Here is a 115,343-nt window from a genome sequence, read left to right as displayed (position 1 = left end):
TACTGTGTCTCCGGGACCATTAATTACACCATCACCATTATAATCCAATATTCTGTAATTACCTGGAATCTTTGAATCATTGTTTTCAAATGCTGTACTTCCATATACTTCATCCCAGCTATTATAAAAGCCTTTATCAATCATTGAATAAGATTGTCTGTTAGGAAAACCAGCTTTTTGACGATAAGCTGCAAGAAGTTCCGGATCGTCTTTATAAATGACTTTATCTACTGCGTGTGTCCACGAAAAATTAGCCCATAATCGCAAATATTGAGAGATTGGCTGACTATATCGAAAGTCTATTTCATAACCTTTAACCTCTACTATACCGGTGTTGGTAACAGGTGGAGCAAATCCAAAATAAGAGGGTACTGCCCTGTCTCTTCCATTCAAAATAATATTTGTTCTGTAGTCATTGAAGAAATCAACGCTACCTGAAAAGATTTTATTTAAAAAAGAAAAATCGATTCCTAAATTCTTTTTAGTTACCTTTTCCCATGCTATATTAGGATTACCTATCTGGGTTTGTGTGATCCAGCCATATGTACTTAATTCCCCCTGATTTCCCTGAGTTAAAAGAGATTGTGAAATATTACTACCGTACACACTCTCATATAACCAACGACCACCATTATAACTATCGTCTCCTACCTCACCGTAAGAAGCCCTAACTTTTAGCTGATCTATAAAAGTAAGTTTTTTCATGAATTTTTCTTCTGTGATCATCCAGCCTATAGCACCTGAAGAAAAGAATCCAAACCTGTTTGCTGCTGCAAATTTTTCAGATCCATTATAAGCACCATTGTAATCGATAAAATATTTCTTTTTGTAACCATATGTAGCCCTAAAAACCCAATCCTCACGATATGAAGGAATATTAGCTCCTGTAGCTTGTTCCTGACGTTGAAAGTTTCCCATTCCCGTCACAGCATGATCGCCAAAATCACGAACATAATTGATTTGTGCCTGATAATTTAAATTTCGATAAGTTAAACCATCATTCATAGTACCACCATTTATAGTCCAGTTTGTTGATTCATAAAAATCAAAATTGGTTGTTACATCTGGAGTATTTCTTATGGTAACAATTCCGGTAAGAGGATCTATATATTTCTCTTTAACTATATAGCCATTATTATTAATTCCTCTTTGTTCTTCAAGAAAACTATTGTCCAAAGAAAAAGTTATATTAGCTGAAAGGCCTTTAAGTAATTTTCCAAAATCCTGTCTTAAATTAAAATCAGTTGCAATACGTGTAGTTGTTTTGGCCTCAGATCCACCTATCGCTAAGTTTAGGGCTGAATTAGCCCCATCTACCTGATTGGCGGGAGAATAACCCCAGGAACCATCTGAGTATATCGGCATATAAATATCAGGAGCGGTACCATAAGCACCTGCCCACATATACCCTTCAGAAATTACCCTCCACGGTGCTTTTTTCACACCATATGAACCAGAAAGATTTACTTTGAATGTAGTAGATTTGGTTAATTCAAAATCTAAATTTGCTCTGGTATTTAATCTGTTATAATTATACCCGGATTCAAACCCTTGTCCACTTGGAGGTACTTTTACAAGATCTCCTTCATTAACATAATCTACAGCTGCAAAATATTTTACTTTCTCTGTACCACCAGATATATTTAAATTAGCGTTATAAGCCATTGCCTCATCTTTAAATAAATAATCCTGCCAGTCAATATTAGGATATCTTTCTCTTTGTTCGAGAGTAGTTTGGTTACGGTAGTTATTTATAAATGCTTGTGATCTCATGTAATCCCAACTAGTAGGCTGCTGATTTAGTTCATATTCAATCACCTTGTTTTTTACCAAAAGAGCATCATAAGCATCCATTTTACCCGGAAGCTTTGAAACTGATTTCATTACTGAATTAAAACCAAAATCAATTTTAGCTTTACCTGCAACACCCCTTTTAGTAGTAATAAGTATCACACCATTAGCTCCTCTAACCCCATATACTGCAGTAGCTGAAGCATCTTTCAATACTGAAACAGTTTCAACTGAGCTAATATCAACACTATTAATGGAACGTTCTATCCCATCAACAAGAATAAGAGGGCTGCTATTGTTCCAGGAACTAACTCCTCTAATAATAATTTCAGGATCTTCTTCACCAGGCTTTCCTGTAGTTTGCAAAGTGGTTACTCCTGGCAGGTTACCTGTAAGTGCGGCTCCTAAACTGGTAACACCTCCGGTACGCTGTAAAACTTTACCCGATGTTTGTGTAATAGCACCAACAACACTTTCTTTCTTTTGTTTACCAAAACCAACAACAATAACCTCAGTAAGAGCTGTTTGGTCAGGAGACATGTTAATATTTACATTTGAATTTGCAGAGACCTTTTCTTCTATAGTCTTCATCCCGATACTGCTAAATACTAATATGGCCTCTGCAGAAGGGAGACTAATTTTGAATTTTCCATCAAAATCAGAAATAGCTGAATATCCTGAACTTCCTTTAACTGTAATATTTACACCAGGAATAGGTAATTTATCTACTGTAGAAGTAATAATACCTGTCACAATATAATTTTGATCTTTTAACTTTATCTCGTTCTTTACATAAGAAAAACTATTTTTTGTTTCTCTTGCCAATAATACATTAGAAAACAAAAACGGAAATAAAACTGTAAAAATCAAAATTTTACTTCTATATAGCATTTTTATAAGTTGTGCTTTTTTATAATGTTTTAACATTTTTTAATTATTTCAAATTAGAATATTAATTTATATCCATAGCAGTACCTATACCCAATTTTAATTATGATTAAAATGAATAGATTTTATCAGTTATATTTTGGATAATTCCTTCTTTTATAAAAGGTTATATCCTGGATATAAAAAAATAAGGAATGGATTTGCTACATGCATCTATGGCAAAAATCAATTATATTTTAGCCATTAAAACTGCCAAAATGTATAATAGTTAATTATACATTAAAAAATGTATTAGAAGAAAAACAATTAAATCTATGTGGTTAGAATAGCATTATAGAATTTTTTACTTCCAAAATTGCAAATTTTGAGTTGTAGACTATTTCATAGGCATCATTAGGTTTTGAGGTTAGTTAAATTATTAGAAAGTTATTGTGTTTTAATTTGAAAGCAAAATACACCAAACAATCGATTGTGTAATTATACTGTAAAATGAGTAATTTATAAGCTAAAAATTAAACTAATTAATACAATGCTAATATTATTAGTAATATTTTAAGATTACTGTATTGAGCAAAACCCAGAATATCTAATAAAACATATAAAAACGATTTTTGACTATTCAGCACACTTAAAAATCATTGAAATTATTGTTAATATTTGACCTTATAGTATTATTCAAATGTTAAATTCTTTAACAAATATATATAAAAAGAGAAATCAAACAACCGATTGCTATTCTTTTTTATTGATGCATTGAGAAAAATAGCTATTTTTTTATACGTATAAAACATTATTATTCTTAATTTTTTATTTAAAATTTAAAATTACACTCATTTAGAATTTAATGATTAAAAAATTAAGAAGTAATATTTAAAAATGTTGTTAAAATGATAAATGTAAAAAAAACATTTATTTTTTTACAAACATACTGAGAGAGATAAGAAAAGAAAGAATAAACTTACTGGAATAAAATAAAGATAATTACTAAATGAATTATTTATCTTACAAATAAAATGAATTTTGATTGTCTATTCATTAATTATATTTATGCAAATGATAACTGTTTTATAATAAGATATAGTAAATAATACAAAACTATATGAATAAATACTAAATTATATAAGAAAGTTCGCGTGTATTTAACTATAAATCTAAAGAAGTTTAAAAAAGATCAGTTCGACTTATTTTTTACTGACACTTATTAAATTTCAACATATTGATTATATGGAGTCAGTCTTAATATTTTGATTTCCTTTTTGAGTAGAACCATCAGTACCTGAACCTGTCGAACTTTCACCCGTAGCACCTGTTGTTCCATTTTTACCAGAATTTAAAGTTTGCAGATGAATCAATTGCCGGACCAATAGTGTCGACAGACATGTCAGTGTTATCAGTTACAGTTTTATTATTACTGTTATCTTTATTTTTGCAGGATATTAATAATCCTCCTGCCATAAGCATGTACAGATATTTTTTAGTATCGTTTTCATAATGTTTTTTTATAAATTAAATATTTTTAAATATAGATTAGCAAATAGTGGTTTGTTTACATAATTATCACATATTAATCCGCTAATGATAAACAAATTTTAAAACATTATGATTATTAAATACTTAGCAATCTGATAAAATGAGAATAAAAGAGCATCTATTTCAAGTTTTATAATTAAATTAAATGCTATTATCCTAAATTTATAATTAATTTGATAAATGCTAAACAATGCAAAAAAACGATTCCCTACCTAATAATGATATAACGAAAAAAATACTTCCTGTAATTCTGGCTACATCTATCTTTATGCAAATGCTGGATTCTACTATTCTCAACACTTCTATAACTTCTATTGCTAAAGATTTGAATGAATCTCCCTTAGAAATGCAAAACGCAATTATCAGCTACGTATTGACATTAGCACTTTTTATGCCTGTGAGTGGCTTTTTATCAGATAAATTTGGAACCAGAAAAGTATTTATTTTTGCATTGATGCTATTTAGTGTTGGATCTGTTTTATGTGCTTTATCCCAGTCTTTGATACATTTGGTTTTTGCGCGTGTAGTTCAGGGTATAGGCGGAAGCTTAATGACTCCTGTAGGGAAACTTGCACTCATTAAAACATTTCCAAAAAGAGAATTATTAAAGGCGATGAATTTTGCTATCATTCCTGCATTAATAGGACCTGTGTTAGGGCCGTTGGTCGGTGGTTATATGGTTGATTACTTATCCTGGCACTGGATTTTCCTTATCAATATTCCTTTCGGAATGATTGGTATACTCTTAAGTATGAAATACATGCCCGATTACAAATCTCCTATAATTGATTTTGATCTTAAGGGATTTTTAATTTTTGCTGCTGCATCTCTGTTGTTATCTATTTCATTAGAATTATTTGGAAATACAGTACGTCTTACGCCTGTTTTACTCATATTAATGTCCGGATTTCTGATGCTTTTCTGGTATTACCGCCATGCTATAAAAGATAGCAATCCTATTTTCCCTTTAAATTTATTTCAGGTCCGCACTTTTCGGGTTGGCATATTAGGAAATCTGGCAACCCGCCTAGGTTACAGTTCCATTCCTTTGCTGCTACCTATGATGATTCAGATTGCTTATGGACAATCAGCGGTTACTTCAGGCTGGATAGTTGCCCCCATGGCACTTACTGCAATATTTGGAAAATCTGCAGTAATTAAAATTTTAAATACTTTTGGATATCGAAAAACCCTGATGGTCAATACTTTTATCATCGGCCTATTGATTTGTACTTTAGCCATTCCTTCCATTCATACTTCTATTTACTGGTACATTCCTATTATTGCTGTTTTAGGATTCTTCAACTCTATACAATTTACATCAATGAATTCTATTTCGATTGCTGACTTAAGAAATTATCATACCAGCAGTGGAAATTCATTAGTTTCTGTAAATCAACAGCTTGCTATAGGTTTTGGAATTGCTCTGGGATTACTTGTACTTAAAATATTTAAGGGCGATGTAAAACTCATTCACAATGAAATTCATAATGCCTTTCGGTATACCTTTTTAGTTGTGGGATTTCTCACTATTCTTTCAGGCGGCGTTTTCAGACGCCTTCATGATAAGGATGGAGACAATTTAAAATCAGCAGAATAAATAATTATAATATTTGAAAATCTTTTAGATTGTAAACCCAATTTCTCAAGTAAATAATTTCAGATCTGTAGTTTCTGATTTCTATAACATTAAAAAGTATGTTTTAAAAAATTTTTTTAAGTGAATCTACAAGTTGTTGGAAACTGTTAGGCTTACTGATGTAGTGGTCTGCAATAAATGGTTTGGCAATTTCTTCCATTAATTCTTTATTGTGCGAGGAATATAAAACCACTGGAATCTTTGCGGTCAAAGAAGAGTTTTTTATTAAACCTAATAATTCAGAGCCAATGACTCCGGGCAAGGCAAGATCTAAAATTATAATATCCGGCAATTGATTACTATGAAGGGCTTTCAGTGCTTCTGTGCGATTCCCGGCAGACACGCATTTTTTTTATTATCTATGCAGGCAATCGCCACCTTTAGCAAATCTATATCATCCGGATCATCGTCAATCAATAAAATATTTTGGTACAACATTTTAATAGCAGTTTAATTATGTTCTTATTGATATACGAATCTATTGTAAGTACGGTTTAAAAAAAACAAAAAACTGTCCTGTTGAATAATATAGATTTTAATCAAAATCAAACAATTTATCTTTTAATAATTCGTCTCTACGCCAAACGTATTATATGCTACATCTAGAATTTGATAATTAACCGGTATTTTTTATCTCCCCAATTCATTTTTGATTTTCGATATTTATTTTAATATGTAGAATACATTGCAGACTTCTTAACAATAAGAATTTACTGTAAATTATATAACAACTGAATTTTTAATTGTAAGAAGTTCTCTTTATATGCTTTTATTTTTGCCTGTAAATAAATAGCACAATAATAATCTACACACTCCTGTTATGGCAAATAATTTACAAGAAATAGAAATAAGCTCAAAAAGGCGATCTGGAGGATTTGAAACCGAAGCCCAATATTATGACATGATTGTGTTTTGTCATTTAAAATGGCAGGTTGTATATGATCGCCCACAACACATCATTAGCAGAATGGCTAATACAATGAAAATTTTATTTATTGAAGAACCTGTGAATCAACCAGAAAATGATAATTCAGGTAATCTGATGGTAATAAATGAAAATCTTAATGTGCTGCAGCCCAATGTATCAAACATTAATGAAATCGCAGCAATCATTCCTGCATATGTAAAAAATAATAATATAGCTGTTGGATGGTTTTATTCTGCATCTTTCTGTCCGTTGTTAGAAACTCTGGAATTTGACACGATAATTTATGACTGTATGGATGAACTTTCGGCATTTAGAGAAGATTCTTCGCACTTAATTGAGCAGGAAAAATATCTGATGGCGAATGCTGATGTTATATTTACAGCAGGAAAGCCGCTCTATGATTCCAAAAAACAATTGCATCACAACGTACATTATTTTCCAAGTTGTGCAGATAAAAATCATTTTGCCCAGGCTCTCAATAATATTTCCATCCCTGCCGACATCGGTGATATTAAGGGCCCAATTGTGGGTTACTATGGCACAATAGATGAATCTGTTAATTTGAGTTTATTACACGAAACTGCAAAAAAAATGCCACATATTTCATTCGTAATGATTGGAAAAGTTGCTACGACGGATCTTCCGCAAGAAGCAAATATTCATTATCTGGGCATGAAGTGTTATGACGAACTTCCGAATTATCTTAAGGCTATTGATATTGCTATGATGCCTTTTAAACTAAATGGTGGAAGAAAATACATTAGCAATACAAAAACTTTAGAGTACATGGCTGCCGGAAAACCAATAATCTCAACAAAAGTTACAGATATTGAGCATTACAGCAGCTCTATTACCCTCATAGCTACGGCTGATGAATTTACTGTGGCTATTACTTCATTAGTAAATAAAAATGATCAGGAAATAATGAAAACGAAATATCAAAACATTCTCACAAGCAACTGTTGGGACAAAACTGTTGAAAAGATGCAATCTATACTGAGTATTTTTAGCAAATAATAGCCTAGAATCTGGATTGTTACACAAAGAAGAAGTTTAAAATCATCCATAAAAAGTGTAAATTTAAGAAAACATGAAAAAAACGTACAATTCGCTAATACATGTAATATTAACTGGCGGAGTAGGCAGCAGGCTATGGCCTTTGTCCCGTAAAAGCAGACCAAAACAATACTTAGAAATATTTGATGGAAAATCTCTTTTTGAGATGACAGTTGACCGCAATAGCCATTTGGCGGATAAAGTAGTGGTAGTGGGAAATACACATAACCATCATTTAAGTGAAAAAGTGATGAATAAAACTAATACTCAGTATATCAATATAGTAGAGGCAACACCTAGAAATACTGCGGCGGCCATTGCATTTGCAGCATTTGCAGCAAATCCGGATGACATTCTCATCATCACACCTTCTGATCATATAATCGAAGGAATGGATGATTATGATATTGCAATAGAAAGTGCTGTATCAAAAGCTCAGGAAGGCTTTATTGTAACCTTTGGAATCATCCCAACCAAGCCGGAAACAGGATATGGCTATATTGAAGCTCTTGGAGATAATGTTATTTCTTTTCGCGAAAAACCTAATGAAACAACTGCAAAGGAATTTATGGCAAAAGGTAATTTTTTATGGAACAGCGGTATGTTTTGTTTTAAGGCAGGCATCTTATTAGAGGAGCTCAAAAAGTTTCAGCCAGAGGTTTATGAAAAATCCAAAGCAGTTTGGGAAGCCAATAAAAATGGCTTTCTGGATTTAGATTTATGCATGCTAATTCCATCTATTAGTATAGATTACGCAGTTATGGAGCATAGTAAGAAAATAAAGGTAGTACCAGCCTCCTTTTCATGGTCAGATTTAGGGTCTTTTGAATCAGTTTATGATTATCTTCTGTCAGGAAATCACCCTGTTGATGCATATGGCAATATGACAATTGGATGTGAAAAACATACGACATTTCTGGGACTGCAAAATACCATTTTTGTCTACACAGATACAGCCAATTTAATTTTGCAAAAAGAAAACTCTCAGGATGTTAAGGATATTTATAGTGCTTTAGAAAAACAAAATTCAATGCTATTAAACTAAAATCTCAAAATTCATAGAATTTTAACGGCCTAAAAATCTGCCCAGACGAAACGTTAGTATTTAACAGATCGCTGGGCAGATTTATATTAACTAGTCAGTTACGTTCAGATGGAAGCTAATAATGTATATAAAAAATCAGACGGAAATTTATAGTTTTAAAATTATATCGGAAAGTATACTTTTGTTATAAGGCTATTTATAGAATTCATTCCTAAACCTTACATACATCATTAATAATCAATAATATAACTATTAAACATTATTCCTGAGTCAGTCCGAAGTAAAAAAAAGATCAAACATTCTAAACGTTTGATCTTTACAATATCTTGATTAAGGCAATTCGCAGGCATTAACGACCGTCAAATTCTCTTCGGTTATAAAAGGCGTCATCATCGCTGTCTGACACAATTCTTGAATCTTCATCCGGATAATACGAATTCAATACTCGTCTTTCATAGTTTCTGTCAAAATTATGCTGAAGGTTGTATCTGCTTGTTTTTCTAAATGTATCATATCCTATATTGGTTGCCATGACAGTTTTCGTATCTTTATTTATACTGACTGAACCAATTGGAATTATAATATGACTGTCTCCTTCTTTATAAATGAACTCCCTTCCATTATCATTCGCTATAGCCTCATGTATCTCGTTACGACTATCGTCTATTAATTGTTTATCAACATTTACATCCAGATATACTACTCGCTTCATATCTTTATTAACCCATAGATTATCGATTTTACCAATAGTACGGTTATCTGCGTCTACTATTTTCCATCCTCTTACATCAGAATAGTTCGAGGCAATTTTATAATCAGAAAGTTCATCCAGCCTGTATAAATTTCTATCTTTAGTTTCCATAAATCTTATTTTAAATTAAGTTGATTGTATCCTCTGCTTTAATTTTAAAAATTTAAGCTTACTACCGCTTCTTTTCTGTGCGAAATGTAGATGTGAGAATAAATTATTTTAGTCCTGTCTTTTGATTAATTACCTATGCTATCAGTACTCGTAGTATTTTCGATTTCTACGCCATTGTTGGTGGTTTGTACTTCGTTATCTCTTAAAAAGACATAATATAGGATTCCTGCAATTAAAAGTAATGCTACAATCCATGGCCATATCGGCTTTTTCTTTTCAATTTTAATTTCTGCCATAACATATGATTTTTATTATTAAATATTTAAGTTTACAATAAAAGTACAAATGAGAATTTGCAGCTAAGTATTTAATTTCAGGTATAAGTTATAAAATTCCCAGTAAGGTATGGTTTTGTTGCAAATACAATTTCTGATTTAAGAAACTATATTTTTGTGGAGGTATTTCCAGATTTAGAAAAAATAATAATTTTTGAGCGCAATTACCTATTGTTTTACTGGAATTGCAATATGATATATTTTACGATCAAGATACAATTCTATGTAAGAAAATTGGAAAGTGAGATATCTTCGCACACGGTTGCAAGAATAAGTTCAGAAAGTTGCTTTTTCTTTATTTTATAACTTTAAAATTAGAACTAATTGAATTCCAAAATCTGTCTGACTTCGAGTATAATCATTCCTGACGAAAGTTTTTTAGGAGCTTTTATCAATTTTTGAGCTAAAAAAGCAGTAGAAATTGGTTTTAATTTTTTTAAAAGTCCAATTGAATTTAGAGTTTTTATTAATCTAACTGAAATTTTCTCACCTAAGCGATCCGTATTTTTTCTTATAAGCGGTCCTGGCCTAAAAACCAGATATTGCTCAAAATTAAGGGTAGCAATATAATCTTCGAGTTTTCCTTTCATTTTAGAATAAAAAATAGTGCTTTTTGAGGAAGCACCATAAGAGGAAACCAATACAAAAGACTTTACGTCATTTTTTTTGGCTTCTACAGCAACTGCCGAAGGAATATCAAAATCAATCTTCCATTGATTCTCTTTTGAACCAGCTAATTTTAATGTAGTTCCAATGCATGAAAAAAGAACATCTCCGGTAATTAAAGCGCTAAACTGATTTATTTTTGAAAAATCCACAACATGTTCCGTAAGTTTTGGATGGGATTTTCCTATTGAGCGTCTGACAAAAATTGAAACAGAAGTATAATCACTATCCTCCAGAAGCTGTTCAACTAATTCTTTTCCTGTTGAGCCTGTAGCTCCAATTACTAATGCTTTCATATTACATTTAGAATTTTCAATCAAATCTAATGAAAGCATCAGTAATAAAGTGTAAATATTTAAATAATTTAAAAGATCAAAAATTAAATATTCAATTCTGATATTCGAGAAATTTTAATGGCCTAATTTATAGATCTGTTCCATTGGAAGCCATTTTTCGCCTTCTTTAGCTCCGGGAGGCGCCTGCTGAAATTTCCACATCAATTTTTCCCATTCCTGAACATCCGGGTTAGCAGCATCCATCATTTGTTTTCGTTCGGGAGTAAACGTTTCATCCACTTCCATAATCATAAACAGGCGATTGGCAAGGATATAGATTTCCATATCAACGATTCCTGAATCTTTAATACTTTTTGTAATTTCAGGCTTGCTATTCTCCTTAGCATGATACTTTTTATATTCTTCTATTAAGTCCGGATTATCAATTAAATCACAGGCATAACATAATCTTTTTGTACTCATAAGTAAACTTAAATATAGATTTATTTTTCAATAACTGCTGAAAATCCGCCTCTTGGAAGACATTCAACACTCAATACATCTCCCCTTTTTATTTTTTTTGTTTCAACAGTAAATGAAGTGCCATTTTTTCCATCTTTAATAATCTTCAAATTAAAATCACCTTTCTCCAGAAAATCGAAATTAATTTTTAAAATTTGTGATTCTTCTTTCCCATTAATTCCTCCTAAATACCATAATTTTCCTTTTTTACGAGCCATTATAACGAAAACTCCGGGATAACCATCAACTAATTTTGTATTGTCCCAGCTTACAGGAACATTCTTCAAAAATTCTTTAGGCTCTGCCGGCAAACTATTATAAGCTTCTGGTGTATCAGCAAAATGCTGAAAACCGGATTCAAAAACAACCGATAATGCCAGCTCATGTGCATAAGAGGTAATATGAGAGTATTGTGTATTTGAAAAAGTTACAGGAGTATAATCCATTGAACCTATTATATTTCGGGTAAAAGGAATGGTAGAATTATGCTCAGCAGCCTTAGCGGTAAGTACAGGTTTATTGTTATACCATTCAGCACCATATACCGCTTCTGTAGTCATCAAATTTGGATATGTCCGCGCCCAGCCCCTTGGAACAGTTGCGCCATGAAAATTGACCATTAAGCGGTATTTTGCAGCATCTTTTAAAATGTCAATGAAATATTTCATCATATCCTGCTGGTCACCGGCAAAAAAGTCAACTTTAATGCCATATACACCAATTTTATTGAGCCATTTAAATTCTTCACTGCGTTTTTCTTTTGTCAGCAAACGGTCAACCGGAGTTGGATCAAGCCAAGATGTACCGGAATTATACCACATCAAAGGTTTAATTCCTTTACTTTTGGCATACTTTGCAGCATCAACGATATTTCCGCCATTACTCATCGCATCCCATTCCCAGTCAATTAAAGTATAAGGCCATTTCATTTTTGCTGCTAAATCAACATAGTCTGCTACAATTTTATAATCTTTTGAGCCATGATTATGAGCCCAGTAATTCCACGAAACTGCCCCTGGTTTTATCCACTTGGTTTCTTTCAATTCATTAGGATTACTAACATCTGTAATTAAAGTGGACTCTACAACATTAGACAACCCGCCAATAATCAGCGTATGCCACTGCGAATTCCATGGCAATGTCGTTTTTACACCTGTCTGCTTAAAATTATCTCTTGGTGATGCATAACTCACTTTATATTCGTTGAGATTTTTTGAATTGTTCAATTTTGCAGCACAGTTATTTTCAGAAATATTTGCTTCAGAAATTAACATCCAGACAGGATTATTATTTAATTTGAATAAGGCAGGAAATCCCCACTCCTGTTTTTTATTGTTTGATTTACCATTGTCTGAAAAAGGAAAAAAATCTTCATAAGACTCCGTATATTCCTGCATCCATCGATTAGTCCCTGAAGCAAAAACATAAGTTGTATGCTCATCAATGATGGTAACCGCCGATTCGGAACGATCTGGAAATTCATAACGAAATACTACTCCGTCATTGTAAACCTGAAAAACAATATCTATTGGCTTATCATTAGAATTTACATACTTAAAAACCTTTTCACTTCCCGCATTAGTACACAGCTTTCGTTTGCCGGTAATCATTTCATATTTCTGATTTATCATTTTAACCTGGGACTCTGCTGTAAGTTTCAGATTATACGTAAACTTTTGATCATCCCTTATGATACCCATCGGCGAATTAGGCAGTAATTCAGTATATTCTAAATTGCTTTTATACAAAACTTTAAAATATACTTCTCCAAACGAATGATCAGGTGAACCTTTTTTTGAGGTAACAATTACCTTAATCTTTTTGTTTGGAGACAAAATTTCCTGAGCATTTATTTCAAATGTGCTGGAAACAAGAAAAAATAGTAAGCAAATATATTTCATTGTGATTTCATTCCTAATTGGAGATGAGTGCTTTTTATTATACAATCTCAAGTGCATTGGCAAAAGAAGCTTTCGGTTTTTGATTTGGAAAATGAACTTCTAAGCCATTGTTATGCTGTGTAAATTTAAGCTTTTCACCTGTACTGACTAACTTTACCTGTTTAATACTATTCGTATAATAACCAGCTCCTTTTCCTAAACTTTTAATCAATACAGAACCATTTTCCGGCCAGTCCATTACAGTAGCAAAAAGCTTTTTGTCTTTTTGCACAAATCGGATGTCCTCTGATGTATAAGGCTTACCTTTTCCTTCGTTAAATCCCTGAGCTTTTAATGCTCCGGCACTTGCCTGTTGTGGTCCTTCACCGAATATTTTCCATGGTCTTGTACCATAAATACTTTTACTGTTGGCTTTCATCCAAACTCCAACTTCTTTTACAATCGCACGCTCTAATTCATCTATACTTCCATCCCCCCTTACCGGAATATTAAGCATCAGATTTCCGTTTTTACTCACTACATCTATTAAAGTATGAATTACTGTTTTAGCTGATTTATAACGCTTTTCGTTATAAACGTCACGGTCATAATGCCAGTTTCCAATACAAGTATCTGTTTGCCACGCTAAAGGCTCAATTTCATTACTTTGTCCTTTTTCAATATCCCACACTATAGCTTTACGCTGCTGCTCTGTTAATATTTTGCCTGTAATAACCGCCTGGACAGTTTTATTTTTTTTAAGACTATTATTGTACATATGTGCTGCTATTCGCAAACCTGCGTCACTCACAGGCCATAATGGTAAAGCTGTATCATCAAAATAAAGCATATCGGGATTATACTTTTCGATCAGATCGATTGTCCTGTTATGAAACTTTTCAGAATATGCCGACGTAGGTATTGAAGCTCCATCTCCCCAATCCCATTGGCTGTGAACGGATGAATCACGGGAAGGTCTTTCGCTTAAAGGGTGATTTTGAGCATACAAATCCTGAGGATCCAGGCCTTCCCACCATGTTCCTTTTCCGTCTTCCTTAGTGAGACGGCCATCATACGGAATTCCTGCTAAAGGACCATTTTTATCAGCACCCTGTGCAGTGTCAAACCAGTTCCATGCGTGTGCCGCATGAATACTTACCGCAAAAGGAAGATTTGCTTTACGTGCCGCTTTTTCCCATCCGGCTATGATGTCTTTTTTTGGCCCCATTTTCGTAGAATTCCATTCTGGCTGAAACTTACTGTTATACAAATCCAGATTATCGTGATGATTAGCCATTGCCATAAAATATTTGGCTCCGGCATCTTTATATAAGTCAACCAGCTCCTGCGGATTCCAGTTGTCTGCTTTCCAGATATTGATTATATCTTTAAATCCAAATTTCGACGGATGCCCATATTTTTCAACATGAAATTTATATTGCCTTGAACCTTCTTCATACATACCTCTTCCGTACCAGTCTCCGGCTTCAGGTTCGCATTGAGGCCCCCAATGTGCCCACATGCCAAATTTAGCATCCCGAAACCAATCCGGCACCTGATACTTTTCAAGCGAATCCCACGTAGGCTGAAAAAGGCCATCGATTGGCAACGGAATATTACTAAATAATCGGGTTTGACTCAATAATGGAGATAAGTAAACTCCCGCTAAAGCCGACATCCCTAATTTTAAAGCATTTCTTCTATTCATCTTAATATGTTTTTAGAGAATAAATTATATATTTCCGATTTATTTATTTCATGATTTATTTAATTTTATCATAAAAAAAATCATATTTTATTATTATTATATATATTTTACAAATAAAATTAGTTATATAATATTTTTTAATAACTATATTTATCACAAATATAGCTTAGACAATATATATACTTTTATCTAAAAACGATTTTTTATTACCGAAAAACGATTTACACCTATCTCATGTCTAAAAATATCTTCAAATATTCTTTTTCATTACTGCATATTGACTATGTTAAACTTAATAACAAATGGAATTACTACAATGTGGTTAGTCCTTACTATCGCTTGTATTACATCGACGAGGGAATAGGTTCTATTTCTGATAGTTATGACGAATTAATTTTAGAGCCGGGTTTTTTATATCTCATCCCAAGTTTTACCATATGCAACCTGAAATGTGATGAATATCTGAGTCAGTTTTTTATCCAGTTTTTTGAAGAGTCTGCTGACGGAATTTCTTTATTTAACAACAATAGAAGTGTGATGAAACTTCCCGCAACTGAAATTGATATCATACTTATCAAAAAAATGCTTCAAATTAATCCGGGAAGAGGAATCAACAGATCGGACAATCCAAAAGTATATGAAAGAGAAAGTTATTATAAAGAATACACTTCGTTAAATGATGCCATGAAGACGCATCTTAAGTTTGAAAACCAAGGCATTATCCTTCAGCTCATATCCCGTTTTTTAAGTAATAATGATTTTAAAACCAATCAGTCCCAAATTACTTCCTCTAAAATACTCGACACCATGAGTTATATTCAAATTCACTTAAAGGAAAATCTTACTGTTGCACAATTGGCTAAAAGGGTAAATCAGAATCAGGATTATTTTTCAAAGCAATTCATGCTCCATACCGGACAAAGACCTTTGCATTATATTCATGAAAAAAAAATTGAAAGAGCCCAATATTTAATCGCTACTACGAATAAAACTTTTCTGGAGATTGCGCTGGATACCGGATTTTCGAATCTGCCTCACTTTTCAAAAATATTCAAACAGATTGTGAGCATCACTCCCGGAGAATACCGAAATCAGATTAGTCAATTAAATTAAATTCATATCTGTATAAATAATAAAAAAGCCTAAAAATAAAAACACTATTGCCTAAAATTAGACAATAGTGTTTTTAAAAAATTTACTTTACTACAATCTCAAAAGAGCTTATGGTACAAAACCTTCCCCAGTCTGGTTGTGAAGTAGTTATTCCAACAGTAATTGGTGTAGTTTGATCTATAGTAAACTCTAAAATATATTCTGTATTTCCTATCCCGTTGCTAAGAACCCTTTTGTATTTTAAAACTTCAGTGTCTGTAGTAACAGATTCTACATTTGGCAATTCTACATTACCCTTAGAAACAATTATATAAAATCCGCCTGGATCATTTTGTTCATGATTGGATTCAAATACAGTAACTTTTAACTGGTATGTTGCAGGTTCAGCAGTAACAGTTTGATATAGTTTTCCGTTAGTTATGCCTGGAGCTCCCCAGCCTGATTCAAAATTCACAGTAGCATTATTTGCTTTTCCACAGCATCCTCCATCATATCCTCCATATCCATTATGATTTTTGGCCGCAGTATTTGTGGTCCAGTCTGCAATTACTCCCCATCTTCCTCCATCATATGATGAATAAGCGAAAGGCTGTTTGGCATTCAGTAAAACCGGAGCCACTACAGGTTTTACATCTTTATAAACCGAATAAAAAGTATCAATTGATTCTGGAACAGGTTTATAAAGAGTTCTGTATCTGTATGTTGAACCGCTTTTAAAATCATTTATTATTACATTCGTTTTACTAATATCCGTAAATATAGTTTTTAACTGATCAGAAGAATCGGTATATTCTATTTCTGTTCCTAAAGCTCCCGAATCTGCATTCAAATTTATGTAGTTAACAGTCAACTGACTCCCAATGAGCAAATTGTTAAGAATTGGCCTGTTGATTAAAGAATTTATGTAACGGTCTCCATACACCTCTGCTGAAGCTGTTACAGCTATTGACGAATTCCCTTTTGCATCAAAGGTCCTAAATTCAAAATTATATATATTCTCTGCTAAATTGTCTATAATTTTTGAAACCTCATCTATTCCGGAAGTTCTGGCAATGGGTACAACCACAGAATCTTTTTTATTATTCCAATAAATTCGAAGTTCTTTAACCTTAGGATCTGATATGATAAGCCCCTGTACTTCTAAACGGTTCCTTCCAGGAAATAATTTTAATGAATCTATTTTTCCTGTATATGAAATCGCACCACCTTCGGTAAACTTCAGATACTCATCACCACTTGTGCATGAATTTATAATGAGAGCTGACAAAACCACAAAAACTGCGATTAAAATATTTCTTAAATTTTTCATTGTTTTTGTTTTAGGATTAAAAATTAGGATTACCATATACCTGAACTTCCGAAATAGCCATAAATTTACCTCCTACCCAGTTTTCTAAACATTCAATTCTAAGGTATCGGACAGCAGGTTTTTCTAAAGCAATTTCATAATCGGCACCATCTCTTGCTGCTAAAAGGTCATCGTTATTTTCCTGTCCATAAGGCAGGCCGGAAGGTTTCTTGATTTCATACTCTCCCATCAACGTCCAATTACTGTCCAGAGTACCGTCGTTTAAAGTATTACTTCCCCATATTCTAAACTTTTTAACAGCTCCCAAATAATAATACATTCTTTGGCCTCCAATAGGTTCTGAGAAATTCCACATTCTCATACGGCTTAACTTAGTCATCTTTCCGATATCAAAAGTCACTAAATGATTGCCCACATCTACCGTCCTGTCGGTAAAATAAGAACCCCAGTATTCTAAAAATTGTCCATCCCACAAATTACTAACCGGATAAGCATTATCAATTGTTTTGGTGTCATTATTAAGATGCAGGGTTACAAAAGCCGATTTTGGCATCATAACTTCAAAAAGCGGTTCAATATTAGTAAATAAAGTATCTGTATAATTGAGCCATTTATCCCTTACAACTATAGCAAAATCTTGTTTGACAGGTTCCATACCTCTCAAACTTCGTCCGATATGATCTACCGAAGTATAGATACTGGTAGGCAAAGGTACCCAGTCACCTTTTAGATCTTTTTGCATCACTAAAATACCTATTTCTTCCTTTGTTATATTATCAGCAGTAATGCGAATACCTCCAAAGTCCGGCTTAACATTTAAAGAATCAAAAATATCAAAGATTGGTGCTTTTGAAGGTGCAACGGTAACCGTAACCGGTTTAGATTCTGTTTCGCTTTTATTAACAGCATAAATTTTAACCTCAGTTGTAGACTGTCCGGCAAAACCTTCTAAAAGCATAGAGTTAGAATAATAGGAAGATTTAACTTCCATAGGTCTGCCATTTTCTAACGTGTATCTCGCAACAACATACAACAGGTCATCATCCGAAGGCAATGTATATGTGAGTCTTGCTTTTCCCTGTAAATTCTGCACTACAACATTAGTTACTACAGCAGGTCCATTTGAATTGCTTTCCAAAGGTTCTGGCTCCTGATTCTCATTACAGGACACAATAGCCAGAATTAATGAAATTACAAATATCCTTGTAAATGATTTTATAATTCGTTTCATAATTATTATTTTTTATGTTTTACCAACCTGGATTTTGTATCAGATTTGGATTTTGAATAATTGTTGTTTCATCAATTGGCCAAAAATAATCTCTGGGAGCCACAAAACGCTGTTGATTTAAAGTTCTTACCTGATAATAAGCTCCTTCTGTTACCCCAAAAACATTCCAGCCTTTTACAGGTTCATTAAATTCCTGATTTGCTTTTTTCCATCTTCTGATATCCCAGTAATTCTTGCCTTCATAAGCCATTTCGATACTGCGTTCTCTGTGAATAATTTCGCGCATGCCTTCCTTAGTAGTATATTTTCCCGGATTTATTGAAAAATTAGTCCAAGATTCCACGACTCCTTTTAATCCTGCACGTTTACGTATAATATCCAGATATTGCAGTACTTCACCTGAAGCTGCTATTCCATCCGCTTCATTGAGAGCTTCGGCATACATTAAATATAAATCAGCCAAACGCAGTTCCGGCCAGGCATATTCTTTATATAAACTTCCGTTTCCAAAATGTTGTTCCCAATTCACCAGTTTTTTTATGTAGTAACCTGTAATATTAAAATCAAAAGCATCTGCACTTCCTGCATAATCCTGATATTTTGCTTTGATATAATATTTAGTTTCATCAGAACCGCTGTCATATTTATAGAAAATAGCTCCGTCGAAACCTAAATCAGCATAAAAACGAGGTTCTCTGTTAAAATTTAAAATTGAAGTGCGGTAGCCTTCTTTAATATCGAATTTATCTGCTGCAGTAGCTTCTTTTATCTCGGTAATATCTCCAAATGTTAAAGTTTTATCCTCTTCTATAGGTACTCCGTTTTTAGTATAAAAATTAGAAGCAGATTCAATTGTAGGCGAAAGCACCTTTCTGGCGCGGGTATGAGCAATAGTATTATCCAGAGGCATCATACATAGTCGCTGTAGCTCGTAAGTACGGCTATTAGAATTTGCCCAGATAACCTCATCATTCCAGGGTTCTGTTACTGCCTGTGTTATATCAAGCTTAGTTTTAGCTGTCTGTGAAATAGTAAATGCAATATCGTTTTTATAGAAAATTTTATGACCTCCACTTTCAGCGGCTATTATAGCTTCTTTAGCTGCATTTGCTGCTTTTTTCCATTTGTTTTCATCATAAGTTGTATTAAACAATGGTGTCCCGTTTTTTGTGTTAAATCCTGCCATATCAGAATTTCCATTAAATAGCGGACTTGCAGCCATAAGCAGTAATTCTGCTTTAATTCCTAAAACTATTGGCTTAGTAATTCTTCCGAGTTCATTTTGCGTATCTGCAATTTGAGTAGGCAATGCTATGGCAGCCTCGTCTAATAAACTTACCAAGTAATCAACTGTTGTATCAATAGGCTCTCTTTCTACCTGTATTTGTTCTACAGGGGCATCGATAGGCAAACTAACACGAATCACCGGAATTGGTCCATACATTCGCATTAAGTAATAATGATAATATGCTTTTAAAAACTTGACTTCGCCTATCCATCTTAAACGTTCTGCCTCAGATAAATCTGCGACTTTACTTCTGTTTTCTACATTTTCGAGAAAAACATTACAGTGTCTGATTCCATCAAAAAGCGGATAACGATCTGATGGTCCTGCTCCCTGATAATATCCTTCCCAGGCATTCATATAAGGACTAGCTTTTCTTTGCGTACCGGTCGCTATATTAAAAGCATAACTTGTTATAGCCGCACGGTTTGGTGCCACCCATGTTTCGTCTCCGGCCAGCATTCCTATATTATAGATTCCATCTCCATTTTTAGGAATATAAGAATAACAGGTAAATAAATATTTTTGAGCTTCATTCCTTAATTTAAAAGCATTTTCTAATGTGGTTACATTATCCGGAACTACATCCAGAAAATCTTTCTCACATGATTGTAAACCTGCCAAACAAAGTATCGCCATTATTATCCCGAAAAACGTTCTTCCTTGTTGAAGGCTTATTTTTACTGAAATTATATTTTTAATTTTCATGATTCTATTTTTTAAAAATTAACCTTAAGACCGACATTGTAAACCGACTGAATTGGGTATCCTAAACCATTTCCGCCCATTTCAGGATCCCACATCTTAAAAGCGCTCCAAACGGCAAGATTACTTCCGTTAATATAAATCCTGAGGTCTTGCAAACCAAGTTTGGTATTAAAGCTTTTAGGGGCATTATAACCGATTTCTACAGACTTTAATCTTAAAAATGAACCGTCACGCATCCACCAGGTTGATGTCTGATTATTATTCTCTACAAGTTTATCACTCAATCTTGGCCAGAAAGCATATAAATTTCTATTATCTTCAGACCAATGATCTTTTGCAACTACATCTAGTAAATTATTCTGATACGAACCGTCTAAAATAAATGGCGCAATATTTTCTGAGTCTATAAAAAAAGAGGTACGGGCTGCCCCTTGAAAGAAAATACTAAGATCAAATTTTTTGTAGCCAACCGTACCTCCAAAACCATACACAATTTCTGGTGATGTAGGGTAACCTAAAGGAACCATATCGCTTGGAGTAATTTCTCCATCACCATTAACATCACGATATTTAATATCCCCTCCTGTATAATCTCCAAATTGTTTTGGTGAATTATCAACTTCATTTTGATCTACAAATAAGCGTTCGGCAATATAACCGTATCTCTGATCAAAATTCTGGCCTACTCTTGAGCGATATCTCATATTAGCAGGAAAGTTAATCTCATCGAATACTAAAATTTTGTTTGTTGCAAACGTAAAATTTCCTCGTAATTCTGTGTACCAATCCTGATTCAATTGTTTATTAAAAGTAACAGCTAAGTCGAGCCCTTTGCTTTCTATTTCCCCAAAATTAGCCAAAGGCACTGCCGTAAGTCCCATTGTCGAACCTATATTACTTCTGGCCTGAAGAATATTAGTATGATGCTGTTTGTAAACATCTACGACAAAATTTAAAGAATTAAAAAACTGCAGGTCTAAACCTAAATTAATTTGTGTAGATTCTTCCCATCCAATATTTTCATTTGCATAGCGGTTAACATAGACTCCTGGTTGATAATAACCATATTGCTCCCCAAAAGCTGCTCCATAATTTTCATCTCCAATTTTCACATCAGATAAATAAAAGAAACGTTGATTAACATCACCAATCTGGTCATTACCTACCAAACCATAAGTAGAACGTATTTTAAAATTAGTTACGACATCTTTAATTGGCTCCCAGAATTTTTCATTCGAAATATTATAAGCTAGGCCTATAGAAGGAAAAAAACCATACCGATGTCCTTTTGCAAACCGTTCAGAACCATTATACCCAAAATTAAATTCAGCAAGATATCTATTATCAAATCCGTAAGTAAACCTACCGGAAATCCCAAGATTTCTTGATGGCAAAGACCCCTCTAATGAACCTTCATTTCCTTTTTCATAACTTGACATCAGACTGGTTATCATACCTGTCACGGCATGTTTATCGTTAAAAGTCCTATTATAATTAATTGTCCCCTGAAGATAAATACGGGAATCTAATGATTTAGTTCCCTGTGCATAATCTAAATATTCTGTCCCTGGAAGCCCTACAGAACTTTTTCCACCATCATTCAATACCTGCAATTGAAGCTCGCCTGTTTCAGGACTTATATAAGACATATAATAAAATGGATTGTATTGTCTGGCAACATCAAAATAAGAATATCTTCTAATATACCCCATTGCATTCATACTAAGTCCCGGTGTTATGGCTTTTAAATCTTGCTGCAATTCAAGCTGTGTTTGAATTGTTGAAGCTTTAGACACCTGATATCCTTTAACCATTTGTGCATAAGGATTAACTAAAATCGAACCTGCAGTTCCTCCTGTCAAAGCACCACCAAATAGAGGATGCTCGACATACGGCAAATAACTGGATGGATATACTTTTGCAAATGCAACCGGATTTGACCACATAGTAAGATTAAAGATATGTGCTCCTCCAGAAGTTTTATTTCCTCTTTTGTCAAAACCACCAATAGGCCCATTATAATCATCAAACTGCCCATAAAATCGAATAATTGCTTTTGTAGTTGGCGTTAATGACATATCGACATTTGACCTCATAGAATAATTTCTTAATTTAATATTACTATTAAAATCATTAATACCATCGACATTTAAAACTCCATTGTCTACATTGTAGGTACCTGCAACATAGTATCTTGCTTTTTCTCCACCTCCGCTAATATTCAGATTATATCCCTGGTTAATGGTATAAGGTTTAATCAATTCATCAATCCAGTTGTTGCTTGGGTATAAATAAGGATCATCGCCGGCAGCAGTCCTTGCAATTTTATTTTGGTTGTAAACATCACCTCGTTCCGGATTACGTGTCCTTACAGCCTCATTAGCCAAATTCATGTAAGTGATATTGTCTGCAAAATCGAAATTTTTGGTATTAGACGACACCCTTGATTCTACCCTAAAATTAAATTTTGTAACACCATTTTTACCCATTTTTGTAGTAACCAGTACAACTCCATTAGCTCCACGTGCTCCATAAACTGCTGCTGCTGCTGCATCTTTCAATACCGAAAAACTGTCTATATCATCGGGTTGCAAACGAGCCAAATCATTTGTGGTAGACTCAATTCCATCAACTAAAATTAATGGGTTAGAAGCTCCGGATCCGAAGGAACCTAAACCACGAATAAAAAAATTGGCATTATCATTTCCTGGTTCACCACTACGCTGATAAGCTATTAAACCTGAAACCCTTCCTGCTAACATGGTCGTTAAGTTACTGGTTGGCCCCTTAAGCTCTTTTGGTTTGATTGTCGTAATAGAACTTACCATACTACCTTTCTTTTGAGTCCCGAACCCCACAATAACGACTTCCTTGAGACTATTATCAGTAGCAATTAATTTTACATTTATAATACTACTATTGCCTACCTTAATTTCCTGAGTATTGTAACCTATAAATGAAAATACTAATATGGCTTCATCAGAATCCACTTCTATTGAGTAATTTCCATCCATATCCGTAATTACAGATTTTCGGGTTCCTTTTAGTATCACATTGGCAGCTGGGACTCCCATGCCTTCGTCCCCGGAAATAACTTTTCCTGTAATTAATCGCTGCTGTTGTAGTGTGTTTTTAACTGATGATGAATAATACTGAGGGGTTATCCCATAACTAGCATTAGTACTGAAGACTATCATTATAGCCATTAGAAATTCAATCCTAATCATAAGAGACTGAATCAAATAGTTTTTTTTCATTTTGGTTTTGGTTAAAGGTTAGTAAATTTTAAAAAAGGTTATTTCATTCTTATTTATTTTAAAGGCTATTTATAAGTGTGTTTATTTTTTTTACCAAATAATAAAGACATGCAGTACTAAAAAAGTAAGCATATTTTTATAATTCTCTATTTAATTTAAAGACATTAGATATAAGTGTATTTTTTACATTTGTAAAATAAATATAAAAAAAGAAATATCAAGGGGGGTAAATTGGAAAAAAATAAGGGGTATTTTTGTAAATAATTACATATAACAATCTAAATAAATTAAAAAATAAACAATATTTTGTATATAAAATTTAATTTATTAATATGTATTAACATAAAAAATAAAATTAACATAATTAAATATTTATAAAATTGAATCAAAAAAAAATGATAATATTTTATCCAATACAAAATATTAATAAATTATTTATAGTTAATGAAAAAAATGGGGATTATACAACACAATTAGAGAATTATATAAAAAACGGTAATGCGTTTTTAACAATTTTTATCATTCCCTAAAAAAACGAGTCCATGCGCCGTATCGTATTGCTTTTCTATTTATTGTTTCCTGCATTTTGTTTTTCACAGAGTGAGAAATATGATCCAAAAGTTTCGTTTGCCATTGAAACATACGCTTTTCTAAAGGGACAAAATACAGCTCTTCAAAAAATTGCAGACCAGTTCCCTAAGCTTCATCCAAATGTCACTGATGCAGAAAAAAAATTAAAAAGTATTTTTGGACGTACTGAGAAGAATATCAAGCAATTTTTAAAAGAGGAACTTGATTATCAACAGTACAACTCCTTACACCATTATTTAGATTCTATTCTAAATAACGAATTCCCAAACAAAATTGAAAAAGAAAAATATGCACACGATTTTCTTTTAGAAGTAAAAGAAAGATCTAAGAATATTATCAATAATGATATATTGTCAAAAGGAATATTATCATTTAAATACCATGACGCTCCACATCAGGAAATTACTGACGGCCATGTTGATTTTTTTACTACTGAAAATCATCCTAAAGCTGAGAAAGCTTTTTTAAAATTCCAATACCAAAAAGCTGGCTTGCTGAAGAAGCCGAAATGCCTGAAACAATACAGCAGTTTACCAGCTATTATGGAAATGGTAATGAGAAAATACTAATTGTGGTATATGATTTACCGAAAGAGCTGCATGGTATTAAGCTGACTGAAAAATCAATTGCTTCAATACTGCCTCCAAATATTAAACTTTTCCGTACTGAAGACGTAATGATTGACGGAAAACCTGCGGTTATGATAGAAGCCGAAGAATCATTGGAACGACATAACAATGCTATGAAGGTACGAATGTTGCAATTCATGCTGGCTCAGAATCAGAAATTATACTGCCTGCAGGGAAGCATTGGACCGGAAGCAGCACATGAAGATCTGACTTTACAAATTGAAAAATTTGAACCGCTTTTCAGGCTCATCGCTTCCAGGGCAAAACTGGATAAATAAATCTATGATTTGTGAATTTATTCATTTATTACTCTTTCTTTTTTCCTCCCATATTATTCATCCGCACCATCATCAATACTTCTTCCGTCGGGAATCGGCTCAAACAATTAACCCTTGTTATTAGAACTTCTTACCAGAAACTGTCCTACACCTTTTCTGCTTGCATATAGAAAACTTTTTTTAAATTAACTTCTATAATCCGTAGCATCAATTAGGTTTAACTATTTCTAAAATCCTAAAAAAACAATGACAATAATAAACTTAACCCGCATGACGAAAGTACTTTTTAATAGCATTCATCAACTGCCATAACCACATTTTAGAAACAGCTAAATGCAAATAAAATTGGTATTTTGTGTTTTAATAAATCTTTTCTCAATATTGGATTTAAAAAACTATATTTGTTTAGAAAAAATCCAAATTTAAAGCAAATGCAAAACAATTTACTGGGAGGCTTAAAAGAGCACGAAAACAAATTATTAACCATATGGTCTCAAATTCTTCTTGATAGCGGATCTGATGACGGGGCAATGGAGGAAGAAGAATCAAAAGAATTTGCTTCTCTGTTTTTAAGTGCACTTGCTAACTCCGATGATTCGAGAGAATTTGAAAAAGTTGAAGATCTTATAATCGGAATCTCATCATCAAGAGGAAAAAGAGGTTTTTCACCAAGAGAAAATGCACAATATTTACTTTCATTTAAAGAAGCAGCCTCTAAGGTTCTTTCTGGGATAATAAAAGATTCTGCACAGCTTTATGACGCCAATCTGAAACTGAGTTCTATTTTAGATAATTTGATGATTATGACTTTTGAAGCCTTCATGAGAGGAAGAGAAGATGTAATCGCAAGACAGGTAGATGAAATTAGTGAAATTTCGACTCCTGTAATCAGTGTTTGGGATGGTATTGTTGCTTTACCAATTATTGGAACGTTAGACAGTTCGAGAACTCAGGTAGTAATGGAGAACCTTTTACAGCAAATTGTAGATACAGGAAGTTCAATAGCAATTTTAGATATTTCAGGAGTTCCGGCGGTGGATTCACTTGTTGCACAGCATCTTATAAAAACAGTAAGTGCAACCCGTTTGATGGGAGCCGAATGTATCATCAGCGGTATTCGTCCTGAAATTGCACAGACTGTAGTACACTTAGGAATTGATTTAAGTGGAATTATTACTAAGGCATCACTTGCAAGTGCATTGCAGACAGCTTTCGAAATGCTGCAATTGTCAGTAGTCAAAAGAAAGAAAATTGTAGAATAAGATTGTAATTTTTTATGGAAAGAATTCCTATACTAAAAATGGGAGATTTTCTGCTTGTCACTATTCAGGTAGACTTATACGACCAGCTGGCAGAAAATCTTGAATCAGATTTAATTAATACCATCAGTAAACATAGTTCGAAAGGTGTCCTAATTGATATCTCTGCTGTATCCATAATCGATTCGTTCATGGGACGAATCCTCGGCAATATTGCAGTAATGTCAAGAATAATGGATGCACAAACTGTTGTAGTAGGCATGCAGCCAGCAGTGGCTATTACATTAGTTGAACTTGGATTATCCTTAAATGGTGTTATAAGTGCTCTTAATGTAGAGAAAGGAATGGATTTACTTCGCTCAAAAATGCACAAAAGCGATAACGAAGAGCAGGAGTATGACTACGACGACGAATAGTAAAGAAGAAGTTCTAATTATAAGAGAACAGGATGTTGTACCCTTACGCAATCGTGTAAAAGAGCTTGGTGTAAAACTTGGTATGAGCATTTTAAATCAAACTAAACTAATTACAGCAACCAGTGAACTTGTTCGAAATCTTTTAAAATATGGCGGCGGCGGAAAAGTCATTATTGAGTCGGTCAGTAATGGTCGTGATAATGGCGTACGCGTAACTTTTATTGATAATGGTCCCGGAATAGCGGATATATCTTTAGCAATGAAAGACGGATACAGCACTGGAAAAAGTTTGGGTTTGGGCTTACCTGGCACAAAAAGGCTTGTCAATGAATTTGAGATTAAATCAGAACCAGGAAACGGTACAACCGTTACTATAACAAAATGGAAAAATGGATAATACGTTTTCCACTTACAAAATAGACGATCGAAGTCTTATAGCTTTTATAAAAAGAGAAATTCACAATCTCGCCCTTCAGATTGGTTTTACCCCCCATAGAGCTGCCGAAACAGATATCATAGTGGCAGAGCTTACTTCAAATCTTATAAAGTATGCCAATGGCGGTGAACTTTTGTACAGAGCTCATGTTGAAGATGAGCAAAATCAAATTGAAATTTATTGCCTTGATAATGGAATTGGATTTGAAAATGTGGCTAAAATAATGAATGATGGCTACTCCTCTTCCAATACCCTTGGACATGGATTAGGCTCGATCAAAAGGCTGAGCAACGATTTTCAGATTTATTCGATGAAAAATTGGGGCTGTGTTCAATATGTGAAAATCTGTGAAAAACCAGATTTTCAATTGCCTCCACTAAAAACGGGACTTAATTACACTACAATCGCTGTTAATTACCCCGGTGAAATATTTTGCGGAGATGGGTATTATGTAAAACATTCCAATAAAGGTTTTCAGATATTTGTGGGAGATGGTTTAGGTCATGGCGAAAATGCCAATGAGGCAGCTCAGTTAGCAATTAAAATATTTAGACAGACAATAACATTGGATCCAGCAGAAATTCTGAGGGAGATACATTCAAAAGTAAAAAAACCAGAGGACTTGTCGCTACAATAGCTTCAGTAGATTATAAAGCAGAGGTTTGGACTGTTTGTGGTATAGGAAACATAAATACGCGTATTTATAACGGGCTCGAAAATAAAACTTACACGCCTTATAACGGAATTTTAGGACATAATATTCCACGGACTTTAAACAATACAATAGTGCCATATAAGAAACATCAAATAATAATAATGCACAGTGACGGATTACGTACGAGATGGAATTTGAATGATATGACTTCTATTTTTAAGCATAATCCGGGGATAATTGCAGCATCTTTACTTAAGGAAAATATTAGAGGTACAGACGATGCAACAATTTTAGCAGGCAAAATAAATTAAGTGCTATGAAAGAGATTATACAAATAAATCTTGACAACGAAATGGACTTAATACTAGCCCATAAACGGTGCATGAAAATTGCTGAGATGTGTGGTATGCCCTCTTCTTTCCAGACAAGATTTTCAACTGCAGTTTCTGAGGTGGCAAGATGTGCTATTGCGAAAGGCAAAAATTCTTTGCTCGTACTGGGAATAAACATTATAAAATCAACCCAAAAAGAAATTGTAGCCATTATCACCGATTCCGAAGACTTAAAAAGCTGTAATCCTGAAGCCTTTAATTATGCAGCCAAAATTTCAGGTCATATTCAATACAATTATTTTGACAATCAGTTTACCACCACAATAAGCCAGCAGGTTTTGTCTCCTGGACTGCTTACAGAAACCAAGATAAAAGGCTTTATCGATTACTTTAAATATGAGCCTCCTTTATCTCCTTATGATGAAATAAGAAAGAAAAATATTGAATTGATAGCACTTTCCGAAAAGCTTACAGAAAGTGAAAATAAATACAAACAACTAGCCAATACAATTCCGATTCTGATTTGTGTTATCAATGAACGTAATAATGTACTTCTTGTTAACGAATCCCTGGAGAATTATCTTGAAAAGCCTTTACTGACTTTTGAAAGAAAAACACTGACTCATTTTATTCATTCTGCAGATATTGATAATGTTCTAGAAGGCTTGAAGCGAGCAAAACAAAACAGATCTGATTATATTGGTGAAACGAGAATCAAAAAAGGTACTAACTATATCTGGCATCTGGTTTCGATAACTCCAAACAAAGCTGAAGATGGTACATTTAATAGCTGGTTAGTTTATTTCGTAGATATAAACGCCCAGAAAATGATCGTTGAAACGCTTAAGGACAATACAGAACTTAAAATGATTCAGCTTGAATTGGAAAGCGCCAACTCGCAACTTCGTTTTAAAAATAAGGAATTACAGCAGTTTGCTTACATTGCCAGTCATGATCTTCAGGAACCACTTCGTAAAATTATGATTATGCTTTCCCGTGCAGGAGCGGATTTAACTGAAGATCAAAAGAAAAAATTCTATTTTGACAGAATTACGCTAGCAGCTGGAAGACTATCAAATTTAATTACTGATGTTCTTAATTATTCCCGAATAGAAAATTCTGAACAATATTTTGAAGAAGTAGATCTTAATAAAGTGATTGAAGAAGTTTTGGGTGATCTGAGTCTGATAATTGAAGAAAAAAGTGCTGTTATAAAAGTGGATCAGCTGCCTAAAGTTTCCGGACTTGATATCCAGTTTCGTCAACTGTTTTATAACCTGATTAATAATGCACTTAAATTTAACTCCGGCAATCCTGCTGTTACAATCGGTTATGGAGATATTCCAAATGATCCTAATTTTACAGGTTCAGCAGAAAAATATGACGTAATATCAGTTGAAGATAATGGTATTGGAATGGACAGTTCTTATTCAGGGCGTATATTCGATATGTTTCAGCGGCTGCATGAACGCGACCAATATGGTGGCAATGGTATTGGACTGGCTTTATGCCGAAGAATTATCGAGAATCATAATGGCTTGATTAATTTTAGCAGTAAGCCTGGAGTCGGCACTACTTTTTGGATCTATTTGCCAAAAAATAAAAGAAGCTGATTTTTTAGATTATTTTAAACACTCTAATCCAACTTCTTAATTAAAAAACTAACAGCTTTACTTTTTCCGTTATTAAATTGAATCGTAACTACATCATTCGTCTGATCCACAATTTTTACAGGAAGTAATTCTGATTTATTCCAATTCTCACCTGATTTCTTCCAGAGCATAAGAGTTGCATAAATTTTTGTTTTATTTGATTTTGTATCACTCAAAACATTTATTACAGAGCTTTCATTACTTTGGGGATGTAATCCTTTTGCTTTTACAACTTCGGTTTTATCCCATCCTAAAAGCCGAATCATAGCCACTTGGTATTTTCCATTGTCGATGATGGTAACTTCATGTCCTGCTATATTTTTTTTAGTTGTAACAATTTCTTTGTCTAGTTTTGGCAATGCATAATGCCCCAAACGCATTGAAACAACTTTGTCGCTATTATTTTTATCAATTCTTAAAATTCCATTAGCCAAAGGAATATCTGCTAAATCGAATTTTATATTTTCATCCGTTTCTAAAACTACATTTCGGTAATAAATACCATTTTCAAACTTTTTAAAAGTAAATAATCTGAAGGCTTCCCATTGTTCATTTTTGTTTTTAATAACATAATTCATCGCAACTTCACCATTTTGACCATCTGCCTGCCACGGAAAAGCGCTGTTATAGGAAAGTCTGTTGTAGTTTTCTGTAGATCTGAATTTCTGCCAGTCGTCTTTTACCTTTTCATGGCACCAGGCCCTTACTTCTGAAGCGCCAATATTAGGATAATCTGTTATCAGGATTTGAGAATCTCCCTGATACTTATTGTAAACCTCATCTTTTTTGAATATCGTATCCCAATCGCCGTTGTTTTCTTTGGATATCCAAAACGGATTATTGTCCGGAACAAGTAATCCCATAAAGATTTTTCCCATCCAGTACACGCTTCCGCGACAGCTGTAATTTTGAACAGCCGGTTCGAATTCACCATAAAAACCAAGCGTAGGCACGTTATCTTTCATAAAATCCGGATGTGTCAAAAATTGTTTGATTACACCAGATGCAATCCTGCGCATCCAACCGTAATTGATATCAGGGTCATTTTGAAATCCCATTAACGGAAAAGGCACTACTGCCCCAATTCTGTAACTGATACTTCTTCCCCACATAATCATTTCGCCATCTTTGCTAAACAAATAAGGATAATTATTTTTTAAATCGCTAAAGTTTGACATGAACTTAGCCGCAATTTCAGGATAGTATTTCTTTCCAAAAAACTCCGACCAGATATTGCCGTACATCTGAAAAGCCCACATACTGTAATAATCAAATGCCGGGCTGTCATTGTACCACCCATTGCCACGATAATGTTTTAATGATTTTTCTAAATACTCAACCAATAATTTCTCATTGACGGTATAGCCTTGTTCTTTAAAAAAACTGAGGACAAAAATATTGAAGAACTTCCAGTTAGAATCTACCGTTGGTCCGTCACCGTAGCTAATCATGATTTTAGCCAGATCGTCTTTTTGATTTTGAGGAAGCGGTTTCCATAAAACGTCAGCATTGGTCAAAAGCGAAAGTGACAAAGCGCCAAATTCAACCAGCTTTTGATTTGGTCCGGCATTTTTAGCACGCGGTTCAATGTAAGTCGGACTCTGTGGATCAGCTAATTTGGCTATTTGATATCTATAATAATCAGCAACTTTTATATTGTTGATGACCAAATCCGGATTTTCCTTCAATAAAGGCGAAGCAATAAATAAGGTTCTGCAAAGGCCTTCCAGTTTTTCTGTGGGAACCTGATTTGGATTTGATGGATAACTTTTTCCTTCCTGTTTTGGGAATTGCATTGGATCATCCAGTTTATGAATATAACTAAAAGCTCCTTCCAGCAAATAAAGCGCTGCATCTTTCCAGTGCTGTTTTGTCATTCCGGTTTGCGGACTAATTTTGTAATCTGGATTTTGTAGCTCAAAAACATTTGCCTTATTCTCTTTTTTCTGTGCAGACAAAGAAATACTGGAAATAGCTGCTAAAAACAATATTCTAAATTTATTCATCTTGTAAGGATTTTTAATCTTGATCATTTTAATTTCTAATAACTGTTCCGAACGAATATTCCCCGGATTCTATCTCAAAGACAGCTTTATTATTTTTTATATTCAAAAATTTAGTTCCGCTCTTTTTACCATTTATTGTTACATCACTTTCTTTTAAAGCGGGTAAATAAAGTGTCGCTGTTGTATTTGCAGGCACAACAAAACGGAACTTATATTTGCCTTTTTTTATTTCCCAGCTGCTTTCAATACGTCCGTACATCGAATCGTAATATCCATTTGCAAAGTTCATCTCTCCGGTAGTATCGGGTTCCGGCTTTAAAATAAAATGTTTAAATCCCGGTGCATTATCATCTCGTAAAATTCCTAACGAATAATTATACATCCATGCCCCTACCGCTCCAAAGGCATAATGATTGAAAGAATTCATTCGGTTATTCCCTCCAAACCCGTCTTTATGCGTATACGAATTTAATCGTTCCCAAATCGTAGTTGCTCCTTGGGTGACAGGATACAACCACGAAGGATAAGATTTGTTTTGTAATAACTGATAGGCTACATTCGAATATCCATTATCTGAAAGTGCTTTATTGACCCATGCAGTGCCAATAAATCCGGTCATTAGGGAATAAGGCGGACAAATAACGCCCTGATCGGTTTTGTTTTCTCTTTGTATAGAAGATATAAACTGTTGTAAAGCAAGATCAGCATTTTCCTTATTCAGAACACCAAAAGCAAAGGGTAGTACATACGAGGTTTGTGTATCCACAATTTTACCTCTAAATGCTGTTTTTCCTGTTGTTTTATCAATATAAGTCTTATTGAAAAAATCTTTTCTCTGCTTGTAATATTCTGAAAAATGTTCCTGATCTTTCTTTTTGTCTAATAAGCCGGCAACTTTAGCCATAATTTCCAAATCATAAATAAAATAAGCTTCCCAGAATAGCGTTTTTTCGTTTTTAGAATCTTCTAAACTCAGCCAGTCTCCTAACGAGCCCCAGTTATCTCTTTCGTTTTCTTTTAAAACACCTGTTTTAGGATCAATATCGGCAATCAGATAATTGGCGTAGTTTTTCATAGCCTCATAATGCTCTTCTAATAAACTGAGGTCACCGTATTGCAGATAATTTTCCCAGACAACAGTAATTCCGGCACTTCCCCACAACGTTTCACCAAATCCTACACCTATTGGAGCTACATCCGGAAAACGCCCATCTTCACTTTGAATATCTCTCATGGCCAGCATATGCCTTTTGAGAAATTGTTTCACATCTGCTAGATGAACTGCAGTCCTTGAAAAAACCGAAATATCACCACTCCATCCTAAGCGTTCATTACGCTGAGGACAATCAGTAGGTATCGATAGAAAATTCCCTCTCATTGACCAGGTAATATTTTCCCACAATTTATTTACCAAAGGATTTGAGGTTTGATAATGTGAAGACAATTCATGTATCGAACTTAATACCGTTCCTTTAACATCGGTTAACAGCAATGGTTTTTCAATTCCTGTTATTTCTATGTAACGATATCCGTGAAATGTAAATCGTAGCGTTACAGCTTCGTTACCTCCTTTGGTTGTGTAAATATCCTGTGACATTGCCGCCCTAACATTTTCAAGCATCAGTAAATTTTCATTGCCTTTGTATTCGGGCAAATCCGGATATAAAACTTCGGCATAACGCAATGTGATTTTCTTTCCTTTTTCTACATTCTTCAGGGTAATTTTGGGTACACCAACCATATTTTGTCCCATATCGTAAACAAATACACCGGGACGGACTTCTTTAACAGATTGAGCTGTTAATTCATTTATTGGTTTAACCGTAGATCCAAATTGCCCCACCAATTGAGCATCAGCAAAATTATTAAAGTTGGGTAAATTAGCTGTTCCTTCTGAACTTACAAAACCATCAGTTCCTATGGCTGACGCCTGATGCCAACTCGATGAATCGTATTTTGCTGTACTCCAGCCTTCAATTGCTTTTTCTTTTTGTGCATCATAAACTTCACCCTGAAAAAAGCTGCTGTATTTTACTGGTCCACCATTAAAATACGTCCATGTTTCAGGATTACTTGTGATAATTTTTTCTTTTCCATCGGCATAGGTAACTACCAATTTGGCCAGTATCGACTGGCGATCACCAAAGAAATTCCAGTTTTCACCAACAAACGTACTACCTCCACTCCACCAGCCTTCACCAAGAATGGCACCCAATACATTATTGCCTTCCTGAATATTAGACGTTACATCATACGTTTGATACAAATGAGTTTTATTGTACTGCGTAAGTCCGGGATTAAAATAATCGTCTCCTATTTTTTTTCCGTTTAAGTAAACATCGTAAATCCCATGTGCTGTGACATACAATCGTGCTTTGCTTATTTTAGGAGAATCGATTTTAAAGACTGTACGCAGCATAGGCATGGAATTCTGACTTGGATCAGCTAAAACTAGAGCTTCTTTATTTCTTCCTGTTAAAACATAGCTATTATTTTCAACCGTTACTTCTTTAAATGACGAAAATATACCTGAAGCAGGGCTATTATCAGAAAAAATAACATTTGAAGGGCTTCGGTAATTTTTAATTTCAAGTTTTGAGAACTGAGCTTTTTCTCCCTTGGGCACTAAAAAACCAATGTCGCCTACTACAGGAAAAGCTATAAAATCGCCTCCGGCTCCTAATGGATTGAGATTAATATCAGCAACCCCATTTTCTTTCGAATCCCCATCAATATAAATTTTAGTAACTCCTAAACAGCTTTTTACAATTACTGTATGAGGATTATACTTGTTTTCCTCATTAATTAACGTATTCGGAATAGAAAAACTTTTAAAAGGGATCTCTGTTTTATCTTTTGGATGATAGCCAACCCGATAAATATTGAGCTGTGCCTGCACATCGGAATCTAAGGGTTTCGTATTTAACTCAATTCTAATGTAACTTTCGCCTTTCTTATTTTCCAGTTTAAATAGATTTTTATTTTTATCCATTAAACGCTGATCATTCGCACCATAAACTAACGATGCTTTTGTTGATTTTGATTTTTCATCCAGCTGAATTGTACTGTTGATACTAAAAACAGGAAGATATTGGGAATACAAAACCATATCATCTGGATTACCGCCAATCCATTTTGCTCCGGACCAAGCAGTTGTTTCCTTATCTGAATCGTTATTAGTAACCATTTTATGGTTCAGTAAACCTGTTTCAAACCATGAATTCACTGAGTACTTTTTTCCTTTTTGATCCCAAACAGTTATTGTCCAGTTATATAAAGTTGTAGGTTTCAATTCTACCCCCTTGTATTTTATATTAATGGATGCCCCACTTTTAATTTTACCAGTATTCCAAACATCAATACCCTCATTATTTTTTACAATAATTTGATAGGCAGTTTGATAATAGCTTCTGTTTTTATCAACGGTTTTCATTTGCCAGCTAAATACTGGCTGAGATACATCAAGACCAATAGGAGTTACAGCATTTTCTACCTTCAGATTACTAATTTGAATATTAGCATCACTAAGTAACGCCTTATTTTCTTTTTGCTGAGCGTATAAAGACGAACTGAAAATAGCGACGAAAAGCAATAGTGTTTTTATTTGATTCATCTTTTTACCTGTCGCATTTACTTTAATTACACCTTTCTTTAATCCCGGAGCAGTAACTTCAAGATTAATAGTACCTGATTCTCCATTGCTTTTAATAATGACCAAAGCACGGCCATTCCATGCTTTTCGGGTATTGGCAACATAGAGATCAGTATCTTTTAAATTAGCATTATCAACTCCCGCAATAGCTCCGGCACCTGTAACCCTAAATGTAAGCTGGTTTTCTGCGTTTGGATTTAAAATACTTTTTTCATCTGTGATTTCGACACCTACATACACTAAATCCTGACCATCAGCATTTATGTTTTTTCGGTCAGCTGTCAGTTTAATTGTAGTTGGCTGAGTGGCTGTTTTCAATGAAACAGACTCAACTTCTTTATCATTTTCTAAGCCCACAGCCTTTAGTTCTCCCTTTTGATACGGAATCGCAAAAGTTGCTTTGAATTCCTGTGCTTTGCCTGTTTCTTTTTCCCCTAGATTTTTTCCGTTCAGGTACAATCTTACTTTTGGATATTTTGAATAGACTTCAATCTCAATATTCTTTCCTTCGTGATTAGGCCATGTCCAGCTTTCCCATGTGGGCCAGACTGCCCATAATGTCAATTTTATGAGGCCACTTTCAGGATTTGGTTCACGGACTGCCATATATATTTTTTCATTATCATTATTGTACAGCATACTTCTGTAATGCGAGATTGGTTTTCGCCAGCCTGTTAAATCAATATCTCCGCAATAAGCACCATGCCACGGATGAAAATTTCCTGTCCAATGCTCTCCTTCCAGCTCTCCCGGATATACATAACGCCCAATCCCCGATTCACCTATATAATCCATTGCGGTCCATACAAAATCGCCCAGGATATAATTATGTTTCTGAACCAAATCCCAATTTGCAAAAGCATCTTTAGGATACGATTCGGTTTGCACGATAATACGCGATGGCACTCTTTTATGGTCATCTTCTGCATGATGCAACTGATAATTGTATCCTGCGACATCGTGAGCGGCCATCAAAGGATCAAAAATATCCCAGCCCTGATCCCAGGTAGTCATAGCTGATGTTACCGGACGTGATGAATCTAGATTTTTGACAGCATTTGCCAGCATTTTTGCAGTTTCAACCGCTTCCGGTTTGGTTCTTTCAATAATTTCATTGCCTGTACTCCACATGATTATTGAAGGATGATTGCGGTCTCTCAATACCATTGATTCCACATCATGTTTCCACCATTTATCAAAAAGACCGGCATAATCATAAGTATTTTTTTTCTCTTTCCATCCGTCAAAAATTTCGTCAATCACAAGCATTCCTAATCGGTCGCAAGCATCTAAGAAAGCCTCTGAAGGCGGATTGTGCGAAGTTCTGACTGCATTAAATCCGGCAGCTTTGAGTAATTCTACTTTTCTTTCTTCGGCACGGTCATAGGCAGCTGCTCCCAGTGCGCCATTATCATGGTGTACGCAGCCTCCATTTAGTTTTACTTTTTTTCCGTTTACTAAAAATCCATTTTCAGCACTAAAAGCAATTGTTCTGATTCCCAAATTGGTGGTAACAACATCAAGAGTTTTTAATTCTTTTTTGATTACTGTTTTAACCTGATATAGATTGGGTACGTCAAAAGACCATAATTTTGGATTTTCTACCGTTACGATCTGAGTTACTTCTTTTTCTTCGTTTGGCTGTAGTTCTATTTTGTTTTCAGTATTTGCAATAGTTCTTCCTTTTACATCTGCTATACTATTCGAAAGCATCACGCTTTGTGAACTGGCAGTTTCATTCTTTAAAATCGTTTTAACTTGAGTCGTAGCCTTGTTATTTTTAACTTCTAAGGTAGAAATCGCAATACCCCAGTTTTTAACATGAACCGGATTTCTCACCATTAACCAAACGTTGCGATAAATACCTGAACCAGTGTACCATCTGGAGTTTTTTTGCTGGGAATTATCTACTTTAACGGCAATTGTATTTTGCTGTCCGAAATTTAAATGAGGTGTAAGATCAAATTCAAAAGAAGTATAACCATAAGGCTGAAAACCTACTGATTTACCATTAATAAAAACCTCTGCATTCATATAAACGCCTTCAAAATAGATTGAAATCTTTTGATCTGCCCATGCTGCAGGAATTGTAAATGTTTTTCTGTACCATGCTTTTCCCATTGGATAGAAACCACCATCTCCTTCACTAGGATTGTTTTTTTCTGATTTTCCTTCAATACTCCAGTCGTGTGGCAGATTTAATTTTCTCCAGTTGCTGTCATCAAAATTTGTCTGACTGTTTTCAGAAGCATCTCCCAGCGTAAATTTCCAATCTGAATTAAATCGTTGTTTTCGCTCGATATTATTTTTTTGCGCAAAGCTTATGGATATATAGCTTATAAAAAGCAAACTAACCAAAAGTAAAGTTCTTATATTTTTTTTCATTCAATATTTATTTTATATTTCAAAAAACAAGTGTAAAAACAACACTTTTTCAAATATATAAATATTATGGTAAAATTTTACTTATTTCTTCTGATTAAAATCTTCAAGAGTCCATTTATCTGACCATTTCAGAATTGGTTTTTCATTTTCAATTATAATCGGCAGCCACACATATGTCCCATCAATAGGATTATCCGGTTTCCAGCGGTCGGCCATAAAAATAAACTGATCATTTTTACCCTGAACAGGAAAAATATAAGTGCTTTGTGAATAAAAAGTAAGTTCAGCATCTTTGCCGACGCATGGATTTCCTAAGGTTTCCCAAGGTCCCCAGATAGATTTGGATTTAAAAGAACGTGCTTCATTAGGATCCCAGCCCGTACAGCCTGAGGTTATCATATAATAAATTCCGTCTTTTTTAAAAATTGCCGGTGCTTCATTATGTCCTGCAGGCGCCATTCTGCTCCATTTTTTTGTAAAATTCAAATAATCGTCTGTCAATTCAGAAATATGAAGAGTCAAATTTTCCTCAGAAGAGTGAATCAGATACCCTTTGTCATTATCATCAACATATACTGTCATATCCCTTGCCATTTGTCCTTTTTTAAAATCCCTGCGCACCAGCATTCCATTTTCAATAGCGGAAATCCATTCCGGACTCCAGGATTTTAAATTGCGTTCATCTGTCGAAGGGGATTTAAATTCATCCTTAAAATTGATTGGCCAGACTCCTTTATTCGGGCGATATGATTTTTTATATTTAAAAGGTCCTTTTGGAGAATCACTTATGGCCACAGCGGCTCTGGCAGCTTCATACCCCTCTCCTTTGAGTTCTAAATGAAACCACATCACATATTTGCCTGTTTTTTTATTAAAAACGACTTTTGGACGCTCCATGATGCATCCTTTTGTTATTTCCGAATTAGGATCTTCCTCTACTTTTAGTACAATTCCTTCGTTGTGCCAATTATACAAATCTTTTGACGAATAACAGCTGACGCCTTTTAGTGCTGTATTTCCTTCTTTTCCTTCGGATTTAAATTCGCCGTACCAATAATAGGTTTCATTAACGAAAATAACACCTCCTCCATGAGCATTAATATGTACACCTTCAGTATCTTTCCAAAATTTCCCTGGCCCAAAAGAATTGTTTTGTCCGAAAATTAAAGAACAAATAAAACTTATAATTATCGAAAATTTTAATTTCATTTTAATTGTTTTTTGATAAACCTTAATATAATCTATTCTTCTTATGTGTTTTTAATGAAACTAAATATAAGCATGCAGTAAAAAATGATTCGTTTTAAATTTCATCTTATTATCTATTTAAAATTCGGCATGTATCATCGTTTTTTAAGAAAATGGGGAATCGATCAAAATCCCCCATTATCACAAAAACACTTATAAAACCAAACTAACTTATTTTTTACCTGCTTAATTCTTATTTTTTGACAATTCGTATTGTTTTGTCAGGGTAAGAATTAAGCTTTATAAAATATACTCCTGCACTGTTATGTTCCAGATTCAGATGAATTTTACCATTTTCAACAACGTAATCCGATTGCGAAATCAATTTACCATCAACGGTATAAATTGCAATATGCTGAGATGTTACACTAATAGGAAAATCAATATCAAACTGTCCGGATGTTGGATTTGGAAATGCTTTTATATTCCCTGAAAATTCTGTCTGAAGTTTGCCTATAGCTAAAGTTGTATTGATGCTTCCGTAAAACTCAAGTTCAGCAATGTTTCCGTTACCCGTTGATGTATACCAATAAATGTATCTGTATTTTTGCGTTGCTAAACCTGAATCCTGAGTAAAAATATCATTAGCCGGTGTGCCAGTTATTATATGTAAAACTTCATAAGAGTTAAGGTAATCTTCACTGTTTGAGCCGCGAATTTCACTTCCGGTCATACGATTTCCAAAACCATTTCGGGGAACATACCTGATATCCGTCAGAGTAGCTTTAGTGTTTGCTCCAAAATCGTAACCTAAATAGCCTGCAGCAGTTGGACCGTCAACATAAGTTGTCAGATCTTCATCAAAAGCCTTTTCAATTGTAGCACCATTACTTTGATACGATCCTGAATGTCCAATTATATTTCCCGTAATCTTTTGTCCCTGAGCCGGGGTTGCGGTAAGAAGATTTGATTCAGGGCCTTCGCCTAAAGTATTAAAAGCAGCAATTTTATAATAGTAAGGCGTTCCGTTTGAAACTGATACATCACTGTAGGCATTCGTCGTAACAGTTCCAATAGTTGTAAAAGGTCCTGATGGCGAAACAGCTCTTTTTACATAAAAATCAACATCATACATAAAATCCCAGGTAAGATTTACTTTTGCATCTCCATAGGCTAAACTTGCATTATTAACAGCTAACGGAATGGCAAATGCCATTGTTTTAACATTTAAAGGTGTAGAATATGGGCTTTCACCTCCATTATTTACCGATGCTATTTTATAAAAATAATCTTTATTTTCCTGTAAATTGATATCATCGAAAGTCGTTTCTTTTAGATATACAGCTACATCTGCGTACGTGCCGTTCAGGGTTTCCGATCTTTTAATCGTATAGGATTCTGCTCCTGCAACCGCTAACCATTTTAAATTGATTATCGATTTCGATAATGCTTTCCCTTCAATATTTGATGGTGTAGCAGGAATTGGGGCCTGTTCGAACACCAAAATAGGGGAATATGCCGATTCTACATTGTCTTTACCCACAACTTTGATTCGGTATTCTGCTCTTGAATGAACCTGATCTGTCTGTTTGATAACTTTATAATCAGTTGATTCATAGAAAACCGAAAAATCATTTTCGCCTGTTAATTTTCTTTCCAGAATATATTTGCTTACCAAATCATTATTGGTACCTGTCCAGTTTATGGTAATATTTTGATAATCTGAAGACAGCTGATAACTCAGTGTTTCAACTTTTGTTTTCCATGTTGAAATATACTCTCTATTCGAACTAAAGGCTTTTGCAGAAGCATTACTCGCATAATACTGACCAGCAGGAGTTAAAACTACATAACTTGTAGCAGTACTTGAAATTACTGGTGCTGTTTGAAGCCATACATAATTTTGCCAGTTTGGGTTTCTTGTTTTAAAAGCATCATCTATCGTAACATACATTGCCCTTGCATCCTGTACCCAATTGTAAATAGAGTAACGCTCTACATAATCAGTAGTTTCTAATACGTTTAATATTGCTGCAAGGTCATTTTTATGTTTGATTGCATTTGCATCCGTTAATAAAGTTGGTCCGTCAGGAAAATTATTGCCTGTCCAGTTTGCACCTATGTTCCATTCCGTAATCCAAAGCGGTCTTTTGTATCGGTCATAGATATTTTGCAGATCACTTTTCCACTGAGCAGCAGTTTTGTACCAGTAACAGTGAATTGCTACATAGTCAATTCGGTAATTATTAGCTTCAGCCTGTGTCATAAAATTCCCCATCCACGGATTAAAAGGGTCAGATGTAGCAGGAGAGCCTAATCTTAAACCTGATTTCATTAACGCCGGCCAGGAAGCTATCGCTGCTTCAACTGTCATATTCGCCTGATCAGGACGATCCGGCTCATTAAACCCTAAAAGATGCGTATAACCTTCTTTTGTGTATGCAGGAGTAAATGACGGCCAGTAATTGGTTTGTCTTATGGGTACATATTCAATATTGGGTGTAGAACTCATTCCGGTATTCCAGTTGTAGTACCAGGTAATATTCGTTGCATCCATCGCCTCTGTACTTCCGCCTGCCAGTCCTTTTTTGTTGACTTCATGCCACTTCATTGTTCTGATAAACGAAATCGTTCCGTTTAAATTCACAGGCAAAAGCGCTATTTCCAGATCCTGATTTTCTGCAATATAAACCCTGCTGTATCCGCTTCCATCAGCATTTGAAGCAAAAGTGGCCATATAGCCTTTTTTCAATTTGAATGATTTAATAGCATTATCAAATGAACTTAAATTATCATGAGGTATAACGGCTGCATATAGCTGGGAAGTTCCTCCAAAATTCTCTGCTGTAAAAACTTCCAAAGGCATTTCGTTTACCGAATAAGGGGCTACCACGGCTCCGCTTCCATAATTGGTCACCTGAACATTCGTATCGTTACCCGCAGGAACACCATTTAAAGAAATATACTGCAAATAAGAACTAATAACCTCGCTCGGTTTTTTATTTTCAAAATACAAGCGGGCGCTTGCCGAATTTAAATTGACAGTGGTATTAATTAAAGGGTTATAGGCATTTTTTAAATATAAAGAAGCCGATCCGTTTAAAACTACACTCGATTTTGCATAAGCACCAACATTAAGGCTACTCGTAATTTCGGAAGTTACAGCAGAAGGACTGATCACTTTTTCAGGAGCATAGGCTGTATTTTCAAAAGTTACCGAACTCACAACCATATCAACGGCACCTGCAGCATAATTTTTTCCAATTACGATATTAGCCATTTGCAGGGTCTGAATTTTTAAATCGGCTATACCAAAAAGTGCCTTATCACCAGTAATATTGATATAATACGTTCCGGCGTTTTGTGACTGAAAAGATAGATCTCCTTTTCTTAGTTTATTAACAGCACCTGTTGTAAAGCTTTTTGATGAAATAACCGTCCCGCCACCATTCGCTGATGTAGAAACAGATACACTCATTTGAGAACCGGGAGCTAAATTTGAAATGTATTCATACAGCCATGAAAACTGATAATCCTTAGCAGCTTCTAGCTGTACCGGAAAAGAATAAACTGAATTTTCCTGAGCGCCATCCCAACGGATATACAATAACCTTCCTGCGTAATTAGTATTATCCGACTCTAAAGCATGACCCGAAGTTACATCCATATAACGTACGCCACTGACAGCATTTGCGGTATTGAAAACAGTCGAACCTAATGAATTCGTCCAGCCATAAGTAGCAGGCGTTCCAGCATTATCACTAGCAAAACCATCCCAGTTATTGATTAAATTCGAAGATTTTAATTTTAAATCCCCAATTGCCATAAGTCCTGATCCGGCTGTAATCGTGATGTAAAATGTACCATCAGCTGTTGCAATAAAAGAAAAATCGCCTTTTCGTAATTTAGTAGCATTTCCCGTTACAAAGCTTTTAGAAGCTATAACTCCGGTTCCATTTGCCGTTGCTGAAATGGCTACATTAATTGGAGTTCCGGGAGCCGAATTAGATACATATTCATAAATCCACGAAAATTCGTATTTCAGGTCTTTTTCCAGTTTTACAGGATAACTATAGGTTGAAGTAGAATACGCACTATTATCCCAGCGGATATACATAATCCTACCATTGTAAGCCGTATTATCAGACTCGAATGTATGCCCGGAAGTCACATCCAGATATCGTACACCGCTGGTTGAATTAGCCGTATTCCACGGAAGACTTGCTGAGGTATTCGCCCAGCCGTAATCATTTGGTTTTGCCGAATTATTGCCTGCAACTCCGGCCCATCTTCCCAAAAGGTTATCAGAACCATATACAGTTGGAACTGCGGAGTTGTCATTTACAAAATCAAGTACTTTAGAAGTCAGGTAATGTCCCTCCTGATAAATATTGACAAAACCATCTTTGACCGCATATCTATAAGTTTGTTCCTGAGCATTATCGGCGGAATTACTTAAATTTTCTATTGATGATAAAATGGTATTATAATTAAACGAAGTTTTGTCTAAAGAAGTCCTGAAACCAAGACCTGTTGTGTTTTTAACTTCGACATCAAGTCCTCTGCCCTGAGCTGAATTTACTTTAGCCTTTACTTCCAGCGTAAACTCTGTCTGATTCGATAACGGGAAAGAGAGTACATCCGGAGCAGTACCATTACTAAATGTTTTTAAACCGCTGAGTGTCGTAGCCAAATTTACTTTAACAGGAAGACCTGGTGCCTGAGCCTGTATCCGGAACAGAAAGACCGAAACCCCGAATACTATAAAAGTGTATAATTTTTTCATATTAAGTCTTGTTTTAAATTGGTTTAATATATTCTATACTTTTCCTAGTTGCCTGCCGAATTAAACATAGCAACTATGAATTGGATTTAGAGTCAAATGTGAATTATAAAGAAAATCTATAGTTAGTTTTAAATATAGTTTTAAAAACTGTATAACAGTAATTTAAATAGTTTTATTTAATCTAAAACATTAGTTATTTTATAATTAATTTATTTCAATAATTAGTAAACAGCAGTCCAAAATCGTTAACTGATTTTGAACCGCTGAACTACTTTTGTATATGAATAATTGAAATTTAGAACGTAAAAATAATTGGATATTAACCGTAAGTAAATGCTAAAGCTGGCTTTCATCTGCGACAGCATCCTGCCATTTATCCCAGACTTTTACGTTAGGATCGTAACCGTCATAACCGAAGTTCTGACTTAATTTGCCGTTAGTATTTGCCGTTATAGCATTGTTTGGAATTGGCCAGTAATTATTACGCTTATCCATGGTATAAAATTTAGTGCCATTTGGTACCACAATTCCGCTTGGATATTTGTTATAAAGCGTATAATGTACAATACGCTGATACCAGTAGCTGCCTCCGGATGCATCAGTCCCTGACTGTTTATCCCAGTTGGCTATATTGTATGTCTGACCCCATTCGTCAGGTTTTCCACTTAAAGCGAGACAATGCGAAATACGTTTTAGTTCTACATTTCTCCACTCTTCCAGATAAAGTTCCCTTCCTCTTTCTGCACAGATATCTCCAATTGTAACCTGTGTGTACATCTGAGAAGCTCCTGCCCTTGCCCTTATAACATTTACATCCTGAGCTGCTCCACCAACATTGCCTTGATAAAAACGTGCTTCTGCTCTTAATAAATACGTTTCTGCCAATCGATATAAGTACCAATGTGCCTTACTTCCCGTACTGGCGCCCTGAAAATCGGTTGCATTTGGATTCGTTTCATTAACAACATCATGCAGATAGATTTTATACAACGGAAAATCAAACCATTCACGAAGAGTATCTTTTGATAATAAAACTCCATTATGTTTCATTCTGAAATTTTGCTGGTAGTAGGCAGAAGTCTTGTCACTGTATTTAAGATCCTCCATATTGACCCAGTTACCAACAGTATTATTGTGTCTAAGATCCTGCTTATCTTCAATACCGTTTACGACCCACATAGGATGTTGCGAATAATAGGAAGCACTAATCGTAGAGATACCACGTCCTAATGCTCTTGCATAATCATATTTTGCCTGATAATTAGAATTATTTGAAGCAAAACGTCCAGCTGCTTGTTTACCATCTGGTGTGGTTAGCGTACCTGAATTCCAGTTTGGACCAAAAATTCTCATAGAAGCAAATGACAAAAATGACTGTACTCCTCCGTTTGGCATGACCATGATGGCTTCTTTATTGGTAGCAATTATCTTATTTTCAGGTCGGTGTAAATCCCATATAACATTTCTTGTAATGGCCCAGGTTTGTGAATTCCCTCCCGGATCAAACGTTCCAAAATTACTTTGCATCAAAGAATAACCAGACTGATTAATCAGAATATTGGCCTGAGCTTCGGCTTCTGCAAACCTTCCGGATGCCAGATAACATTTGATGAGCAGCTGACGGCATGCGCCTTTATTCACTACACCTAAATAAGGAAGTTTTGACTGCTCCGGAACCCACTCTACAGCTTTTTCCATATCGGCTGTAATCATTTCGATGATAGCTTCTTTTTTAGTAGAATAGTAAGTCTGTTTTGGAACCTCCAGAATTTTAGTAATCAACGGGACATCTCCAAACTGATATACCAGATTTAAATAGCGGTATGCTCTGTGAAAATAGGCCTGACCGATATATTTATTTTTAACTTCCTGAGATAAACTTGTTACCTTATCAATGTAGGTCAATATAGTATTGGCATGTTTAATACCAGTATAAGCCTCACTCCAATAAAATCCGAGGTAAAAATCATCATTTGTATCTGTTTTAAAACTTCCGGTAGGCACTATAGTATTTGCAAAATCAGAAATTGTACTGCTATTATCTGTCTTTCCATACTTTGCCATATCAGAGAAAACATATTCTGTACCAATAGGCACACTATTTCCGGCACTTTTATAATGAATATAATTATTACGCAACCCCTTATCGGCACTTGCCAAAACTGCCTGCAAGCCGGATTCTGTACTAAACGTAGTTTCCGGTTCGTAAAACGATAGTGGGTCTGGCTCCAGAAAGTCCTCTGAACATGAAACCAAAAGAGCAGCGGCTACTAAAGGCAAAAATGTTGAGATGCTATTTTTTATATATTTTTTCATTGTTGAATAATTATTAAAGTGAAACGTTAAAACCTAAATTAAACATTCGTGTAGCCAGTCCGCCTGTTTCCGGATCTCCGTAGTATTTCCATTCGCGGGAAGCAGACCATGTAGCTACGTTCTGACACGAAGCATAAATCTTGAAGTTTCTAACATGCAGGCGGTCCAAAAGATCTTTAGGAAGTGTATAAGCCAGCGAAATATTATCTAAACGAATAAAACTACGATCGTATAATTTTGCTGTTCCGGCTCCAGCAGGTCCTCTGGCATCAAGTCGCGCCCAGTCATTCGTTGGATTATCAATTGTCCAATAAGGATTCACAAACGGATTGTAGTTGTTGGTATACAAACTACCATCATTGTACGTATTCATATAACGTCCGTCAAGCGATTTGTGTCCCATGTAAGAATACATGTTAATAGCAAGATTCCAGTTTTTAAACACCCTGAATTCATTACGTAACGACCAGTTGACCGGAGGATCTGTCTGTCCTAAAAACTGCTTGTCTTTTTCATTATAAGTTGGTTTCCCATTAACATCATCCGCAGTGTAACTGTTTTCCACTTTTGGATCACCAGGGCGTTGTCCGTATTTTGCTGCTTCTTCAAATTCTTCTTTTTGCCATATCCCGGTTACTTTATAATCCCAGATTTGAGAAATAGGTTTCCCGATAAACCATTTATTAGCCTTATCATCAGCTTCTTTAGTTCCAATAACATTGCCATTGGCATCCTTAACATCTTCCATATTGCCATATAATGCATTAATGGAATTTTTGTTATATGAAAAAGCAACTGTGGTCGTCCATTCAAAATTTGGATTTTTTATGTTTATGGTATTAAGGCTTATTTCAATCCCCTTATTTTCAACTTCTCCAAGATTGGTTGCAATACCTCCAAACCCGGTAAAATCGGCAAGGCGTCTATTCATGATCATATCATGGGTAATCATTCTGTAAACATCTACAGTACCTGTAATTCGGTCATTTAAGAAACCCAGATCTAGGCCAATATTAGTTGCTTCTGTTTTTTCCCATTGCAAATTTGGATTTGCCATACGGTCAATTCCTAAATATTTTATATCCACAATGTTTCCGGAAGCATCAATATACCCCATTGTTGCCCCCGTACCTGAAGCTAAGTTTGCTAAAGCTATATAAGGATCGCTAAGGGTTCTGTTTCCGTTTTTACCCCAGGATAAGCGTAATTTTCCTGTACTCATTGGAGCCCAGTTGAACCAGTTTTCTTTTTTGAAGTTCCATCCAACTGCTACAGAAGGGAAAACTCCATACGGATCTTTAGACCCAAATGCTGAATATCCATCACGGCGTATCGTTCCTGTTACCATATATCGATCATCAAAAGAATAGAAAAATCTCGCCATTAATGCATCGGCAGTTTGATGAGTGTCGTTTGATGTAAACGAACTGTTAGCAAGTGTTGCATTAGCAATATTATGAAATCCTAATGCATCTGATGGCAGAATATTATTGGCATCAATACGATCTGACCATGTTTTAAGTTCTTCTGCTTCCTGAACAAATGTGGCTATAATATGGTGTTTTTCAGCAAATGTATAATCCCATGTCAAGGTATTGTTAAGGTTCCATGTAAAATTTTTACCGTTTTCCCTGTCCGCTCCTATCGTAGAGGGGTTCCAGCCTTTATGACCGGATGACTGAAAATATCGATTGTAAAAAAATTGGTAACGTGGTGCCACATTAAAAGAATACGTTATACCCAAAGGCAGAGTTACCTTAGTATTGAAAATAGTATTTAACACCGTATATCCTTTCTCAAGTTCTATAAATTGGCGGTCGTAGTAATAATTATATCCCCCGATAGTTTGTCCCATGGGTTGTCTTTCATAATCGCCGTTTGCATCTCTAAAATTAGAAAAAGGGCTGTTTCTCAACATGTTTGCATCCCAGTAATTGGTGCCGGTTCCTACAGCTATGTCTCCATCTGTACGATCCTGAAAATTAACATTTGCACCAAATTCAAGCCAACTCGTAATTTTTGCATCTACTTTCATATTGGCACGAACTGCCTCATAATCATTTCCCTGAATAGCACCTTCAGATGTTAAATACCCCAGAGACATATAATAATTTACGTTATCGCTTGCTCCGGAAACACTTAAATTATGGTCATGATTGATTCCTGTCCTGAAAGTACTGTCATACCAGTTATGCGTTTTTCCTTCTGTAAAATTTTTTAAAAGTGTAGGATCTGTAATTCCTAAACGGAGTCCCCATACTTCATTCGGGCTCTTTCCCTGCGTTTGTCCAACAGGCTGATATGCTAACCATTGCGCCTGAGTTATGCCGTATTGATTTAATTGATCAGGACTTGTATAATACCCTGGCTTACCCGCAGCTGTACCTGTTATCCATGCTTCGTAATTTCCAGTTGCTGTATTTTGCCCATACGTTTTAGCAGTCTCCCAATCCTGACGGTATTTTATATACCCTTCCGGGGAATATACATCGCGATAGGCGCTTTTATTGACAATGGTCGTATTGGTTGTAACATTTATGACAGGTTTGCCTTTTTTTCCTTTTTTAGTTGTAATAACAATAACACCTGCAGCGGCTTTAGAACCGAATATAGCTGTTGCAGATGCATCTTTTAAAATATCAATCTGCCCAACATCATCAGGATTGATTTCTGAAAGTTCACCGTAAAACTGCATTCCATCTAAAATAATAAGCGGCGAGTTATGCCCGGCGCCATCAGGATTGTAAACAGAAGTCTGCCCACGAACCTGCAAAGATCCGCCACCTTTTGCATCAGCAGAATATCCAACTTTCAAACCGGGTACACCTCTCAATAAATCCTGAACAGTTTGTGGATTCTGGTTCGCCAAAGCTTCGGGTTTCACCTGAACAATTGCCCCTGTTAAATCCTTTTTCTTCATTTTACCATATCCCACCACCACTACTTCCTCCAACGAAGCAGCATTCTCTTTCAATTGTACAATAATGTTCGATTTGTCTTTTACCGAAATTTCCTGAGTTACATAACCAACAAAGGAAACGACTAAAACTGAATTCTGATCACCAGCTAAACTGAATTTTCCGTCGAAATCTGTTGTGGTACCAATTTTTGTTCCTTTTATCGAAACCGTCGCGCCTGGCAACGGCAAACCTGTTTGATCCTTAACCTGCCCGTTTATAGTATTTTGCTGCTGTAGTTTTTCTAAGAGTTTTTCCTTGCCGGAAATTCCAGAATATGCATGCACCTGAGTTAACGAAACCAATACACAAAATATTGTAAGTTTCTTTTTCAAATCAAATCCGGATACGCAATCAGGAGCTTTGATTTTCCTAATAAAATTTGTCATCTTTGGTTGTAATTTTTTTGGTTAATTGATTAGTTAGTTTATAAATCACAGTGTTTTCGAATCATACAATTTTCAACTATGAAATTGTTTTTATTATTCTAAAAACTTTATGTAACACTATGATTTACAAGACAAATCTAATTCAACATGCGCAAGCAAAAGGGGGTAATTACAACATTATATAAGGGGCAAATCAACATTTTACCATTAAATAGATATTTTTTTTACGGTTAAATGGAAGTGTTTATAATTAAAAACAGAATTTCTAAAACAATTTAGAAGTTCTTTTCTATTTAAAGAATTTTATTCAATAAAAAACTAAGACAATCATTATCCAATTAAAAAGAATATAAATATTCAATAACCCTTTGGATTAATAGATTATTAAAAATTCAAAATTCATTCAAAATTGATTTGCTAAATTGCGTTATGAAAATACTAATAATAGAAGACGAACATGAATTGACTCAAAGTATTAAAAACTACTTTCAGCCAAATGGTTTGCATTGTGAAATGGCAGACAACTACAAAACTGCCTTTGAAAAAATAAGCATTTACGATTATGACTGCATATTATTAGACTTAATGCTTCCCGACGGAGATGGTTTTGATATTCTGAAAGAACTCAAAAACAAACAAAAAACTGATGGTGTTATTATCATCTCAGCAAAAGAAACCCTTGATACACGAATTGAAGGTTTTACTCTTGGTGCCGACGATTATTTGACTAAACCTTTTCATTTATCGGAACTTCTGGTTCGTATTCAGGCACTTGTACGGCGAAAAAACTTTAAAGGCAACAATAATGTTGTTTTTAATGAAATTAGTATTGATATCTTTGCCAAAACGGTTTCGGTACAAAATAAACCCGCTGATTTTACCAAAAAAGAAATCGATCTTTTACTATTTTTAATCGGAAATCAGAATAAGGTTTTATCAAAAGGCGCAATTGCTGAACATTTGTCTGGAGATATGGCAGATATGCTTGATAATCACGATTTTGTTTACGCGCATATCAAGAATTTAAAAAAGAAACTGACCAAAGCCGGAAGCGGCGATTACATTAAAACAATTTATGGTTTAGGTTATAAATGGCATGAAGAATAAAAAATTACTAAATAAAACCACCAGTAGTTTTCTGGTTTATGCCGTAATTATTTTACTGCTCTGTGCTCCTGTTTTTTATGCGATCAGCAAATGGCTTTATATTTATGAAACCGATGAAGTACTCCTGTTTCATAAAGGTTCTTTTATCAAACAAAGCCATAAAAGTTATACCGAATCAGATATTGCAGCCTGGAACAAATACAACCGAAATGTTGATATCGTGGCCGATATGGGCGTAAAAAAAGATTCGATTGTAAGCAAAATGCTGTTTGATTCTATTGCCAATGAAAAAGAACCTTTTCGCGTGCTTTATACACCAGTTCAAATCAACGGAAAGAAATATACTTATATCGAAAAAAGCAATATGGTCGAAATGGAAGGAATGGTTTACAGCATTGCCGCCATGTTTTTATGCGTGATTATTATTTTAATGATTGGGATTATTTGGATTTCAAAAGCTACAGCGGCCAAAATCTGGAAACCTTTCTATAACACGCTTGAACAAATTCAGGATTTTGAAATTGATAAAAACAAAGCACCTCAGTTTATTGAAACTGATATTGACGAATTTGATCGTTTGAACAAAAGTTTAGAACGTCTTATCGAAAAAAATACTACTATTTATAAAAGCCAAAGAGAATTTATAGAAAATGCGGCACACGAATTGCAGACTCCGTTAGCACTTTTTCAAAGTAAAATCGATACATTATTCCAGTTTCCAGATTTATCCGAAGAACAATCGGAGCTTTTGAGTTCGCTTAACAACGATGTTTCAAGAATGAACCGATTGAATAAAAACCTGTTGCTGCTTTCTAAAATTGATAATGACAGTTATTTTGAAAAAACGAATATTTCTCTGAATGCTACCTTAAATCGTCATTTAGATTTTTTTATCGAACAAGCTGAATCCAAACACTTATCTGTAAATATTGAAACTGAAACCGATATTACCCTTCATTCGAATACCGTTTTAATCGAAGTCCTGATTAATAATTTATTTCTAAATGCCATTCGTCATAATGTTAAAGGCGGAAAAATCAATATTTCGACCACTTCTGATGCGCTAACTTTTTCAAATACAGGACAAAATACTGCTTTAAATTCTGAAAAATTTTTCAATCGTTTCTCAAAATCCGATCCTTCATCTCAAGGAAATGGATTAGGATTGGCCATTGTCAAAAAAATTACAGAACTCAACAACTGGGATTTAGTCTATACGTTTGATGAAAATCTACATCATTTTACTGTAAAGTTCTAAAATTCAAATTTTCTCCAAAATCACATAAGAAATTCGCTTTATATAAATTTTAAAATATAGAATCGTGAATTTTCTAAAAGCCATTATTCCACTACAAATTTTGTATAGTATTGTATGCCTGCTGTTTTGCATTTCAGGCATTGCGCAGACTAAAACGATCACGATTTCAGGAACCATAAAAGACAATACTGCTAAAACGGTACTTCCATACACCAATGTCATTTTGAAATCAAAAGATCAAAAAGTCGCAGCTGGAACCGTTACCAATGAAAAAGGAATCTTTACCATAGAAAATATCAAACCTGGAAATTATACTTTAGAAATAAGTTCTATTGGTTTTGTTACAAAAACCCAAAGTTTATTTGTGGGTTCTATGTCGGATTTCTTAAATATTGACAATATTACTTTATCAGAAGATGCACAAACGCTTAACGAAGTTGTGGTCAATTCCAAGCAAGAATCCGTTACCAATAAAATGGATAAAAAAAGCTTCAATATGGGCGATAATATTACCCAAAGCGGAGGTTCGGTTTTGCAAGCCATGCAGAATCTTCCAGGCGTAACGACTCAAGATGGAAAACTTTTTTTAAGAGGAAATGACAAAGTAATGATTTTAATTGATGGAAAACAGACTGCTTTAACCGGATTTAATGGCCAAACGGGTCTGGATAACATTCCGGCATCAGCAATAGAAAAAATTGAAATCATCAATAATCCTTCTTCTAAATTCGATGCAAATGGAAATGCTGGAATTATCAATATTATTTACAAAAAGAACAAACAAGAAGGTTTTAACGGGAAAATAGGTCTTACATCTGGATATGGTTCTTTGTGGGAAAGAAAAGCCAACCTGCCAACTATTACACCACAATACAAGGTTACTCCGAAAATAAATCCTTCTCTTTCTTTAAATTATAAAAAAGTAAAAGTAAATGTTTATTTTCAGGGCGATTATCTGTATACCGAAACGCTCAACAAAAATGAATTCGTAACCCGAACTTACAATGACGGAACGATTATAAACCAGCAGACGAAACGAAATCGCGATACACAGTTTACCACTTTTAAAACTGGAATCGACTGGGCGATTAATGAAAACAATAACTTTTCGTTTTCTACTTTATATGGAAGTGAAAAAATTCTGGATCACGGAGAAGAACCTTTTTTCAATGCTGATTATTCTAAAAGACAACGTTTATGGAAGTTTATTGAAGATGAATTAAAAACCACCATTACAGCTTCGACTTCTTATCAGTATAAATTTAAAGAAGCAGGTCATGTTTTGAATGTGGGTCTTAATTATACTTTTCACAGAGAAGACGAGAAATATTTCTTTGATAACATAATGCCTGATTTTACTGGAAAAGATGCTTTTAAATTACTTTCGGATGAAAGTGTTTTGGATTTCAATTTAGATTATACAAAACCTTTAAAATACGGTCGATTTGAAACGGGTGTCAAAATTAGAAGCCGAAATATTCCAACCAACATGCAGTTTTTCCCAGGAACCAATTCGCCAATTGACAGCAATGCCGGAGGGAAAGCCACTTACGAAGAAATTATTCCTGCTGTTTACGGAAATTATTTTTTCGAATCGAACCGAATTGAAGCCGAAGCCGGACTGCGAATGGAATACATCAATTTGCAATATAAAGTAAATCCAAACCATCCGACTTATAAAAGCGATGGATATAATTATTTTCAGCCTTTCCCGAACGTCCGTTTGGCTTACAAAATAAATGACAACCATAAATTATCACTTTTTTACAACCGTAGAGTCGATCGTCCAAATGAAGTAGACATCCGAATATTTCCGAAATACGATGATGCCGAAATTATTAAAGTAGGAAATCCAGGACTTCGTCCACAGTTTACCAATACGCTTGAATTTGGTTACAAAGCTTCTATTACTAACGGCTACTTTTTCGCTTCACTCTATAATAAATTCGCTAACGGAACTATTACGCGCATTGCTTTAACGCAACCCAATAGTGATTTGATTTATAATGTTTTTCAAAACGCCGGAAAAAATTCTATGACGGGAATGGAAATGATTTTTTCTAAAAAGCCTTTCGCATGGTATTCTTTTAATCTGAATGCAAATTTGTATCAGAATGTTATTAATGCTTTTACGGTTCATATTTTATATCCATCGCCCATTACTTTTTCAGATGAAAAACAAAGCATCACAACTGGAAATATCAAATGGAATAATATTTTCAATTTTTCTAAAACATTTACAGGACAATTATCAGCTGTTTATCTAGCTCCAGATATTATTCCACAAGGAAAAATCGATGCTAGATTTTCAATAGACGCCGGAATTAAAAAAACAGTTCAAAAAGGAAAAGGAGAATTCTTTGTAAATGCCACAGATCTCTTGAATTCACTGGTAATTAAAAAGGAAATCAACGGAACTAATTTCAGTTATAGAAGCCATGATTATTACGAAACTCAGGTAATTCGTTTTGGTTACAATTACAAATTTTAAAATTCAAAATTAATTCAAAATCATATTAGAATTTCGCTTTAAAATTTAATCGAAATCCTATTGCTGTAAAACTACGCTTACCCTAAAATTTTCTCAAAAATGAACAAAAGCATTGTTTTATTATCGTGGCTAATCTGTACTTGTACACTTTCTGCGCAAGAAACTGTTCAAAATGATAGTATCCAAACGGATACTCTTAAGCCTTTAAAATTCAATTACAAACAACTTATTATTCCTACTGCCCTTATTGGTTATGGAGTAATTGGTATTGAGAGCGATCAGCTTAAAAGCTGGAATTCACAAATTCGTGATGAAGTAAAAGAAGATATCGACGAGAAAATTTCGATCGACGATTTCAGTCAGTGGGCGCCAGCCGCTTCGGTTTTTGCATTGGACGCTTTTGGTGTAAAAGCCAAACACAGTTTACGAGATCGAACCGTAATTTTTGCGACTTCGTATGCTATCATGACGGCAACGGTTATGAGTTTAAAATCAATAACCAAAATCGAAAGGCCTGACAGAAGTTCGAAAAACTCCTTTCCTTCAGGACATACCGCAACTGCTTTTGCCGGAGCCGAAATGTTATGGCAGGAATACAAAGACAAGTCAATCTGGTACGGAATTGCGGGTTATGCCGTGGCAACCGGAACAGGGCTTTTAGAATTTACAACAACAGACATTGGCTAACAGATGTCGCAGCTGGAGCCGGAATTGGAATTCTAAGTACTAAAATGGCATATTGGCTAAATCCTTATATAACCAAAACTTTATTTGGTAAAAATCATCAGGAAAGTAAATCTACAACATTTGTAATGCCCAGTTACGACGAAAAAACAAAAACAGTTGGACTAAGCTTTGTCAAAACCTTTTAAAAATAAATTCGGTTTATAAGTCAAATGCAGATCAAATCATTTTACAAAACGTGACATTTCTGATGCTGCCAGTAAAAAAGCGCCCACTCCAAAATCAGCTGTAAAATTCTTATCTACCACTTGTCCCGGAATCGCTTTTTCACCAATTGGCTGTACATAGCCTACTGTCCCATCTTCCTGAAGTGCAAATTTGGTTAAGTAATTCCATGATTTTTCTACAACCGGCAGATACGTTTTCTTGTCTAAAATTCCATTATTGATTCCCCATAAAAATCCGTAGGTAAAAAATGCTGTACCGCTGGTTTCAGGTCCCGGGGCATGTTCGGGATCCAGAATACTTCTTGTCCAATAACCTTCAGTTTGTTGGGCTTCCGCCAAAGATTTAGCCATATCCTTAAAACGGCTGATGTATTCTGCCCTGTGTTTAGCCGATTTTGGCAAATCCTGAATAATTTTGGCATAACCGGCAAAAATCCAGCCGTCTCCCCTTGCCCAAAAGTCTTTTTTACCGTTAGCACTTTTGTGTTTTGGATATACATATTTCGCATCACGGTAATATAATTTTGCCTCGCTATCATACATAATACTATCCGAATATTGTAGATATGAATGTAGTTTTTCCAGATAAATTTCGTTTCCGGTAACGTTGTAAAGCTTTGTCATTACAGGCATGACCATATACAATCCGTCAACCCACCACCAGTAATCATTTGCCGGAGTACTCATTTCATATTCCATCACTTCGCGGGCACGGGCAATTTTACCTGGATCCTTTTTTCCTGTAAAGTTGTATAAGTCGATATAAGTCTGAAAACAAATCTGCCAGTCACCAAACAAAACATGTTTATCAGTTTCTCCATAATTGTATTTCCACTCCGCCTTGTCATTTGATTTGGCGCCCATCCATTGGTTTTTCTCGGCCCATAACAGCGAATAATCCAGATACTTTTTGTTTTTAGTCACTTTATAAGCTTCCATGTTTCCGGTATGATAAGCCGAAACATGCCAAAAAGAATTCCCCGGTTCAGGATGTGTTTCCTGCCAGTGATTATTTACTTTATCAATAATCGAAATAACTTCTGCTTTTGATTGCTTTATTGCAGATTTCTTTTGCGCCGTAATTTTACAGCTTAGCAGTGAAACAGCAGTCAATGTAATAAAAAATGAGTTTTTTAAATTTATCATTATATAAAATTTTGGTTTAAAATCTATTAGTAAAGTTTTTCTATGTATTTTGAAATATACTTCTTTTTTATTCTTTACATACAAAAATGATTTATCAATGTATGCATTTTATGAATCAGCGAATAGTTTCATCCATATTTTGATTTGCATTTATTTAAAATTATAATCAAGTTGATTTCCAGAAACTTTCATTCAGAATGTATTTGTTATCCTTTACATTTTGATACTTCTTCTTAAATTCTGAAGGATTTAAATTGTAAAATTGCTGAAAGTGCTTCCTGAAATATTTAATATCGCCAAAACCTGCAATTGCAGCCGCTTCACTGATCTGTAAATCGGTAGTAATTAATAAGGTTGCTACTTTTCGCAATCGGACATTTCGGGTAAATTCTGAAACTGATTTTCCTGTAATCTTTTTGATTTTTTTATAAACCAAAGAATAACTCATACCTAAATGTTCTGATAAATCATTTACATTAAAATTCTCCACATCTAAATTCGCATCTATGATTTCTACAATTCTGTCAATCAGTTTTTTATCCTCATCAGATAGCTTTAAACTTTCCGATTTTTTAGTTACTGAATTCAGCATATAATGCTGCTCGCTTTCACGTCTCGCTAATATTCCGCTGATTCGGGCTAATAAATAGTCATTATCAAATGGTTTTGTAATATAATCATCTGCTCCTACTTCGGCGCCTTTCAGCTTTATATCTTCAGAAGTTCCTCCAGTGAGCAGTATAACCGGAATATGCTTTAGCTCGTCATCAGATTTAATGTGTTTGCAAAACGTAACTCCGTTCATTTCACCCATTACCACATCAGAAATAATCAGGTCGGGCATTACTTTTTTAATTATAGCCAAAGCTGCTTCTGCATTTTCAGCTATCGTAACATGATATTTTAGCATCAATATCCTCTTTAAATAATTCCTGATCTGAACATTATCATCTACCACCAAAATGCTTTTCGCATCTTTAATCAAATCCTGAACATTTTCAGGTTCTTCGATAGTTTGCAATACATTTTTCTGTACCGTATCTTCTAAAGCTTCTTCTAAAAACAAGGTTCTGTCGCTCAAATCTTCACGGATTTCGATATTCCCAAAATGCTCTTTTCCGAGTAATAATTTAATTTCAAAAACAGATCCTCCTTTTTCATTATCACGACAGCTAACTTTTCCGTGATGTTGTGTAATAAACTGTTTAACCAGATACAAACCAATGCCGAAGCCTTTTCGGTTATTCCTGATATTTTGACTGGACTGATAAAACAGATTAAAAATTTTGTCTTTATCCGCATCCGGAACTCCTTCACCATTATCGATGACACTGATAACTATTTCATTTTCTGAACATCTTAAACTGACAGTAACTATTCCGTTTTCTTTTTCAGTAAATTTTAATGCATTCGAAATCAAATTGAAAATCGCCATTTCAATCTTTTCCCGATCCACGTAAACCATTACTTTTTCTTCGGAAATGCTAAAACTGTAATCTATTTTTTTTGTTTTGGCATGCTGAACAAAACAGCTAAAAACCTCTTTGCATAGTTCTACAATATCAATCTGGCCAATTTTAAGTTTCCCTGTTTCGGTTTCAGTTTTTCGAAAAAGAAGCAGCTGGTCAACCAGACTCAGTAACCTTCTCGAATTACTGTACACCATTTCTATCGCTGCCGGATCTATCTGCTGGTCTGTTCCGTAAATGATTTCCTTTAGCGGATTAATTATCATGGTCAAAGGCGACCTGAACTCATGTGAAATGTTGGTAAAGAACGTTAATTTCTTTTCATTCAGTTCTTTTTCCTGCTTCGCTAAATCCTGAGAAAGCCTTACCTCATATTTTAGTTTTTCCTGTTGCCGCTGGTATTTATCTACAACATAAATAATGAATCCGATAAGGAGAAAATAGAAAAAATAAGCAAAGCCACTTCTGTACCATGGGGGTAAAATGGTGATGGGCAATGAAATGGATTTTGTATTCCAGATTCCCTCTGCATTTGTAGATTTAATTTTGAGGACATAATCGCCTTCTGTAATTCTGGAATAGTTTGCATTGCGAATATTGTCAACATAATGCCATTGCGAATCCCAGCCTTCTAAAAAATAAGCATAAGATATTTTTTCAGGCAGACTGTATTCTAATGCTGCAAATTCAATGTTCAGCATCGATTCGTCGTAAGGCAATTCTAATTTATCAATTCCGAAAACAGACAAACCCGACTGATCATAAGCCTTATTGTTTACTTTTATCGAAGTGATAATCAGTTTAGGGAAATCATGAAATTGATTCGTTATTTTGGTATCGATAATATTGAAGCCTTTAATTCCGCCAAATACAATTTCGCCTGTAGAAAGTTTTAATGCTGCATTATAATTAAACTGATTGCTCTGAAGTCCGTCTGCATCATGATAACTCGTTATTTTTCCGTTAGCTGCATCGTACACAAATATCCCGTTATAGGTACTGCACCAATAAGTTCGATCGTTATCCTGAACAATATTCAAAACCGAATTATTAGGAAGTTTATTTTTTTGAGTCAAAAAGCTGCTATTAAATGTCTTCGGATTAAAAAGCATCAAACCTCCTCCTTCTGTACCCACAAGCATTTTGGTATCAGAATGTGAAACAATTGAACGGACCGGATATTTTACCTCAAGTTCTCTACTCTTCATTGTTTTGAGATTGAGCTGGTACAATTTCGAAAAATTTCCAATCCAAAGATTACCGTTTTTATCTTCTGACATAGAAATAATTCCCCTGATTCCGGCATCTACAAAATCAAAAAGATCAGTTTTTTCATTATAACGATACAATCCTTCTTCATCGGGAGAAGCGGCCCATAAAGTGTTGTTTTTACTTCGAAAAAGCACCCAGATATTCTTTTGATGTCCGTTGAGTTTAGGATTATAAAGTTTGTATTTTTTAAAACTTCGGGTGTGAGGATTAAATAAGCAAACGCCTCCTCCATAAGTTCCAAACCAGGTTCCTTTTGTATCTTTAACAATAGCTGAAACAAAATTGTTAGATAATGAATTTGGATTCTTTGCATCATAGGAATAATTAGTAAACGTATTATTCTTTCTGTTCCATAAACTTACACCGGCCCCGTCTGTTCCTATCCAGAGATTTTCATTGTCCTGTTCTGATAATGAAAGGATAAAATCACTGGGCAGCGTATTTTTTATTTTCTCATTTCTTGAAATGGTCGTAAAAGGACTTTTTCGTTCTTCAATTGTATTTACTCCGCCTCGCAAAGTACCAATCCAGACACGGTTTGTATTGTCTGAAAACAAAGAGGAAATAGCATTACTGTTGAGTTTTTCTTCGTTTAGATCTGAACTTAATAAAGAAAAATTATCTGTGCTGTAATTGTATTTTACAACTCCGTTGCCATTTGTAGCAATCCATAATTCTTTCTCATCTGGCCTGCACATCAAATCTAAAACAGGATATTGTACTTCCTGATTTTTATAAAGGTGATGCGTTCTGTTTACGACGTTGTATCGCAACAATCCATCTTCGGCTCCCAGCCAAATATTTGAAAATTTATCATATAAAATGCAGCCGCTGCCCACCGCAAAAGGGAAAACTACGGAAAGTTTTTGTGCTGATGCATCCATTGAAACAAGTCCGATACCTGCAACAGAGCCCCAGAGTTTACCGGATTTATCAAAATCAATTTCCTGAACATGATAATCCCACAATAATTTACCTTTTACATAAAGCGGAATCTGAATGATTTTTTCTTCATTCCCTTCATAATAAAGCAAGCCCTTACCCGCGGTTGCGATATACAGTTTTGATTTAAAATCCCGAATTTGATTGATTACAAAATCAATCACTTCATTTTTAGAAGTTTTGGCATTCGTATAATTCTTTGTTATAAACTTATTTCGTAAATAATCGTAAACACTTATTCCTCTTTTTGTACCGATCCAAACTTCATTCTGAGTACCGCAAATCGTAACAATTCTATTGTTGACTAACGAATTGACATCATTAGGCTCATTTCTGAAACTCAGAAAATTATATCCGTCATACCTGCTGATCCCATCATAAGTTCCAAACCACATTAATCCCCGCTTATCTTTATAAACAGAAGTTACCGCATTATTGGCAAGACCATTTTGGATTCCAATATAACGAATATCATATCTTTCCTGTCCATTTTTTGGAATAGCTGTTTTTTCCGACTGTGGTAGTGCCGAAAAGCATACAAAAAACAATAAAAATAAAAGTAATTTATTTCTCAAAATAGTAAAAGTTATGAGACTGAAAAATATTCTTAAATCAGAAAAACCTATGAATAACTCATAGGCTTTCTGTTATATAAACAAAATGTCAAATTATTTAATCAATGAAATGATATAAGAATAAGTATATTGTTTGTCCAATAAACGATAGGGATCGTGAGGCAAACGTCCCCAGCTGTCATCACCGCCCAAACCTCTTTGTTTGTAGTCCAGATGCAGGTAAACTGCTTCTTTAGAATCTAAATCCAGATCAGATGGATGTCGCTGTGCTTTGGTTTTTCCCGGATCTAAATCTTCTGTTGAAATATTCAGTGCACTAAATCCAAGAGTCTGTAATCCTTCGATTTTTATTCCCTGCCCTTTATCATTTTTTAAAGTCAGCCAGCGAACATCCGTTTTATAACCACCTTCCTGAGGGCGGATATAATTTCTAGTGTACTGATTGATTACCTTATCTGAATATTCGCCAATAAACGAAGCTGAATTTCTATCTGAGTAATTTTCCCATGGTCCTCTTCCGTAATAAGTCAGATTATTATAAGAGCCGTTTAATTTTGAACGCATTCCGAAACGAGGTAATTCAGGAAGATTTTTCCCAGCCATATCAATAGCTGCAGCGACTTTTATCGCCCCATCGTTCTGAATCAGATAATTTACAGTGTAAGGAACATCGGCTCCGGCTAACTTGTAGGTAACCTTTATAGGTAAACCTTCTGAAGTATTTTTATCCAGCTGCACACCTACAACCGTTGGATTTTGGGATGCTTCTTTCCAGATTACTAATTTTTGCTGCATTTTGTTCCCAAAATCATTATCTGTTGGAGCACGCCAAAAAAAGGTGTTGGGAAATTAGTAAAAATAACATTATCTGCATTTTTCAGGTTGTATTTCAGGATCTCCCCTTTTTTCAGGTCAAATTCCCCTGCAATATTCTCCGTTTCAAAATAAAGTACATTTCCTTTAACAGCATGCTTTAGTTTTGATGTATTTTTTGTAATGTTGTTATTTTTAAAATAAGAACCATTTCCTAACGCAAATTGTGCCCTTGCAAATTCATGACCTTTCGCAACCAAGGGCGCATCGTATTTTGAAAATGCAAAGACATTTAAAAAATATTCAGAATTGTCGTCAAGATTACCATAATTTATCTTAAATTCCTTTGTTTCTTCCGGATTTACATCCAGATCAAACTCACTTTCTTTTACTTTTAATCCGTTTTTTATCAACTCCCATTTAAAGGTATAATTATTTAGATTCGTAAAATTAAAGTAATTCTTAACCAACAGATTGTTTTCATCCTTAAGCTGAAATTGAATGTCCTGATAGACTTTTTTAACTTCAAATAAACCGGGATGCGGGGTTCTGTTGGCTGCAATTAAGCCATTAGCACAAAAATTTTCGTCGTTATGCATTTTTTCCCCTCCTAAATCTCCTCCATAAGCCCAGAAGGTTTTTCCTTCTGCGTTTTTAGTTTTGATACCCTGATCAACCCAGTCCCATATAAAGCCTCCCTGCATGTGTTTGCTTCCATGAATAATATCCCAGTATTCCTGAAAATTACCATTACTGTTACCCATAGCATGTGAATATTCACACATAATATAAGGACGTTTTTTATCTGATCCGGCATAATCCTTCATGCTCTTAATTCCCGGATACATCGGACATACAATGTCTGTATTTCTGTTTTCTCCGGCCTGTTCAAACTGTACTGGACGTGTTGAATCTACTTGTTTCAGCCAATCATAAGCATCATAAAAAACAGGACCGTTTCCGCACTCATTTCCTAAAGACCAAATGATGATTGAAGGATGATTTTTATCAAATGCAAACATTCTTTTAATGCGATCGAGATGTGCAGGCGCCCATTCCGGCAAATAAGCAGGATGTTTTTTCTGATCGAATCCTCCTTGTAATTCAGCTCCCATTCCGTGTGTTTCAATATTGGCTTCGTCCACCACATAAAAACCGTACTCATCACATAAATCATAAAATTTTGTGTCATGTGGATAATGACTCATTCGAATTGCATTGATATTGAATTCTTTCATTAACTTAAGGTCTTTCAACATCAGTTCTGTGTTTGGAACGTGTCCATTTACATCATCATGTTCGTGAATATTGACACCTTTCACCAAAACCGCTTTTCCGTTGACCAACAATTGAGCATTTTTGATTTCTACTTTTCTAAAACCTGTTCTTTTAGAAATAATTTCAAGGGTTTTTCCTTTATTATCTAACAATGTAATAGTGTATTTATATAAATTTGGTGTTTCAGCATTCCATTGTTTTACATTATCAATCGTACCTCCAAAGCTTATTTTTTCTTCTTTTGTGTTTACTTTTTTGCTTTCAGAATAAACTGTTTTTCCATCTTTATCAAACAATTCTACTTTTACAGATGGATTTTTAATACTATTTTTTTCGAAATATTTTAGAGTCACATCCAGATTGAAAATTCCGTTTTTGTATTGATTGTCTAAAACACTTTTTACGAAATAATCCCAAACAGTAGTCTTTGGCATTGCCTGTAAATACACATCACGTTCTATACCGCTTAATCTCCAGAAATCCTGATCTTCTAAATAACTTCCGTCATGCCAGCGAAAAACCTGAACAGCAATTAAGTTTTCTCCTTTATTCAAAAAAGAAGTAACATTAAATTCTGCTGGCGTTTTAGAAGCTTTGGTCATTCCTACCTCTTTTCCGTTCAGGAATACTTTGGCATAACCGGTAATGGATCCAAAATGAAGTATAATTTCTTTGTCTTTCCACGAATCCGATACTTTAAAGGTACGTCTGTAAGTAGCGACCGGATTATAATCGCCACCAATAAAAGGCGGGTTTTTAGGAAAAGGATAAACTAGATTGGTATAAATAGGAATATCATAACCCTGCAGCTCCCAATTGGAAGGCACAGCAATAGTATTCCAGCCAGAATCATTCAATGTAGTGGTGAAGAAATCTGTTGGTCTTTGAGACGGATTTTTGACAATATTGAATTTCCAGCTTCCATTCAGACTCTGGTATAATTGGGATTTTTGAGGATTGTTATTTTTAAATTCGGTTTCATTGCTGAATAAAAGAAAGGAACTTCTGCCCGCTTCTTTCCCCCTATCAACTATCTGAGGACTTTCCCATTCATTATTCTGGGCATAATTTTGTAAACTTAAAAACAAGGCAAATGCTAATACAATTTTTTTCATTTAATAATTTTAAAAGGGAATTAAAAATTTATACTCTGAATTTTATTTCAAAACAATCCTCATCAGATCACTTCAGCAGGCTTTCAGAAATTTTTTTTCCTGATTTATCATATATAGTCAATTAGAAATAAAAAGGAACCTCACAAATTTAGATAACACTATGTAAGACCATGAGGGGCATTACATGAAATTAAGAGGGGCATATCAATATAAAAAATATTTGAAACACTAAAGTAATGCATTTTTCTAAAAACATTCAGATAAAGTAGATTGAAAAATTTTTTAGCCAAAGAAAAAAAGCAAAAACACAAATAAGAGCTTTTAAGTACAAAACTCACAAGAAACTGACTTGTTACATGCAAAAAATAAAATTTTGCTTTAAAATCAAAATATACAAACTGTTTTCAATAAGATAAATTTATCGATATTGAAATGAAAATAATTTTTACAAATACAAGTATTTCAAAATCAAAAAAATCTATTCTCTTAAAATTAAATTTTAAAAACGAAGAACCTTACCAAAATACAAATTATTTATTCAGTATATTTTATAATGATCTTGTTATTTACTCACATTGATATCTCGTAAATACATCATTTGTCTTACATAATGCTTCAAATTTTTCATCATGATTACTACTGTAAAAGTACATTTACGGGCTTAAATAATATTGATTTGAGTGACTATTTCAATTCAAAATAATTCTTATCAAAAGATAATATTCCTGATTGTACATAATTTTACAAACTTTCTATAAACTAAAAACGATGATGAAAAAACAAATTAAAAGATATTCCTTTTTACTGCTTATTTTTTTTGGAAACGGATACGCCCAAACCAAAAAACACCTGGATGTCAACAAACCTATTGAAGACCGGATTTCACTTTTGATGAAAGAAATGACTTTAGAAGAAAAGATAGGACAAATGAATCAATACAATGGTTCATGGGATGTTACCGGACCAAAACCGGAATCAGGTTCTAATGAAGAAAAATACAATAATTTAAAGAAAGGCCTGGTTGGTTCTATGCTGACCGTTCGCGGAGTTAAGGAAGTCAGAGCCGTACAAAAAATAGCCGTTGAAGAAACCCGCCTTGGCATTCCGCTTATTTTTGGTTTTGATGTTATTCATGGTTACAAAACCCTTAGCCCTATTCCATTGGCAGAAGCCGCAAGCTGGGATTTAGAGGCTATTAAAAATTCGGCCCGTGTTGCTGCTCTTGAAGCCTCCGCATCAGGATTAAACTGGACTTTTGCACCTAATGTAGATATTTCAAACGATGCGAGATGGGGACGTGTAATGGAAGGTGCCGGTGAAGATCCTTATTTGGGAAGTAAAATTGCAAGAGCAAGAGTTCATGGTTTTCAGGGAGAAAAATTAGGTTCAAATACGTCAATAGTGGCTTGTGCCAAACATTTTGCAGGTTATGGTTTTGTAGAAGCCGGACGCGATTACAATAGTGTTGATATGAGTAATTCTAAACTATACAATACAGTATTACCTCCTTTTAAAGCTACAGTAGATGCAGGAATCGGAACTTTTATGAATTCGTTTAATACACTGAATGGCATTCCTGCAACCGGAAACATCTTTTTACAAAGGGATATTTTAAAAGGAGCCTGGGGTTTTAAAGGTTTTGTAGTTTCTGACTGGGCATCCATAGCCGAAATGATTACTCACGGGTACGCTGCAAATGGTGCCGATGCTGCTCAAAAAGCCGTTATTGCAGGTTCTGATATGGACATGGAATCCAGTATTTATGTAAAAGAATTAGTTCAGTTAGTAAAAAAAGGTGCTGTCAAAGAAAGTGTTATTAATGATGCTGTACGCAGAATCCTGAGAGTAAAATTTGAATTAGGTTTATTTGACAATCCATACAGATATTGTGATGAAGCCAGAGAGAAATCAGATATTGGCAGTAAAGCCAATAATGATGACGTACTGGACATGGCGAAAAAGTCGATTGTTTTGTTGAAAAATGATAAAAATATACTTCCGTTAAAGAAATCCGGACAAAAAATTGCTTTGATAGGCGCTTTGGCAAGCGATAAAAACAGTCCATTAGGAAGCTGGAGAATTGCAGCCGATGACAACACCGCCATATCGGTTCTTGAAGGCATGCAGCAATACAAAAACAATTCTTTGGTTTTCGAAAAAGGAACTGATGTCGCTCTGAACAAACAGACTTTTTTAGACGAAGTAAAAATCAACACCACTGATTTTTCCGGATTTGAAGCAGCAAAAAAAGCAGCGAAAAATGCTGATGTTGTCGTGATGGTTCTGGGCGAAATTGGTTTTCAAAGCGGTGAAGGGCGCAGTAGAACCGAAATAGGTTTACCTGGAAACCAACAGCAATTATTAGAAGAAATTTACAAAGTAAATCCTAATGTGGTTTTGGTTTTAAATAATGGTCGTCCGCTGGCATTACCATGGGCTGCTGAAAATATCCCTGCTATTGTTGAAGCCTGGCAGTTAGGAACCCAATCCGGAAACGCAATAGCTCAGGTTTTATACGGAGATTATAATCCGAGTGGTAAACTTCCAATGGCATTTCCAAGAAATGTAGGACAATGCCCTATCTACTATAATTTATACAATACAGGAAGACCAACAGATAAAGATCAAAATGTATTCTGGTCGCATTATTCTGATGTCGAAAAAACACCTTTATATCCATTTGGTTATGGATTAAGCTATACTTCTTTTGCTTATAAAAACCTAAAGATGGCTAAAACTTCTTTTCAAAAGGGAGAAAAAATAGAAATTTCTGTAGAGGTTACTAATATTGGTGATTTTGATGGTAAAGAAGTGGTCCAGTTGTACTTAAATGATCCTGTTGCCAGTATTGTAAGACCGATTAAGGAATTAAAAGGATTTGAACTTGTTACTTTAAAAAAGGGAGAAACAAAAACCATTCAATTTACACTAACGGATTCAGAACTTGGTTTTTATGACAATGATGGAAAATTTTTAGTGGAGCCAGGATTATTTAATGTTATGGTAGGCTGGAATTCTAATGAAGGTTTAACCAGTAAATTTGAAGTTAAATAAAACACTTCGGAAGTAAAAATCTGATTTACATTACAATCTTATTACCTGAGTACGATTAAAAAGTTATTAATCTTGCTCAGGTTTTTAGCAATGTATAAAATTTGTATAGAAATAAGTAAAGTGTTCTGTATAGATTTATTAATATTGTTTTTACGATAAAAAATCAAAAAAATAATTTGGAAAGTTTATATCCTATAAAACTGATAACCAATAACATTACGTCTGAATGAAAAGTATTAAATATATACTGTTATGTTACTTTGTGTTTATAAACCATCTGTTCTCTCAGGGAAAATTTGATAGTTACCAATTTAGAAGCATTCCAGAAACTACTTCAAAAAGAGCTATTTCTTCTATCATACAGGACAAAAACGGATTTATCTGGATAGGCACTAATGGCGCGGGCTTGTATCGGTATGACGGTGTAAATTATTTTGGATATGAACAGAATAAAAAAGCAGGTTCCGTAAGTAGTAATTTTATTTACACCACTTTTATTGATTCGAACAACAATTTATGGATTGGTACTGATGAAGGTTTATGTTTTTACAACAGGGATTTAGATAATTTTACCAAGATTAATATTGGGGATGTAATCGTAAAAGGATACAATGAACCTATAACAATAAAAACAATTATTGAAGACAATAACGGCAATTTATATTTAGGTGCTTATGGTTTTGGCTTGTTTAAACTTAACATAAAAACCTTAAAAACTTCTTTGGTTCATTCAAAAGTACTGGAAAAGCCCAATTTTTTAATTAAATCATCAGTAAAAGACAAGCATGGAATTATCTATTTAGGTACAAGTTATGGTCTTTTGGAAATTGATCTGAGCGGAAAAGTAAAACAAGTTTTTAAAGATAAATTCAAAAGAAACCCATTACTGAACGATATCGAAAATATTGTAATTGATAAATTTGGATTCTTATGGCTTGGAACAACCGAAAATGGGCTAATCAAAATCAAACCTGAAACCGACAACTATCAATTTGAAAACTATCCAATTACAAAAAATAAAATCTTATCAATCGTAAAAAGCAGTCATGATTACATCATCTGCGGTACTGAAAATGACGGATTACTGGTTGTAAATTACAAAGGACAAGTTCTAAAAAAATACCTGCACAGCAAATACAACAATTTCAGTTTAAAATCCAATTCTGTCTGGTCATTATATGAAGATAAAGAAAAACGGCTCTGGTTAGGTTATTTTAATAAAGGGCTTGGTGTATTTGATAAGCCTAACAATAAATTCAATTCGCTTGAATCATTGGCAAACAATGATAATTCCCTGCAGACGAGCTATGTTACTTCTGTTGTAAAAGATAAAAAAGGCAATTTACTCATAAGCAATGAAGGTGGAGGGCTCGACATTTATAATCTTGCTGACAAAAGCTATATTCACGTTAACAAAACCAATCAAAATTATTATTCAGGTTTAGATGCTGCTGATATTCAGACGATTTTTATAGACAGCAAACAAAACATCTGGATTGGAAGCTGGGATCGAGGTATTTATTTTTTAAAAAATGGAACTACCAGATTTATAAACTATAATACAGCCAATACAACAGGTTTAAAATCAAACCGAATTTTTAGTTTTTCGGAGGATTCAAAAGGCAGAATCTGGATTGGTTCTTTTATAAAAGGACTGCATTATTTTGATAATAAAACCAATACATTTATTCATTGCAACTTTAAACCATTTATAGAAAATGATTTAGATAAGGCTTTTATACGTAAAGTCTTTGTTGACTCGGATGATGTGCTGTGGGTGGGAACAATCTTAGGACTATATCAGGTAAACATCAAAGATGATTCTCATTTTAAAGTAATTAAGATGCGGGATGCTATGTTTAAAGGCATGAATAACGACTATAGTATTCAGACTATTTTATCCATTTATGAATCTAACGACAAAACAATATGGATAGGTACAGATGCACAGGGTTTATTTAGTTATAATAAAAAAACTAAGACCTTTTCAAATTATGATGATTTTCCGGGCTTCAAAGAGAAATCTGTACGTGCTATAATTTCTGATAATAACGGTTATTTATGGCTAAGCGGCGGTTCCGGATTAACAAAATTAGATTTAAAAAACAAAAAAAGTACCAATTTCAACAAAGATGATGGTCTTGTTGATAATGATTTTAATAATAATGCTGTCTTTAAAGACGGAAATGGGGATTTGTATTTTGGCAGTTATGAAGGAGTAAATTACTTTAATCCAAATGAAATTAAAAAAACAGAAAAAGCACCTAGTTTGTATTTCAGTGATTTTAAATTATTCAACCAATCTGTAAAGCCAAATGAAAATCATTCGCCATTAAACAAAGTAATTTCCCAGACAAAAGAAATTATTCTTGACTACACTCAGTCCGTTTTTACGATTGAATATGTGGGAATTAACTATAATTATTCTAAAAAAAACCAATACGCCTATTATCTGGAAGGTTTTGAAAAAGACTGGAATTATGTTGGAAACAACAGGACCGCTACTTATACGAATCTGGAACCCGGTAATTATATTTTTAAAGTAAAAGCAGCAAATGCTAATGGCTCCTGGAGCAATGATTTATTAGAACTGAAAATAAAAGTTTTGCCACCCTGGTGGAAAACCATCTGGGCTTATTTAATATACATATCAATTTTAGTTTTCTTAATTATATATTTCAATAAAATCTATCAAAATCGTTTTAAAGCCAAGCAGGCCATAATTTTAGAAAGAGAAAAAACGATTCAGTTAGAAAAATTAAATAATAAGAAGCTTCAGTTTTTCACTAATATTTCACATGAATTCAGAACCCCGCTAACACTGATTATTAATCCTTTGGAAGATATTTTGAGAAGCAGGACTTTATCCAGGGAAATACATAACAAATTAAAAATCGTACACAAAAGTTCAGACAGGCTTTCACGACTAATCAATGAACTAATGGATTTTAATAAATTAGAGTTCAACAAAGTTTTCCTTCAGGTGAAGAAAGTTGAAGTAGTCGCTTTTACCGAAGGCATTATCAGCTATTTTGATGAAGAAGCCGCTGTTCGAAATATTAAGATTGATTTTGAATCCTCAGCTGACGAACTCGAAGACTGGCTGGATCCTAAAATGCTGGAAAAAATACTCTTTAATATTATTTCAAATGCCTTTAAATTTACACCGGATAATGGCTCGATAAAAATTTCCATCACCGAATCAAATCAGGATACTATGCTGTTGATAGATGGAAATAAAGTTCCTTCATTTTCGATAACAATCACAGATACAGGTTCCGGAATTCGAAGCGAAGATTTGAAAAGAATTTTTGACAGATTTTATCAGGTTAATAATCTAAATAAAGATTATTACGGCAGCACAGGCATTGGACTTGAAGTTGTAAAAGAATTTGTTGAACTGCATAAAGGCAAAATTGATGTTGAAAGCAAGCTTGGAGAAGGCACAAAATTTACGGTTACATTTCCTTTAGGGAAATCTTTTTATAAAGAAAATGAAATAATTAATGAAGTTTTTGAAATAGAAAAAATTAAAAATAAATTCTTGTTCGAATCTAAAAATCAAACTGAAGAAGACGAAATTGATAATCAGTTTATTAAAGAGAATACAGTAGAAGCAACAAAAGCATATACAGTTTTGATTGTAGAGGATAATCTTGAATTAAGAAATTATCTGAAACATGAATTAAGCAAATTGTATAAGGTTATTACAGCCGAAAATGGTAAAAAAGGCTACGACCTTGCCGTTCAAAAATTACCGGATATAATAATTACAGATGTCATCATGCCAGTAATGGACGGTTTGGAAATGTGTAAAAATATAAAAGGAGATTTAAAAACGAGTCACATTCCCTTATTAATGCTCTCTGCTAAAGCAATGGTCAATGACAGACTGGAAGGTATAGATTCTGGTGCTGATATGTATCTGAGCAAACCATTTGAATTGGATATTTTAAAATCCAGTCTGGCGCAGCTCATCACAAGCCGCCAAATAATGTTTAAGAAATTTTATACCGGAATTACAAAACAAGGGAAAGAAAAAACCACATCATTGGATAACGATTTCATTCAGAAAATTCTTCATTTCATTAATGAAAACATTAGCGAATCTGAACTAAGTGTAGAATTACTCTCTTCAAAGGTGTTCTTGAGCCGTAGTCAATTGTACCGAAAAATTAAAACACTAACAGGTGTTTCAGTAAATGAGTTTATTAGAAATGTCAGGTTAGAAAAAGCAAAACAGTTACTCGAACAAGGAAATAAAGAAGTCAATATTAATGAAATCAGTTATAAAGTAGGATTTCCTTCTCCCTCCTATTTTGCCAAATGCTATAAAATTAAATATGGCTACCTGCCTACTCAGGAAAAAGGTACAAATGAATAAAAATAATCTTCATCTCTGTTTAAAAAGCTTCGATATTCAATCGGAGCTTTTTTTATAAGAATATTTATTAAGACACTTTGACTTTACTCAGCTCATATTTATACTTTTAATAAAATACTTCTGTTTTTTTATTAAAGGATTTTTTTACCATATTTTTTTTAGCAATACTTCAGGAATACTTTTTTTGATGATTCGGTCATTTTTAAGCAATTACAGTATATCATCCCTTTATTTTGCATCATTTGATGCACGATTTGCTTCATCCGTTTTACACTTTCACTGCCTTAGATTTTACTTTCGTTAAGAAATATTTAAGAAATGATTTTCATTTTCACACTTAAAGTAATGTTAATGCAAAAAAAATCAAAAACGTAAATATTCACTAATAAAAAATAAACTAATTATTTAATCCAAACTCAAAACAACCAAATTTTATGCAGAAAAAAACATTAAAAAGACTATTGTATATAATAGTATTTATGTGGGGAAATTTTTCTTTGCCCAAACTGTTAAAGGTAAAGTAACATCAGGGGGAGTTAGTCTGCCCGGAGTTAGTGTAGTAGTACAAGGTACAAAAAACGGAACAGCCACCGATTTTGACGGCAGTTTTACTTTAAACAATGTAGAGCCAAAAGCGATACTGGTTTTTAGTTATATAGGTTATAAAAATATATCTATACCCGCAGATACAAAATCAGAGATGCAGGTAGTCATGGTAGATGAACTGGAAAAACTAAATGAGGTAGTAGTTATCGGATATGGAACTTCAAAAAGAAAAAGATATAAACGGTGCTGTTTCTTCTATCAAAGCTTCTGACATCCAGGACAAGCCCTTTACTTCTATCGATCAGGCCCTTGTAGGTAAAGCGGCAGGTGTAAATGTTACACAGAATTCAGGAACACCTGGAGGAGGAATCTCCGTTCAAATTAGAGGTATTACTTCTATCAATGGTAACGAACCTTTATATGTTATTGACGGAACACCTGTTTTTGCAGATAAAAACAACGACACATTTTCTTTTAGTGCATTGGGTGGCGGAAACGGACAAACAAAAAGTTCTGCTTTATCCGGCCTGAATATTTCAGATATTGAAAGTATTGACATCTTAAAAGACGCATCTGCGACAGCAATATATGGCGCAAATGGTGCAAATGGAGTTGTTTTAATTACTACCAAAAAAGGGAAAAAAGGAAAATCTAAATTTACCTACGAAACTTATTTAGCGAATCAGGAAGTAACGAACAATGTAGATGTTTTAAACTTGCCTGAATATGCAAGATACCAGTCAAAAATTTTCACTTTAAGCGGTGAACCTGTCCCTTTTCAATACCAAAAACCTGATTTATTAGGAAATGGAACAAACTGGCAGGATGAACTTTTCAGATCGGCTGCGATGTACAGCCACCAGCTTTCATTTTCTGGCGAAAAAGAAGGAACACGTTATTATACTTCCCTAAATTATTTTGACCAGGAAGGAATTGTTTTAAACTCGGATTTTAACAGATTATCGATGCGATTAAATGTAGATTCTAATGTTAAATCCTGGCTAAAAATAGGTAACAACTTATCTGTAAGTAAGTCATCGCAGAAAGTAGTAAGAAACGATGACAGAGGTGGTTTAGTAATGAATACATTGAGACAATCACCAGAATTACCAGTTAGGGATGCCAGTGGAGCATTTGCAGGTCCAACAAGCGGTTTAGGATCTTCTGCAAACGAAGCAACCAACCCAATTGCTCTGGCCGAATACAACAATTCGACTACAGAAAGATTCAAAATTAATGGTAATTTATTCGCTGATTTCACCCTTATCAAAGGATTGGTTTTCAGAACCGAATTAGGATACGACCTTAACTTTGCTAAAAGTGGCACTTTTGTACCTAAATATACTTTAGGAAATGTATCTGAACTTTTAAACAAGTCATTTAAACAGCAGGATCAGAGTTATTATTGGAATATCAAAAATTATCTGACATATAACAAAACGATAAACGACAAACATAATTTTACTTTACTACTAGGCCAGGAAGCGCAGGAAAGCAAATATGAATATTTAAGTGGTTATAGAACGGGGGCATTTTTAAATAAAGATTTTACAAACTTAAATATAGGTGATATCGATACTGCACTTAACGGAAATGGTTCAGGAAGATGGTCTATGACATCTTATATTTCAAGATTGAATTATAGTTTTTCTGACAGATACTCCTTCTCTGCTTCATTAAGAGCGGATGCTTCATCAAACTTTGGTCCTAACAACAAATGGGGTTATTTCCCTTCGTTTTCAGGAGGATGGACAGTTAGTAACGAAAAGTTCTTTGAACCTTTGTCAAATAGCATCGATTATTTGAAATTTAGAGCGGGTTACGGTGCCGTAGGAAATCAAAATATACCGGCAAACAGGTACCAGACTATCCTGTCACTACTTGCATCTCCTTTTGGAGGCGTATCTCCTACTATTGATAATTTAGGTAATCCTAATATCAAATGGGAGTCACTTAAATCTCTTAACGCTGGTTTTGAATTGGCGACGCTTAATAACAGAGTAAAATTAGATTTTGATTATTATGTTAAAAACTCATCTGATTTCCTTACAAAACAAATCAATGATGAGTCAAATCAAAGTGCACTTAATTATTATCTGAATACAGGTGAAATTGTAACTAAAGGAATTGACCTTACATTAAATACCAGAAATATCGTTACAGATGATTTTTCATGGGACAGCACTGTTATTTTCTCAAAATACACTAACAAACTAACCAGTTTTCAAGGACAGGGCAAATCTTTACTAGGAAAGGTACAATTTGATTTATACAACGTTACCAGAACTACAGAAGGACAACCTGTAGGGCAATTTTACGGATACGTAACAGATGGTTTATTCAAAAATGCTGCCGAATTAGCTGCGGGACCAACACAGGAAACTGGAACCGGAATTGGAGATATTCGTTTTAAAGATCTTAATAATGACGGAAAAATTGACAGTAAAGACCAAACCGCTATTGGAGATGCAATTCCTGATTTTACATATTCATTTACAAACAACTTTAAATACAAAAATCTTAGTTTATCAATTGTACTAACAGGAAGTCAGGGTAATCAGATCTACAACTTTACACGTCATTATATTGACGGAATCTATCCGGGATTTGGAGACCGATTTGGAAATGTAAGCACTCAGGCTTTAAATGCCTTTGAACCGGGTACAAACGAAAATACAGATGTACCAAGAATTACACTGAATGACCCAAATGGCAATGGCAGAATTTCTAACAGATTTGTTGAAGATGGTTCTTATTTAAGAATTCAGAATGTGTCTTTGAGTTATGATTTACCAGACAGAATGTTCGAAAATACTATTTTGACTAAAGTAAGATTGTATGTAAATGTTCAAAACTTATACACTTTTACAAAATATTCCGGTTTTGATCCCGCTCTTGGAAACTTAGACCAAAATATAACACTAAGTGGTATTGATTTAGGCCGCTACCCTGTACCAAGAGTTACATCTGCAGGAGTGAACATTGAATTCTAGAACTTATAAAAACAAATATTTAACTTAATGATATACAATAGTTAAAACAAAAAAAATAGTTATGAAAAAACTTTTTAAACTTTTTATGATGGGAATGCTGATACCATTGCTGTCTTTATTCTCCTGTTCAGATGAATTTTTGGATGCACCATCTGAAAATCAGCTAACGCCTGCCGACTTACCTGAAGGTGTTACAGCATTTGACGGAATTGCTGAGAGTTTGTACTTTAAGCCGTGGTTTACTTTTAATGATAAATTTCTGATTGCTGTTGGCGATATGTATGCCGGCAATGCTTTTACATTCGATGGTGCATATGCGCAATTTAAAGATGCTCAGGTAACCTCACAAAATCCGATTTTAACTGAGGGATATGTTTCTCTATTTTCGGTAGTTGATCAGTCTAATAATTTAATGAGTCTTGTCGAAGAAAGAAAAAGTGAACTGCCGGAAGCATCTTATAAAAATGCTATTGCAATATCAAGATTCATGAGAGCAAATGCTTACTTCTATCTGGTAAGAGCTTTTGGGGCTGTACCTATTATCAGTAAAGCAGGGTCTGCTCCACAGCCAAAAAGAAATATTGTTTCGGATGTGTATAAATTCATAAAAATGGATTTAGAATATGCTGTCGAAAATTTACCTGAAAGAGGAGCCAAAAAAGGTTATGTTACCAAATATGCCGCTATGGGTATATTGGCAAAAGTACATCTGACTTTGAATGAATATGCTGAATGTGCTGCTTTAACCCAAAAAATTATCGGTAACCAGTATACTTTAATTCAGGAATACAGCAACTTGTTTAGCAGTCCGGAGAACAATAACAGTGCAGAAAGTATGTTTGCCCTGCAATGGAAAGCTATTGCTACAGAATGGGGAACACAAAATACAAATCAGGCTTATATCGTTCCGGGAGGTACAGGAATTACAGGCGGTGGTGACGGTTGGGGAGTTTACCTTCCTTCTATTTCACTTCAAAATGGATTTGAACCAAAAGACACCAGAAAGAAAAGTACCATTATGACAGATGGTGACTTCTACCCTGAATTATTAAAAAACCAAGGCGGATTTACTTATAAAAAAATATACTCTTCTACAGCGGCTAATTTCAGAAAATACATTGTAGGTTCTGCTGCAGAAAGAAACGATGTATTCTTTATGAGAACTTCTCAAAACACAATCATTTTAAGATATTCTGATATTTTATTAATGAATTCTGAAGCGATTTTAGCCGGAGCCGGTTCTACAACTTCAGCATCTGCCTTAAGTTCTTTTAATGAAGTAAGAACAAGAGCAGGACTGCCAGCTAAAACAGTATTGACAAGAGATGAATTGTTTAACGAAAGAAGAGTTGAATTTGCATTGGAAGGACAATATTTCTTTGATCTAAAGCGCCGCGGATTGGCAGAAGCAACAGCCATTATTTCACAGCAGGAAGTTGGTTTTTATTCTGATGATGCCAGAACAGAATTGATTTCCAGAAAAATAACTCCGACAAGCAATTATTTTGAACTGCCATTACCGCAGTCTGCTATTGATACTAATCCATCATTATTAGAAGCTCCCGTTCCTTTTAACTTTAACTAACTATACTATGATCAATAAAATAAAATATAGAATTCTGATTCTTTTGGCGCTGGCTTCTTTTACAGCCTGTCAAAACGATGACGCTGCTAAAGCAAATATAGATGCAATGGTTGCTGAACCGGGAGATTTACTAAATCAGGCCTTTCCAACAAATAAAGTCAGAGTTGAAGGCGAAGGTTTAATGGGACTAAAAAAAATTACCCTGGATGATAAAATTAATATCAGTTTTAATCCTAATTACAATTCAGATAAAGCGTTTATTTTTACTATTCCCTTTGATGAAAAACTAGGAAGCAGATTTGGAATACAGCCTATTACATTTATTACTGCAAATGGTTCCGTTACCAAAAATATTGAGATTTTACAACCTGTTCCAACCATTACAAAAACAACTCCGGCTGTTGCAACTCCAGGATTTCCATTGGAAATTGAAGGAACTTGGTTTTATAATATTTCATCAGTAACCGTAGGAGGAAAAGCGGTTAGTTATACGGCAAAATCATCTTCATCAATTATTATTGCTTTACCTGCAAATGCCATTTCTGGATCAGAACTTGCCATTACTACCCCTGGCGGTGCAGCAAAGAAAACAATAGACTTTGCTACGATCGTTTTGGTATCTGATTTTGACGGAAATGGAGCCAGAACTGAGTGGACTTCTTACGGCGATATAGAAAGCTTCAACACCAGTACTGCTGGTGGTCCAACAGGAAATTACACAACATTAGTCTGGGGCGGTTCAAATGTAAATGGTTACAACGGAAGCAGTGGCGGCGGCGGAGCCAGTTTCTTAAGCACTTCCAATACAGATGCAACAAAAGCTTTTATCGATATTGATGTAAGTGCAAATGTTGTTGGGGCTAATTTTGCCATTCAGTTAAATACTATCGACGGGGTGAATTATGGGTACAATTTTAAAATCACCGATGTAAACTGGACTACAAAAACCATTTCAATTATTGATTTTAAAGATAATTACGGATTTGGTTCTAATACAGCCGCAACTTTAAACCCTTCTAAAATTAATGAGATTAAAGTTGGAGTAGCCCAGGGAGATTCACCTAATCCAAGTGCCATTAAATTTGATAATATTAAAATTCGTTACCAATAATAACTCTTAAATTAAAAGAGGCTGTGGTCAAAACAGCCTTTTTTATCAAACCGAATAAATAACTATAAATAAGGACATTCTCTCTAAAAGAATGCTTCATAATAAAAAACAGTATGAAAAGTAAATTTTTATTAATGCTGATCAGCGTCGTCTTTTTTTAAATGCATGCTCCAAAGACGACAGTGAGAGCCCTGATGTTTTAGAAACACCAATTGCTATTGCACCAAAAGATGTAAACGACAATGGTTTTAAAGCAAAATGGTATTACGTTTCCCACTCAAAAAGCTATCTTTTAGATGTTTCAACCAGCGAAAATTTCGCCTCTTTTCTGCCAAATTACAATTCAAAAGAAGTTACAGATTTGAACGACGTTGTGTCAGGTTTAACTGGAGGAACACAATATTATTACCGTGTAAGAGCCAAAAATGAAACACAAATTTCAGATTATTCGAATGTCATTAGCGTTGTAACTACTGGTTCTAGCGGTATTCCTGAAGACCCAACTTTTTTAAAGGTAAAAGCAAATAAATTAGCCAATCCGTTTTTTGTTGGTATGGCTGTAAAAGCATTTCAACTGACTAATGGAAGTCAGTATGATATCATTTTAAAAAATGAATTCAGCAGTATTTCTGCCGAATATGAAATGAAAATGGATCAGATTTCTACCGCAAGCGGTGTTTACAACTGGACTGTAGCAGATAAAATCGTAGCTTACGGAAACGCTAATAACATCAATGTCCATGGTCATGCTTTAGTGTGGCATAATTCGGTACCGGAATGGTTAAAAAATTATGCAGGTACTGATGCAGAATTTGCATTAGAAGTAAAAAAATACATTACAGATGTTGTTACTCATTATGCTGGTAAAGTAAAATCCTGGGACGTTGTAAATGAAGCAGCCGATGATAATGGCGGCACTATGAGAAATACTATTTTTCTTCAGCGAATGGGACCTAACTACATTAAAGATTGTTTTCAGTGGGCCAGAAATGCAGCAAATGCAGCGGGTGATACAAATTTATTATTGTTTTATAATGATTATGCCACATCTACTAATATTCCAAAACAAAATAGGGTTTTCAGCATTGTAGATGATTTAAAAGCGAGTAATCTTATAAATGGTCTGGGGTATCAAATGCATAACACTTATCTAAGCCCAACAAAGGCTCAAATAGAAACTGATCTTAATAAAGCTGTAGCTAAAGGTTTAAGAATCCATGTATCTGAATTAGATATTCAGGTAAACCAATTTAATGATATTTCGACTTTTACCAACGAAAGAAGACTGGCACAAAAAGCAAAATATAAAGAAATGGTTCAAATTTACAATGCACTTCCTGCAGCCAATAAATATGCTTTAACAATTTGGGGTATGAAAGATAATGAATCCTGGATTCCTTACAGTACAGAACTGAACCACGTTGGTAACGACTGGCCTTTATTATATGATGCAAACTTTACTATTAAAAGTGCTCATACGGGATTCCTGGAAGGTTTAGATTAAGTTTTAAAAAGCATACACTTTACTATAAATTAACCAAAAAAGAAATCATGAAAAAGTTAAGTTTATTATCCTTGGCAATGACATACCTAATAGGATTTGCATCCTGTTCAGATAATACCGCTCCTTTATCAGAAAGCCAGTTAACAAATGTAAATGCAAATAAAAGCACAGGTAAAGTTGCTTCTGCACCGTGGGTAAAACAATTTGAAGATACTTTTAATGTAGGCTCAAATCTGTCACAATGGACGAAAGAACAACGTACTGATTATAATTCGCCTTATTGTGATTATAATAGTTCGGTACCTACAACTCAATGGAGAGACGGAAAGCAGTGTTTAGAAATCAAGACTACTAAATTGAGTACCAGCAAGTATCGATCTGGCTTTATTAGTTCTAATTATCAGTATAAACCTGAAAATAATACAGAGTATATGCTTTCTGCGAATATTAAATTGGTGGCAATGGATGGCGGAACTTATAAATCTTTTACAGAGACTTATGGTGCCTGGCCTGCTTTCTGGACTGTACAAGGGAACGGATGGCCAACCAAAGGTGAAATCGATATTATGGAAGGCTATTCTTTTGCACCAAATACCAGTCGTTTTGCTTCAAATCTTTTTTATGGAACAGCTGTCGGAACAAACTTATTAGGAAATTCAGCTGAAAGAAATTATCCCGGTAGTTTTAACATTAATGCAAACAATGGATGGCACTTATATGAATCCTTTTGGAAAATGAAAGACAATGTTGTAACAGTAACTATAAAGGTTGACAACATTACAGTTGCCACATATACCAACAGTGGTACAGCTAAACTCAATTTGAATAATTTTGGGCCGCATTCAATTGTTTTTAACATGAATGTAGGTTCAAAAGATTCTAGCTTTATAGATCCGAATAAAATTAACTTATTTTCGACTGTAATGATGTGGGTAGACGATGTAACCGTTTACAAAAGACCAATCTAAAAATGTTATTCTATTAAGAACAGATAATTCTTTACTATGGCCGAAAGCAATTTCGGCCATTTTGCTTTTATATTAAGCTAATTGAAAGCTTTCGTTCAAACCCAAACTTTTAATATCAGGCTTGAAAAATTTGAAGGCTTAAAGATTCAAAAAACTCATATGCTCTTTTCTCTGCATAAGAATAGGTTGAATTTCGCATAGGAAAAGCGCAGTGACCACCATATTTTGGGGTTTCCAGATAAACATATTTACTGTTTTTCGCTATAGCCCTTGGATAACATCTTTCACCTAAAAAAGGATCATCAAGCGAATTAATTATTAAAACGGGAGTGGTAATGTCTTTTAGGGAAAATTCAGGTGAAACGCGCTCATAATACTCATCCCGGCTTGCAAATCCGTGTAGTGGCGCTGTAAAATACTGGTCAACTTCATCAAAAGAAGAAATTTTATCAATCTGATCGGTGTTTATAAAATCAGGAAACTGGGCTGCTTTATATTTAAGCTTTCTTTTAATATCTATTGTAAAATTCTTTAGATAAACCCTGTTAAAACCTTGTTTAAGAACAGCAGCACTTGTTGCAATATGAGTGGGTACCGAAATCGAAACAGCTGCTTTTATGCGCTCATCAATTTTTGTCCAGCCCAAATAGTTCAAAAGCTGAACTCCTCCCATCGAATAGCCAATTAGATAAACTTCTTTGAATCCTTTTTTTAAAACAAACTGAACCACCTCATCAAGGTCATCAACTGCACCATGATGATAAAGTCTGGGAAGACGGTTCATTTCTCCTCCACAAGTACGGTTATTCCATGCGAAAACTGAAAATCCTTTTTGCTGAAAGTAAGCCGAACAGCTGTTATTATAAGTCCTGCGTGAATCACCTTCTAAACCATGACATAGAATAACTGCTTTTTTAGCGTTATTGATAACAAAATCGATATTGATAAAATCTCCGTCATTCAGTTCATGTTTTACCCTTGTATATGCTGGAACTTCAAACTTTTTGAACAAAGCGGCATAAATAGTAGAAATGTGTCGGTTGCGATGGACAACAGGAGGTAAATTATATTCTGATTGTTCAATTATTGGCATGATACAACTTTTTATAATGCTTCATACAAATCTAAGGAATCAATCAATATTGTAGTCAAAAACTGTCTTTAAATTTTACTTCAAAAATAATCATACAATATAAATTTAACCTTAAGTTTTAGTTGCATTTGAAATCTATTTTTTAAAAATCGTATCATATTAATATGGAACACTTACATGTTTTTTTGATTAGAGCGTTATAATCTTATGAGTTTTTGTTAAAAAAGCTTTTATTTTTTATTCCAAAATACAATATCCTTAAAAAATAGAAGTTTTAACCTACAATATCGTAATACTGTTTTTTTACTTATATTAAGCCTTCCGCAAAACTAAGGGAATTATTTTTTTGATATTTCAATATTGAGAGGCTAGATTGTCAAAGTGATATTTTTACACCATAATTTCGGATAAACTGTATAGCTTTCAAAAAAAATAAATAATATTGCCAATTCGAAACAATTAAATACCATGCCATCAAATTCCAGTTCAGATCAAAAGAAACTTCTTCTTGAGCTATCTCAGGGAAGTGAATTGGCGTTTACAGCGTTATACAATCAATATAAACATATTGTCTATGCAACGGCATTAAGAATAACCAAATCTGTTATTCAGTCTGAAGAAGCTGTTCAGGACGTCTTTTTGAAAATATGGCTCAGTCATCAGAATTTAGGAGAAATTGATAGTTTTGAAAATTATCTTTTCATCATTTCACGAAATCATATATTCAATACAATCAAAAAAATTGCCCGTGAAAGTACCCTAATGACAGAAATCACTTCGAATGATACATTAAGCGATACAGATCACGGTATAAAAGACGATCAGTACAATATAATCCTGAATAAAATAGTACAACAGCTGCCCCCTCAGCAGCAAAAAATCTATAAAATGGCAAAATGGGAAGGTTTGAGCCATCAGAAAATTGGTGAAGACTTAGGCATTTCTACAGAAACTGTAAAAAAACACATGGCTCAGGCTCTAAAATTCATACGCCATAAGATCAGTCCGTACATGAATATGTTCATGTCTCTCCTTCTGTTTTTAAAGAGCTGGCTTTAAAAAATTTCTTTCAAAAAGGCATCCTTTGCTATTTTTTTACCATTTTTTTACTTTTTTTTTACTTTTAACTACTCCCTCCCCTTTTTTTAACTGTCTTTATAATAAAAACATGCTAAAAACAGGTATTGCCCCCTACTTTTAGTATACTAAAAAAATAACCTCAAATTTTAAATAAGCACTAACTTAATTTACAGGACATGCAGCAAAAAAAATTCGAAGAATTATTTGAAAGCTATCTGAAAAATGAATTGTCGGTTTCTGATGAGCAGAAATTGATGGAAATGATCCGGCAGAATTCTCATGACGACTTCTTAAAAGAAAAAATTGATTTGATGCTTAGGGAAAATCCTTCTTCAGAATTATTAGACAAGGAAAAGAGCGATTATATACTCAACAGGATTTTGTCAGATTCAGAGAATAGCCAAAAAGTGGTTTTATTAGAGCCGAAAAGAAGAAATAAAAAGGTGGTCGTGCGCCTGCTCTTCGCTGCAGCGAGTATCATTGCTTTAATCGCGATTGGCAACAGCTTATTTTTTAAACCAAAAACAGAAAATGCTATTCCAATTACTGAACTGCCTGTAATTGCAGAAAATACTTCGGTAGACTTTAGCGGAAAACAATTGGTTCGTCTGCCGGATGGAAGTACGGTTATACTGAACGACAATAGTACCTTAAAATATGAACAGAATTCTTTTGGTAACAAAACGCGTGAAGTAACCCTCACCGGGGAAGCTTTTTTTGACATCAAAAGAAACGAAAAGAAGCCTTTCATCGTACATACCGGTAAGGTACAGACGAAAGTTTTAGGTACTGCATTTAATATTAATGCTTTTGATTCTTCTAAAAACATAGAAGTTACGGTATCCAGAGGTAAGGTTCAGGTTGGAGATGCAGAAAAAATATATGGCGTGATTACTCCAAATCAGCAGATTAAGGTGAACAAAAACACACTGAATTTTGAGCAGAATACAACTAGTGCAGCCGTTGTGACCAAATGGAAAAGCAACTACCTGATTCTGGACGACATTAATATGGAAGAAGCTGTTGCTTTAATTTCGCAGAAATACAAAGTACAGATTTTATTATCGAATGAAAAAATCAGGAATTGCAGGATAACCGCAAGTTTCCTTAATGATGAAGATCTGGATCATGTCCTCAAAGTAATTTCGAGTGTTATTGAAACAGAATATCGTTACAACAAAACCGGAACCATCATTCTGGATGGAAAAGGCTGCGAATAATTAAAAAAGAAAAAGGCTGACTAAACCTCCTACTTTAGAAAGCTTTAAAAATAAATACTAACCTTAAAAACCAAGCTATAAGAATAAAAAAAAGCCATCCAGCTCCTACACCAGATGGCCCAAAATTTTTAATAATTAAAACCAGTAACCATTAAAAACAAGCAAATTTATGAAATTACGCTGTAAAACAACCATGTTTGAAAGTGAAAAGAACAATTCTTTGTTCGGGCTTTCAAAAAAAACTATTATGATCATGCGCATCAGTTTATTCCACATTTTTTTACTCACGTGCGGTACTCCTATGGTATTTGCAAATGAAATGAGTGGTCAGAGTTTAGAAACGATATCTGTTGATATTGAACTTCACAATCAGGATATTAAAACCCTGTTTAAAACTATTGAAAATAAAACAGGATTACTGTTCGCTTATCAGCCACAGCTTATTAACAATTTCCCTAAAATTAGTACACCTAAAGGAAGAAGGTCAGTTAGCGAGATTTTAAATACTGTATTTCAGGGCAGTAATCTGGTTTATAAACAAGTAGATCAAAATGTTATTGTTTATAAAAAAGAAAGCGCAAAAGCAGAAATAAAAAAGGAAGACAAAGCCGAAGCCAATTATTACCTAAGCGGGAAAGTTTTAGATGAAAACGGGTTTCCATTACCAGGTGTGAGTGTTTTGCTTGTAGGCAGCAATAAACATGGTGTTTCTGATTTTGATGGACAATTTACTATCGAATTACCATCAGGAAAACATGTACTCAGAATATCATACTTAGGATATAAAACACAAGATGTTACAGTCGAAAACCAAACTACTGTTACCATCAAAATGCAGCCGGATTTAGCTAAACTGGATGAAATTGTAGTAATTGGTTATGGGACAACTACCAAAAGAACAACTACAGGATCTGTAGTAAAAATTACTGCTGAAGACATTGAAAAACAACCAGTGACCAATATTTTACAAACCCTTCAAGGAAGGACTCCGGGGGTTTTTGTTACACAGACATCTGGATATGCCGGATCTGACATGAACATCAGCATTCGAGGAAGAAATTTCATTGAAGGAAAAAACCTCCCTCTTTATATTGTTGATGGTGTTCCATACATTGGAAACGACATTAAGGAGCAAGTTCAGGAAGACAACATAATCAGAGGGGCTCAAAAGTCAACAAGTCCTCTGAATATAATTAATCCGAATGATATTGAAAGCATTGAAATCCTGAAAGATGCAGATGCGACAGCAATTTACGGTTCAAGAGGAGCTAATGGAGTTGTACTTATTACCACCAAAAAAGGAAAATCAGGAAAAACAGAGTTTACGGTTACAACAAATTCAGGATTTTCTGAGGTCGCCCACATGGTTAAAACTTTAGATACTCCTGCTTACTTAAATATGCTGCAAACAGCATTAGATAACAATGGAGATATTGCCGATGTAGATAGTAATGGTATAGCTATTACTGACTGGGATCCTAATGTAAATAATAACTGGCAGAAAAAATTAATAGGTGGTACGGCTAATTTTAATAATTTCTCTGCTTCCTTAAGAGGCGGTAACGATACCACCAACTTTCTTGTAAGCGGTGCTTATCATAAAGAAACTACTGTGGTACCAGGAGATTTTAGTTATGATAAATTCTCAACCAACCTAAATATTAATCATAGTACACTGGATAAAAAACTAAAAGTAGGTGCTTCTGTGATTTTTGCAACAGATAATAATAACCTTCCTTTTTTTGACATTACAACATATGCAGTAGGGACTGCTCCAAATCGTCCTGTGTACAATGCCGATGGAACTTATTACTGGTCTCCGGATTATTTTAGCGATATTAATCCACTAGCTGCTTTAGACAAAAGAGTAAGAGATAAGGGGATGAACTTAATCACTAGTTTAAACCTTCAATATGATATTGCAAAAGGGTTCTCTTTTAAAACTGATTTAGGATATGGAAGAGCACAAATGCAGACTAGTCAGACTATGCCAGGATCTGCAGTGAATCATGTTTATGCTGAAGCAAACGGCAGCAATGTAAACTTTCAAAGATCTTATACCGTTTCAACTAATAATACAAATAATTTTACTGTTGAGCCTCAGCTTAATTATACAACAAATTTATGGAAAGGCAATCTGTCAGTACTTATTGGAGGATCGTGGCAAAACAGAAAATCTGAAATGCCTTCTTATGTTAGTTCAAATGGCTATAGTGCTGATAACTTAATTGGTAATATTGCTGCTGCAGAAACAGTATCAGTTTCTAATGGAAGTTCGGAATACAAATATATTTCGCTCTTCAGTAGGGTAAACTATAACATCCAGAATAAATATATCCTGAATGCTAATTTTAGAAGAGACGGTTCTTCCAGATTTGGAGCTAATAACCGATTTGGTAATTTTGGTTCAATCGGGGCTGGCTGGATTTTTACTGAAGAAAGTTTCTTAAAAGATCAGACCCTATTAAGTTTTGGAAAACTGCGTTCCAGTTATGGAGAAATAGGCAGTGATGATATTCCGGATTATGGATATGCAGATACTTTTGATACTCGTACTTATGGTGACGGGAATACATCTATGGCGGCAACCAGAATTTCAAATCCAAATATAAAATGGGGAACCACCAGAAAATTTGAAGCGGCATTAGATTTAAGCTTCATTAAAGATCGAATATCTTTCACAGCTGCTTATTATAAAAACACTTCTATAGATCAATTGGTAAATTACACCCTTAGTGCACAGGCAGGTTTTACAACTTATACGGCCAATTTACCTGCTGAAGTAGAAAACAAAGGATGGGAATTTACGCTGGCTACGACAAACATTCGTAATAAAAATTTTAATTGGTCTACCTCTTTCAATATCTCTACCAATTCCAATAAATTAGCAAGATTTGATGGAATAGAATTCACCAGTTATTACTCTCAATACGTAGTTGGAAATCCTTTAAGCAGTAGGTATGTCTATAATTTCACGGGGGTAAATGCTGACGGAATTTCTCAATTTGAAGATGTAAACGGAGACGGCAGAATATCACGTGGATTTGCAGAAACAGGCAGAGGAGACAGAAAATATTACGGACCTACTTACCCTAAATACTATGGAGGAATCTCAAACACAATAAGCTATAAAGCCTTTACACTTGACTTTTTATTCCAATTTGTAAAACAAGAGGGAACTACTTTAATGACTTCTACTGGAGCTCAGCCTGGTTATCCATACTCTACTGCAAATTTTCAGGTAAATGAATACAATGATTATATAGCACAAGGAAATGTTTTAAGTTCCGGTTTTCAAAACAGCTTCTTTAATTATATGGACTCCAATGCTTCTATTATAGATGCATCCTATATAAAACTTAAAAATGTAAGCGCCACTTATCAGGTTCCTTTGAATGAAGGAACTAAAAAGTATTTACAAAGTATACGTCTTTCTCTTCAGGGGCAAAACTTAGTAACTTTTACCAGTTACAGAGGACTTGATCCTGAAACACAAGGACTTGCTTTGCCACCAATGCGTACAATTACTTTTGGAACACAGTTTACATTTTAAATCTAAAAAATCATGAAAAATATTTCTACAAAATATCCCCATATATTCTCGTTATTTCTTGTATTAGGACTTACGGGATGCGAAGAAGCACTTGAAGTTGAGCTTCCAACAAATCAATTATCTTCAAAAACTGTTTATACCTCAGATCCAACAGCCGATGCAGCAGTAAATGGAATCTACCAAAGTATGGTTGCCGACTTTTATTATAACAGAATCCATTCGGTACTCGGACAAACAGCTGATGAATTAGTCCCAACAAATGGCCTGGCCACTGTCTATAGTTCTAATGAAATCCAGGAAACTGACGGAACAATAAACACCAATTGGGGAGAACTGTATAAAACGATTTACAATGCCAACAATGTTATTGAAGGTGTTACTGCAAGTACTACCCTCAATGTTGTAAAAAGCAAACAATGGATTGCTGAAGCAAAGTTTCTAAGAGCTTATTGTTTCTTTTACCTGACTAATCTTTGGGGAGATATACCATTAGTACTTACAACAAATGTAGATGTGTCTGCATTGTTACCACAATCGTCTCAGGAAGCTGTTTATGCACAAATTGTCCTTGATTTGACCGATGCTTCAAAGGACCTTCCGATTAATTACAATAATTACAATAACGGACAAAGAATCAGGGCTACAAAATGGGCCGCCGAAACTTTACTGGCAAGGGTAAATCTTTATTTAGAAAAATGGAGTGATGCAGCAACACACGCCTCAGCAGTTATAAACGAAACAGGAATTTATAAGATAACAACAAGTTTAAGTGCAACAAACAGTCCTTTTATAGCAGATAATCAAGAGTCTATTCTTCAAATACCTTACTACAATGTTGCTTATACTTACGAAGGAACTTCTGTATTTGGAACCAACAATCCTTTTTTACTAAGAAAAGGAAATGCACTTTTTGAAACTGGTGATGCCAGAAAAACAATATGGACAGTTGATGTTACAAATAGACAAGGCGTATTTTTAGGCATTGCACCTAATAAGTATAACAAAAACTATAGTGATTCTCCTGTACAGCGCTCTACACCTTTAAGATTAGCTGAATTGTATTTGATAAGAGCAGAAGCCAGAGTACGATTAAATAATATCACAGGAGCTCAGGAAGATATTAATGTGATTCGAAACAGAGCATTACTTGGGAATACTACTTTAACAGATTCTAATCAATTATTGGATTTAATTGCGCTGGAAAGACAGCGTGAGTTTTTTGCAGAAAACGGACACAGATGGCTGGATCTCAAAAGAACCGGAAAACTGGATGAAACACTTTCTGTTTTACCAGACAAAATCTGGAAATCTACAGACCGCTTATATCCAATACCAGAAGCTGCCCTTCGTTCTAATCCCTTCTTAAATCCTACGGAAGGATACTAAATAATAAAAATAACGCAGGAGTGTGTTTCATAAAAAAAATACATTCCTGCGATTTTAAAAATCACTATGGAAACAACAATTGTAAGAGTTGAGGACTTGTCACATCAATACAGTAAGGATTGGGCAATTCAAAATATCAGTTTTGAAATCAAAGAAAACAGGATTTTAGGCCTTTTAGGGTCAAATGGAGCAGGAAAATCGACAACGATGAATATTCTCTGTGGCGTTTTAAACCAGACCAAAGGAAATATATTTATTGACGGAATCAATTTAAAAGAAAACCCTGTCGAAGCGAAAAAACTAATTGGTTTTTTACCACAGACACCGCCTCTTCACCTTGATTTAACAGTAGATGAATATTTAATTCACTGCGCACAGCTAAGACTGGTAAAAAAAGAAGATTTAAGAAATGCTGTCGAAAAAGCAAAAGAAAAGTGCGGTATTTCACATTTCAGCCACAGGCTGATCAAAAACTTATCCGGAGGATACAGACAGCGTGTGGGAATTGCTCAGGCCATTATTCACGAGCCAAAGCTGGTGGTTTTAGATGAGCCAACCAACGGACTGGATCCAAATCAGATTTTAGAGGTACGAAATTTAATTAAAAAAATTGCTCAGGATAAAGCTGTGATTTTTTCGTCACACATTCTTTCTGAAGTTCAGGCTACATGTCAGGATATCCGAATGATCGAAAACGGACACATGGTTTTCTCTGATACACTTGATGCTTTTAACAATTATATCGAAGCCGATAAATTAACCGCAAGTTTCGAAAATCCGCCAGCAATCGAGGCACTAACTGTTATCGAAGAAGTAACAGATGCAGTTTATCTTTCTCCTAAAAAAGTACAAATTACTTTTTCAGGAACGCAGCAAATAGCAGAGAAAATCGTAGCACTGAGCGTTTCCAACAACTGGAAATTACGCGAAATCCAGTTCGAAAAAGTATCCCTGGACGAAATTTTTGCCCAATTATCAAAAAAAGCCCCTTCTAAAAACGCTATTCTTTCTTAAATACAAACAAATGAAAACAATATATAGAATTGCTAAAACAGAACTCAACACGATGTTTTATTCTCCTGTGGCCTGGGTTGTTTTAGTCATATTTTCAATTCAGTCCAGCTGGAAATTCTTCGACTCGATCGAACGTTTTGAAAAATCACAAAAAATCGGGCAGGCAATGGACAATTTGTCTCAGGTTATATTTTCAGGATTCAGCGGACTTTTCACTGAAATGCAGAATTATCTGTATTTATATGTCCCACTATTAACAATGGGTCTGGTAAGCCGTGAAATTAATAGTGGTTCCATTAAGCTTTTACTTTCATCACCCATTAAAATTAAAGAAATTGTATTAGGAAAATACCTCGCCATTGCTTCATATTGTATGCTTTTTATTGCGATTTTGGGTATACAGGTTATTATAGCAGGATTTTCTATTGAAAACCTGGATGTTAAATTTGCAATTTCAGGTTTGATTGGCTTGTATTTATTAGTTTGCACCTATGCCGCAATCGGACTTTTTATGTCCTGTCTTACGTCATACCAGGTCGTAGCTGCCATCAGCACTTTAGTCGTTTTAGCAGGTTTAAATTTCATTGGTAAGCTTTGGCAGGATGTTGAGGTTCTAAAAGATATTACATATTTCTTGTCTATCGCAGGACGCGCAAATGAAATGCTTGAAGGTTTAATTATCAGTAAAGATGTACTTTATTTTGTGTTGGTCAGTGGTCTTTTTATTGTACTGAGTATTTACAAATTGCAGACAGGGCGTGATACACAGACATTTTCAAAAAGAGTACTGAAATACAGTTTACTAATAACAGTAGTTTTATCACTTGGTTATATTACATCAAGAGCTGTCCTTACGTTCTACTATGATATGACCCGCACAAAAGACAGAACGCTTACTAAAAACAGTCTGGACATAGTGAAGCAGATGAATGGTCCTATTAAGATTACAGCTTATGATAACCTTCTGGATATCAATTATTACATGGCAATGCCTTATTATCAAAATGAGGATATTGCCAGCTTTGCTAAATATACGCGATATCTGCCTCAAATTGAGATGGACTATGTGTATTATTATGATACTTCTACCAATGCAGAACTTTATGGTCGAAATCCTGGATTAACGGACAAACAGCTTGCTGAAAAAATGGTTGAATCACAGGATATGAAGCTTAAAAAATTATACAGTCCTGCTGAAATTAAGAAAATTATTGATCTTGGACCAGAGCAGAATCGTGTAGTGAGAACGGTGGAATACAACGGAAAAAGAACATTTTTAAGATTCTATGATGATTTGTTTAAAGCTCCAAATGAAAAAGAAATCTCTGCAGCTTTAAAACGATTGGTGGTAAAGGCTCCTAAAGTTGTTTTTACAACCGGAAACATGGAACGCAGTATTGCCAAAACCGGAGATAAGAATTATAAAACCGCTTTTAATGAAATCACATTCAGATATTCGTTAATCAATCAGGGATTTGATGTGGCTACTGTCGATATTAATGCACAAAATATTCCGGCTGATACTGATATTTTAATCCTTGCTGATCCTAAAACACAACTCAGCCAAGGCGCTGTTGACAGAATTACTAAGTACATCGATCAGGGCAAAAATATAATGCTTCTGGCAGAACCTGAAACGAATTCGGCTTTGGCTGCAATAACCGAAAAACTAGGATTGAGTTTTACAAAACAGGCCTTAATTCAGGAAAGCGAAACTAACTCACCGGATTTCCTGGTAACAGAACTCCAAAAAGATGTTGACACTACTTTAATTAAGCTTTCAAAAATTAATAATCCAATTCCGTTTCTGGGAAGCAGCGGTATTATAACAGCAAAAGAAACAGGGTTTAAAGTAACAACACTTTTAAAAACAAACCATCAGCCGGCTTGGGAATCTCAAACAGGTATTACCTCTTTTCCGCAAGAACTGAAAAAACAGCCTTCTCAAAAATCAGTTCCGTTAGTTGTTGCTTTAACGAGAAATAGCAATGGAAAATCGCAGAAAATAATTGTGGCAGGTGATGCCGATTTTATGGGAAATGCCGAGTTAAGCAGGGGCGGTTCAGGAACATTTCAGTTTGTGACAGACATTTTCAGCTGGTTCACTAATTACGAATTTCCTATAGACACCACACGCCCTGAAAAAATCGATAACAAGATTACGATCAGTTCCAATCAGGTATTCATAGCCAAAATTGTATTTATTGGATTATTTCCTTTACTAATCATTTTAAGCGGTGCTTTTATATTGATTAGAAGAAACAGAAGATAAAAAAATCCCCAAGTGATGTCGTTAAAGATGACTTTGGTCTTGCCTTTTTGTACCTACTCAAAAACTTCACAAAAGATTCTTTAATGACAATCATTTGATAAAAACAAAAAAATGACAACAAAAAATATCACAATCGGATTGCTGCTATTGTGCTTTCACTGTACATTTTCGCAATTCAAAACCACAATTCCGCTGGATAAAAATGTAACAACCGGAAAATTAAAAAACGGACTGACCTATTACATCCTGCACAACGAAGAGCCAAAAGACAGGGCTAGTTTTTACTTTGTTCAGAATGTTGGTGCTATTTTGGAAGATGACAATCAAAACGGACTCGCGCACTTTCTGGAACATATGGCATTTAACGGAACCGAACATTTTAAAGGAAAAGGTATCATCAAAATGCTGGAAAAAAACGGAGTCACTTTTGGTAAAGATATCAATGCTTATACCGCTCAGGATGAAACCGTTTACAACATCAGTACAGTTCCGGTAACTAATGAAAAACTGATTGACTCTACGCTTTGGGTTTTACACGACTGGTCCGGATCTTTATCTTTAACCAATGAAGAAATTGATGCCGAAAGAGGTGTTATCAGAGAAGAATGGAGAACAAGACGTACGAGTGATTTCCGTTTAAAAATGCAGACCGATCAGGTTTTGTATAAAAATTCAAAATATAGTAAAAGAGACGTTATTGGGGATTTGAATATCATCAATAATTTCAAATATACAGAATTGCGAAACTACTATAAAAAATGGTACAGGCCCGATTTACAGGCTGTAATTGTAGTGGGTGACATTGATGTAAAACTAATGGAACACAAAGTCAAAACCATCTTTTCTGACATTACTCTGGCCAAAAAAGCGGCCGTAAGAACATATGAAAAAATACCAAATCATGATGAGTTATATTTCGGAACAGCAACCGATAAAGAAGCTTCTTCTACAGAAATTACACTCCAATATGTTTTGGATGAACCTTTGGTAAAAGACAGCACCGTTACCCGAAAAAATGTAATGAATTCTTTTTACACCAGTATTCTTAACAACCGTTTTAGAGAATTAGTCCTCAAAAATCAAGGAGCAGCATTAAATTTAAAGACCTATTTTTCCCCTGTTTCAAGATTAAATACGTCTTTTAATATTTCGGCTTTAGCCAAAAAAGGAAAAATAGTTGAAGCTTTTGAAGAAGCCTACACAGAAGCTGAACGTTTGAGACGATTTGGTGCCGCACAAGTGGAATTAGAACGCACCAAAAAACTTTTTATCAGTTCATATGATGACTTTCTGAGCAATAAAGATAAAGTCGATAACGAAAGCTGGGCTGATAAACTGACCAATTATTTCCTGAAAGCAAAACCGTTTCTTTCTGCCGATGATGATTATAAACTGATTGTCGGGATTATTAAAAGTCTTACGTTGGAAGAGTTAAACGCTTATGCCAAGACAATCCAGAAACCAGATAATCAGGTAGTTTTGGTAACGGGTTCAGAAGAAGATAAAAGTGATTTTCCGACCAAAGAAGCTGTTGTCAATGTGATGAAAAAGGTAGAAAGCATGTCTTTGGAACCTTATACTAAAAAAGAGAACAATGCTCCTTTAGTCGAAAAAGAATTAAAACCAGCTGCCATCAAAAAAACATTTGAGGTTGCCGGAATAAAAGATGCAAAGTGCTATATTTTAGAAAATGATGCTAAAATAATTGTCCTGCCAACAACCTATTCTCAGGATCAGATTGTTTTTTCTGCTTTTTCAAAAGGAGGTAAATCTTTAGTAAAAACTGAGGATTTAACCTCTGCAGAAATTGCAACTACCCTGGCAAGATCTTCAGGTTTAGGCAATTTTGACAACATTGGTTTAAAGGAAAAAATAGCTGGAAAAGTAGCGCAGTCGGCTCCGTTTATTGGTGATGAAATACAGGGATTTCAGGGAAGTTCAAACAAAGCCGATTTTGAAACGATGCTGCAGTTAATGTACCTTTCTTTTGAAGCGCCCCGTTTTGATCCAAACATTTTTAATATTTTAAAAGAGCAATATAAAAACCGTTTAGAAACTATTAAAAAAGATAATGGAAGCGCCTTTAAGGATTCTATTGATTTAGCAAATTCGAATCATAATCTAAGAACTTTTCTCTTCAACGAAAAATTCCTTGAAACGATTGATCTGAAAAAAGCAGAAAACATCTATCGTGACCGAATCAAAAATGCAGCAGATTTTACGTTCATTTTTGTTGGAAATATTCCGGAGTCAGGGTTAGAATTAATTCAGAAATACGTCGGAAACTTAAAATCGAATCCGGGTCAGAAAGAAAATTTCGTTGATCATCATATAGAACCTAAAAAAGGAAAAACAGTGGTGCATTTCACACGTCCAATGGAAGTTCCAAAAGCAACTGTTTATCTGAATTTAACTGGTAAAACCGAGTACAGCAAAGAAAATGCAATGACGATGTACATCATTGGTGAGTTATTGTCTAAACGCTTTTTACAGACCATTCGCGAAGAAGAAGGCGGAAGTTATGGTGTAAACGTTGGGGGTAATCTGGAACAAATTCCTTCACCAACATTCAGTCTTGCATTAACTTTTGATTGTAATCCAGACAAACAGGAGAAATTAATGCAAATTGTATGGAAAGAATTGAATGATTTAAAAACGGTTCCGGTTAATGCCAATGATCTGGAAGACATCAAAAAAGCGCTTCTTAAAAACCGCGAAGAATCATTAAAAACCAACTCTTTCTGGAATACAACCCTTTACAACAACAGTTTAAATCAGATTCCGTTTTTACAGGATGAAGAATATAAAAATTTAATTTCTAAAATTGACCAAAAAACTATTCAGCAGTTTAGTAAGCACGTTTTGGATAGTTCAAGTAGCGTCGAAGTGATTATGAGCCCTGAAAAAACTTCAGGAAAATAGAAACTTTAGCATACATTTTTTTAATTAGTCATTAAAGGTTGTCTTTCCAGGCAGCCTTTTTTGTTGAAAAATCGATTATGAAATGAATTAATCAGGATAAATGCACAAAACTTTTTATAAAAAATTCCAACATATTATCTAAATATTTAGTTATAAACTAATAAAAAAATCCAAACACCAATTTAATATTGGCATTTGGATTTTATAATATTTGGAATTTAATATTTAATCCAGAATAAAACTAACACTTACATTGGCCGTGATTTCAATTTCTCCAATTGCCATCGTCTCATTTGATGGAACTGAATCTGCAGATTCCTTCATTCTCATGGAAGCGTACATAGGCTGTGGCTGATATACTTGTGAATTATCCGAAATAACAAAAGCCTTCCCTACTTTTTGTCCTAAAACTGAAACATAATCTTCTGCTTTTGCTTTAGCATCTTTCATCGCTAATTTTCTTACTTCTGATTGATGCTGTGCTAATTTAGACGACTCAAAAGAAACTTTATCGATACGATTAATCCCTTGCTGAACCAGTCCTTCCATCAACTCATCATATTTAGACAAATCTTTCAACAGAATTTCTACTGTCTGAACCGCATTGTAGCTTGTTTTCTTTTTTTCATAATCGTACTGCGGATTGAGTGCAACCTGTTTTGTTCTAAAATCAGCTGTTGGAATATTCATTTTTTTGATGAATTTTAAAACAGCGTCGATTTTTTCGTCATTTTGTTTTTTGACATCTTTAGCATTATTTCCTTTTGTTTCAACTGTAGCAGATATTGTAACCTGATCCGGAGCAATTTTTACTTTTCCTTCTCCGTTAACATTGATTTGGGGAATTTGTTTTGTTTCCTGGCCGTAAGACATTGTCATAAACGTTATTGTTAAAAATAAGACTAGTTTTTTCATTTTTGTTATATTTAAGATTATTGATAAGGGCATTTCAAAAGTTATGCCAGCATTACAATTTCCCGAATTTCGCCATAACAAAAAGTATCAAAATAGGAATTGCGAGTAAGATTGTCATCAAACTATGATCTGCCATTAATGACGGCTCTTTTATAAGCGTAATCAAATAACCTCCTACTGCACCTCCAAAATGTGCTGTGTGTCCAATATTGTCATTCTTAGCCCTCATTCCGTAAATCGAATACAATAAGTATAAAATTCCAAAAAGGTAGGCCGGAATCGGAATTACAAAAAAGATTCCCAGCATCATATCAGGCTGCAATAAAATAGCCGAATACAAAACTCCCGTTACAGCCCCGGATGCTCCTACTGCCCTGTAGCTATAATCATTTTTATGAAAAATCATCGTAAGGAGACTCCCAAAAATTAAACTTCCAAAATAAACTAAAACAAAAGAAAAAGTACCCAGCCAGTTTAAAACTACTGGGGCAAAAAACCAAAGTGTCAGCATATTAAAAGCCAGGTGCATCATATCGGCATGCAAAAAACCCGAAGACAACATCCTGATTTGCTCTCCCGATCTAATACTTCCTACATGAAATTCGTATTTTCTAAAAAAATAAATATCGTTAAACCCTTTATAACTAATCAAAACATTGGCAATGATAATTCCTATCAAAATGGTATTCATAAATAATAATTATTGTGAATTGTAAATATAAGAATTCTCAGGAAAGGTTAGAGATTTACTAAATTTTAAGTCCGAATTTTTTTTTATTTTATCTTTGCAAAAAAAATTAGATGCAGTTTCTCATTTATATCTTAGCCTATCCCTTACTGTGGTTTATTTCCATACTTCCATTTAGAATATTTTACTGGTTTTCAGATTGTGTTTATTTTCTGGTGTATTATATTATAGGCTATCGTAAAAAAGTAGTCCGCGAAAACCTGTCACTTGCATTGCCTCATTTGAATGATGCTGAAAGAAAAAAATTGAAAAGAAATTTTATCAGCATATGTGCGACATGTTTTTAGAAATGATTAAAACAATGAGTATTTCGCCTGAAGAAATGGAAAAGAGATTTCATGTCACTAACATAGATCTTATATTAGATTATGCAAAAAAAGGAAAAAGTGTAATACTAGTAGCCTCACATTATGCAAGTTATGAATGGCTTTTGACCATTAATCCTAAACTTGGATTTCAGGGAGTTGCTGTATATAAAAAACTCGCTAATCCATATTTTGATAAATTGATTCGAAAAATCCGTTCAAAATACAATTGCGAAATGATTCCAACCAAAAATGCGATTCCGCTGATGGCACAAAACCAGCGTGAAGGAAAATTAAGCTTATATGGTTTAGCCAGTGATCAGTCACCTAAATTAGACCGTATCTTTCATTCGAACGATTTTATGGGAATTGAAGTTCCGGTACATACCGGTGCTGAAATGCTTGCGAAAAAATACGATTTAAGCGTCATAATGGTAAAAGTTAAAAAGGTAAAAAGAGGCTACTATGAAGCTACTTTCCTTACTCTTGCTGATAATCCAAAAGATTATGAAGATTTTAAAATTACAGAGATGTATATAAAAGAAGTCGAAAAACAAATTTACGAAGCGCCTGAATATTATTTATGGACGCACAAAAGATGGAAACACCGAAAAAATTAAAAAAAGCTCAAAAGTTATATAACTTTTGAGCTTTTTTTGCGAATAGAATCGAATTTATTCTTTTACAAGATAAATACCGTCCTCTTTTATTTCGATGAGTTTTTCTTTATACAAAGCACCTATTGCTTTTTTGAACGTTTTTTTACTCATTTTTAAAACTGTCTTGATATCTTCAGGATGTGAATTATCATTTAAACGCAGAAAGCCGCGATTAGCCCTTAATTCATCTAAAATTTTCTCTGCATTAGGTTCTATACTTTGGTACCCCTGAATTTGTAACGCTACATCTATTTTGTTATCCGGACGAATATTTTTGATGTAGCCCCTCATTCTGTCACCTGTCCTTATCGAATCGTCGTATACTTCATCTTTATAAAGTAATCCTTTATGCTGTTCGTTAATAATAACGTTAATACCGATTTCTGTAATATGCGAAACGATTAAATCAACCTCTTCCCCTTTTTCAACCGTTAAATTGTCATTACTCAGGAACTGATTGGTTTTACTTGATGCTACTAAACGTTTTGTTTTCTCATCCATGTAAAGGTAAACAAGATAACGTTTCCCTTTTTCCATCGGACGGGCCTGCTCCTTAAACGGAACGAGAATGTCCTTCTCCATTCCCCAATCCATAAATGCACCAACCTGATTGATATAATTCACTCGTAGGAGTGCGAATTCATTCAGCAAAATATAAGGTTCAAGTGTCGTAGCAACCGGGCGCTGTTCATGATCCAAATAAACAAAAACAACAAGCTCTTCGCCTATTTCAAATTCATTAGGAACATATTTATTTGGTAATAATATATCATGAATTCCTTCCGGGTCTTTTTCAGGATTTCCTAAAAACAAACCCACTTTTGTATCACGTAATATGGTAAGTGTATTGTATTTTCCTATTTCAATCATATTCTGAAGTTCTAAGCTGACTCAGCTAAGTTTTAAAATGCAAATGTACGAAGTTTGAAAGTGAGTACAGCGAAAAATATTTTTATAAAAAGTGAACGAGCCTCTTTTATTATAATTAAATTTGAGAACCTTAAATAATTCTCTCATCAAATGAAAAAAAATATCTTTTATTTCGTTTTTATCTTTTTGTCTTTTTATCAAATAGCTATTTCTCAGGTTGCTGAAGATCCAGAGATAAAAAAAATGATTTCTGAAGTTAAAGCTGAAAATTTGGAAGCAACTGTTCGAAAATTAGTCACTTTTGGAACCCGACATACTTTAAGCGATACTAAAAGCAAAGCAAAAGGAATTGGGGCTGCACAACAATGGGTAAAATCTGAGTTTGATAAATATGCCCTGGAGTCTGGCGGAAGATTGACTTCGACAATAGATTATTTTACTGTTAAAGCAGATGGAAAACGAATTAAAGCTGACAGTCAGCTTGGGAATGTAATGGCAACTTTAAAAGGAACAAATCCTAATGATAATCGTGTACTTATTATTAGCGGACATCTTGATTCACGTGTTTCTGATGTAATGAATGTAACATCGGATGCACCTGGTGCAAATGATGATGGTTCAGGAGTTGCTGCTGTAATGGAGCTCGCAAAAATAATGAGTAAAAGATCTTTTTCTGCTACTATCATTTTTGTAGCTGTAACAGGTGAAGAACAAGGACTGTATGGATCCAGACATCTGGCAGAGTTAGCAAAAGCATCTAACTGGAATATTATTGCTATGTTAAATAATGACATGATTGGCAACAGTTTATCTAGCGAAACCAATTTAAGAGACAATACACAAGTCAGGGTGTTTAGTGAAACTATTCCTTTTTTAGAAACTGAAGAAGAAGCTAAAATGCGTAAAGCAACTAATCGCGATAATGATAGTCCTTCAAGATTATTAGCCCGTTATATCAAAACAGTAACAGAACAATATGTTGATCAGCTTTCTGTAAAATTAGTGTATAGAAATGATCGTTTTTTACGCGGTGGTGATCATACTCCATTTAGTCAAAATGGTTTTACTGCGGTTCGTTTTTGTGAAATGAATGAAAACTTTGATCGTCAGCATCAGGATTTAAGGACAGAAAACAACACTAAATTTGGTGATCTCCCTGAATTTATGGATTTCGATTATTTGAGAAAAAACACCTGTGCCAATTTAGCTGTTTTGGCTAATCTGGCCTGGTCTCCAAAAGCTCCGATAAATGTTGGAATTGAAGTTAAAAACCTTTCTAATTCATCTACTTTAATTTGGAATGCTCCAGATGATAAACCACAATTCGGATACCATATTTTGATGCGTGAAACTTCATCACCTTATTGGGAAAAGACTTTTTTTACAAAAGATACTAAAACTGAAATTCCATACTCTAAAGACAACTATTTCTTTGCTGTACAGACAGTTGATGCCTTAGGTCATTCAAGCCTCCCTGTTTTTCCAATTCCAATTAGATAAAAATATTCAAAAAAAGCGCCTAAATTGACGCTTTTTTTTATTGTATATTATTTCTTAAATCAACTCTTTAAAATATTGTTTCAAAACAACATCATTTTCAGCAGTAGGCGTAAATATTTCTAAAATAGCAGGAGCGTCATTGGTTTCATAAAAAGATTTGATGTTTTTCTCTAATGAATCTGTATCAGCTGCCGTAAAATAATTCATGTGATACATTTTTGCCAGATGCTCTGCTGTTAAATGGTGTGAAGTTTCAAAATAAGTATTAAAAACAGGTTTTTCTTCATGGCCCGGCAAAATCCTGAAGATTCCTCCTCCTCCATTATTAATCAAAATAATTTTGAAATTTTTAGGAATATAAGCATTCCACAAAGCGTTGCTGTCGTATAAAAAGCTAATATCGCCGGTAATAAAAACGGTTTGTTTTTGACTCGCTACAGCAGCGCCAATTGCTGTGGAGGTACTTCCATCGATGCCACTCGTGCCTCTATTGCAAAAAACCTCGATAGAAGAATCAATATCAATTAATTGTGCATATCGAATAGCCGAACTGTTACTAATCTGTAACTGACTGTTTTTTGGCAAAGATTCGATTATTTCTTTGAATACTTCAAAATCTGAAAATGGTATTTTTTCTAAATACTTTCCCCTTTTAATTTTTCGCAGCTGATAGACCTGATTAATTTGCTCAAAATATTCACTTTCTGTAAAAATAGTTTTAGGCAATAAATCATTAAAAAAATCATTTGGCTGCATTACAAAATGTTTGGTCAGTGCGTTGAATGTGTCATAAGCACGCAGCGTATCAATGTGCCAGTGATGCTGTGGTTTGTATTTTCTTAGAAAGCCTTTAATACGCTTGGAAACCACCATTCCTCCAAAGGTTATTAAAATTTCAGGTTCAAATTCCTTAAAGTCTGAATCATCAAAAGGCGTAATTAAAGTGTCTATACTATTAATAAAATTGGGATGATGCAAATTAGAAGTAGTTTCAGTCAGTACAACAACTGATGGGTCCTTAGCCAGGTTTTCAATTGTTTTTGGGTCAATAGAATCTCCTTCATTTACACCAACTAAAACCAGTTTTCGCTTAGCTGAATTCCAAATTGAAACAAAATCTGCTACATTTTCAATTGCTTTTTTTCCAATGATTTCATCAGCAGGTGTGATTTTTGGTTCAACTGAAAGTGTGTCTGTGGTTTCATAAAGAGGCTCTTCAAAAGGTGCATTAATGTGAACGGGGCCTTTTTGAAGAATTGCCATTTCTATAGCTTTATTTATTTTCAGATCATTTTCTTCCGAAGATTCTTCAGTTAAATTAGCATTGAAAACCGAATGATTCTGGAAAACATTTTGCTGACGAATCGTTTGACCATCACCAATATCAATTTTATTTTGCGGACGATCTGCCGAAATTACAATCAACGGAATCTGGCTGTAAAATGCTTCGGCTACAGCGGGATAATAATTTAATAATGCCGACCCGGATGTACAGACAATAGCCGTTGGCTTTTTTGTTTGCTGGGCAATTCCCAAAGCAAAAAATGCAGCACAACGCTCATCTGCAATACTGTAACACTTAAAATTAGGATTTTGGGCGAAACCAATCGTTAAAGGGGCATTTCTTGATCCCGGAGAAATTATAATGTTGTGAATTCCTTTTGCCGAGCAAATTTCGATAATGCTTTGAGCAAGTGGTATTTTGGGGTAAATCATTCTAATAGTATATTATTTTAAAGAAATTTAAAAATGAAAATTTCTTTTTGACAACACAAAGTTACAAACTTCACTCCTGATTTAACTTAAAAACAGAAAGATATTAAATGTGTTTTTTAGAAAAAGGAAATACATTTGTAAAACTGATTTTCATAAGAATGAAGATCTCTATTTTTATCTTAATTATTATGAACTTAACACTTAGGCCCGCGACATCAAACGATTTAGGCAAAATCCTGGACATCGTTAATCATTCTATCTTGCATACTACAGCAAATTATAGTTATGAAATTCAAAATTTGGAAGTTCAGACGAAATGGTTTGAAGATAAGACAGCTAAAAATCTTCCGGTAGTGGTGGCTGATTTAGATGGTGAAGTTGTTGGTTTTGGAAGTTATGGGCAATTCCGTGAAAAAATTGGCTATCAATATACGGTTGAACATTCAGTATATGTTATAGATAATGTAATCGGAAAAGGTGTTGGTTCAAAATTGTTAACTGAGTTGATTCGGTTAGCAAAAGCTCAGGGATATCACGTTATGATTGGCGCGATCGATGCTGATAATACTGGAAGTATTGCTTTTCATGAAAAATTTGGATTTGTTTCTATTGGAACAATTCGTGAAGTTGGTTACAAATTTGATCATTGGCTTGATCTTGTATTCATGCAATTGATTTTGGAATAATATAGTTGAAAGCAAATACATTAAAAATTGAAAAAAATTAGAAGATAAAAATCATATCCAAAAATCCGGTTTACATATAGTATCTTTGCCATTTTGCAAATATTATGGATTTTACCCTGCTCTCATCACCTTTACAAGGATTTACCGATTTTCGTTTTAGAAATGCCCAAAACAAAATTTTTGGCGGAATTGATACATTTTATTCTCCTTACATTCGTCTGAATGGAAAATTGGTTATAAAATCATCTTATGAACGAGATTTACTTCCTGAAAATAATATTGGCCTAGAGGTAATTCCGCAAGTAATAACAAATGATGCAGATGAATTTTTATTTGTTGCTAAGTATGTCAGGGCATTAGGTTATAAAGAATTAAACTGGAATTTAGGATGTCCGTATCCAATGGTTACCAAATCCGGAATGGGCTCGGGTTTGATTAAAAACACTGATCAAATAAATCATATTCTGGACAGGGCACATACTGAAACCGATATTATTGTATCTATGAAAATGAGGCTGGGATATGAGACTACAGAAGAAATTCTGGATGTTTTGCCAATTTTAGATACCTACCCTATTAAAAATATTGCTATTCATGCCCGTATTGGCAAACAGTTATACAAAGGCGGTGTACACTTGGATGCGTTTCAGCAATGTATTGACAATACAAAGCATAAATTGTATTATAATGGAGATATTACTTCGGTAGCAAAATTTCATGAAATGCAGAATCGTTTTCCAACCATAGACCATTGGATGATTGGACGAGGATTAATCGCTGATCCTTTTTTGCCTTCGATGATAAAAAACAACAGCCCGGAATACCCTGCAAACCGAATGGAATTATTCAGTGACTTTCATGATACTTTATATGCTATTTACAGCGAATCATTATCCGGACAAACGCATATTTTACTAAAAATGTATCATTTATGGGAATATTTTGCAGAAACATTTTCAAATCCGCATAAAGTATTAAAACTGATAAAAAAAGCAAAAAGCTTTCGAAATTATGAAGCAGCAGTTGCCTCAATTTTCAAAAATGAAAAATGAGATTTTCAGTTTCCTAAAAATCTCATTTCTAATTATTTTCCTGTAAATATTATCCTTTTATCCAATTCACAATTTCTGGATCTGTAGGCAATGTTCTTGGTTTTATAACTTTTACCAGTTCGCCTTTCTCGTTAATTAAATATTTCTGAAAATTCCACTCTACTTCAGAATCCTGAAGTCCATTTTTGGATTTTTGAGTAAGAAATTTATAAACTTCACACATATCATCCCCTTTTACAGAAACTTTGTCCATCATTGGAAAAGTTACACCATAATTTTGCTGGCAAAAAGCAGCTATTTCCTTATTTGTTCCTGGTTCCTGAGAAGCAAAATTATTTGCCGGAAAACCCACAATTACAAATCCTTTAGATCCATATTCTTTATACAAAGCTTCTAATTCTTTATACTGAGGCGTTAATCCACATTTTGAAGCTGTGTTTACAATCATGATTTTTTTCCTTTCAGAGAAGAAAAATCAAAAGTATCACCCGATAAATCCTGTACTTTAAATTGATAAATGGTTTGTTTTCCCATAATTTTTTCTGTGTTCGATTTTTTGATACTTGTCTGAGCCTGAACTTGTGCTGCCATTAAAAAGACTGCACTAAAAACTAAAAATACTATTTTATTCATCGCTTTATTTTTTTATAAAATTACTTAATTCCGACTAAAATTAAGAATATCAAAAGTTTATTTTTTAAAATAAAAGTTAAATAAAAAAGTGAAGCCTAACGTTAATCAGGCGTTAGGCTTCTACTCACAAACAAATCAAACCATGAAATTTAATTTATAAATACTCAATATTCTTAATTACGGAAGACTAAACAGTTCAGATCTGCTCGTAAAACTGAACTGTTCTGCTTCCGCCCCCAAAATTTATTGTTCAAAATTTTCTGTTATATAGTTGATGTTTCGGATGTTAAAAGTCATCATAATAAAGGCATTATAATCAGGGGATTTACATAAGTGGTATTTGGTAAATATCTAATTATTGACTCATGCCTTATTGTCATTATCATAATCTTTTCATTGGAAGCCCGAAAACATCAACTAGTCTAATTATTTTATTCGAATCTTAAATGTTCAAATCGAATATTTTTCTATTAAGCAATCTATTTTCTTATTTTAATTTATGTACATTCATTAGCTAACTGCTATTAAACTGATTTTAAATTTATGTTATAATAGCATTTACGTAAAAAGGTTCTTTTTGGTTTTAAAAAAGGAAACAAAAATGTACATTATTTTTAAAGCCCCTTATTCTACAAGGGTTATAAGCACTAAAAAAAATAAAAAATAACAGAAAAAATCAATTATCTTTATAATGAGCCAGTTAAAAAGTAAATTAAACTTTGTTAAAACTTTAAATCTAAATTTATGAGTCAGGAAGAATTATTAGCTTTAATCTACAAAAAAGACGAAAGAGCCTTCACCCACTTGTATGACATGTATTCGAAAAGCTTGTTTTCAGTCATCAATGTTTTAATAAAAAACCGCGAAGAAGCAGAAGATGTTTTACAGGAAGTTTTCGTAAAAATCTGGAAAAACATAGATTCTTATAATGAAGGAAAAGGACGTTTTTATACCTGGATCCTCAACATTGCACGAAATACTTCTATTGATAAATTAAGATCTAAAAATTTTAATAATAGCCAAAAAAACCTTTCCTCTGATAATTTCGTACATCTGTTAGACGACAGTAACAAACTCGTAAACAAAATTGATACAATTGGAATTCAGGAATTTGTAAAAAAATTAAAACCTAAATGTATTGAAATTATCGATTTGTTATTCTTTAAAGGATATACCCAGCAAGAAGCTTCAGAAGAATTGGCAATACCGCTGGGAACTGTCAAAACACAAAACAGGAACTGTATTAATGATTTACGTAATTATTTAAAAATATAATGGAAGCACAAGAATATATAGAATCAGGAATTCTGGAACTTTATGTTTATGGTTTATTGACTGAAACTGAAAACCTGGAAATAGCCGAAATGGCAAAAAATAATCCTGAAGTTGAGAACGAAATTATTTCAATAGAAAAAGCTATAGTTGCCTTATCATCGAGTTTTTCTCCTTTTCATTCGGTAGAAAATTTTGAAAAAATAAAAACCCGATTAGAACTGAAATATGGCAAAGTAGTCGAAATGAAACCTGCATCAAACCGAACTCAATATATTGGCTGGGCTGCAGCAGTATTATTATTGTTAGGTTTGGGTTATCAGACTTTAGAACTTACAAAAACAAAAGATGTTATTACAACTGTGGGTAACGAAAAAAACAAAATTGAAAGAGATTTTGCTTATTTAGACAAACAAAATAAAGAAATAGAAAAAAGTTTAACCATTGTAAGGGATATTAAAAACACTGGCGTAACATTAGGAGGTCAGGCCGTTTCTCCTACATCTTTTGCAAAAGTATACTGGAATAAAGATACCAAAACAACTTATATTGATGCTGCTGGTCTTCCAAAACCACCAAAAGGAAAAGTATATCAGGTTTGGGCACTTAAACTAAGTCCTACTCTAACTCCTACAAGTATTGGTTTATTAAGTGATTTTGACACCAATAATCAAAAAATATTTGCTGTAGATCAGACTGTTTACGCTGAAGCTTTTGGTATTACACTGGAACCTGAAGGAGGTAGTCCGTCTCCAACAATGGAACAGTTATATACTTTAGGAAAAGTTTAATTTTAGAAAAGAGCAGCTTTTAATTAATCCTCAAATTCAAATTTGGGGATTTTTTTATTTGTAAAATTTCTTTCTTTCGAAAATCAGATTTATCAAATTGTATTCTCTTTCAATTAATCAAATTTATTACTATAACTTTTTAAGAAACTTGAAGGTTTATTTTTCTTTAATTAACATTTTGATTAATTTTTACATCATTAAAATAAAAACAACTTTTAAATTAATTTAATCTCATAAATATTCACGTTTATCACTAATTAACTCAAAAATACAAGATATAATCATAATTATTTTATAAAAATATTTATAATAAGTTTTATTGAATTAAATTTGTGCAATCGATTACATTATCCACTTACGATGTTAAACCAAATTTAAAAACTAAATTTTTTTAAAATGAAAAAAGCATTACCCCTACTTTTTTTTCTACTTAGCTTTTCTACTATTTTTGCTCAGAATTATTACATGTCAGCGCCTGAAGGTTTTGGTGCGGCAGCAACTGGAGGCGGAACGCCAACTGCTGCTAATACTGTTACGGTTTCAACTTTATCACAATTGGACTTAGCTCTTAAATCAACTTCAACCTCTGTAATTTTAGTTTCTGGAACTATCGATTTTGATAAGGAATACAAATATACATTTAGCAATAAAACAATTTTAGGACTACCAGGTGCAAGATTTCGTAATCTGCAGATAGATCCAACTAGTTCTACAGTATCCAAAGCCGTTTCAGGAATGCTTTACATACAAAAAAATTCTAATAATATAATTATTAGAAATCTTATTTTCCAAGGTCCTGGCGCTTTTGATGTAGATGGAAACGATAACCTTACTAATGAAGGTACTAATGTTTGGGTAGATCATTGTGAGTTTCAGGATGGAATGGATGCTAATTTTGACATCAAAGGCAGTGCAGACAATATAACTGTTTCATGGTGTAAGTTTATTTACTTAAAAGCTGCAACATCAGGAGGTTCGGGAGGATCTGCTGATCATCGTTTTTCAGGTTTAGTTGGTTCAGCAATTACCGATGCTCCTGCTGATGGAAGATTCAGTGTTACCTTTAAAAACTGTTATTGGGCTGACGGCTGTAAAGAAAGAATGCCAAGAGCTCGAAATGCTGAATTACATATCCTAAATTGTTACTATAAAACTAGTGTTTCAAGTTCAAGAGCAATTGCTTTAGGTGCAGGAAATAATGGCACAACCTGTTATGTAGAGAATTGTAATTTCGAACAGGTGAATACAATTTCAAATCCTGTGAGTGAAGGTACAGATCCTACTAATGTTGGATTAAAATCCGTTAATTGTGTTAGAGGTCTACCCTCAGTAGCTGTTGATCCAACTTATGGAAAAACTGTTTCAAAACCATCTTATATCTACACTACACTTTCTACAGCTGATGTAGTGACGTATGTAACAAATACTAATTGCGGCGCAGGAGCCACATTACAAGTCACTGCTGATGGTACAATTTCTGCAAGTTGCCCTAATACATTAGGAATAAATGATAATGTTGCCAACTTAGATATTAAATATTATCCAACAGTAATTGATAATATTTTAAACATTGAATTTTCAAGTATTGAAAGCGGTAAAGCAATTATAGAGATTTATTCTCCTAATGGCTCAAAAGTTTATACTACTTCTAAAAATATTTCAGGCAATGAAAAATTAGAATTGAATATTGCAAATATTACCAGAGGTGTTTATATCTGTAAAGTACAAATTGAAAACAGAGTTAAAACTTTTAAACTTTTAAAAGGATAATTAATACGTATTATATAATTTAAAAACAGCGGTAGACATAAGTTTACCGCTGTTTTTTTATTCAAATTAAGAAATATTACTAAAAAGTCCCTTCTGACCCTCCTCCACTAAAATCACCACCGCCAAATTCCATTGGAGATTCAGATGGTTTAGCTTCTGGTTTCATTCCAAAAGATGAGGCGATTATTAAAGCTTCTGCGTGTAAAAATGCATTTGAATTTGAGATTCTGTCTGGTTTGAATGTTAGTCCGCTTTCTTTTGTTTTAAGTTTTCTTATAAAATAGAAAGCAACTGCAAACATCATTATTCCGCCAAGAGTCAATGCAACTTCAATAGGCAAAACCGAATGGTAAAACCGAAAACTGTAAAATGAAAAAGCTATTGCAAGAAAGCTAATCCAAAGCATAATTCTGTCTTTACTTTTTAATGAATAAACAACATATATAACCGGAACAATAAAAGTGAAAACCCAAAAGAAAAACGCAAATGGAATTTCGGGACTTATCTCATAATAACCTCTTGCCAAACTTGCCGACAATTCCCTAACTATTAAATAATTACCTGATAAATAAAACAGTATCAAACTGATGCTTTTTATTAAAAGAATTCCATTGTAATAATAAGAATTTCTTAAACTGTTAATTAATTTTCTGCATGAAAAATAAGTAGCAGCACCAAAAAACATCATGAAAAAAGGTAAAATTGCCTGGCCTGCTTCCAAATATTCAAATATTGAATATCCTAATGATAAGGTCAATGCCAAATAAAAAACCAGTGCTGATAATAAATGAATGTAACGTAAAAATAGTATAAATGAAATAATGGCTACAACAATTGAAACAGGAAGAACATTTTCCAACTTTGTAATAAATGAGACTGCACATCCGAAAGACAATATTGTCCCTAAAATAAAGGCATCATCTAATCCATGATTGTAATAATCTTTTTTAGCCAAAAATTCTGATCCGACAATACCAATTATACCAAATAAAAAAGGAAAAATTTCCCAATAATGATCTAATCCTGAAATTCCCAGAAGTGATACAGCACTGCATATTGAAGAATATAAGAACGATCCTAACAAAAAGAAACCGATTCTAACCAGAATATTTTTATGACTATTAAGTGTCGGAAGTTCTTTTTTTATAAAATCCAGTTGTTCTTTGCCAATAAAACCAGCATTTTTTAACGAATCTGCTTCTTCAATCAAAACAGAATTTTCTAACTTATTTTTATCCAATACTATCATTCTGCTGTTTCTTTGTTAAATTTTTTAATCAATTTTATAAACAAGACTATTGAGCCAATAAAATAGGCTGGAATAGCTAAAACAAACAGCATCCAAATATCCTGAAAATCTATATTCTCAAAAATTCTGAAGAGAAAAATATTGATTCCGATGTAAGCATAAATAATCATAAAAACATATAAGGAAATAGCCTTCTGCACATAACTTGTTTTATAAAAATAAAAACATGATCCAGCAAGAACGGCAGAAAAAAGGATCCATAAACCATTGTACTCATTGACCATATTACTAATTGAAGCAATGCTAATCATGTGTAATGCAAATGTTAGATAAATTAAATTAAAATGCATTTTAAGAGAAATTCCTGAACTGTAAATTGTCCATAAAATCAATAAACCGCCCAGAATTATGGCAGAATAACTTAGCTCCTGATGGGAATAAAAATCATTATGAAATAAATCCTGAGGCGTCACAGAAAAGCCTACATAAGCAGCCAAACCCGTAATGGCAATAGTCAACACGCTTTTGTTGTCAAAATAATACGCACAAATAAAACTTACAAGTGTTGGAACTAATGTCGCTAAGCCGTAATGTGTCCCGAAAGGTTTGTATTGAAATTGTAAATAGCCAATAAAGATACAGGTTAGAATGTTTGCCAAAAGAACCAAATATTCCAGAACTGGACTTTCGAATGTAGTTTCTGATTTTTGGAATCCCTTTGAATTTTTAAAACAGAAGTAAAAGCAAACAATCGTTACGATTAATAACAAAGATAAAATTGCAATGTGTCCAATTGTATCTATGTTTTCGTAAATTAAAATTCCGATTCCGGATGTAAAAAGCAAAACTGATAAATACAAAAACATTTTTAATTCAGCGTTAAGCGAAAAAATGCCCAAACTGCGATAACTTTTGATCTGAGTTAATTGTTCTTCGGTAATAAAATTTCTCTCAAATAGTTTTTGAGTACGCTCTTCTTCAAATTCTCTCATATTTTAAAATAGTTTAAACTGATTATCAAATTTATACTATTTAGGTTGAATTTTCTTAAATTAAAATAGATATGATCAAATAAAAAACCGATTTGCAAATGAATACAAATCGGTTTCCAAGTTTTAAAAATGAAAATTAATAAGCTGTTTTCATTTTATCTTTTATATTCTCTAAGCACAAATTATTAATACTTCCTTCATGGGTGTGTTTGGTCTCTTTTGGAGATTTATACGTTCCTGCTTCCAATTGTTCTGCAACGGCTTTATAGGCATCTCTAAAAGGCATTCCTGCAACCACCATTTCGTTTAAAGTATCAACTGTAAACAAATAATCATATTTTTTATCTTCCAAAATATGATCTTTCACCGTAATATCTTTAATAGAAAATATAGCAATATCCAGACAAGCTTTCAGGTTTTGAATCGCAGGAAACAAACCTTCTTTTAAAAGCTGTAGATCTCTGTGATACCCGCTTGGAAGATTATTCGTAATTAAAGTGATTTCGTAAGGAAGAGACTGAATCTTGTTGCATTTTCCTCTGATCAATTCAAATACATCTGGGTTTTTCTTATGAGGCATAATGCTCGAACCCGTTGTAAGATGGGCAGGCAGACTAATAAAATCAAAATTCTGGCTCATGTACAAACAAACGTCCATAGCAAATTTTGATAAAGTACCCGCAACACTTGTCATGGCAAAAGCAACTGTTTTTTCTGCTTTTCCACGGCTCATTTGTGCTGCAACGGCATTGTATTTTAAAGTTTCAAAGCCTAATTCCTGCGTGGTAAAACTCCTGTTGATCGGAAAAGAGCTTCCGTAACCTGCCGCAGATCCTAACGGATTCTGATCTACAATTTTTGATGCAGCGTTTAGCATTGTAATATCGTCAATCAGACTTTCTGCATAAGCCGAAAACCACATTCCGAATGACGATGGCATCGCGATTTGCAAATGCGTATAACCCGGCAATAACACATTTTGATGTTTTTCTGCTGATTCCATCAACAAATCAAAAAGGTTTTTTACCTGTTCTTTTATCGCTTTTAATTCGTCTTTTAAATACAAATGAACGTCTACTAAAACCTGATCGTTACGGGAACGTGCCGTGTGGATTTTCTTTCCGGCATCACCTAATTTCATCGTTAGTAAATATTCAATTTTGGAATGTACGTCTTCAAAACTGTCTTCGATTTCGAAATTTCCAACAACGACATCAGCAATGATTTCGTTTAATGCATCAACTAAAGAAGTAGTTTCTTCCTGAGTTAACAAGCCAATTTGCCCTAGCATTTTGGCGTGCGCAATTGAACCTAAAGCATCGTATTTTGCTAAAACTAAATCCAGTTCACGATCGTTTCCAACGGTGAATTGTTCGATTTTTTTATCTGTTGGTATTCCTTTTTCCCAAAGTTTCATAATCTTTTACGTTTCAGAAGAAACCTAACAGGTTTTAAAAACCTGTTAGGTTTGTCTTCAATATTATTATAATTTAAAGAAATCGGTTAGTATTTTGATATACAAATCGACTCCTTCTTCAATTTCATTTACAAATATAAATTCGTCTGCTGAATGCGATCGTAATGTTTCTCCCGGTCCTAATTTTAAAGACTGGCAGCTTAAAACTGACTGGTCTGAAAGTGTTGGAGAACCATACGTTGTTCTTCCTAAAGCGATTCCGGCCTGAACCAAACCATGGGCGATTGGAATAGACGAAGCATTTAAATGCATGGATCTTGGGGTAACTTCGGCATTTACATTGGCTGTAACTACTTCTAAAATTTCAGAATTAGTGTAACAGTCGTTTACACGAATATCAACCACCAAGTCACATTCTGAAGGTACTACATTATGCTGTTTTCCTGCGTTTATTTGAGTCACGGTCATTTTCACTGGACCTAAAACGTCTGAAATTTTGTCGAATTTATAGTTTTTAAACCATTCCATTACCGGAATTGATTTGTATAAGGCATTATCATCATTTTGATGTGCAGCGTGGCTTGCAGTTCCTTTTACTTTTACATCTAAAACTAAAAGACCTTTTTCTGCAACGGCTAATTGCATCAAAGTTGGCTCACCCACAATGGCGCAATCCAGCTCCGGCAAATGTTTTAAAACACTGTTTAAACCATTTTTACCACTGCTTTCTTCTTCTGCCGAAGCAACAATAACAATATTATGTGATAAATTTTGATTTTCATAAAAATGTACAAACGTCGCCAATAACGAAACCAGACAGCCTCCTGCATCATTACTTCCTAGACCGAAAAGCTTACCATCTTTTTCAATAGCTTTGAAAGGATCATTAGTGTATGCCTGATTTGGTCTTACAGTATCATGATGAGAGTTTAGTAAAAGCGTTGGTTTATTTTCGTCGAAATTTTTATTGAAAGCCCACACATTGTTATTTTCTCTTTTGAAAGGAATCTCGTTTTGAGTGAACCAATTTTCTATTAAAAGAGCTGTTTGATCCTCTTCACTCGAAAATGAAGGCGTTTCAATCAGATTTCTTAATAATTCAATTGCTTCCCGGGTAAGCGTTTCTATATTTTTCATTTTAATCTAGGTACTGAGATGCTAAAATTCTAAGACTGCAAAAGTCTTGGTTTATTTGAAACTTAGCAACTTTTTGTTTTATAAAGTAATAGTCGTATGCGGAATATCAGAATTTTGAAGCATTCTATGATGCCCGATTTTTATTTTCTGTACACCTCTTGATAAGCTGTTGAAACAATTATCCAGCTTAGGAATCATTCCGGAATGGATTACTTTTTCTTCTTTTAGTTTGTTGTATAAAACTTCGTTGATTTCTGTAATTACAGATGAATCGTCTTCTGAATCCATCAAAACACCTTGTTTTTCAAAACAGTAAGTCAGCGTAACATCAAAAACTTCAGATAATGCAATCGACAATTCACTTGCAATAGTATCAGCGTTTGTATTTAATAATTGTCCGTTTTTGTCGTGCGTAATCGCACAAAAAACGGGTATAATTCCCGCTTCTAATAAAGTTGCCAGCAATTTTGTATTGACTTGTTTTACATCGCCTACAAATCCGTAATCAATTGTTGGGTGATTTCTTTTTGTTGACTGGATTAAATTTCCATCAGCCCCAGAAAATCCGATTGCGTTGTTGTCTTTTGCCTGCAATTGCGCCACAATATGTTTGTTGATCTGACCTGCATAAATCATCACCACGACATCCAACATTGGAGCATCTGTAATTCGACGTCCATCAATCATATGCGGAACTAAACCAATACTCTGCGCCATTTTGGTAGCCGATTTTCCACCGCCGTGAACTAAAACTTTATGTCCTTCAATTTTAGAAAAATCAGTTAAAAATTGTTCTAATTCTGCTGGATTGTCAATGATGTTTCCACCTATTTTTATTACTGATACTTGATTCATAGCTTCTAAGTTGCTAAGGTTCTAAGATTCTAAGCTTTTTTTCTTGAGAAAGGCTCTTAGCAGCTTAGTAGCTTAGAACCTTAGTAACTTTAAAAAAGCTACAGCTTTTTTAAAATCTTCTGCAATACTAATTGCGCAGAATACGTTCTGTTGTTTGCCTGTTCGATTACGATTGAATTTTCACTGTCGATTACTTCATCGCTTACGATTACGTTACGACGAACCGGAAGACAGTGCATGAATTTTCCATTATTGGTTAAGGCCATTTTTTCGGCAGTAACCGTCCAGTTTGGATCACTGTTGGTTACTTTTCCGTAATCATTGAAATTGCTCCAGTTTTTCACGTAAACAAAATCGGCATTTTCAAAAGCTTTATTTTGATCGTATTCGATTTTAGAATCTTTTGTAATTTCCGGACTTAATTCATAACCTTCAGGATGTGTGATTACAAAATCCATATCTTTTTGCATCTGCATCATTTCTACGAAAGAATTCGCAACTGCCTGTGGCAAAGCTCTTGGATGTGGAGCCCACGAAAGAACAACTTTTGGTTTGTGTTTCGTTTTGAATTCTTCCATTGTAATTGCATCTGCCAAAGACTGCAATGGATGACGTACAGCACTTTCCATGTTTACAATTGGTACCGTAGCATGTTTCAAAAATCCTGAAATAACAGTTTCAGCATAATCTTTTTCTTTATCAACTAAACCTGCAAAAGCGCGGATTGCAATGATGTCACCATATTGCGAAACAACTTCTGCTGCTTCTTTAATATGTTCTGAAGCACCTGAATTCATTACAGCTCCGTCATCAAATTCCAAAGTCCAGCCTTCACTGCCAAAGTTCATCACCATTACATTCATTCCTAAATTCATGGCCGCTTTTTGTGTACTTAAGCGAGTTCTGAGACTAGAATTGAAAAACAGCATTATTAAAGTTTTATTCTTTCCGAGTTTCTTGTTCTTAAGCGGATTATTTTTTATTTTAATCGCTTGTTTTACCCACTTTGATAATGAGTCGATATCTTTTATTGAAATATAGTTCATTGTTTTTTAGTTTTTTGGAAGATTAAAAATCTTAATACATAATTCTACACTTTATACAATCCTTGTAAATGGAATTTCGTCTTTTAATGCCCTCAGAATAAAATTATCATTTAGTCCATTCACGATCCAGGTTTCTATATTAGCTGCTTTCGCAATTCCTGCTGCTTCAATTTTGGACTGCATTCCTCCTGTTCCGTGTGAGGATTTTGAATCTCCTATTTCTTTTTCTAAAAGTTTTAAATCGTTTACCAATTTAATAGTTTCGGGAATTTCATCCTGAATAGACACTTTTGTATAAATTCCGTTTGTATTGGTCGCAATTATCAGAATATCAACATTTAAAAGAACTGCCGTTAAAGCCGCTAATTTATCATTATCTCCAAACCGAATCTCATCTGTCGCAACAGTATCATTTTCATTGATAATCGGAATGTAATTGTTTTTAACCAATACATTGATCGTATTTACAATGTTCTTTTTGGTCTGCTCTTTTTCAAAATCAGAATAAGAAAGCAGACACTGAGAGGTATTTAATCCTAAATCCTTAAAATTCTCATTATAAATCCGCATTAAATGAGGTTGTCCGATAGATGCCAACGCCTGTTTCACAAAAACATCTTTATCCTGATTATCCAGCTTTACAAATTGCTTCGCCGCTGCAATTGCCCCTGAACTTACGATGATAAATTCATATTCGTCATTCAAAGCCGCAA

The 115,343-nt window shown here is 34.2% G+C and carries 73 protein-coding genes and 2 pseudogenes (2 of these 75 cut by a window edge); 39 read left to right on the top strand and 36 right to left on the bottom strand.

Annotation, left to right across the window (positions count from 1 at the left end):
• Positions 1 to 2,718, bottom strand: the 5' portion of a protein-coding gene (locus tag P5P89_RS19350) for a SusC/RagA family TonB-linked outer membrane protein (RefSeq protein ID WP_278009786.1). 477 nt of this gene lie to the left of the window's left edge; 2,718 of the gene's 3,195 nt are visible here — the first part of the coding sequence; the start codon lies at positions 2,716 to 2,718; its stop codon lies off the left edge, out of view.
• A 1,181-nt stretch (positions 2,719 to 3,899) separates the two neighbouring features.
• Positions 3,900 to 4,031 (bottom strand): hypothetical protein, encoded by a 132-nt coding sequence (locus P5P89_RS19345; RefSeq protein ID WP_278009785.1) that lies wholly within the window; start codon positions 4,029 to 4,031, stop codon positions 3,900 to 3,902.
• A 368-nt stretch (positions 4,032 to 4,399) separates the two neighbouring features.
• Here P5P89_RS19345 and P5P89_RS19340 point away from each other — a divergent pair, with 368 nt between their 5' ends.
• Positions 4,400 to 5,809: an MFS transporter gene (locus P5P89_RS19340; RefSeq protein ID WP_278009784.1), complete on the top strand. Its 1,410-nt coding sequence runs from the start codon at positions 4,400 to 4,402 to the stop codon at positions 5,807 to 5,809.
• Positions 5,810 to 5,912: 103 nt separating this feature from the next.
• On the opposite strand, the gene P5P89_RS19335 is transcribed toward P5P89_RS19340, so the two are convergent.
• Positions 5,913 to 6,191 (bottom strand): response regulator, encoded by a 279-nt coding sequence (locus P5P89_RS19335; RefSeq protein ID WP_278009783.1) that lies wholly within the window; start codon positions 6,189 to 6,191, stop codon positions 5,913 to 5,915.
• 477 nt (positions 6,192 to 6,668) lie between these two features.
• Between P5P89_RS19335 and P5P89_RS19330 the strand changes: the two genes are divergently transcribed.
• Positions 6,669 to 7,793, top strand: coding sequence for a glycosyltransferase (locus P5P89_RS19330; protein WP_278009782.1), 1,125 nt, complete (start codon positions 6,669 to 6,671; stop codon positions 7,791 to 7,793).
• 73 nt (positions 7,794 to 7,866) lie between these two features.
• On the top strand, positions 7,867 to 8,877 hold the full coding sequence (locus P5P89_RS19325) for a mannose-1-phosphate guanylyltransferase (RefSeq protein WP_278009781.1): 1,011 nt from the start codon (positions 7,867 to 7,869) through the stop codon (positions 8,875 to 8,877).
• Between the two features lie 349 nt (positions 8,878 to 9,226).
• Here the strand turns inward: P5P89_RS19325 and P5P89_RS19320 are convergent, their stop codons facing one another.
• The 6 genes from P5P89_RS19320 to P5P89_RS19295 all read right to left on the bottom strand — a co-directional run bounded on the left by P5P89_RS19320 (position 9,227) and on the right by P5P89_RS19295 (position 15,125).
• Complete coding sequence (locus P5P89_RS19320; protein WP_278009780.1) at positions 9,227 to 9,739, bottom strand: PRC-barrel domain-containing protein; 513 nt, start codon at positions 9,737 to 9,739, stop codon at positions 9,227 to 9,229.
• Positions 9,740 to 9,864: 125 nt separating this feature from the next.
• Positions 9,865 to 10,035 carry a hypothetical protein gene (locus tag P5P89_RS19315; protein WP_278009779.1) on the bottom strand — a complete coding sequence of 57 codons (171 nt, stop codon included), beginning with the start codon at positions 10,033 to 10,035 and terminating at the stop codon, positions 9,865 to 9,867.
• 359 nt (positions 10,036 to 10,394) lie between these two features.
• Positions 10,395 to 11,036, bottom strand: a complete 642-nt coding sequence (locus tag P5P89_RS19310; RefSeq protein ID WP_278009778.1) for an NAD(P)H-binding protein — start codon at positions 11,034 to 11,036, stop codon at positions 10,395 to 10,397.
• Positions 11,037 to 11,150: 114 nt separating this feature from the next.
• Positions 11,151 to 11,498 (bottom strand): L-rhamnose mutarotase, encoded by a 348-nt coding sequence (locus P5P89_RS19305; RefSeq protein WP_278009777.1) that lies wholly within the window; start codon positions 11,496 to 11,498, stop codon positions 11,151 to 11,153.
• Between the two features lie 20 nt (positions 11,499 to 11,518).
• Positions 11,519 to 13,438 (bottom strand): glycoside hydrolase family 97 protein, encoded by a 1,920-nt coding sequence (locus P5P89_RS19300; protein WP_278009776.1) that lies wholly within the window; start codon positions 13,436 to 13,438, stop codon positions 11,519 to 11,521.
• A 37-nt stretch (positions 13,439 to 13,475) separates the two neighbouring features.
• On the bottom strand, positions 13,476 to 15,125 hold the full coding sequence (locus P5P89_RS19295) for an alpha-L-fucosidase (RefSeq protein WP_278009775.1): 1,650 nt from the start codon (positions 15,123 to 15,125) through the stop codon (positions 13,476 to 13,478).
• A 234-nt stretch (positions 15,126 to 15,359) separates the two neighbouring features.
• Between P5P89_RS19295 and P5P89_RS19290 the strand changes: the two genes are divergently transcribed.
• Positions 15,360 to 16,238 carry a helix-turn-helix domain-containing protein gene (locus P5P89_RS19290; RefSeq protein ID WP_278009774.1) on the top strand — a complete coding sequence of 293 codons (879 nt, stop codon included), beginning with the start codon at positions 15,360 to 15,362 and terminating at the stop codon, positions 16,236 to 16,238.
• A gap of 82 nt (positions 16,239 to 16,320) precedes the next feature.
• Here the strand turns inward: P5P89_RS19290 and P5P89_RS19285 are convergent, their stop codons facing one another.
• From P5P89_RS19285 to P5P89_RS19270, 4 genes are read right to left on the bottom strand one after another with little or no spacing between them, the layout of a single operon-like run.
• Positions 16,321 to 17,547: a DUF4998 domain-containing protein gene (locus tag P5P89_RS19285; RefSeq protein WP_278009773.1), complete on the bottom strand. Its 1,227-nt coding sequence runs from the start codon at positions 17,545 to 17,547 to the stop codon at positions 16,321 to 16,323.
• A gap of 16 nt (positions 17,548 to 17,563) precedes the next feature.
• Positions 17,564 to 18,778, bottom strand: a complete 1,215-nt coding sequence (locus tag P5P89_RS19280) for a DUF5000 domain-containing lipoprotein (protein ID WP_278009772.1) — start codon at positions 18,776 to 18,778, stop codon at positions 17,564 to 17,566.
• A gap of 19 nt (positions 18,779 to 18,797) precedes the next feature.
• Positions 18,798 to 20,771 (bottom strand): RagB/SusD family nutrient uptake outer membrane protein, encoded by a 1,974-nt coding sequence (locus P5P89_RS19275; protein WP_278009771.1) that lies wholly within the window; start codon positions 20,769 to 20,771, stop codon positions 18,798 to 18,800.
• An 11-nt stretch (positions 20,772 to 20,782) separates the two neighbouring features.
• The gene (locus P5P89_RS19270) at positions 20,783 to 24,028 is read right to left on the bottom strand and encodes a SusC/RagA family TonB-linked outer membrane protein (RefSeq protein ID WP_278009770.1); all 3,246 of its coding nucleotides are present in this window, start codon (positions 24,026 to 24,028) and stop codon (positions 20,783 to 20,785) included.
• A 542-nt stretch (positions 24,029 to 24,570) separates the two neighbouring features.
• On the opposite strand from P5P89_RS19270, the gene P5P89_RS19265 reads away from it, so the two are divergent.
• The 8 genes from P5P89_RS19265 (at position 24,571) to P5P89_RS19230 (ending at position 30,237) form a co-directional block, all read left to right on the top strand.
• The gene (locus tag P5P89_RS19265; protein ID WP_278009769.1) at positions 24,571 to 25,188 is read left to right on the top strand and encodes a hypothetical protein; all 618 of its coding nucleotides are present in this window, start codon (positions 24,571 to 24,573) and stop codon (positions 25,186 to 25,188) included.
• A complete protein-coding gene (locus P5P89_RS19260; protein ID WP_278009768.1) occupies positions 25,128 to 25,526 on the top strand; it encodes a hypothetical protein in 399 nt (132 codons plus the stop codon). The genes P5P89_RS19265 and P5P89_RS19260 overlap by 61 nt, the downstream gene beginning before the upstream one ends.
• 431 nt (positions 25,527 to 25,957) lie before the next feature.
• On the top strand, positions 25,958 to 26,788 hold the full coding sequence (locus P5P89_RS19255) for an STAS domain-containing protein (protein WP_278009767.1): 831 nt from the start codon (positions 25,958 to 25,960) through the stop codon (positions 26,786 to 26,788).
• A 14-nt stretch (positions 26,789 to 26,802) separates the two neighbouring features.
• Positions 26,803 to 27,201, top strand: coding sequence for an STAS domain-containing protein (locus P5P89_RS19250; protein WP_278009766.1), 399 nt, complete (start codon positions 26,803 to 26,805; stop codon positions 27,199 to 27,201).
• Positions 27,182 to 27,598 (top strand): anti-sigma regulatory factor, encoded by a 417-nt coding sequence (locus tag P5P89_RS19245; protein WP_278009765.1) that lies wholly within the window; start codon positions 27,182 to 27,184, stop codon positions 27,596 to 27,598. The genes P5P89_RS19250 and P5P89_RS19245 overlap by 20 nt, the downstream gene beginning before the upstream one ends.
• Positions 27,591 to 28,274 (top strand): ATP-binding protein, encoded by a 684-nt coding sequence (locus P5P89_RS19240; RefSeq protein ID WP_278009764.1) that lies wholly within the window; start codon positions 27,591 to 27,593, stop codon positions 28,272 to 28,274. The genes P5P89_RS19245 and P5P89_RS19240 overlap by 8 nt, the downstream gene beginning before the upstream one ends.
• A gap of 179 nt (positions 28,275 to 28,453) precedes the next feature.
• A complete protein-coding gene (locus P5P89_RS19235; protein WP_278009763.1) occupies positions 28,454 to 28,603 on the top strand; it encodes a hypothetical protein in 150 nt (49 codons plus the stop codon).
• 5 nt (positions 28,604 to 28,608) lie between these two features.
• Positions 28,609 to 30,237: a sensor histidine kinase gene (locus P5P89_RS19230; RefSeq protein WP_278009762.1), complete on the top strand. Its 1,629-nt coding sequence runs from the start codon at positions 28,609 to 28,611 to the stop codon at positions 30,235 to 30,237.
• 23 nt (positions 30,238 to 30,260) lie between these two features.
• Here P5P89_RS19230 and P5P89_RS19225 read toward each other — a convergent pair whose 3' ends face one another.
• From P5P89_RS19225 to P5P89_RS19200, 6 genes are all read right to left on the bottom strand, one after another.
• On the bottom strand, positions 30,261 to 32,282 hold the full coding sequence (locus P5P89_RS19225) for a DUF2264 domain-containing protein (protein WP_278009761.1): 2,022 nt from the start codon (positions 32,280 to 32,282) through the stop codon (positions 30,261 to 30,263).
• A 28-nt stretch (positions 32,283 to 32,310) separates the two neighbouring features.
• Entirely contained in the window at positions 32,311 to 38,319 is a 6,009-nt protein-coding gene (locus P5P89_RS19220; RefSeq protein WP_278009760.1) for a family 78 glycoside hydrolase catalytic domain, read from the bottom strand.
• 81 nt (positions 38,320 to 38,400) lie between these two features.
• Positions 38,401 to 39,528 (bottom strand): glycoside hydrolase family 43 protein, encoded by a 1,128-nt coding sequence (locus tag P5P89_RS19215; protein WP_278009759.1) that lies wholly within the window; start codon positions 39,526 to 39,528, stop codon positions 38,401 to 38,403.
• A gap of 232 nt (positions 39,529 to 39,760) precedes the next feature.
• Positions 39,761 to 44,293 carry a glycosyl hydrolase gene (locus P5P89_RS19210; RefSeq protein WP_278009758.1) on the bottom strand — a complete coding sequence of 1,511 codons (4,533 nt, stop codon included), beginning with the start codon at positions 44,291 to 44,293 and terminating at the stop codon, positions 39,761 to 39,763.
• Positions 44,294 to 44,629: 336 nt separating this feature from the next.
• The gene (locus P5P89_RS19205; RefSeq protein ID WP_278009757.1) at positions 44,630 to 46,609 is read right to left on the bottom strand and encodes a RagB/SusD family nutrient uptake outer membrane protein; all 1,980 of its coding nucleotides are present in this window, start codon (positions 46,607 to 46,609) and stop codon (positions 44,630 to 44,632) included.
• Between the two features lie 13 nt (positions 46,610 to 46,622).
• Entirely contained in the window at positions 46,623 to 49,955 is a 3,333-nt protein-coding gene (locus P5P89_RS19200) for a SusC/RagA family TonB-linked outer membrane protein (protein WP_278009756.1), read from the bottom strand.
• Between the two features lie 429 nt (positions 49,956 to 50,384).
• Here P5P89_RS19200 and P5P89_RS19195 point away from each other — a divergent pair, with 429 nt between their 5' ends.
• The 5 genes from P5P89_RS19195 (at position 50,385) to P5P89_RS21825 (ending at position 55,683) form a co-directional block, all read left to right on the top strand.
• The gene (locus P5P89_RS19195) at positions 50,385 to 51,062 is read left to right on the top strand and encodes a response regulator transcription factor (protein ID WP_278009755.1); all 678 of its coding nucleotides are present in this window, start codon (positions 50,385 to 50,387) and stop codon (positions 51,060 to 51,062) included.
• Complete coding sequence (locus P5P89_RS19190; RefSeq protein ID WP_278009754.1) at positions 51,052 to 52,320, top strand: sensor histidine kinase; 1,269 nt, start codon at positions 51,052 to 51,054, stop codon at positions 52,318 to 52,320. Before P5P89_RS19195 ends, P5P89_RS19190 begins: the two co-directional genes overlap by 11 nt.
• Before the next feature lie 64 nt (positions 52,321 to 52,384).
• Entirely contained in the window at positions 52,385 to 54,811 is a 2,427-nt protein-coding gene (locus tag P5P89_RS19185) for a TonB-dependent receptor (RefSeq protein ID WP_278009753.1), read from the top strand.
• A 99-nt stretch (positions 54,812 to 54,910) separates the two neighbouring features.
• Positions 54,911 to 55,498: a phosphatase PAP2 family protein gene (locus P5P89_RS19180; protein WP_422851757.1), complete on the top strand. Its 588-nt coding sequence runs from the start codon at positions 54,911 to 54,913 to the stop codon at positions 55,496 to 55,498.
• Between the two features lie 44 nt (positions 55,499 to 55,542).
• Positions 55,543 to 55,683: a hypothetical protein gene (locus tag P5P89_RS21825; RefSeq protein WP_422851756.1), complete on the top strand. Its 141-nt coding sequence runs from the start codon at positions 55,543 to 55,545 to the stop codon at positions 55,681 to 55,683.
• Positions 55,684 to 55,719: 36 nt separating this feature from the next.
• On the opposite strand, the gene P5P89_RS19175 is transcribed toward P5P89_RS21825, so the two are convergent.
• The 4 genes from P5P89_RS19175 to P5P89_RS19165 all read right to left on the bottom strand — a co-directional run bounded on the left by P5P89_RS19175 (position 55,720) and on the right by P5P89_RS19165 (position 64,332).
• Positions 55,720 to 56,868 carry a glycoside hydrolase family 88/105 protein gene (locus tag P5P89_RS19175; protein WP_278009752.1) on the bottom strand — a complete coding sequence of 383 codons (1,149 nt, stop codon included), beginning with the start codon at positions 56,866 to 56,868 and terminating at the stop codon, positions 55,720 to 55,722.
• Positions 56,869 to 57,034: 166 nt separating this feature from the next.
• On the bottom strand, positions 57,035 to 61,126 hold the full coding sequence (locus tag P5P89_RS19170; RefSeq protein WP_278009751.1) for a hybrid sensor histidine kinase/response regulator transcription factor: 4,092 nt from the start codon (positions 61,124 to 61,126) through the stop codon (positions 57,035 to 57,037).
• Positions 61,127 to 61,219: 93 nt separating this feature from the next.
• On the bottom strand, positions 61,220 to 61,921 hold the full coding sequence (locus tag P5P89_RS21725) for a beta-galactosidase small subunit (RefSeq protein ID WP_340696497.1): 702 nt from the start codon (positions 61,919 to 61,921) through the stop codon (positions 61,220 to 61,222).
• The gene (locus P5P89_RS19165) at positions 61,906 to 64,332 is read right to left on the bottom strand and encodes a glycoside hydrolase family 2 TIM barrel-domain containing protein (protein WP_340696496.1); all 2,427 of its coding nucleotides are present in this window, start codon (positions 64,330 to 64,332) and stop codon (positions 61,906 to 61,908) included. Before P5P89_RS19165 ends, P5P89_RS21725 begins: the two co-directional genes overlap by 16 nt.
• Positions 64,333 to 65,103: 771 nt before the next feature.
• Here P5P89_RS19165 and bglX point away from each other — a divergent pair.
• From bglX to P5P89_RS19125, 8 genes are all read left to right on the top strand, one after another.
• Positions 65,104 to 67,386 (top strand): beta-glucosidase BglX, encoded by a 2,283-nt coding sequence (bglX, locus tag P5P89_RS19160; protein ID WP_278012041.1) that lies wholly within the window; start codon positions 65,104 to 65,106, stop codon positions 67,384 to 67,386.
• A 226-nt stretch (positions 67,387 to 67,612) separates the two neighbouring features.
• Entirely contained in the window at positions 67,613 to 71,770 is a 4,158-nt protein-coding gene (locus tag P5P89_RS19155; protein ID WP_278009750.1) for a hybrid sensor histidine kinase/response regulator transcription factor, read from the top strand.
• Between the two features lie 481 nt (positions 71,771 to 72,251).
• Positions 72,252 to 72,587, top strand: coding sequence for a carboxypeptidase-like regulatory domain-containing protein (locus P5P89_RS19150; protein WP_278009749.1), 336 nt, complete (start codon positions 72,252 to 72,254; stop codon positions 72,585 to 72,587).
• Positions 72,529 to 75,309 (top strand): SusC/RagA family TonB-linked outer membrane protein, encoded by a 2,781-nt coding sequence (locus P5P89_RS19145; protein WP_278009748.1) that lies wholly within the window; start codon positions 72,529 to 72,531, stop codon positions 75,307 to 75,309. The genes P5P89_RS19150 and P5P89_RS19145 overlap by 59 nt, the downstream gene beginning before the upstream one ends.
• Positions 75,310 to 75,370: 61 nt before the next feature.
• A complete protein-coding gene (locus P5P89_RS19140) occupies positions 75,371 to 76,894 on the top strand; it encodes a RagB/SusD family nutrient uptake outer membrane protein (protein WP_278009747.1) in 1,524 nt (507 codons plus the stop codon).
• Between the two features lie 7 nt (positions 76,895 to 76,901).
• Complete coding sequence (locus P5P89_RS19135) at positions 76,902 to 78,005, top strand: IPT/TIG domain-containing protein (protein ID WP_278009746.1); 1,104 nt, start codon at positions 76,902 to 76,904, stop codon at positions 78,003 to 78,005.
• 361 nt (positions 78,006 to 78,366) lie between these two features.
• Positions 78,367 to 79,509, top strand: a complete 1,143-nt coding sequence (locus tag P5P89_RS19130; RefSeq protein WP_278009745.1) for an endo-1,4-beta-xylanase — start codon at positions 78,367 to 78,369, stop codon at positions 79,507 to 79,509.
• Between the two features lie 47 nt (positions 79,510 to 79,556).
• Positions 79,557 to 80,477 carry a glycoside hydrolase family 16 protein gene (locus P5P89_RS19125; RefSeq protein WP_278009744.1) on the top strand — a complete coding sequence of 307 codons (921 nt, stop codon included), beginning with the start codon at positions 79,557 to 79,559 and terminating at the stop codon, positions 80,475 to 80,477.
• Between the two features lie 115 nt (positions 80,478 to 80,592).
• Here the strand turns inward: P5P89_RS19125 and P5P89_RS19120 are convergent, their stop codons facing one another.
• Positions 80,593 to 81,570, bottom strand: a complete 978-nt coding sequence (locus tag P5P89_RS19120) for a YheT family hydrolase (protein ID WP_278009743.1) — start codon at positions 81,568 to 81,570, stop codon at positions 80,593 to 80,595.
• A gap of 468 nt (positions 81,571 to 82,038) precedes the next feature.
• Here P5P89_RS19120 and P5P89_RS19115 point away from each other — a divergent pair, with 468 nt between their 5' ends.
• The 7 genes from P5P89_RS19115 to P5P89_RS19085 all read left to right on the top strand — a co-directional run bounded on the left by P5P89_RS19115 (position 82,039) and on the right by P5P89_RS19085 (position 95,017).
• A complete protein-coding gene (locus P5P89_RS19115) occupies positions 82,039 to 82,629 on the top strand; it encodes an RNA polymerase sigma factor (RefSeq protein WP_278009742.1) in 591 nt (196 codons plus the stop codon).
• Positions 82,630 to 82,826: 197 nt separating this feature from the next.
• Positions 82,827 to 83,870 carry a FecR family protein gene (locus P5P89_RS19110; RefSeq protein WP_278009741.1) on the top strand — a complete coding sequence of 348 codons (1,044 nt, stop codon included), beginning with the start codon at positions 82,827 to 82,829 and terminating at the stop codon, positions 83,868 to 83,870.
• Between the two features lie 169 nt (positions 83,871 to 84,039).
• Positions 84,040 to 87,423: a TonB-dependent receptor gene (locus P5P89_RS19105; RefSeq protein ID WP_278009740.1), complete on the top strand. Its 3,384-nt coding sequence runs from the start codon at positions 84,040 to 84,042 to the stop codon at positions 87,421 to 87,423.
• A gap of 12 nt (positions 87,424 to 87,435) precedes the next feature.
• Positions 87,436 to 88,809 (top strand): RagB/SusD family nutrient uptake outer membrane protein, encoded by a 1,374-nt coding sequence (locus tag P5P89_RS19100; protein WP_278009739.1) that lies wholly within the window; start codon positions 87,436 to 87,438, stop codon positions 88,807 to 88,809.
• 66 nt (positions 88,810 to 88,875) lie between these two features.
• The gene (locus P5P89_RS19095; protein WP_278009738.1) at positions 88,876 to 89,823 is read left to right on the top strand and encodes an ABC transporter ATP-binding protein; all 948 of its coding nucleotides are present in this window, start codon (positions 88,876 to 88,878) and stop codon (positions 89,821 to 89,823) included.
• Between the two features lie 10 nt (positions 89,824 to 89,833).
• Positions 89,834 to 92,095, top strand: coding sequence for a Gldg family protein (locus P5P89_RS19090; RefSeq protein ID WP_278009737.1), 2,262 nt, complete (start codon positions 89,834 to 89,836; stop codon positions 92,093 to 92,095).
• 111 nt (positions 92,096 to 92,206) lie between these two features.
• Entirely contained in the window at positions 92,207 to 95,017 is a 2,811-nt protein-coding gene (locus P5P89_RS19085) for a M16 family metallopeptidase (protein WP_278009736.1), read from the top strand.
• A gap of 225 nt (positions 95,018 to 95,242) precedes the next feature.
• Here P5P89_RS19085 and P5P89_RS19080 read toward each other — a convergent pair whose 3' ends face one another.
• Both P5P89_RS19080 and P5P89_RS19075 read right to left on the bottom strand, forming a co-directional pair.
• Positions 95,243 to 95,932, bottom strand: a complete 690-nt coding sequence (locus P5P89_RS19080) for an SIMPL domain-containing protein (protein ID WP_278009735.1) — start codon at positions 95,930 to 95,932, stop codon at positions 95,243 to 95,245.
• Between the two features lie 52 nt (positions 95,933 to 95,984).
• Positions 95,985 to 96,623 carry a rhomboid family intramembrane serine protease gene (locus tag P5P89_RS19075; RefSeq protein WP_278009734.1) on the bottom strand — a complete coding sequence of 213 codons (639 nt, stop codon included), beginning with the start codon at positions 96,621 to 96,623 and terminating at the stop codon, positions 95,985 to 95,987.
• A 110-nt stretch (positions 96,624 to 96,733) separates the two neighbouring features.
• On the opposite strand from P5P89_RS19075, the pseudogene P5P89_RS19070 reads away from it, so the two are divergent.
• Positions 96,734 to 97,605: pseudogene (locus P5P89_RS19070) on the top strand (lysophospholipid acyltransferase family protein).
• 54 nt (positions 97,606 to 97,659) lie between these two features.
• On the opposite strand, the gene P5P89_RS19065 reads toward P5P89_RS19070, so the two are convergent.
• Positions 97,660 to 98,514 carry a CvfB family protein gene (locus P5P89_RS19065; RefSeq protein ID WP_269235890.1) on the bottom strand — a complete coding sequence of 285 codons (855 nt, stop codon included), beginning with the start codon at positions 98,512 to 98,514 and terminating at the stop codon, positions 97,660 to 97,662.
• A 150-nt stretch (positions 98,515 to 98,664) separates the two neighbouring features.
• On the opposite strand from P5P89_RS19065, the gene P5P89_RS19060 reads away from it, so the two are divergent.
• Positions 98,665 to 100,014 carry a M28 family metallopeptidase gene (locus P5P89_RS19060; protein WP_278009733.1) on the top strand — a complete coding sequence of 450 codons (1,350 nt, stop codon included), beginning with the start codon at positions 98,665 to 98,667 and terminating at the stop codon, positions 100,012 to 100,014.
• A gap of 54 nt (positions 100,015 to 100,068) precedes the next feature.
• Here the strand turns inward: P5P89_RS19060 and menD are convergent, their stop codons facing one another.
• Positions 100,069 to 101,730 carry a 2-succinyl-5-enolpyruvyl-6-hydroxy-3-cyclohexene-1-carboxylic-acid synthase gene (gene menD / locus P5P89_RS19055; protein ID WP_278009732.1) on the bottom strand — a complete coding sequence of 554 codons (1,662 nt, stop codon included), beginning with the start codon at positions 101,728 to 101,730 and terminating at the stop codon, positions 100,069 to 100,071.
• A 188-nt stretch (positions 101,731 to 101,918) separates the two neighbouring features.
• Between menD and P5P89_RS19050 the strand changes: the two genes are divergently transcribed.
• Positions 101,919 to 102,416: a GNAT family N-acetyltransferase gene (locus tag P5P89_RS19050; RefSeq protein WP_278009731.1), complete on the top strand. Its 498-nt coding sequence runs from the start codon at positions 101,919 to 101,921 to the stop codon at positions 102,414 to 102,416.
• Positions 102,417 to 102,520: 104 nt separating this feature from the next.
• Positions 102,521 to 103,468, top strand: coding sequence for a tRNA dihydrouridine synthase (locus P5P89_RS19045; RefSeq protein WP_278009730.1), 948 nt, complete (start codon positions 102,521 to 102,523; stop codon positions 103,466 to 103,468).
• A gap of 49 nt (positions 103,469 to 103,517) precedes the next feature.
• Here P5P89_RS19045 and P5P89_RS19040 read toward each other — a convergent pair.
• Positions 103,518 to 104,101 (bottom strand): annotated as a pseudogene (locus P5P89_RS19040) (glutathione peroxidase).
• 744 nt (positions 104,102 to 104,845) lie between these two features.
• Here P5P89_RS19040 and P5P89_RS19035 point away from each other — a divergent pair.
• The 3 genes from P5P89_RS19035 (at position 104,846) to P5P89_RS19025 (ending at position 107,934) form a co-directional block, all read left to right on the top strand.
• Positions 104,846 to 105,376 carry an RNA polymerase sigma factor gene (locus tag P5P89_RS19035; protein ID WP_278009729.1) on the top strand — a complete coding sequence of 177 codons (531 nt, stop codon included), beginning with the start codon at positions 104,846 to 104,848 and terminating at the stop codon, positions 105,374 to 105,376.
• Positions 105,376 to 106,164, top strand: coding sequence for an anti-sigma factor (locus tag P5P89_RS19030; RefSeq protein WP_278009728.1), 789 nt, complete (start codon positions 105,376 to 105,378; stop codon positions 106,162 to 106,164). Before P5P89_RS19035 ends, P5P89_RS19030 begins: the two co-directional genes overlap by 1 nt.
• A gap of 396 nt (positions 106,165 to 106,560) precedes the next feature.
• A complete protein-coding gene (locus P5P89_RS19025; RefSeq protein ID WP_278009727.1) occupies positions 106,561 to 107,934 on the top strand; it encodes a pectate lyase family protein in 1,374 nt (457 codons plus the stop codon).
• Positions 107,935 to 108,013: 79 nt separating this feature from the next.
• On the opposite strand, the gene P5P89_RS19020 is transcribed toward P5P89_RS19025, so the two are convergent.
• From P5P89_RS19020 to proB, 7 genes are all read right to left on the bottom strand, one after another.
• Entirely contained in the window at positions 108,014 to 109,183 is a 1,170-nt protein-coding gene (locus P5P89_RS19020; RefSeq protein WP_278009726.1) for a hypothetical protein, read from the bottom strand.
• Positions 109,180 to 110,175 (bottom strand): DUF2157 domain-containing protein, encoded by a 996-nt coding sequence (locus P5P89_RS19015; protein WP_278009725.1) that lies wholly within the window; start codon positions 110,173 to 110,175, stop codon positions 109,180 to 109,182. The genes P5P89_RS19020 and P5P89_RS19015 overlap by 4 nt, the downstream gene beginning before the upstream one ends.
• A gap of 136 nt (positions 110,176 to 110,311) precedes the next feature.
• Positions 110,312 to 111,592 (bottom strand): argininosuccinate lyase, encoded by a 1,281-nt coding sequence (gene argH / locus P5P89_RS19010; protein WP_278009724.1) that lies wholly within the window; start codon positions 111,590 to 111,592, stop codon positions 110,312 to 110,314.
• A gap of 66 nt (positions 111,593 to 111,658) precedes the next feature.
• Positions 111,659 to 112,729, bottom strand: a complete 1,071-nt coding sequence (locus P5P89_RS19005) for a M20 family metallo-hydrolase (protein WP_278009723.1) — start codon at positions 112,727 to 112,729, stop codon at positions 111,659 to 111,661.
• Between the two features lie 78 nt (positions 112,730 to 112,807).
• A complete protein-coding gene (gene argB, locus P5P89_RS19000; RefSeq protein ID WP_278009722.1) occupies positions 112,808 to 113,584 on the bottom strand; it encodes an acetylglutamate kinase in 777 nt (258 codons plus the stop codon).
• A gap of 98 nt (positions 113,585 to 113,682) precedes the next feature.
• Positions 113,683 to 114,630 (bottom strand): N-acetylornithine carbamoyltransferase, encoded by a 948-nt coding sequence (locus tag P5P89_RS18995; RefSeq protein ID WP_278009721.1) that lies wholly within the window; start codon positions 114,628 to 114,630, stop codon positions 113,683 to 113,685.
• Positions 114,631 to 114,681: 51 nt separating this feature from the next.
• A protein-coding gene (gene proB / locus P5P89_RS18990) for a glutamate 5-kinase (protein WP_278009720.1) crosses the window boundary here: on the bottom strand, positions 114,682 to 115,343 show its 3' portion. The gene runs 100 nt beyond the window's last position; only the last 662 of its 762 coding nucleotides appear in the window; its start codon lies beyond the right edge, outside the window; it ends in the stop codon at positions 114,682 to 114,684.

The sequence above is a fragment of the Flavobacterium gyeonganense genome (genome assembly GCF_029625295.1).
GTDB classification, from domain to species: Bacteria; Bacteroidota; Bacteroidia; order Flavobacteriales; family Flavobacteriaceae; genus Flavobacterium; species Flavobacterium gyeonganense.
The sequence above is the reverse complement of the archived record's forward strand: the minus strand, read 5'-3'. Positions and strand labels throughout refer to the sequence as shown.

What these genes read in the sequence shown, in the direction of transcription:
- P5P89_RS19045 (WP_278009730.1), top strand. Translation starts at nt 102,521, where the DNA reads ATGGATTTTACCCTGCTCTCATCACCTTTACAAGGATTTACCGATTTT.
- P5P89_RS19135 (WP_278009746.1), top strand. Translation starts at nt 76,902, where the DNA reads ATGATCAATAAAATAAAATATAGAATTCTGATTCTTTTGGCGCTGGCT.
- P5P89_RS19210 (WP_278009758.1), bottom strand. Translation starts at nt 44,293, where the DNA reads ATGAAAAAATTATACACTTTTATAGTATTCGGGGTTTCGGTCTTTCTG.
- P5P89_RS19235 (WP_278009763.1), top strand. Translation starts at nt 28,454, where the DNA reads ATGCACAGTGACGGATTACGTACGAGATGGAATTTGAATGATATGACT.
- P5P89_RS19290 (WP_278009774.1), top strand. Translation starts at nt 15,360, where the DNA reads ATGTCTAAAAATATCTTCAAATATTCTTTTTCATTACTGCATATTGAC.
- P5P89_RS19020 (WP_278009726.1), bottom strand. Translation starts at nt 109,183, where the DNA reads ATGATAGTATTGGATAAAAATAAGTTAGAAAATTCTGTTTTGATTGAA.
- P5P89_RS19330 (WP_278009782.1), top strand. Translation starts at nt 6,669, where the DNA reads ATGGCAAATAATTTACAAGAAATAGAAATAAGCTCAAAAAGGCGATCT.
- P5P89_RS19015 (WP_278009725.1), bottom strand. Translation starts at nt 110,175, where the DNA reads ATGAGAGAATTTGAAGAAGAGCGTACTCAAAAACTATTTGAGAGAAAT.
- P5P89_RS19155 (WP_278009750.1), top strand. Translation starts at nt 67,613, where the DNA reads ATGAAAAGTATTAAATATATACTGTTATGTTACTTTGTGTTTATAAAC.
- P5P89_RS19225 (WP_278009761.1), bottom strand. Translation starts at nt 32,282, where the DNA reads ATGAATAAATTTAGAATATTGTTTTTAGCAGCTATTTCCAGTATTTCT.
- P5P89_RS19145 (WP_278009748.1), top strand. Translation starts at nt 72,529, where the DNA reads ATGGAACTTCAAAAAGAAAAAGATATAAACGGTGCTGTTTCTTCTATC.
- P5P89_RS21825 (WP_422851756.1), top strand. Translation starts at nt 55,543, where the DNA reads ATGGCATATTGGCTAAATCCTTATATAACCAAAACTTTATTTGGTAAA.
- P5P89_RS19320 (WP_278009780.1), bottom strand. Translation starts at nt 9,739, where the DNA reads ATGGAAACTAAAGATAGAAATTTATACAGGCTGGATGAACTTTCTGAT.
- bglX (WP_278012041.1), top strand. Translation starts at nt 65,104, where the DNA reads ATGAAAAAACAAATTAAAAGATATTCCTTTTTACTGCTTATTTTTTTT.
- P5P89_RS19285 (WP_278009773.1), bottom strand. Translation starts at nt 17,547, where the DNA reads ATGAAAAATTTAAGAAATATTTTAATCGCAGTTTTTGTGGTTTTGTCA.
- P5P89_RS19105 (WP_278009740.1), top strand. Translation starts at nt 84,040, where the DNA reads ATGAAATTACGCTGTAAAACAACCATGTTTGAAAGTGAAAAGAACAAT.
- P5P89_RS19175 (WP_278009752.1), bottom strand. Translation starts at nt 56,868, where the DNA reads ATGATAAATTTAAAAAACTCATTTTTTATTACATTGACTGCTGTTTCA.
- P5P89_RS19165 (WP_340696496.1), bottom strand. Translation starts at nt 64,332, where the DNA reads ATGAAAAAAATTGTATTAGCATTTGCCTTGTTTTTAAGTTTACAAAAT.
- P5P89_RS19065 (WP_269235890.1), bottom strand. Translation starts at nt 98,514, where the DNA reads ATGATTGAAATAGGAAAATACAATACACTTACCATATTACGTGATACA.
- P5P89_RS19030 (WP_278009728.1), top strand. Translation starts at nt 105,376, where the DNA reads ATGGAAGCACAAGAATATATAGAATCAGGAATTCTGGAACTTTATGTT.
- P5P89_RS19100 (WP_278009739.1), top strand. Translation starts at nt 87,436, where the DNA reads ATGAAAAATATTTCTACAAAATATCCCCATATATTCTCGTTATTTCTT.
- P5P89_RS19090 (WP_278009737.1), top strand. Translation starts at nt 89,834, where the DNA reads ATGAAAACAATATATAGAATTGCTAAAACAGAACTCAACACGATGTTT.
- P5P89_RS19270 (WP_278009770.1), bottom strand. Translation starts at nt 24,028, where the DNA reads ATGAAAAAAAACTATTTGATTCAGTCTCTTATGATTAGGATTGAATTT.
- P5P89_RS19205 (WP_278009757.1), bottom strand. Translation starts at nt 46,609, where the DNA reads ATGAAAAAATATATAAAAAATAGCATCTCAACATTTTTGCCTTTAGTA.
- P5P89_RS19250 (WP_278009766.1), top strand. Translation starts at nt 26,803, where the DNA reads ATGGAAAGAATTCCTATACTAAAAATGGGAGATTTTCTGCTTGTCACT.
- argB (WP_278009722.1), bottom strand. Translation starts at nt 113,584, where the DNA reads ATGAATCAAGTATCAGTAATAAAAATAGGTGGAAACATCATTGACAAT.
- P5P89_RS19140 (WP_278009747.1), top strand. Translation starts at nt 75,371, where the DNA reads ATGAAAAAACTTTTTAAACTTTTTATGATGGGAATGCTGATACCATTG.
- P5P89_RS19260 (WP_278009768.1), top strand. Translation starts at nt 25,128, where the DNA reads ATGCCTGAAACAATACAGCAGTTTACCAGCTATTATGGAAATGGTAAT.
- P5P89_RS19245 (WP_278009765.1), top strand. Translation starts at nt 27,182, where the DNA reads ATGACTACGACGACGAATAGTAAAGAAGAAGTTCTAATTATAAGAGAA.
- P5P89_RS19300 (WP_278009776.1), bottom strand. Translation starts at nt 13,438, where the DNA reads ATGAAATATATTTGCTTACTATTTTTTCTTGTTTCCAGCACATTTGAA.
- P5P89_RS19080 (WP_278009735.1), bottom strand. Translation starts at nt 95,932, where the DNA reads ATGAAAAAACTAGTCTTATTTTTAACAATAACGTTTATGACAATGTCT.
- P5P89_RS19265 (WP_278009769.1), top strand. Translation starts at nt 24,571, where the DNA reads ATGCGCCGTATCGTATTGCTTTTCTATTTATTGTTTCCTGCATTTTGT.
- P5P89_RS19325 (WP_278009781.1), top strand. Translation starts at nt 7,867, where the DNA reads ATGAAAAAAACGTACAATTCGCTAATACATGTAATATTAACTGGCGGA.
- P5P89_RS19255 (WP_278009767.1), top strand. Translation starts at nt 25,958, where the DNA reads ATGCAAAACAATTTACTGGGAGGCTTAAAAGAGCACGAAAACAAATTA.
- P5P89_RS19280 (WP_278009772.1), bottom strand. Translation starts at nt 18,778, where the DNA reads ATGAAACGAATTATAAAATCATTTACAAGGATATTTGTAATTTCATTA.
- P5P89_RS19110 (WP_278009741.1), top strand. Translation starts at nt 82,827, where the DNA reads ATGCAGCAAAAAAAATTCGAAGAATTATTTGAAAGCTATCTGAAAAAT.
- argH (WP_278009724.1), bottom strand. Translation starts at nt 111,592, where the DNA reads ATGAAACTTTGGGAAAAAGGAATACCAACAGATAAAAAAATCGAACAA.
- P5P89_RS19025 (WP_278009727.1), top strand. Translation starts at nt 106,561, where the DNA reads ATGAAAAAAGCATTACCCCTACTTTTTTTTCTACTTAGCTTTTCTACT.
- P5P89_RS19220 (WP_278009760.1), bottom strand. Translation starts at nt 38,319, where the DNA reads ATGAAAAAAAATATAAGAACTTTACTTTTGGTTAGTTTGCTTTTTATA.
- P5P89_RS21725 (WP_340696497.1), bottom strand. Translation starts at nt 61,921, where the DNA reads ATGCAGCAAAAATTAGTAATCTGGAAAGAAGCATCCCAAAATCCAACG.
- P5P89_RS19190 (WP_278009754.1), top strand. Translation starts at nt 51,052, where the DNA reads ATGAAGAATAAAAAATTACTAAATAAAACCACCAGTAGTTTTCTGGTT.
- P5P89_RS19305 (WP_278009777.1), bottom strand. Translation starts at nt 11,498, where the DNA reads ATGAGTACAAAAAGATTATGTTATGCCTGTGATTTAATTGATAATCCG.
- P5P89_RS19035 (WP_278009729.1), top strand. Translation starts at nt 104,846, where the DNA reads ATGAGTCAGGAAGAATTATTAGCTTTAATCTACAAAAAAGACGAAAGA.
- P5P89_RS19075 (WP_278009734.1), bottom strand. Translation starts at nt 96,623, where the DNA reads ATGAATACCATTTTGATAGGAATTATCATTGCCAATGTTTTGATTAGT.
- P5P89_RS19315 (WP_278009779.1), bottom strand. Translation starts at nt 10,035, where the DNA reads ATGGCAGAAATTAAAATTGAAAAGAAAAAGCCGATATGGCCATGGATT.
- P5P89_RS19050 (WP_278009731.1), top strand. Translation starts at nt 101,919, where the DNA reads ATGAACTTAACACTTAGGCCCGCGACATCAAACGATTTAGGCAAAATC.
- P5P89_RS19240 (WP_278009764.1), top strand. Translation starts at nt 27,591, where the DNA reads ATGGATAATACGTTTTCCACTTACAAAATAGACGATCGAAGTCTTATA.
- P5P89_RS19275 (WP_278009771.1), bottom strand. Translation starts at nt 20,771, where the DNA reads ATGAAAATTAAAAATATAATTTCAGTAAAAATAAGCCTTCAACAAGGA.
- P5P89_RS19125 (WP_278009744.1), top strand. Translation starts at nt 79,557, where the DNA reads ATGAAAAAGTTAAGTTTATTATCCTTGGCAATGACATACCTAATAGGA.
- P5P89_RS19295 (WP_278009775.1), bottom strand. Translation starts at nt 15,125, where the DNA reads ATGAATAGAAGAAATGCTTTAAAATTAGGGATGTCGGCTTTAGCGGGA.
- P5P89_RS18995 (WP_278009721.1), bottom strand. Translation starts at nt 114,630, where the DNA reads ATGAACTATATTTCAATAAAAGATATCGACTCATTATCAAAGTGGGTA.
- P5P89_RS19230 (WP_278009762.1), top strand. Translation starts at nt 28,609, where the DNA reads ATGAAAGAGATTATACAAATAAATCTTGACAACGAAATGGACTTAATA.
- P5P89_RS19095 (WP_278009738.1), top strand. Translation starts at nt 88,876, where the DNA reads ATGGAAACAACAATTGTAAGAGTTGAGGACTTGTCACATCAATACAGT.
- P5P89_RS19180 (WP_422851757.1), top strand. Translation starts at nt 54,911, where the DNA reads ATGAACAAAAGCATTGTTTTATTATCGTGGCTAATCTGTACTTGTACA.
- menD (WP_278009732.1), bottom strand. Translation starts at nt 101,730, where the DNA reads ATGATTTACCCCAAAATACCACTTGCTCAAAGCATTATCGAAATTTGC.
- P5P89_RS19215 (WP_278009759.1), bottom strand. Translation starts at nt 39,528, where the DNA reads ATGAAATTAAAATTTTCGATAATTATAAGTTTTATTTGTTCTTTAATT.
- P5P89_RS19060 (WP_278009733.1), top strand. Translation starts at nt 98,665, where the DNA reads ATGAAAAAAAATATCTTTTATTTCGTTTTTATCTTTTTGTCTTTTTAT.
- P5P89_RS19120 (WP_278009743.1), bottom strand. Translation starts at nt 81,570, where the DNA reads ATGCCAATAATTGAACAATCAGAATATAATTTACCTCCTGTTGTCCAT.
- P5P89_RS19005 (WP_278009723.1), bottom strand. Translation starts at nt 112,729, where the DNA reads ATGAAAAATATAGAAACGCTTACCCGGGAAGCAATTGAATTATTAAGA.
- P5P89_RS19200 (WP_278009756.1), bottom strand. Translation starts at nt 49,955, where the DNA reads ATGACAAATTTTATTAGGAAAATCAAAGCTCCTGATTGCGTATCCGGA.
- P5P89_RS19195 (WP_278009755.1), top strand. Translation starts at nt 50,385, where the DNA reads ATGAAAATACTAATAATAGAAGACGAACATGAATTGACTCAAAGTATT.
- P5P89_RS19310 (WP_278009778.1), bottom strand. Translation starts at nt 11,036, where the DNA reads ATGAAAGCATTAGTAATTGGAGCTACAGGCTCAACAGGAAAAGAATTA.
- P5P89_RS19115 (WP_278009742.1), top strand. Translation starts at nt 82,039, where the DNA reads ATGCCATCAAATTCCAGTTCAGATCAAAAGAAACTTCTTCTTGAGCTA.
- P5P89_RS19085 (WP_278009736.1), top strand. Translation starts at nt 92,207, where the DNA reads ATGACAACAAAAAATATCACAATCGGATTGCTGCTATTGTGCTTTCAC.
- P5P89_RS19340 (WP_278009784.1), top strand. Translation starts at nt 4,400, where the DNA reads ATGCAAAAAAACGATTCCCTACCTAATAATGATATAACGAAAAAAATA.